A 115343-nucleotide genomic window follows, 5' to 3' on the forward strand; every position below is an offset into this window, starting at 1 on the left:
CAAGAATAAAGAAGATTTTCGTTTACACGAAAAAAAATAAGATTATAATAATTAGTTATGAAGAATAAATCATACATAGGGATTAGTTTTATTGTTTTAGTTTTTGGAATTATTTTTATTCCAAAGATTATAAAAAGAATTAAAGAAGGGGAAGTCGTAAAAGGAGATCGTTTGAGTACAATAGTCGATCAAGGAGTTGGTAAAAGTGATCTGTTTACAGTGGGTTCCGCACCTAAATTTTCTTTAGAGAATCAAGAGGGAAAGACAATTTCAAATGAAACCTATAAAGGAAAAGTTTTTGTTGTAGAGTTTTTCTTTACCACTTGTCCTACTATTTGTCCTATTATGAATCGTAATATGAAACTAATACAAGATAGTTTTGCTTCCAATGCTAATTTTGGAATTGCTTCTATTACTATTAATCCTGAAACAGATACTCAAAAAGTTTTGAAAGATCATGCGGAAAGATTGAATTTAAAAGGAATGAATTGGCATTTTTTGACAGGAGATCAAGACAAAATATACAATTTAGCTCAAAAAGGATTTAATTTATATGTAGGACAAAATAAAAAAGTAAGTGGAGGTTTTGAACATTCGGGGATGTTTGCTTTAATAGATAAAGAAGGGAAAATAAGATGTCGTAAAGACAACTATGGTAATCCTATAGTCTATTATGATGGGTTAAAACCAGAAGGAATTAAACAAATTAAACAAGATATATCAAAATTGTTAGCAGAATAAATATAGCATAATTTGAATAATAAATAATATGGAAAATAATATAGAAAAGAAATACAATGTATGGATTACCATTTTATCGGTTGCTATTCCTTTAGTGGTAGCTTTGTTGTTTAAAGTTAAATTAAAAGATTTTGGATTTGATGTAAAGCCTTTAACTTTTCTACCTCCAATTTATGCCACAATTAATGGTTTAACAGCTATACTTTTAGTTTGCTCAGTGGTGTCTATAAAAAAAGGAAACCAAACCTTACATGAAAAATTAATGAAGTTAGCCATAATTTGTTCTGTAGCCTTTTTAGGAATGTATGTAGCTTATCACATGACCGCGGAGTCAACACCCTATGGTGGCGTTGGGATCATGAGATCAATCTACTTTTTTATTTTAATTACACATATTGCACTTTCAATAGCAATCATTCCAATTGTTTTGATAACATACGTAAGGGCATTAGCTGGAAATTTTGATCGTCATAAAATAATTGCTAAATGGGCATTTCCCTTATGGCTTTATGTAGCAGTAACAGGTGTTATTGTATATCTAATGATTTCTCCATATTATGTTAGTTAGAATAAAAGATAAAAATATAAGAATAAAAAATATTTTGTTCTTTATAGCTCATGTTTTATTTCCTATAACATTTAAAGCGCAATGTGCAATGTGTCGCGCATCCTTAGAAAGTACAGGAGACGTAGCACAAGGAGAAGCAATAAATGACGGTATTGTTTACCTCATGGCAATTCCTTATATTTTGGTTGGTTTCGCAGGTTATTATGTTTATAAAATGTATAAAAAAAAGAAGAGTTAGTTACAGGCTAACTCTTCTTTTAAAACACTGTTTACTGTAAACCATTTACTTCCACTTTCAAATTACCTGTAATGGTTAAAAAACCTAAAATAGACTCATTAGTAAGCTGTACTTTATCAAAATCAATATGAGTTAATTTTCCATTAATATATATACCTTGCATAGGAGAGTAATTATTTAGGTATTGTATAATACTTTTTTTTCCTTCTTCTAGATTAGTAGCAATAGAATACCTACAATTAGCTTTTAGCTTTTGTATGATAGCACTCTGAAAAAGCCAATTAGCCGTTTTGATAAGTTTGTTTTTAGTTTCTAAAGCATAGTCTAAATCGTCAAAATAAAACTCTTTTCTTTCTGTATCATATTTTGGAAAACCAGCTAAATAAATACGTCCGTTTAGACTCCCTAGAAGATCAAGTGCAATGATCATTTTTCCTTGTTTATGCCAAATAGCAACATTTTGGATGCTTATTTTTCGATTTCCAGAACCGAATTCTTTTCCTTTAAAGTTATTGTTTATTAACCTTGATGCGTCATTATAGGTTGATAATGCTACTAATGAGGCTGTTATTTTATTAGGTAATTGTTGTGCAGATTTAAATATAAAGCTGTTTTTGTTAAATATGTTTTGTGGCTTTTGTCCAACTAAAGATTCTATTTGACATTTTAAACCAACATCCAAGCTGATTTTATTTTCTTTTAGAACAGCTTGAGTTGAATGAATCTCTTGTGGATTTATGCGTAACCAAGTTTCATAGTTCTTATTCATCTCTATTGGGGTACTTACTTTTTGCATCAGATCAGAAATCTGTTTTTTAAAATCTAATGATTTACTAATAGCGTCATCTAAGCTTTTTTCTATTTTGTTTTTAAAATAATTTAATGTAGGATTAATCAGATAAGTTATTTTTACATCTTTACCGGCTATACTTACTGTTGGACTTTCATTCCAGTTAATATTTTCTAATTGAGTTTGGGTGTTTACTTGCCAATTAATTAGATTAATATTACTTAATAAGCTTACTGTTGCATTTAAGTTAAATTCGCGTGTGTCATAAAGGTCTATCCCTAATACAGAAGTTCCGTATTTTATTTTTGCCCAAATTTTTAAAGGTACAATAGTTTGGAGTTTTTGATCTTTTTCGTTCATGATGATTGGAGCATTTTTCCAAATTTTAATCATTATTTTATCATCATCTAAATTGTTATCTTCATAGATCAGTCCTGTCAAAGCTTTATTAGTTTGATTTTCTATATCTTTTACTGTTAGCTGAATAGGAAAATTAATGTAAGAGGAATGTGTGGGGTAGTTTACAGGTAAAGCTTTGTCTGGTTCTGGTTGCATTAATTCTATTTTTTGAGTTGAGGAGCAATTACTTAATAAAAAATTGATGACTATGGCGAAAAATAAAGAGGAAAGTTTTTTCATGTTATAATGATTTTATTACAAAAGTAAAATTATTTTTAAAGAGATTGTAACAAAGAGATTGTTTGATAGTCTAATATTTCGTAACGAAAGAAAGGAAGAAACTAAAATATGAAAAAAACATCCTATATACTTATCTTTTTAATATTCATAGGGTTGACTGTTAAGGGGCAGGATAAAAAATGGACCTTGAAAGAATGTGTAAATTACGCATTGATAAATAATATTGCGATACAACAATCCTCTTTAGATGTGGATGTAGCAACAATAAATAAAAAAAATGCAATGGCTAGATTTTCACCTTCTGTTAATGGAAATTTATCACATTCTTGGAATATAGGATTAAATCAGAATATAACAACAGGATTGTTAGAAAATCAAACAAACCAATTTACTTCAGTAGGGATAACACTAGGTGTAGATATTTATAAAGGATTACAAAATCAAAACCAATTTAGAAAAGCAAACCTTTCAAAAATAGCGTCAGAATATCAGTTGGTTAAAATTAAGGAAGATATTTCTTTGAACGTGATAAACGCTTATTTACAAGTTTTGTTTAATAAAGAAAGTTTGAAAGTACAAAAAGAACAATTATCTTCTAGTATTGAACAAAAAAAGCGAATTACAGAATTAGTCAGTGTAGGTGTAGTTCCTAAAGGTGATTTACTAGATATAAATGCTACAATTGCTACAAATAATCAAAGAGTAGTTAGTGCAGAAAACGCGTTGTTAATTTCAAAATTAAGTTTAGCTCAATTATTACAAATCAAAGAATATGATACTTTTGATATTGCCGAAAGCCAAGTTGAAGCTACATTGAGTGCCGTTTTAGCAGAAACCCCAAATGTTATTTTCAATAAGGCTCTACTAACCCGTGTTGAATTAAAATTAGCACAAACAAATTTAGAAATTGCGAAAAAAGATATTGCTATTGCTAAAGGTGCGTATCAGCCCAGTTTGCAAGGGTTTTATAATTTAAATACCCGTGTTTCTTATGCAAAAACAATCAAAGGATTTGAAATAGATTCGCAAAATCCAACTAAAAAAATAGGCTTTGTACAATCAACAGGTGATTTAGTTTCCTCAATTAATACAGTTCCTGTGTTAGGAAATGCCAATCCTTTTTTTCAACAAATAAATGATAATAAAGGACATAGTTTTGGACTACAATTGAGTATTCCTATTTTTAACGGTTTTGCCGTAAAGAATAATCTAAATCGATCTAAAGTTCTCTTTCAAAAAACTAAATTAGCACTAGAACAACAAAAATTAGATCTTGAGCGTACCGTTTATACAGCTTATACAGATACAAGAGGAGCTCAAAAAGCTCACGAGGCATCTTTGATTGTTTTAGAAGCAAGACAAAAAGCAGTTGATTATGCAAAAGAACGTTATGAAGTAGGATTAATGAATGTGTTTGATTATAATCAATCACAAACACAATTAATAAATGCACAATCAGATGCTCTAAGAACCAAGTATGATTATATTTTTAGGACAAAAATTTTAGAGTTCTATTTTGGTATTCCTATTTTTTAAAAAAAAGAGTACTTCTGAAAAAACTAGTTAACCTTAAATAAAAAGCTATTTTCTTGAATATTAAATAACTAAACCAAATGAAAAGAAAAACAAAATATATACTTATTGGTGTAATTATAGTTTTAGTAATAGGACTAATAGGGTTGAGAAAAAAAGGTATATTAGGGAATGACAGCTCTATAGTTGAAGTTCAATGGCAAGAAGTTACAGAAAGAACCATTATAGAAACGGTATCAGCTACAGGTAAAATTAAGCCCGAAACAGAAGTTAAGATTTCATCCGAAATTTCAGGTGAAATAATAGAATTGCCTGTTAAAGAAGGACAAATGGTTCAAAAAGGAGATTTATTAGCAAAGGTAAATCCTCAATTATATTTACAAGGAGTTAATCGTACTCAAGCTGGACTTTCTAATACAAAAGCTAATTTATCGCAAATAGAAGCACAATATAAAGAAGCTAAAGCTAGTTATGAACGTAATAAAAAATTATATGAAAAAGGAATCATATCGGGAGCTGAATGGGATAAATCTTTGGCTGTTTTTGAAGGAGCGAAAGCAGCTAAACAAGCAGCTTATTTTAATGTAGAAAGTGCTACAGCCACAGTTAATGAATCAAGAGAAAGCTTGCGTAAATCTACTATTTACGCTCCTATGTCAGGTACCGTTTCTAAATTAGCCGTTGAACTAGGCGAACGTGTATTAGGAACACAACAAATGACAGGAACAGAGTTAATGCGTGTAGCCAATCTTCATAATATGGAGGTAGAAGTAGATGTTAATGAAAATGACATAGTAAAGATTGAAATAGGAGACCAAGCTAATGTTCAAGTAGATGCCTATCTTAAAAAGACTTTTAAAGGAATTGTAACCAGTATTTCTAATTCAGCTAATTTGACAACTTCAGCAGATCAAGTAACTAATTTTAAAGTAAAGGTGAAAATATTAAAAGAATCTTATGCTGAATTAATGAAAGGAAAATCAGATAACTACGCTCCTTTTCGTCCTGGTATGACCGCTACAGTTGATATTATTACGACTCAAAAAGAAAAAGTAGTGGCAATTCCTATAAGTGCTGTAGTCATGCGTACAGATACAACGTCCTCAAGAAAAGCATATCTAGAAAATGAAGAAGATGATTTTGAAATAAAGGAAGAAAAACCACTAAAAGAACAAAAACGCTATGAATGTGTATTTGTAAAAAAAGGAGATAAGGTACGCCTGAAAATTATAACTACAGGAATTCAAGATGATAACTATATAGAAGTGCTTTCTGGATTAAAAAAAGGAGAAGTTATTATTACAGGACCTTATACTACCGTTACAAAAGAATTAAACCCAGGGGACAAAATAAAAAAAAACTCAGGAGATAAAAAGATAAAGGAAAATCAATAAAGTAAATTTTATCAAATAAGGAGTAAAATTTTTTAAAAATAGTTTGCTGTTTGACGGGATTGAGCCATTTTTTTAGATGAATCAATCCTGTTTTTTTATGATTGTTGTACTTTTGTCCTATATATACTTACCTATGACTTATATTTTACATGTAGAAACGGCCACTCGTAATTGTTCTGTAGCCTTAGCTAAAGATGGAAAGTTAGTTGCAATTCGCGAAATTGCAGAACTAGGATATACACATGCAGAAAAATTACATGTGTTTATAGAAGAAATTTTAGACGAAGTTCAAATAACCATAAATCATTTAGATGCAGTAGCTGTTAGTCAAGGACCAGGGTCTTATACAGGTCTTAGAATTGGGGTTTCTGCAGCTAAAGGTATATGTTATACTTTAAATATCCCACTAATAGCAATAGATACGTTAGTAATATTGGCGAGACAAATAAAGAATTTAGAAGGCGTTATTATTCCTATGATAGATGCTAGGCGTATGGAATGTTATACCGCTGTTTTTTCTAGAAATCATGAATTACAACGAAAAGTAGAATCTCAAATTATAGAACCGCATATATTTTCTGAATATTCAGAAAAAATACATCTTTTAGGAGATGGTGCATCTAAATGCAAAGAAATACTCAATACAAGTCAATTTATTTATCACGATCAAATCGTTTTTCCATCCTCAAAAGAAATGATAGAAATTGCATATCAAAAATTTTTAATTAAAGAATTTGTAGATGTAGCATATTTTGAACCTTTTTATTTAAAAGAGTTTATGTTGAATACAAAATGATAAGTAAAGGACGATGAGGGTGTTTTAAAAGGATGGAATCTTGCTTTTAGACCAAGGGGAGAAGTCCTCGGAGTAAATAAGAGAAAGGGGCAGATAGTGCTGATATGTACTTCTCTCTATCGTAGAAATGCTTTTAAACATTAAGTTACGACTCCTTAAACACCCGCATTGCTATAATGAATCATAAAGTGAATTCAATAAGTCAGATTTAACAGCCACTCCATCGCTGTTTTGTGTCCAAACACGAGTTAAAAGGCTAAATGATTCAAGTTCTATATTCGCTATGAAAATTTCTGGTTTAGGATCTTTTAATATTAACGGGTGATTTTGGACTAATGTTTCTAATTTTGATCTTGATATTTTAATATTTTGATCTATTGGAAAAGTAAAAGTAAAGTCATTTCTTGAAGTGTTTTTTTGAGAATGGTTTTTTATTTTACCATTCGAAAGCATACCATTTGGTATATAAACAACCTGATTGTTTCCAGTTGTAAGCTTAGTAGAAAAAATATGAATATCCTCAACCTTACCAATTTCTCCTTGTACTTCTATTTTATCTCCGACTTTAAAAGGTTTAAATAAAATAATGAGGATGCCTCCAGAAAAATTAGAAAGAGATCCTTGTAAGGATAGACCTACAGCTAATCCAGCAGCTCCTAAAATAGCAACGAAAGAAGAAGTTTCTACTCCTAATTTAGATATAACGGCTATAAAAACTAACCCTCTTATAGTCCAATAAATTAAATCTTCTAAAAATTCAACAAGTGTAATTTCTATGTTACGACTAATCAGTATTTTTTTTGTTGTCTTTGTGATAAACTTAGAAAGCCATATTCCAACGATAAAAATTAAACCCGCAGTCAATATATTAATAGAGTAGGTAATGATATATTCTTTTGCGGTTTCTAGAGTGTCTATATTAATCATTTTTTAAGTGTTTAATTACAAATTTAGATATATAAAATAAAAACTAAAACCCCTTTAATATGTATTAAAAATGAGTTTCACTAAACGAGTTTTTTGTTGTCTTTAATGAAAACTTTGTTTTTAGATGATTTTTACAAAATCAAAAGGTTTTAATTTACTGTCATTATTTTTTGAAAAATAAAAATCAAGCAAGTCTCTAAAAAAGTAGTAACTTAACGGTTATGTTATTTTTTTGACGAAAGGGAGAAATCACATTATACTAGTACTATGTGATCTCTTCTTTCGTTTAAATAGTAAGATTACAAACTTTTAGAACATCCTCTTGATTCAGAATGAAATGCTAAAAGTTGAATTTATAGGAAATGATAAATCGTTTTTTATAGATTTTTTTGATTATTTAGAGTTTCTGAAATCTTTTATCTTTGATAATTAAAAATAAAATTATGCGTTAAGAGCCTCAACTGTTATTTCCTGATCATGAAGCATTTCTTTAAGCATATTTTCAATACCATTTTTTAGAGTAAAAGTAGAAGAAGGACAGCCACTACAAGCTCCTTGAAGAATTACTTTTACTTTTTTATCTTCTTCATTATAGGAGTCAAATAGTATATTTCCACCATCTGAAGCTACAGCAGGTTTTATATATTCTTCAATTATATTGATGATTTTTTGAGAAGTAACATCTAAATTGTCAAAATTTACTAATTGTTGCTTCTCCTGTTGTTGTGAAACAATAATTTTTGTTTCATCTACAGCTATATTTCCATTTTCTATAAACTCCTTAATAAAAGTTCGTAATTCATTTGTAACCTCTTGCCATTCACTTACCGCATATTTTGTGATAGAAACATAATTTTCGTCAATAAAAATTTCTTTTACATAAGGGAATTTGAATAACGCTTTTGCTAAAGGAGAAGCTGCTGTTTCATCTATGTTTTTACATTCTACAATTTGTTTTGTAAGCATTCTACTTGCTACAAACTTCATTACAGAAGGATTAGGAGTGCTTTCAGCATAAACCGTTACGGCAATTTTTTTAATTTCTTTTTCAATAATAACAGGACCTCCTGCATTAACATAATTTTCAAGTTGTTCAGAAACATCATGCTTTACATCATCCCATTCTACTATGCTAAATTTTTCTATTGCAATAAAATTTCCTGATATGTAAACAGTTTTTACAAAAGGTAAATAAAATAATTGCTTAGCTAAAGGAGAATCCGCACATTCATCTACGTTTTTGAATTCAAAACTCTGATTGGGACAAATAAAATAAGAAAATTCAAATTTTAAAATTGAAGGATTAGAAGTTTCTTTTATAGTAATTAGTTTCATGTGTATAAAGTATAATTTATTTTCCAATGAAGGAAAAATTTTGGATATGCAAATTTAAGAAAGAAGTTGAATAATAAGAATTATTACTGAAAGTTGTAATAAATTTAATGAATTAGAAGGAATTGTATCGGATTATTATTTTTCAATATTTTAAAATAGTTTAACTTTGAAAACTCATATCTAAAGTAAAAATGAACTACTTATCACTTGTATTGACATTCATAAGTTTGTCTTTGTATAGTCAGGTGGATATACCTGTATATTCCGATTATTTAACGGATAATTATTATCTGATACATCCTTCGATGGCTGGAGCTGCCAATTGTGTGAAAATTAGAGCTACAGGAAGACAACAATGGTTTGGAAACAACAAAGCACCTGCTTTGCAGACGTTAAGTGTTAATGGAAGCGTAGATCAAGATGGTAAATCAGGTGTGGGACTGATCTTGTTTAATGATCGTAATGGAAATCATTCAAATAGAGGTTTTAAAGCTACTTATGCACATCATATTTTATTTTCTAGAAATGATATAGATTTAAATCGTCTCTCATTTGGTGTAAATGTAGGGGTTAATCAATTGCAATTAGACGAAACAGAATTCGGAACTACTTTTGATCCCATTATTGGTGGGGGAGTGCAAAGCGCGGCTTATTATAATGTAGATTTTGGAGCATCTTATAATTTTCTTGATTTTTATATACATGCTACTGTAAAAAATGCAATTTTTAAAAGTAGAAATATTTATACAGATGTTGAATCAAGTAATTTAAGAAAATATGTTCTTAATTTGGGTTATATTTTAGGCAATCGTGACCGAATATTATACGAGCCTTCTATTCTGTTTCAATACACTGAGTTAACAAAAGAAAGAATCTTAGACTTAAATGGAAAGGTTTATAAAAATATGAATTTTGGAAAACTTTGGGCAGGTTTGTCTTATAGAAATAGTTTTGATGGTACACAATATATAAACAATGAAACAGTAGAAAAACAACGTTTACAGTACATTACACCTATTGTAGGAGCTCATTATAAGAATTTCATGTTAGCCTATAATTATAGCTATATTATAGGAGATGTAAAATTTGATAAAGGAGGTTTCCATCAGTTAACTTTAGGTTATAATTTTGGCTGTAAACGTGAGAAATATGATTGTAATTGTCCTTCTGTAAATTAATGAGGATGTTTTCGAAAGATCACAATCTTGTTATTTTTATGAAAAGGAAGCTAGAATGAAGTGAACAGACTAAGCAAATCAATCTGCTGATAATGTTGCTTCTCCTTTCATTCAATAGATGACTAGACGTTGAGTTTTGATTTTTCAGATACCCTCTTTTTATCTCTATAAAATATGTTAATAAAAACAGTTAATGGTAAAACCCCTTTAATTCCTGAAGATTGTTATGTTGCCGAAAATGCTACTATTGTAGGTGATGTAACTTTTGGGAAAGAATGTAGCGTATGGTTTAATGCTGTAGTCCGGGGAGACGTACACTCAATTAGAATGGGTGATAAAGTTAATGTTCAAGATGGAGCTATAATACACTGTACTTATTTGAAACATCCTACAGAAATTGGGAATAATGTTTCTATTGGTCACAAAGCTATTGTACACGGTTGTACTGTAAAAGATAATGTGTTAATAGGTATGGGAGCTATTGTTATGGATGGTTGTGTTATTGAAAGTAATTCAATTGTAGCAGCAGGCTCTGTAGTAACGCAAAATACAATCGTAGAATCAGGAACTATTTATGCAGGAATTCCAGCTAAAAAAGTAAAAGATATTGATCAGAGTAATTTTGCTGGTGAGATTGAACGTATTTCTAATAATTATGTTATGTATTCGAGCTGGTTTAAGGAGTAACGTCAAAAGTTTAATTCTAAAACATTTTTATCAAATCCTAGTATTGATTTTAGAACGCGTGCATCACTGTTTGAGTAAAAGATAGTGGTGCCTTTTTTTTCTTCAGTATTGACTATTTGGTGTTGTTCTAAGATAGATTGAGTTTGTCTAGCAACAGCTAATCCTGAATCAATAATTTTGATTGAATTAGGGATTATTTTTTTTATTTCAGGAATTAAATAAGGATAGTGGCTACAGCCTAATACCAAATAATCTATTCCTGCTTCAATCATTGGGGTTAAATAAGAAATTAGAAGTATTTTCATTTCTTCTGATTGAATTTTGCCTTCTTCTATAAGTTCAACTAAGCCATGGCCTACTTGTTCCATAATTTTGATATTCGTATAGTTTTCTAACTGACGAATAAAAAGTTCGCTATTTAAAGTGCCTTTTGTAGCTAAAATTCCAATGGTCTTGGTTTCGCTAAGAGTTGCCGCCGGTTTTATAGCAGGTTCAATACCTATAAAAGGAATATTGTATTTAGCTCGCATTTCTTTTATTGCATTAGTAGTGGCGGTATTACAAGCTACAACGATTAGTTTGCAATTCTTTTGGAGTAAAAAATCAACATTTTTGAAGCATAAATTTATAATTTCTTTTTTTGTTTTTTTTCCATAAGGAGCATTTTTACTATCTGCTAGATAAATAGTGTTTTCGTTAGGTAGTAAAGAATGTACTTCTTTCCATATTGAAGTACCACCGATTCCTGAATCAAAGAAGCCTATAGGTTGTGTATTTATCATAAAACAAAAATAAAAAAAAACTGCCTTGAGTAAAATAACAAGGCAGTTTTTAAAGGTTTATTTTTATAAAATTAGAATTTTAATTCTTTTTTTACATCTTCAAATAAATTAGGTCCGTCTGCTAATATCAAAGCTGAAGAATCCATTACATATTGGAAACCTTTAGCACGAGCTACTTTGATTACAGCAGCTTTAGCTTTTTCCATGATAGGTTTTACGATTTCTGTTTCTTTGTCAGAAATTTGCTTTTGAGCATTATCACGATATTGTTGGATTCTTTGTCCCATGTCTTGCATTTCTTTTGCTCTCTTTTCGTTTTCAGCATCACCAGCTGTTTGAGCTTCGCTTTCGTATTTTTTCATTTTAGTTTGGTATTCAGTTACCATTTTTGAATACTCTGCGTCTAAAGTTTTGCTTAACGTTTCTAACTGTGCTTTAGCAGTAGTCATTTCGGGCATTTTTGAAAGTAATTGCTGAACATCAATATGAGCTGTTTTTGATTGCGCATTCATTCCGCTGATTCCTAAAAACATCACAGTCGCAATTAATAAAGATTTCAATTGTTTCATCATCTAAGTATTTAGTATAGTTAAAAATTAATTAGTACTCTTTTTTTCTTCTTGTGTTTTACGTTGTGTTTCTTTTTCTTCAAGAATTTTTTTCCTTCTTTCTTCTAAAGCTTTTTTCCTTTCTTCAAGTGCTTTTTTATTTTTTTCTATTAATTCTTGTCTTGCTGTTTCTCGAGCAATTCGGATAGAATCTTGATTTATTTTTTTATCTTCTTTTTTGTTAAAATGAATGGATTGATCACTTGTATTGTTTTGCGATCCATTATTTTTTAAGGTTTCAATTGTTGTGCCAGTTTTCTTTATTTCTTGTTCTTCTAATTGTTTTTTTCTTTTTTCTTCGTAGTCTTTTCTTTTCTTTTCTGTTTCTAATCGTCTAGCTTCTAATATTTGTTCGCGACGAGATTTTTTTTCATCTAATATTTTTTTTCGTTCCGCTAAATTTGTGTTTTCGGCAAGTTCGTCTTCTTTTGATTCCTTTTCTTCTAAGGCTTTTTGTTGTTTTTTACTTAGTTCTTCTCTTTTTTCAGCTCTGGTTATAACTCGAACTACTAAGTCACTAATGTCAAATTTTTTAGCAGAAAAAAGCATTGTCATTTGTGCAGAAGATTTGTCAAAAATATAGTCATATTGTTTTTTTTCTGCTAAATCTTGAACTGCGTTAAAAACTTGATCTTGTACAGGTTTTAAAATAGCTTCTTTTTGTAATGCTAAATCGCCTCTTGATCCAAATCGTTTTTGTTGATAGTCTAATAACTGATTTTCTTGAAATTTAATTTCTTCTTCTCTTTCTTTAATTAACTCTTTAGTTAATAAGGCATTTTCATTTTTTAATGCTTCTTTGAGTTTATTGATTGCGTTTTTTTTACTTTCAATGTCTTGTTTCCACTTTTGAGCTTTTTCTTCCAGTTGAGAGGATGCTTCTTTATAATCAGGTGTGTTTTCAAGGATATATTCCATATCTATATAACCAATTTTAAGCCCTGTTTTTGTTTGTGCTATTATATTGGTTATGGTAAATAAACCTAATACTAAGAAGAGTCTTTTCATATATTTTAAATTTTGATAAGCTGTAAGAGCTTATTATTTGACGTTATATCAAATATAACGTCAAATATAATTAAAATTGTTGTCCTATGATAAAATGTGTTTGCCAACCTGATTTTGGTCCACCAGGGTTTATAGAATCAAATCCATGTGCAAAGTCAATTCCTAAAAGTCCAAATGCAGGCATAAAAACTCTTAGACCAACACCTGCGGAGCGTTTTATGGCAAAAGGATTATATGATTTAAATCCTTCAAAAGCGGCTCCTCCTTCTACAAAAGCCATCATATATATAGATGCTGTTTGTTTTAGTGTAATAGGATAACGTAATTCTAATGAAAATTTGTTAAATGCTGTACCGCCTATTTGTTGCCCCGCTCTTTCGCCTTGTGTAATGGTTGGTGTTAATGAATTATTAGGATAACCTCTTAATTGAATGGTCTCTCTACCATCCATTGCAAAATTAGCTAAGCCATCACCACCCAGATAAAAACGTTCAAAAGGTACTAGTCCTCGTTTATTGTTATAAGCTCCCATAAAACCAAACTCTCCTAAAGTACGAAGTGTTAGCTTTTCATATATTTTAGAAAACCATTCAGCTTTTACCTTGATTTTATAATATTCAAGCCAGTTAAATTTTTGTTGGTCTACTTTAGAAGGATCAGCTGAGGCTTCTTCAATAGAATTGGCTTTAGTTAATACGCCATTATTGTTAATCAAGGGGTCTCCTGCATTATATGTTTCAGATGAGTTTGTTGCATATAATTTGTTTTCAGGAAGATTTCCTAGGTTTTGATAATCTACTCTATTAAAATAAGAATAAGGAGGGGTAAGTTTAGCTGTTATGCTAAATTCAGAACCATACGTAGGGAAGATAGGGTTTACTCCCTTATTGTTTCGAGTTAATCCAATTGTATAGGAAAGGTTTCTTGATGTTCCATTACCAAATGTAAATAATCCGATGTTGTAATTATTTAAATCATAATGTTGGTAGCTAATACCTTGAGAAAGGACGAAGTAATCATCTGGAAACTGTAATCTTTTAGCTATACCTATAGATGCCGTGAAAATGTTAAAACTTCTTGATCTGTCTACGCTATTATTTGTGAAATTATTTGAAAATTGTTTACTATATGATAATGAACCTGAAAATTGAACAGGCTTTTTACCACCGAACCAAGGCTCTGCAAATGAAAAGCTATAAGTTTGAAAATAAGAGCTGGCTTGTAGACGTAAAGATAATTTTTGTCCATCTCCCATAGGAAGTGGTTTGTAAGCGTTTTTTTTGAAAATATTGCTTAAAGCAAAATTATTAAATGATAATCCTAAAGTACCTATGAATCCACCGCCGCCATAACCACCTTGTAATTCAATTTGACTTGCTCCTTTTTCGGCAACGTGGTATTTAATGTCTACGGTGCCACCTGCTGGGTCTACATTTTCAAAATCAGGTTTAATAGCTTCTGCATCAAAAAAACCTAATTGACCAATTTCACGAATAGTTCTTACTAAATTTTCTTTGCTGTAAACTTCTCCTGGTTTTGTTCTTAATTCACGGTAAATTACTTTGTCATTTGTTTTGTCATTACCTACGACTGATATTTTATTGAAATAGGCTAATGGTCCTTCTACAATTCTTATATCTAGGTCGATTTGATTGTTTTCTGTTTTAACTTCTATAGGGTTAATGTTTGAAAATAGATAGCCGTTGTTTTGATACAAGTTCGTTATATCTTCTCCATCAGGTTGTGTTTTGTCAGCAATTCTTTTATCTAATAAAACACTATTGTAGACATCTCCTTTTTCTATTCCTAGATATTTTGATAATAATTGGTCGTTATAAACAGTGTTTCCTGTGAAATTAATATTACCAAAATAATATTTCTTACCTTCTTCTAGGTTAATTTTAATTTTAACTTTATTTGATTTTGGATCATATACAACGGTATCTGATTTTATTCTTGCATCTCGATAACCATTTTCTTTGTATTTGTCAATTAATAAATTTAAATCGTCTTTATATTTATCTCTTTTGAATTTCATTGATTTTAGTTTTAGGAAATTCATAAGACTTAAATGACGTGTATCTTTCATTGAACGGAGTAATATGCCTTTTTTTACTTCATCATTGCCAACTAATTCAATATCTTTTATTCTTACTTTTTTCCCTCTATCTATGTTTACTACCATGTTTACGTGATTTATGGTAGTAGTATCTTCAAAAGTGCTTATGTTTACCTTTGTGTTGTAGTAACCTTCTTTTTTATATTTGTTTTCAATATAATATTTAGTTGTTGTTAGCAGGTTTTCATTTACAATTTTGTCATTAGTAAGACCATTGTCTTTGATTAAAGATTCTTTTGCGCTTTTTTTAACACCAACAATTTTAACATTGCTGAGTTTAGGTAATTCGTTTAGATTTAATTCTAAAGAAATACTATCGCCTTCAATCTTATCTACATAGAAGTTAACATTATTGTATAATCCTAGTTTCCATAGTTTTTTGATGGAATTACTAATTTCTTCTCCAGGAACTGTAATAGGTTGTCCTTTCGTAAGACCTGCAAACGTGACAATAGTTTGTTCGTTATAGGTAACTTTACCTGTTACATTTACTTTTTTGAGTACATAAGACTTGCCATTTTCAATAGTTAATCTTTCTTGTGCTTGCGCGTTTATAGCAATGCTTGTAAATGCAATCAGAAGCATAAATTTTATGCTTCTTTTAACTTGTGTAAAATTATTTGACTTGCTCACTTGTTTTTCCAAATCTACGTTCTCTTTTTTGATAGCTAATGAGGGCTTCATATAAATCTTTTTCACTAAAATCAGGCCATAAAACATCAGTAAAGTAAAATTCAGCATACGCTACTTGCCAAAGTAAAAAATTACTGATTCTATGTTCGCCACTTGTTCGTATGACTAAATCTACTTCTGGTAAATCATGTGTGTAAAGATGATTATTAAAAATTGATTCGTCAATATTCTCAATTGAAATTATATTATTTTTAACTTTATCGGATATTTTTTTAACAGCATTTAAGATTTCTTCTCTTGAACCATAACTTAATGCTAAAGTTAAGGTCATTTGGTTGTTATTTTTTGTTTTTTCAATTACTTCTAATAATTCTTTTCGTACGTTGTTAGGAAGCAATTCTAAATTACCTATACTGTTTAATTTGATGTTGTTTTTAGTGAAAGTATCTAATTCTTTTTTTAGGGAAGAAATTAGTATTTTCATGAGTGTTTCTACCTCTAATTTTGGGCGATTCCAATTTTCAGTAGAAAAGGTATAGAGTGTGAGGTTTTTGATTCCTAATTTAACACAAGTTTCTACGGTAGTGCGCACAGATTTTGTGCCGTTTTCATGTCCTAAAACACGTAGCATTCCCTTTTGTTTCGCCCAGCGTCCATTTCCGTCCATGATAATGGCAAGATGTTGGGGTAGAGTGTTTTTGTTTATTTTGTCTATCAAGTTCATTAATTCTTACAATAACAAGGATTTTGTCCGAAAGTATAGGTTAGAGTAGCTCCTGTAAAAGTATACCAATCATTGCTGTTGGTGTTTCCAAAAGAAAGATTTTTTAGTGTGTTATCTTTTGGTAAACTACCGTCTAAATCATCAATAAATGTATAGTTAAAACGAGTTTCTAAACCCAATATTATTTTGTTGGTTATTTTCATTTTTATACCTATCGTCATGGGTATTACAAATGCCCAAGAACTTTGTTTAGAGGTTGCTATGTTATCTTTAAAATATAGATTTTTATAATTAAAATAACTTAACCCAGAATGTATGTAAGGAGTAATGATAAAATTGTTTTCGTGAAGGTTGAAATCAAAAAAATTAAATTCTAAACCAGCAGATAATTCTGAAATTTTATTTTGAAAAGAATATCCTCTCTCTTTTCTTGCTGTATGATCTGATCTAGAATCCTCATCACTAATACTACTAGTCATAGCAGAAAATCGCCAAGCATGTCTTTTACTTTTGTTCCATTTATAAATAAGACCAAAGGCTGGGTCTTTTGGAGATATAAAATAAGTACTTCCAATATCACCCACATAGTTACTACCCCCTCCAAAAACACCGATTTCGTGTAATTGAGCGTGGTTCTGACTGATAGTCAAAATAAATAGGAGAATGTGTGTTAACTTTTTCATTTTATAATAGGTTGCAAATATAGTAATTATGAACACTCCACAAAGTGAATTGTTAATTAGTTGGTTTTAATTTGTAAACTTGTTTCTTCCTAAACGAAAAAGTTTGTTGGCTAGTATTCTATAATTTAATTTCTTCTGTCTTCACCAAATAATAATTTTTTTCGTAGAGTCTTTAAGAAGGTTTCTTCTGTTATTTCTACCATTTTTATTTTAAACGGCGTTTTTTTTATGGTTAAAATACTTTCATTTTTTACAGAACTAATTCTAGAATCTAACGAAACTAAATAGTTTTCTTCTCGACCTGTTACTTTTAATTTTAAAATTGTAGAATCAGGGATAACCATAGGACGAGCATTTAAATTATGTGGCGCAATGGGGGTAATAACAAAGCTCTCTGTTTCGGGGGTTAGAATAGGACCACCACAACTTAACGAATAACCAGTAGAACCAGTAGGAGTAGATATGATTAATCCATCGGCCCAATAAGAGGTTAAATATTCATCATTTAAATAAGTTTCTATGGTTATCATAGAGGTCGTGTCTTTACGATTTACGGTAATCTCGTTCATGGCAAAATTTATATTGTCTAATGAACTCAATTCAGGAGAACAAGTTACACTAAGAAGTGTTCGTTCTGATATGGTGTATTTTTTTTCTAATACAAGTGTTAGGAATTTTTCAATGTTTTCTTGTTGTACATTGGCTAAAAAACCGAGTCTGCCTGCATTTATTCCCAGTATAGGAATTTCAGAATCTCTTACAAATGTAGCAGCTCTAAGAAAAGTTCCATCTCCACCTACACTTAATACCATTTGATAAGAATTGTCTAAATCACTATGTGTACTAAAAGTTTCGACACAGTTCATGGTTATTTGATGATCTTGGAGGATTTTTAAAAAGTTAGCCTCAATGGTGAATGTTATGGCATTTGTTTTTAAAAAAAGGATTAACCTTTCTATAATAGGTGCGGTTGTATTTTGGTAATATTGACCGTAGATGGCTACTTTCATATTAGTATTGTTTCTATCAGGAGATAATCTATGTTAGTTATAATTGGGTTGAAAAAATTAGATGTTTAAATATTTGTCTAGATAATCGGAACGCTCCTTAAGCGTTTTTAGATGTTCATCTTCTTGATGTTCTGATATGATTTCATAATCATAACGTCTAAATGTTTGGATGATTTCATTAAGGCTTCCTTCTCCTAATTTTAATGTGATTTGAATTTTTTCTGTATCAGAATTAGAAATGAAAGCGCCAAGTAATTTACCGTTGTTGCCTTCTACTATTTGTGTAATTTGACTGAAAGAATAATCATTTATTCCCTTTTCAATAATTATAATACCTCCTAATTCGCGTAGGAAAGGTGTTTCGTTAAAAACACGTATTACATCTTCTAGTTCATAATATCCTATGTATTGATTGTTTAGATCTAAAACAGGTATAATGTTAGTTTCGTTTTTAGCAAAATCGTCCAGTACATCTAACAAAACGGAATTACTTCTAGTAAAAAAAGGTTCAAAAGTATATCGATATTCTGCTAAACTTTTGCTGAAATCAAACCCGTCTACATCTTCTGCAGCTACATTGCCAATGAAAATGCCATTTTCAGTTACAGGGAAATGTGAAAAAGAATAGTCAGAAAAAAAATCCTGAGCAGTTGCTACCTCCTCATTAATGTCTAATGGTGTAAAGTCTTGATTAATATAGTCGATAAGTGTATTCATGAGTCCAGCGTATTGTTTAAAAATATTTTGATTTGTTATCTAGTTGCAAAATAATTAAAAAATTATATAAGACCCATCTGTAAGTTTGTATTTTTGTTTCGTTTTATTAAAATATAGTTTCAAATGATTCAAAATAACTGTAAACTCAGTGTAAACATAAATAAGATGGCTACGTTGCGTAATTCTAGAGGAGGAAATACACCAAATGTACTAGAAGGAGCTAAGCGTATTCAAGAATTTGGTGCACAGGGAATTACAATACATCCCCGTCCGGATGAACGACATATTCGCTATCAAGATGCACGTGATTTAAAAGATGTAGTTTATACAGAATATAATATTGAAGGAAATCCGCAGCATAATTTTATTGATTTAGTTTTAGAATGTAAGCCTACTCAAGTAACTCTAGTTCCTGATGCAATTGGAGCATTAACATCTAATGCTGGTTGGGATACTATTTCAAATCAAACATATTTGAGAGAAGTAATTGCTGAGTTTAAGCGCAACGGTATTAGAACTTCTATTTTTGTAGATCCAATATTAAAAATGATAGAAGGAGCAAAAGAAACAGGAACTGATAGAATTGAATTATATACTGAAACTTTTGCTCATCAATATAGTTTAGGAAATGAAAAAGCAATTTTACCTTATATAGAGGCGGCTGAATTATCAAATGAATTAAATTTAGGAATTAATGCAGGTCATGATTTAAGTCTAGATAATATTGAATTTTTTAATCAAAATATCCCAGGTTTGCTAGAAGTATCTATTGGTCATGCGTTAATCTCTGAATCATTGTATTTAGGGTTAGAAAATGTAGTAAACATGTATTTGAGAAAATTAAAGTAAATTAATCATTAAATAATAATAATTTTCTGGTTTAATGGGAAAATAAAGTTTGTAATCCTAGTTTTTTTTCCGTTGAGTAGTGTGTATTATAGATGATTTAGTAGAGGAAATATCAAAAGATACTAAATATAAAACTCTAATTTAAATCCTAAATAAAATAGCTTTTGTAGAAGAAGATGAAAAATATTTAACATTCCTCATATAAAAGACTGCAAAATAAGATCAATAGATTTCTTTTTTTCTAACGCTTATTTAGAAAGTTAAATTAGGTATGGTTAAAAAATATAAAACTTTAGATTTATATTTTAGTTATTTTAAAAATGTGTTTGAGAAAACAAAGAAATAAATATGAAATTACATAGTAATATACAAGGAGAAGGAAAGGTTTTAGTTATTATTCATGGATTTCTGGGGATGTCAGATAACTGGAAAACCTTAGCCTCTCAATATGCAGAACAAGGTTTTGAAGTGCATGCTTTGGATATGCGTAATCACGGGAAAAGTTTCCATACGAATGATTGGAGTTATGATTTTATGATGCAAGACGTAGTATGTTATTGTAAAGAAAAAAAAATATCCAATATATCCGTAATAGGACATTCAATGGGAGGGAAAGTAGCCATGCTTTTAGCTACAAATTATCCAGATTTAGTAGATGAATTAATAGTGGCGGATATAGGGCCTAAATATTACGCACCACATCATCAAACCATCTTAGAAGCCTTAAACGCCGTTGATTTTTCAGTGAAGCCATCACGTTCAGATGTAGAAGAAGTCATTTCAAAACATATAAAAGATTTGGGAACTAGACAATTTTTATTAAAGAATTTATATTGGATTGAATCAGGACAATTGGGTTTTCGATTTAATTTAAAAGTATTTATAGAAAACACCTCTGTTATAGGCGAAGCTTTACCATTTGAAAACCATTTTACTAAAAAAACCCTATTTTTGCGAGGGGATAAATCAGATTATATTTTAGATAGCGATTTTGAAACAATTTATCATCATTTTCCCAAAGCAGAAATAGTAAGTGTATCCAATGCAGGTCATTGGTTGCATGCGGAAAATCCAAAAGATTTTTTAGAAAAAACGTTGTGTTTTTTGGAGCGTTTTTCTTCAAATACGTTTTAGAAATAAAAAAATAATATTTTAAACCATATATAAAAATGAAATTATTGCAAAAATTCTTAATATCAACGCTAATTGTAATAGTGCTTTCTTATTTTATGAAAGAAGTACATTTTAAAGATATTACAACAGCTTTTGTTGTAGCCTTTGTTTTAGGGGTTTTAAATACCTTTTTAAAGCCAATATTAGTTTTCTTTACTTTGCCTATTACGTTTTTTACATTGGGGATTTTTTTACTAGTTATTAATGCAGGAATGGTTCTTTTGTGTGCTAAATTGGTAGATGGATTTGTTGTAGAATCGTTTGTTACAGCCCTTATTTTTAGTGTCTTGATGTCTGTTTCACAATGGGTGTTGTATAAGTTTATAAAAGACTAAAAATTAGTAAGTTGATTTTGATAAAATAAAATTTGTTGGGTGGTATAAATTATGTAATTTTGCCACCCAAATTTAGTACGTAAAAAACATATATAATGAATATTACAAAAACCAATATTGATGCGTTAAACGCAGTGGTAACTGTAGAAGTTGCAAAGAATGATTATGCTGAAAAGGTAGAGAAAGTTTTGCAAAACTACCGTAAAAACGCGAATATACCAGGTTTCCGTAAAGGTCAAGTGCCAATGTCTTTAGTGCAAAAACAATACGGTAAAGCGGTTTTAGCTGAGGAGGTAAATAAGTTAATTCAAGAAAGTTTAAATAAGTTTTTAGTAGAAGAAAAATTAGATATCTTAGGAAATCCACTTCCTAAATTTACGGAAGATTTTAATTGGGATGCTGATGATTTTAAATTTGAATTTGAATTAGGTTTAGCTCCTGAATTTGACGTGAAGTTAGAAGGATCTGAAGATTTGACCTATTACAATATTGTAGCAGATGATAAATTATTAGATGAGCAAGTAATTAGAATTCAAAAACAATTTGGAAAAATGTCTTCTAAAGACGTAATCGCTAAAGAAGATGATATTCGCGGTGTTTTTGTAAATGAAGAAAAAGGAATTAATAAACCTGCTCAAATCACTCTAGACATTTTTGAAAATAAAGCAGTTGCAGAATCTTTTATCGGTAAAAAAGCAGGAGATATAGTGGCTATACCTACAAAAGGATTATTTAATGATGATCATAAATTAATGGACTATTTAGGTTTAGGTCATGATGATGTTCATGGTTTAGATATTACTGTAGACTTTAAAATTGAAGAAGTTACAACAACAGAACCAGCTGAATTAAATCAAGAATTATTTGATAAATTATTTGGCGAAGGAAATGTAACCTCAGTAGAAGACCTAAAAGCTAAAATTAAAGAAGATGCAGAGAAAACTTTCGCACAACAAGCAGATCAAAAGTTTTATAATGATGCAACAGAATATTTAATCAAAAATCATCAAGTTGAGTTGCCAACTGAATTCTTAAAGAGATGGATTCAAACAGTTGGAGAAACACCATTAACAGCTGAACAAGCAGAAGTTGAGTATGCCCGTTCTGAAAACGGTTTACGTTATCAATTAATCGAAAGCAAGATCATTACCTCTAATAATCTACAAGTAACTTTTGAAGATTTAAAAACATACGCTAGTGATATTATTAAAAAACAAATGGCACAATTTGGTCAGTTAGATCCTTCACAAGAAGATGTAGATAATATCGTGAACCGTGTAATGACAAATCAAGAAGAAGTTCGTCGTTTGTCAGAACAAGTAATGAGTGAAAGATTATTGAATGTATTTAAAGAAAAATTAAATACATCTACTAAAGAAGTTACTTATGATGAGTTCGTTAAAGCCATGTATGGTGAAATCTAATACACAGAATTATATACTTTAAAAATAATTAAAAGAAAGAATTTACTTCTGTAAACTTTTAGATTTTCTTAAAGAAAAATCATAAAAAAATACGTAAGTTTGAGCGTCAAATGTTTTATTTGACGCTTTTTTATTGACAAACTGTCATTAGGAATAAAAAGGTCTAAAAATTGTAATAAGTTTAAATCGTTTAATCCTATAAATTTAAACTTTAAACCTCTAAACTTTTAAACTAATTAGTAAATGAATTACGGTAAAGAATTTAAAAAATATGCTACCAAGCATCACGGAGTAAATAGTATGTACTATGATAAAATCGTAAGTAGCATGACTCCTTATGTAATTGAAGAACGTCAATTAAATATTTCCCAGTTAGATGTTTTTTCACGCTTGATGATGGATCGAATCATTTTTATGGGAACAGGAGTAGATGATTATATGGCTAATATCATTCAAGCACAGTTGTTGTTCTTAGAAAGTGTAGATGCTTCCAAAGATATTCAAATATATATTAACTCTCCAGGAGGAAGTGTATATGCAGGTTTAGGTATTTATGATACTATGCAGTTTGTAAAACCTGATGTAGCAACTATTTGTACAGGTATGGCAGCATCTATGGGAGCCGTACTTTTATGTGCAGGTGCGGAAGGAAAACGTTCTGCTTTACCACATTCAAGAGTAATGATTCATCAACCTTCTGGCGGAGCACAAGGTGTAGCAACCGATATGGAAATAAATTTGAAAGAAATGTTAAAATTGAAAGATGAATTATATCAAATTATTTCACATCATTCAAAGCAACCTTTCGAAAAAGTATATAAAGATTCTGAGCGAGATTATTGGATGAAAGCCGATGAAGCAAAAGAATACGGAATGATTGATGAAGTTTTAAGAAGATAAATTTTTCGTCTAAAGTTCAGAGTCTTTGATCTTAGATTCTGAACTTTATGACATTAAACTTAAATAATGGCAAAAGAAATTTTAGAATGTTCCTTCTGCGGAAGGAGAAAGCCTGAAACTAATTTATTAATTGCAGGTATTGATGCACATATATGCGACCATTGTATAGAGCAAGCACATGGAATTGTTTTAGAAGAATTAAAAGCAAGTGGTTTGTCTGCTAAAATAACCGATTTAGTTCTGCAAAAACCAAAAGATATTAGAGCTTTTTTAGATAAATATGTTATAGGACAAGAACAAACCAAAAAAGTTATTTCAGTTGCAGTATATAACCACTATAAACGTTTAATGCAATTAGATCACGGAGATGATGTTGAAATTGAAAAATCAAACATTATTATGGTAGGTCAAACAGGTACAGGAAAAACTTTGGTAGCCAAAACAATTGCCAAAATGTTAGATGTGCCACTAGCAATAGTAGATGCCACAGTACTAACTGAGGCAGGTTATGTAGGAGAAGATGTAGAAAGTATTTTAACTCGTTTATTACAGGCAGCGGATTATGATGTAACAAGAGCAGAACGAGGTATTGTCTTTATTGATGAGATTGATAAAATTGCACGTAAGAGCGATAATCCATCTATTACACGTGATGTTTCTGGTGAAGGAGTACAACAAGCCATGTTAAAGTTGTTAGAAGGAACTGTAGTTAATGTTCCTCCAAAAGGAGGACGTAAACATCCTGATCAAAAATTTGTAGAAGTTAATACTAAGGATATATTATTTATTGCAGGAGGAGCTTTTGATGGGGTAGAACGTATTATATCAAAACGTTTAAATCGTCAAGCAATGGGCTTCGGAGCATCTAAAGAAACAGATAAGATAGATGAATCCAATTTGTTGCAGTATATAATTCCAAAAGATATTAAAGATTTTGGATTAATTCCTGAAATAATAGGACGATTACCAGTATTAACACACATGGATCCTTTAGATAAGGCCACTTTGCGTGCTATTCTAACAGAGCCTAAAAATGCACTCATAAAACAATATAAAAAATTGTTTGCTATGGATGAAATCGAGTTTAATATTAGTGATGAAGCATTGGACTTTATTGTAGACAAAGCATTAGAATATAAACTAGGCGCGCGTGGTTTACGCTCGTTATGTGAGGCTGTTCTAACAGATGCAATGTATGAGATACCAAGTTCAGATGAAAAACTCTTAAATGTAGATAAAAAATACGTGGAAGTAGCTCTTAATAAGAATTTGCTTAAGCGTTTAGAAATTGCATCATAAACTTTTTTTATAATCATAAATAGACTGTCTGAAAATTTAAAATAACAACAATCATTTTTTAATAAGATGAGGAGTTAGTGAGTTTTTAGACAGTTTTTTAGTTATTCATTAGAGTTAACAAAATAAAAAAAATAAAGATTTTGAAATAAACTTTGCAGAAATTAAATTACTGAATTTTTAAGAGACTCTCTAAGTACTCACGAGAATTTGATAAGCGAGGTATTTTGTTTTGACCACCCAATTTTCCTTTTTCCTTTAACCAATCATAAAATAAATTTTCACGAGCTATATTAACTTTTAGAGGATTTAAAGTCATATTGTTATACCGTTTAGCTTCATAATCAGAATTTAATGATTGTATACTTTGATCTAAAATTTGACTAAATTGATCAATACATTTAGGTTGAGTCTTAAATTCAATAACCCATTCATGAGCCCCTTTTTCTTTTCCATTCATAAAAATAGGAGCAACAGTATAATCTTTTATTTCACAGTTCGTTAGTTGGCAGGTTTTTGCCAACGCTTTATCAGTGTTTTCAACCATTAATTCTTCTCCAAATACATTAATATGATGTTTGGTTCGTCCTGTAATCCGAATTCTATAAGGGGATAAAGAGGTAAATCGAACAGTATCGCCAATTAAATAACGCCATAAGCCTGCATTAGTAGTAATTACAACAGCATAGTTTTTATAAAGTTCTACCTCTGCTAGACGTACTATTTTTTGATCTACAGTACCGTATGTATCCATAGGTATAAATTCATAAAAAATACCATAATCTAACATTAGTAATAAGTCGCTCGAATTATTGAGGTCTTGTATGGCAAAAAAACCTTCAGAAGCATTATATATTTCATAGTATTTAAAGTCAGGATTAGGAAGTATCTTTTTATACTGTTCACGATATGGCTCAAAACTTACACCACCGTGAAAATATACCTCTAGATTAGGCCAAACTGCAAATAGATTTGTTTTGCCAGTTTCTTCCATAAGTTTGTTAAGTAATACCATCATCCAAGATGGAACCCCCGCAAAACTGGTCACATTTTCGGTTTTAGTTTCGTTAACAATTGCTAAAAGTTTCGTTTCCCATTCACTCATTAAAGAGGTTTTATTGGATGGGGTACTGCTGAACTCAGCCCAAAAAGGCATATTATCAATAAGAATAGCAGATAAATCGCCAAAGAAAGTATTATTGTCTTCATAAAGCTGTTTACTGCCTCCTAAACGAAGGCTTTTTCCTGTAAAAAGCTGAGAGTTTTCGTTATTATTAAGATACATGCAAAGTAAATCTTTACTGCCTTTATAATGACAGTTTTCAAGAGCTTCATTACTTACAGGAATATATTTACTTTTTGCATTAGTTGTTCCACTTGATTTAGCAAACCATTTAATGGGTTGATGCCAAAAAACATTTTGCTCTCCTTTGCGTGTACGTTCAATTAAAGGCTCTAAATCTTCATAGCATGAAATAGGGACTCTTTCTTGAAAAGTGTGATATGTTTTTATTGATTGGAAATCATATATTTTACCAACTATGGTGTTTTCTGATTGACGAATTAGGTTTGTCAGCAGTTCTTCTTGTACTTCATTTGGATATTTTAAAAAAAGTTCTATCTGATGAATACGTTGTTTTAAAACCCAAGAGGCAATAGAATTTATAATTGGTAAAGGCATTATAATCGTGAATTTTGAATTTTGAATTTTGAATTATAACTTTACGCTAAAATATAAAAAAAAAGGTTATCTAAAATCTAAAATCTAAAATCACTATGACATTTCAAGGTGTACTTACCAAAATGCAGACAGAATTTGTTAATCCTATTGAATATTATCTAGTTCTTGAAAACTCCTTTTTAAATATTAATCAGTTATTAGGTAAGCCAATAACATTTTTACATCTTGGTTATCAATGTCTAGAATGCGGGAAAGAAAAAAAAATTTTTAGACAAGGTTTTTGTTATGATTGTTTTATGGCAAGTGCATCGGCGGGTGATTGGATTATGAAACCAGAATTAAGTAAAGCTCATTTAGATGTTGAAGATCGTGATCTAGAATATGAAAAAAAAGTACAATTACAGCCTCATGTAGTGTATTTAGCTTTGTCTAGCGAAGTGAAGGTAGGAGTAACAAGAAAAACTCAAGTACCAACTAGATGGATAGATCAGGGAGCTGTACAGGCTATTCCTATTGTTGAAGTTCCAAATCGTTATTTGGCAGGTATAACAGAGGTAGCGTTGAAAAATAAATATGCGGATAAAACGAACTGGCAACGTATGCTGAAAAATGAAGTGCCTGATGTAGATTTGATACTAGAACGTAATAATTTACAGTCTATTTTACCCCAAGAGGTACAAGAGTATTATCACCCTGTTGCAGATGATTTATATGAAATTCAGTACCCCGTTTTAGAATATCCTAAAAAAGTAATGAGTTTGAATTTAGAAAAAACACCACATTATACAGGAATTTTAAAAGGAATTAAAGGACAATATTTAATATTTGAAGATAATACTGTTTTTAATATTAGAACCTACGAAGGTTATGTAGTAAAGATTGAGCTATAATACCATATAAAAAAATACAAAAACTGAGGGTGTTCAAAAGGGTACAATCTACTTATTTCAACCAAAAGGAGGCGTGAATAAAGTGAACAGGAAAAATCAAATTATATAACGTTGATAATCTGATTTTTCCTGTTGTGTAAGAGATAAACTAGATGCTAATTGATCCTTTTTTTAGACACCCATAGTTTTTTGCTTTTAATAATTAGTTATTTTCTTCTGCCAAAAAGACCTTCAAGGACTTGATTAGCAGTGTTTTTAATAGCTTCTTTTTTAGGGTCTTTTGTAGATGTAGAGTCTTTTCCTTTTTTATTTCCTCCTAGAATATTGCTAAGAGCGTCAACTCCCTGATTAAGATATTTGTCTTTTTGTGATTTAGCAATTTGTAAGGCTAAGTTAGAGCTTGCCTGTTTTAGGTCTGTGGTCACTTTTGGTGATTTAAAATTACCTGTCATCAACGCGTTAATAGGAACACTTTCAATTTTTGATGCTTCGTTAGGACTCAGTTTCGCTAATAATTTATTTACATCACCTCCTAAATATTTGGCTGGTACATCTAATTTGATATTGTAATTCATGTTTTGATCAAAACCATGTGTACCACCTACTTCAGCTACGATGTCTTGATATTTTATTTTAAATGGTTTAACAATTACACGTCCTTTATCAAATGCTAAATTGGCTTTAATATCATTTAAATTGATTTTTTTGATGTCTAAGAATTTTAGTTGAGATCCTAATGCACTAAGCATTTGCGAATTATTAGCATTTATTGAAGCAGAAAGTAATTGTCCTAATAAGTCACCTGTTAAAGTCTTAATGTCTGGAGTTAATTCAACAGCATCTAAATTACCATTTAACTTAATAGTAGAATTAAGTTTTCCAGTGATAGCTCCTGCTATAGGTGCGATATTTTTTAGTAGATTTAATTGAGTAAAAGATTGGGTAATATCCACCTTGTCGAGATTTAAATTCATATTAAACGTTGGAGTATTGCCTTTTGTAGATACAAGCCCATTAAAACCAATAGTGCCGTTAAAAATGTCTGTTTTTACGTTTTGTAAGGAAACAGTTTCATTTTTAATCATCATTTTACCTGATACATTTTTAAGTGCTAAATTATCATATACAACTGTGTTTGCTTTTGCGCTAATTGTACAATCAAGAAAAGCAGGTATTTTAACCGCTTCTTTTTTTCCTTTTTTAACGGAAGAAGTATTTTCTTCGCTGTTGGATGTGCTTGAATTAGGTTTGTTTGTTGAATTTACTGGAGCAGGAGCCATAAAATCGGCTACATATAATTGAGTTGACCCCATATTAAAATTACCTTTTAAGGTTTGTTTTCTGAAGAAAAAGCCATAGAAATTTTCTAATACACCATTTATTTTTAAGTCTGAACTCCCTGTTTTCATGTCTAATTGATTCAGTTTAATCTGACTATTATTAAAACTAACTTGAGCTAGTTTTATTTGAACAGGTTTAGCCATTTCAGGACCAGTATAGTTAAATCCAGTTAAATGTAAAGTGCCTGCATTTTTAATTTTTTCATACTCGTTCTTTTCAACAGCTTGCATATTAAATTCTGTTGTTATATCTGCTTTTAGAATTCCAGAAAGCGGTTTGTCTATTTTTATAGGGTACGCTTTTGTGAAATTACCTAGATTAATAGTTCCTTTTAGAGCTGCGTTAACATTTGGGTTTGTAGCTACATTTTTGATAGATGCTTTTGCGTTAAAAACATCTTGATCTATTTGAAAAGATAATTGGTCTAGATTTACATAGGTATCGCTTAAAGCACCGCTATCGTTAATTATTTTAGTGTCAATTACAATATTTCGGACTGATTTTGGAAGTTGGGGATACTGAAAAGAGGCATTGTTAGATGCTATTGCAATATTAAATGTAGGAATTATATTTTCTTTGAGTTTTCCTTTTACTTTTCCATTTATCGTAAAATCACCCGAAGTTTTCACTGTTTCTAGATTGCCTGCATATTGTGCAGGTACAAGACCCAAGAAGTTTTTAAAAGAAGAAGTAGGGGTTTTGAAGGTTAAATCATAAAGTTGTTCTCCTTGTAGCATTTGTATAAAACCATTGAACTCAAGAGGGAGTTCGTTAATTTTTGCCTTATTTTCTTTAAATGTATACTTATTAGCAGATAGATCTATTCCTAATACGGCATCTAATGTTATAACTACATTTTTCATATAGTTCATTTTATCCATATCAAGAGATACTTTAGCAACAGATTGAGTTTGTAAATCTAATTTTTGAGAGCCAAAGTCACCTTTTCCACTATGTTGTATACTATCTAAAACCATTTTAATTTTAGAACGCTCGTCATAGAATTTGAAACGAAAATTTTCAACAGCATAATTTTGTATGTTCATTGAAAAAGGTTCGCTCTTTTCATTAGAAGAAGTAGGTTCGTTCGTTTTTTTTGCAATATCAAAATTTCCTTTTCCTTCTTTATTGAAAAGGATGTTGGCTAAACCGTTTTTAATACTGATTGCCTCTAACGACATAGGTTCTTTTTTGTCTTTCCAAAGTTCAGTTACGGACATTTTTAGATTTAATTCATCAAAAGCAACAAGTGTATCGCCTTCAAAAGGAGCATGATTAATGATTGTGAATTTTTCTAAGGAAATGGTAGCTTTTGGGAAACTTTTGAACAAGCTTATATCAGCATCGGCAAATGCAACTTTAGCATTTAGATTTTCATTAATGGTTTCCTGAATTTTAGCTTTTATTGTATCCTTAAAAAATAAAGGAATGGAGGCTAAGACGCCAATTATAATAAAGAGAGAGGCTCCAATACCTATAAAAATTTTCTTTTTCATTTTGTAATCTTTTTGAAATTGTATGTTGTAAAACTTTTTAGTTTATTTACAAAAATACATAAAAAAAATCCGCTTTAATATGAAAACGGATTTTTGTGTTAGAGGCTAATTTATTTTTAATTCATAAGGAAGTATTAATTGTATTCCTCTTCGATTATTCATTCGTTTTATCTGATTAATCATTTCTAAACCTTCTTCACCAACTTGTTCCTTTAGCAGATTTTCACGTGTTTTAAAGAAACTCATAAAGCCACTTTTTTCTAATTCATCAAGGAAATTTTTTTCAAATTCAGGATATGAAATAGTGCTGTATTTTTTTGTTTTTGAAAGAGTAGCTGCGTAGGTTATAGCATCATCTAAGCCTCCAATTTTGTCTACTAATCCAATTTTGAGTGCGTCTGTGCCACTCCAAACGCGACCTTGTGCTATGGCATCTACTTGTTCAAAAGTCATTTTGCGACCTTTAGCTACCCGGTTTACAAATGTTTTATAGATGGTTTCTACGCCCTCTTGTGTAAAGTTTCTAAAATCAGTGTCTATTGGTTCAAAAACACTATATCCAGATGCGTTTTTATGAGTTTCTACTGTTTCTGTATTAATTCCATATCGTTTGCTGATTTCAGATAAATTAGGCAACATCCCAAAAACTCCAATAGAACCTGTTATTGTACTTGCTTCCGCAAAAATTTTATGAGCATTACAAGCAATATAATAACCACCAGATGCGCCTAGATTACCCATAGAAACAACGACTGGTTTTACCTTTTTAGTTAATTCTATTTCTCTCCATATTAGGTCAGATGTTAAAGCACTTCCTCCAGGGCTGTTAATTCGTAGAACAATAGCCTTTATATCTTGATCTTCACGAGCTTCTTTTAAAGATCTTTTCATAGAACCTTCTCCTACGGTATTTAGATCCCCTTCTCCTGAGCCTATTTCGCCCTGTGCATAAATAATCGCAATTTTTTCACCTAAACTAAATTCTTCATTGTTAGCTAGTTCTTTTGAGTAATCAAGAATATTTACAGTGTTATAATCTTCACTTTCAGCTACTTTTAATCTTTTTTTGATGTCCTGATGATATACGTCTTCATAGGCTATGATGTCTATCAACTTATTGTTTTTTGCCAACTCAGGAGTACGGGCCAATAAATCAGTAGCTATTAAATTTAAGTCCGTTACAGATATGTTTCTTGATTTCGAGATATCTTCGGTAATAGCATTCCAAATAGAATTTAAAAAACCACTAATTTGTTCTCGATTTTCAGGACTCATAGTATTCGTTAGAAAAGGTTCAACTGCACTTTTGTATTTTCCGTGTCGAATAATTTCCATTTTCATTCCTGTTTTATCCTGAAAATCTTTGAAGTACATTACTTCACTTGATAATCCTTTAAATTCTAATTCTCCAACAGGATTTAAATAAACTGTACTGGCAACAGAGTTTAGGTAATATTCTTTTTGTGAATAGCTATTTCCGTACGCTAAAACAAACTTTCCTGATTTTCTGAAATTTTCTATCTCGTCTCTAAGAGCTTTAGTTTGAGCAGTACCTAAATGAAGAGTGTTGTTTAAAATAGAAATACCTCTTATTCTACTATCGTTTTTAGCTTCTTTAATTGCTTTTAATATGTCTATAAGACCTTCTCCTTTTCCTTTTTCATTTAAAAAGGGCATATCTTCATAATTGAATTTTCCAGCGTAATCTTCTGTTATTTTTTCTAAGTTTAATACCAGTACAGAATTATCTTGAATTTCAACTTTTTCCTTTCCACTAGCAACTAATGTACTTAGTATAATAATGCCAAAAAAGCAGATAATGCAAAATATAAAAAGCCCAATTATGCTTGCTAATACATTCTTTAAAAAATTCATTGTTTTGTTTTTTACAGATTAGTGTTTAAAATATTAAAAAAGTTACACGAAAAAATAAGTTATTAACACAGATGCAAATATACTTCTATTCTCCAAAACTTTTTAGTTACTTTGCCAAGCATGGGAATACAAAAAAAAGTAATATTATCTTTAGGAAGCAATCAAGGAGATAAGCTTGGTCATATAACGGCTTGTATACAGTTGATTCATAGTAAAATTGGATTGGTTTTACAGGTGTCAAAGTTGTATGAAACACCTGCTTGGGGTTTTGAGAGTGATGCTTTTTATAATTGTGCAATACTTATTCATACTTCTTTTACTCCTGAACAAGTTTTAAGAAAAATAACAAGTATTGAAAAAGAAATGGGGCGTCAAAAGAAGAAAGAGGTAGGATACGAACCCCGTATTATTGATATTGATATTGTAGCATTTGATGACCAAATATTAAATACAGAAAATTTAATAATTCCGCATCCTCACATGCAAAACAGGCGTTTTGTATTATATCCCATGAAGGATCTTGGAGTAGAGTGGGTACATCCTATTTTGTCTAAAAATGTAGATCGTTTATTGTTGGACTGTCCTGATATGAGTTCCTGTGAAGTGGTTACGGAACTTACGGCTCCTATTAAACAGTTTGATGTAGATAAATTAAATTATATAGCCATAGAAGGGAATATTGGGGCGGGAAAAACTACTTTAGCTTCTAAAATAGCAGCTGATTTTAATGCAAAATTAGTTTTAGAACGTTTTGCAGATAATCCTTTTTTGCCAAAATTTTATAAAGATCAAGGACGTTATGCTTTTCCTTTAGAAATGTCTTTTTTGGCTGATCGCTATCAACAATTAGCTGACGATTTGTCACAATTTGATCTCTTTGCAGATTTCGTAGTAGCAGATTATCATATTTTTAAATCCTTGATTTTTGCAAAAGTTACTTTGCAAGGTGATGAGTTTCGTCTTTATAAAACCCTATTTGATATTATTTATAAAGAAATGCCTAAACCTGATTTATATGTATATCTATATCAGAATACGGATAGATTACTTAAAAATATAAAAAAGAGAGGGCGTAGTTATGAACAAGAAATACCAGCAGAATATCTAGATAAGATTAATAAAGGTTATTTAGATTATATTAAAACACAATTAGGCTTAAATATGCTAGTAATAGATGTTTCTGATTTAGATTTTGTAAAAAGACAAGAAGATTATGTAATCATCTTACAAAAAATACAAGAAAAATTAAATTGTTAAAAAAAATGAAGAGAGGGTGTCTGAAAAGTTTAAACTCAACGTCTGGTTTGTCACTTCGATCAAATAATAAATCTAAAGGTTTCGTTGTTCTTCGTTTGATTTCCTCTTTGGTTGAAATGATAAGATTGAGATCTTTTCGGACAGCCTCTGTTTTATTTTTCGTTCAATTTGCAAAATAAATCCCAAATAACAATACCAGTACTTACAGAAATATTTAAAGAATGTTTAGTTCCCAGTTGAGGTATTTCAATCGCTCCGTTGCAAAGTTTTATAGCTTCTTGGTTTACTCCAAAAACTTCATTTCCAAAAACTAAAGCATATTTTTTAGTAGGTTTCGGTCTAAATTGATCAAGGAATATAGCATTTTCAACTTGTTCAATAGCATACACTTCAACTTCTTCCTTTTTAAGATTTTCAATAAGCTCTAACACATCTTTGTGGTATTCCCAAAAAACCGTTTCGGTTGCTCCTAAAGCTGTTTTGTGAATTTCTTTGTTAGGAGGCGTGGCGGTAATTCCACATAAATAGATCTTTTCAATTAAAAAAGCATCACTTGTTCTGAACACAGAACCAATGTTATGAAGGCTTCGTATGTCGTCTAATATAATAATAAGAGGTGTTTTTTGAGCTTTTTTAAATTGCTCTACTGTTTTGCGTTCTAATTCGCTATTTTCAATTTTTCTCATTTGGCAAATTTACATTTCTTTCGATAATAATGATGATTCTGTTTTTGAATAGACAGGAAATAATCTTAGTATTATCTGTTTGATGTAGGTATCTTGTGAATTACTATTCTAGTAAAAATAGAACTGAAATGAAATCAAAAAGCCCTCCAATGAGAGCTTTTTGATGTCTTTTTAAAGTTTAACTACTGTGCAGTTGGACCTGTTGGTTTAGCATCTAAAGGACTAGTTGGTGTTGGTTTAGCTACAACATTACCTGTGATGTGTAATACTTTTGTAGGATTATCTTTCATGTTTGTAGTAACTGTTACAGATTTGTTAATAGCTCCTACTCGGTTTGTGTCATATTTAACGCCAATTACAGCTTTTGCTCCAGGAGCAATTGGTTCTTTAGGGAAAGAAGGAACAGTACAGCCACAAGAACCTTGAGCGTTTGAAATAACTAATGGTTCGTTACCGTTATTTACAATAACAAATTCTCTTTTTCCTTCAGCACCTTGTTCAATTGTACCATAGTCTATAGTTTCTTTTTCTACATACATCCCAGGACCTGATACTTTCGTAATTTCAAATTTTGTTTCTTCTACTTTTTTAGCTACCTCCATTTTCGCTTTTGAAGCTGCTTTTTTTGCTTTTTCTTGAGCAGTAGCTGATAAATTTCCTAAAAATACTATTGTTGCTACTGCTAGTATTGCCTTTTTCATAATTGACTTGTAATTAGTTATACACAAATGTAAAAATATTTGATCAAATATTACGCCAAAATAAGTAAATTCGTCGCGATTAATCAAAAAATTTAACGTTTTGTCAGTAAAAGCTAAAACACCTAAGGAAACTCCTCTAATGAAACAGTATAACGAGATCAAGACCAAGTATCCAGATGCTTGTTTGTTATTTAGAGTGGGCGATTTTTACGAAACCTTTGGAGATGATGCTGTTCGTACAGCTCGTATTTTAGGGATCACTTTAACAAAAAGAGGCAACGGAACAGAAAGTGAAACAGCCTTGGCGGGGTTTCCACATCACTCCTTAAATACGTATTTGCCAAAATTGGTAAAGGCAGGTTTACGTGTAGCTATTTGTGATCAGTTAGAAGATCCTAAAATGACCAAGACTATTGTAAAACGAGGAGTAACGGAGTTAGTAACCCCTGGTGTTTCTATGAATGACGAAGTATTGATGTCTAAATCCAATAACTTTTTGGCTTCTGTTTATTTTGGAAAGAAACAATTAGGTGTGGCTTTTTTAGATGTATCAACAGGGGAGTTTTTAACTTCTGAAGGCAATGCAGATTATGTAGATAAATTATTGCAAAATTTTAATCCAAGTGAAATTTTAGTTCCTAAACATAATAAAAAAGAGTTTGTGGAGATTTTTGGCGAAAATTTTCACACTTTTTATCTTGAAGATTGGGTGTACAAACAAGACTATGCAACTGAAAGTTTGATTAATCATTTTCAAACTAATTCACTAAAAGGCTTTGGAATAGAAGAGTTAGAGTATGGTGTTATTGCTTCAGGGGCTATTTTGTATTATTTATCCGAAACCCAACATAATAAAATTCAACATATAACCTCTATTCACCGCATTGCAGAAGATGCTTACGTTTGGATGGATCGTTTTACTATTCGTAATTTAGAGTTGTACCATAGTTATAATCCTAACGCTGTTACCTTGTTAGATGTAATAGATCGTACTCTTTCTCCTATGGGAGGACGTTTGTTAAAACGATGGTTAGCTCTTCCACTAAAAGATATAAATAAGATTAAAGGACGCCATGAAGTAGTTGGCTATTTTAAAGATAATCAAGAAATATTATATCAAGTTCAACAACAGATTAAGCAGATATCAGATCTAGAACGTTTGATATCTAAAGTGGCAGCTGGAAGAGTTTCACCAAGAGAATTAGTGTATTTGAAAAATTCTTTAGATGCTATCGAACCAGTTAAGACTCTTGCTTTAAAAAGTACTCAGGAAGCAGTAAAAGTAATAGGAGATAGTTTGCACGCTTGTGAATTGTTGAGGGAAAAAATTACTAATACATTAAATCCAGACGCACCAGTAGCAATTAATAAAGGAAATGCTATTGCGTCAGGAGTAAATGAGGAATTAGATGAATTACGAAATATTTCAAATTCAGGAAAAGAGTTTTTGGAGGCAATAGAAAAAAGAGAATCTGAAAAAACGGGTATCCCATCTTTAAAAATTTCTTTTAATAATGTTTTTGGGTATTATATAGAAGTTCGGAATACACATAAAGATAAAGTGCCTTCAGAGTGGATTCGTAAACAAACATTGGTAAATGCAGAACGCTATATAACAGAGGAATTAAAAGAATACGAATCAAAAATATTAGGAGCCGAAGAAAAAATTCATCAATTAGAAATGTCTCTGTTTGAACAGTTAGTAGCTTGGGTTGCAACCTATATTAAGCCTGTTCAACATAATGCTAACCTCATTGCTCAGTTAGATTGTTTGACTTCGTTTGCACAACAAGCAATTGATAATAATTATGTGTGCCCAGAAATTAACGATACGTATGTATTAGATATAAAAAACGGACGCCATCCAGTTATTGAAAAACAATTGCCTATAGGAGTGCCATATATAGCCAATGATGTGTATCTTGATCGAGATTTCCAACAAGTGGTCATGATTACAGGGCCTAATATGTCAGGTAAATCAGCTATACTAAGACAAACGGCACTTATTGTTTTATTGGCACAAATGGGAAGTTTTGTGCCTGCTGAAGCTGTAACGATGGGGGTGGTTGATAAGATATTTACGCGTGTGGGAGCTAGTGATAATATATCTATGGGAGAATCAACCTTTATGGTAGAAATGAATGAAACCGCATCAATCCTAAATAATATATCCAATAGAAGTTTAGTCTTGTTAGATGAAATAGGGAGGGGAACGAGTACGTATGACGGTGTATCTATTGCATGGGCTATTGCAGAGTTTTTGCATGAAAATCCAGCACAACCCAAAACACTTTTTGCTACTCATTATCATGAACTTAATGAGATGACAGAAACATTAACTCGAATTCAAAACTATAATGTGTCTGTAAAAGAATTAAAAGACAATGTGTTGTTTATCCGTAAATTAGAAAAAGGAGGAAGTGCGCATAGTTTTGGTATTCACGTGGCGAAAATGGCAGGAATGCCGCAAACAGTTATACAAAGAGCTGGTAAGATTCTAAAAAAATTAGAAAAAAATCATTCTTCGGAAGTTTTAAACGGCAAAACATCACAAGGAAACTTAGGTGATCAAGAAGAAGAAATGCAATTAAGTTTTTTTAATTTAGATGATCCTTTGTTGCAAGAAATAAAAGAAGAAATTCAGAATTTAGATATTAATACATTGACTCCAGTAGAAGCTTTAATGAAACTAAATGAAATCAAGCGTATGCTAACAAAAAAATAGTTTTAGAAATTTAAAGAATTGAATCTGAAATATTTAAAAAAAAATTTTGATTTTTTTTATTCAAGTGCTTGCAAATACTGATTCTTGTTGTATATTTGCACTCGCAATACGGAAGTAAGGCAATGTTCTTTAAGCTAAATGCGAAAATAGCTCAGTTGGTAGAGCGCAACCTTGCCAAGGTTGAGGTCGCGGGTTCGAACCCCGTTTTTCGCTCTGTTACTAGAATAACAATGCTCGAGTGGTGGAATTGGTAGACACGCTGGACTTAAAATCCAGTGAACATTAGTTCGTGCGGGTTCAAGTCCCGCCTTGAGTACAAAAAATCCTTTCAAAATAAGAAAAGGAAAGAAGTAATTTAATTACTTTATATACGTTCATAGTTACATAAGTTTTTTTAAAAAAAATATACGCTCGAGTGGTGGAATTGGTAGACACGCTGGACTTAAAATCCAGTGAACATTAGTTCGTGCGGGTTCAAGTCCCGCCTTGAGTACTAATTTTTTAGAAGTATTTTAAAAAAAACAATTTGTAACTTGTAATATTGATTAAATTTGCGAAAATAGCTCAGTTGGTAGAGCGCAACCTTGCCAAGGTTGAGGTCGCGGGTTCGAACCCCGTTTTTCGCTCTGTTACTAAAATAACAATGCTCGAGTGGTGGAATTGGTAGACACGCTGGACTTAAAATCCAGTGAACATTAGTTCGTGCGGGTTCAAGTCCCGCCTTGAGTACAAACAGGCTGTCCTAAATCTTTTGGACAGCCTTTTTTATTTACACAATATTTGGATACCTATTGGAGAAGAATCTTATATCATTTAAACTTTGAAATTTCCACATGATAATATTTTTTAACCCTGAGACTGTCCAAAAAATTCACAATCTTGTTCATTTCGACCAAAGGGAGAAATCACATAATGTTGATTTAGACACTATCTTAGAAAAGCAATAAGAATTAGTGTTGATTCTCGATGAGCTTCGCGCTCGAACTAATGATGATTCTAATTATATACTCAACGGTTTGTTCGAGTTATTTCTAAAATAAATAAAACAGATCAAGAATTTTTCTTTTAATCCAGTATGTTTTAAGTTTAAATGGTATAAAAAACGGAATGTTTTTTGTTGTCCCAACTGAATAAGGGATATAAGTATAATTCAGCTAGAATAATTCATGTTGTTTTATGATACTTATCTAGCTTTTTTACGGTTTAAGTAGTGAGAGATACTCTTCTGGATAGGAAGGAAATTAGATGCAGACAGCTACAGTCTAATTATACAACGTGGTTTTAAGTGAATTTTGAAAATAAGAGGCTGTTTAAAAAAATGTAATTGTGTGTTGTTTGACTTCGTTTTGTCGCTTTTATTTTTAGTAGACCCTCAAAGGAGAAACTATATAATGTTAATGTAGCTTCTCCTATCACTGAAAGTGAGTAACTAGAATGTTGAACACTTTTTCTAAATAGCCTCTTTCTTGTTATTGATTTGCTGTCATAAATTCTTCTGCCTTATTGACCATATTATAACTTCCACAAAAGAAAGGAACTCTTTGGTGTAATTCAGTAGGTTTTATCTCCATGATTCTTTTATAACCATCAGAAGCCTTTCCGCCTGCCTGTTCTGTTATAAATGCCATAGGGTTGCATTCGTATAGTAGTCTTAGTTTTCCTTTGGGAGCTTTAGAGCTAGGAGGGTACATATAAATACCTCCTTTTATCATGTTTCTATGAAAATCAGCAACTAAACTACCAATATAGCGAGAAGTATAAGGACGATCTCCCTCTTCTTTTTGACAGTATTTTAAATAGTCTTTTACACCTTGAGGAAAGTGGACATAATTCCCTTCGTTAATAGAATATATCTTTCCGTCTTTTGAGAATTGCATATTAGGATGCGAAAGATAAAAAGTACCTATTGCAGGGTTTAATGTAAAGCCATTTACACCATTTCCTGTAGTGTATACAAGCATAGTAGAGGTTCCGTAAATAACATATCCTGCAGCTACTTGGTTTGTGCCAGGTTGTAGGAAGTCTTCTAGCTGAACAGGACTGCCTACTGGTGTAATTCTTCTGTATACAGAAAAAATAGTTCCAACAGATACATTTACATCTATATTAGAAGAGCCATCAAGAGGATCCATTAATACAACATACTTGTTATTATGACTATTGTCAGCTCCTGAAATAGTAATGAAATCATCGTTTTCTTCACTGGCAATACCACAAACAATTTCTCTGTTGATTAAGGTTTGTATGAAAACTTCGTTAGCGTATACATCTAGTTTTTGTTGGTCTTCTCCTTGTATATTCGTTTCTCCTGCTGCTCCTACAATGTCTACAAGTCCAGCTTGTGTTACTTTATGATTAACAACTTTAGCCGCTAGGCGTATTGAGTTGATAATTCTTGATAGTTCGCCTGAAGAATATTGAAAATCATTTTGTTTTTCTATTATAAATTCGCCAAGGGTTCTGTTGCGTTCTTCCATAATTTTTATGCAGTTAGTAATGCAAAGATGAGATTTATTTTTTTAAAAATAAAGTAACAGGAAGTCTGTAAGTTGTAATGTTTGAATAAAATAGGTTTAAAATATACATTAGATGGTGCGTACAGAATAGCGATTAGATTCTTTTTTTAATGTTTGATCAAAAAATGTATATTTTAGATATGTGTTTTGTTTTAAAAATTGTAGAAAACTTTTATTCTGTGAAGTTGTTTAAAATAAATTATACTTCTCTTATCTTTGTTCATATCTGTATTTGCGGTAACTAAATAAAAACAAAATGAAAAAAATACAATTAGCAGTAGGTTTATTGGCTCTTATGCCTTTTACAATGAATGCACAAATTAATTTAGGTGAAAAAGCGTTAGGAGCTTTACAAAAAGGAGTGGCAAGTTTTACCTTTTCTGATGAGGATGCTGCTCAATTATCTAAGGCTTCTGTTGAGAAAATGGATAAAGAAAACCCTATTGCGGGTCCTAAAGATCCTTATACATTAAGATTAAATAAGCTTTTTGGTAAACATAAGACAGAAAGTGGTGTAACGCTTAATTTTAAAGTTTATAAAGTAAAAGAAGTAAATGCTTTTGCTTGTGCTGATGGGAGTGTTCGTGTTTTTCAAGGGTTATTAGATGTTATGGATGATAATGAAGTACTTGCGGTTATAGGCCATGAAATAGGGCACGTTGTAAATCATGATACAAGAGATGCTATCCGTGCAGCTTATCAGAAAGAAGCTTTGGTAGATGCTGTAGGATCACAAGTAAAGGGAGTTGCAGCGGTTAGCGAAAGTGCTTTAGGGAAAATAGGAAGTGCAATAGTAGACAGTCGCCATAGTCAAAAACAAGAATCAGAAGCAGATATGTTTTCGTATGATTTTATGAAAAAACACGGATATAATGTTAATGCTGTTGAATCTGCCTTTACAGTATTAGCGAGCTTAAGTCAAGGTGCTGATTCGGGTTTTATGTCAAGGATTTTAAGCTCACATCCAGATCCTAAAGATCGTGCAGCAAAAGCGAAACAAAGAGCAGAATCAGAAGGGATCTATAAACCGTATACTCGTCAGTTAAAAAAGACATCTACACCCGCTAAGAAGAAAAAATAATGAAAAATTTTACGATTCGTAGAGGTACCTCGTATGATATGGCACAAGTGCTATTACTTATAAAAGAATTAGCACTATTTGAAAAAGAACCAGAAGCAGTAGTAATAACTGAAGAAGATTTGATTCGAGATGGTTTTGGATCAAACCCCTTGTTTCATACTTTTTTAGCCGAAATAGATGGAGTAATAGTTGGAGTAGCACTTTATTATTATCGTTATTCTACTTGGAAAGGAAAAACAATTCATTTAGAAGATCTAATTGTTACACAAAATATGCGAGGAACAGGCATAGGCATAGCCTTGTATAAAGAAATTATGAAACAAGGAGCCTTAGATGGTGTTAGACGTATTGAATGGAATGTTTTAGATTGGAATACCAATGCTATTAAATTTTATGAAAAGTCAGGAGCAAAAGTATTAGATGACTGGCGTGTTGTTCAGATGGATGAAAAAGGATTAGAAGAATTTTTAAATAACAAATAATCAAAGTCAAGATTCAAAAAAATAATAGTTTGAGTTTTGAAAAAAAATGTGATATGAAAATATTCAAGTTTGGTGGTGCCTCTGTTAAAGATGCAGCGGGCATAAAAAATGTGTTTGATGTACTTCAAAAAGTGGGGTACGAAGAGGTTCTACTTGTAGTGTCAGCTATGGGAAAGACAACCAATGCCTTAGAAGAAGTTATAAAGAATTATTTTGAAAAATCACCTCAGCTAAATGCCTCAATTCAAGAAGTTAAAAAATATCATAATCAAATTATTTTAGATTTATTTGATGATGAAAATCATGAAGTTTTTTATGATATTAATGAACATTTTGCTGATTTTGAATATTTTTTAAGAAGTAATAAATCGCCAAATTATAGTTTCGTTTATGATCAAATTGTAAGTTTTGGTGAGATTATTTCCACTACAATTGTATCGCATTATATGAATTTTAGAAACATTCAATCACAGTGGATAGATGTGCGTAATTATATTAAAACAGACGCTAATTATCGAGATGCAAATGTTGACTGGGAAAAAACACAAAAAGCCATTTCTAAAATAGCTAAAAAGAAACAATTGTTTGTTACGCAAGGTTTTTTAGGATCTGATGAAAACGGATTTACAACTACTTTAGGTCGTGAAGGATCTGATTATACAGCCGCTATCTTTGCCTATTGTTTAAATGCAGAAAGTGTTACTATTTGGAAAGATGTTCCTGGAGTAATGAATGCCGATCCTCGTTATTTTGAAAACGCAAATTTATTAAATCAAATTTCTTACAGAGAAGCTATTGAATTAGCGTTTTATGGAGCAAGTGTCATTCATCCTAAAACTTTACAACCGCTACAACGAAAAGAAATTCCTTTGTATGTTAAATCGTTTGTTAATCCATTATTGGCAGGAACCAGTGTAGCAAAAGGACAAGATTTAGAGCCCAAAATGCCTTGTTTTATAGTAAAAAAAGATCAAATTTTACTTTCGTTATCTTCAATAGATTTTTCTTTTATAATGGAAGAAAATATTAGTGAAGTTTTTGCATTACTTCATAAATACAAACTCAAAGTAAGTCTAATTCAAAATTCTGCTATTAGTTTTTCAGTTTGTGTAGAAGATAAATACAATCATTTTCAGGAAATAGTAAAAGTCCTTTCTAAAAAATTTAAAGTGACATATAACGAAAATGTTTCCTTGTATACTGTAAGACATTTTGATCAAAATGCTATAAATACAGTAGAAAAGGATAAAATGGTTTTGGTTAGACAGATGAGTCGAGAAACGTTACAAGTGGTTACTAAAGAGTAATTAACTCTAATACAATATCCTTTTTTAAAACAAGGAAGGAATAAATATAATGAAAAAAAGACTTTTCAAAGAGAGAGCTCTAAAACTTAGCAATCTTATTACTGAAATTAAAGAGAGACTCGAATGAGATGAATAGGCAAAGCCAATTACATAGTACTAATAATCTGACTTCTTCTGTTATTGAAGTAAACAGGCAAAACGTTAAGTTATTACTTTATTAGCTGTACAGTTGTCACTATAACAATAAAGAAAATGAAATTCTAGCTACTATGTGATTGGCTCCATTATTAGAGATAATTACACATGGCTTTTTATGTAATAGTATTTCAATAATTGCAATATCTTTGACCTATTCGAGTTAATAGAATATGCTGCAAAATCAAATTCGCTTTCTTATCTGTATGTTATGCTTTCCTACCCTATTGAAAGCACAGGAAACGTTGTATCAGCATAAAAAAATACCCTTTACAAAAGATTTAATTCATATAGACAGTATCAGTATCAATCCTTCGCATTTTGCGTTATATGATAAAAACAAAATTAAAATTGATTCAACGTTGTATCAAGTTGATTTTGTGAAAGCAACAATAAAATTAGATTCTACCCTTAAAAAAAAAGATACTATTCATGTTTATTATTTGAAATACCCGAGTTTTCTTACAAAAAGTTATTCTTTCTATGATGTTAATAGATTAGTGTCTTCTACAAATTCTGGAAATATTTATAAAACAGAAAACCGTTTAGTAAACATATTCAAGCCTTTTGAAGGGCTAGAAACATCTGGGAGTATTACACGTGGGCTTAGTATAGGCAATAACCAAAATGCAGCAGTAAATTCTAATTTAGATTTGCAAGTAATAGGTAAGTTGTCAGATAAAGTAAGTATTAGGGCTTCCTTGCAAGACCATAATATTCCGTTGCAAAATGGAGGATATTCACAAAGATTAGACGAATTTGATCAAGTTTTTGTTGAATTATTTTCAGACCGATGGTCTGTCCGTGGAGGTGATTTGTTTTTAGAAAATCGAAAATCTCGTTTTTTAAATTTTAATAAAAAGGTACAAGGTGTTTTAGCGCGAGTTAATTTAGGAACATCTCCTGTTAGTACAGAAATAACGCTTTCTGGAGCAGTTGTACGAGGACAGTATGCAAAAAGTACTCTCATAGGACAGGAAGGAAATCAAGGACCTTATAAACTTCGTGGACCTAATGGAGAGTTATATGTCTTGGTTATTTCAGGATCTGAACGAGTATATGTAAACGGAAATTTATTGGAAAGAGGAGAAAATAACCAATATGTAATAGATTATAATGCGGGTGAATTGACTTTTACCTCTTTGTTTCCGGTTAATTCAGAGATGAGAATTGTGGTAGAATATCAGTTTTCTGAAAGAAGTTTTAACCGTTTTGTTACTTACGGTGGAACTATTCATCAAGAGGATAAATGGCATTTAGGTGGATTTGTTTATTCTGAAAATGATGTTAAAAATCAGCCTCTTCAACAAAGTTTATCTTCGGATCAAATTAAGATTTTATCAGAAGCAGGAGATAATACTGGATTATTGAACGCTCCTTCTGCCGTTATAGAGCCTTATACTGATAAGAAAATTTTGTATAAAAAGACAAGCATAGGAACTGCTGTTGTATATGTGTATTCTAATGATTCAAAAGAAGAGTTATATCAAGTTAAGTTTTCCTTAGTAGGTAAAAATAAAGGAGATTATATTGTAAAGTCAACAGTTGCTAATGGTCGAATTTATGAATATGTGCCAGCTCTTGCAGGTATAAAACAAGGCGAATATGAACCCATTATTAGATTAATAGCACCTTCTAAATTACAAATAGCAACCTTATTAGGAGGTTATAAACCCTCAGAAAAAACAATAGTAGATTTTGAATTAGCGATAAGTAATCATGATTTGAATTTGTTTTCTGATTTAGACGATGAAAATAATAAAGGGATGGCAGGAAAACTCAATATTCGTCAAAAAATAGCGTCTAAAAAAAATTGGGAACTCATTTCATTAAATGATTTACAATTTATTCAAAAAGAATATAAGCCTATAGAACGTTTATTTGCTGTTGAGTTTGATCGCGATTGGAATTTAAAAGAAACAATAGGTAACCAGCGACTCATATCATCAGCCTTACAGTTTGGTTGGTCAAAAAAAATAAGAGGAAAATATCAATTTGAAAATTTAACTTTTTCGGAGCGGTTTAAAGGAAATAAGCATCTTTTTTCAGTAATTCATGAGTCTACTAAATGGTTTGCTAAACAACAAGTAAGCCTGATGAATAGCGAAAGCAATGAGATGAAGTCTCAATTTTTTAGAAATCAGTTTCATTTGAAATATAAATTTTATAAAAATTGGGTGGGAGTTAACCAGCGATTGGAGGATAATCAAGAGAGGATAAAATCAACTTTTAAGCTAACTAATTTGAGTCAGCGTTTTACAGAATGGGGAATGTTTATAGGAAGAGGCGATTCAACGAAGGTTTATGGAGAAACAGGTCTATCTTATAGGTTAAATGACTCTTTGCAAGGAATTACCTTAAAACGAGTAAATAGATCTATTTCCTATTATCTAAATTCTAAACTAATTCAAAATAATCAAGCTGATTTATCGGTTTTTGTTAATTATCGCCAATTATTATTTGAAAGTAATAAGAAAAATGAATCATCTTTAAATTCTAGATTGCTTTATAATCAGCGTTTCTTCAAAGGTTTTTTTCAATACGGATTGAGTTATGAAACTCTTTCAGGAAGTATTCCACAACAAGAATTTAATTTTGTAGAAGTAGAAGCTACAAAGGGGATTTATGCTTGGAACGATTATAATAAAAATGGGATTCAAGAACTTCAAGAGTTTGAAATAGCACAATTTCCAGATCAAGCAAAATATATAAAGGTTTTTTTACCAAACCAAAATTTTGTAAAAACACATCAAAACAAGTTTTCACAATCAGTTACACTAAATCCTTTTCTTTGGATAGATAAAAAAGGGTATCGAAAAATTATATCTTATTTTTATAACCAAACGAGTTTTTTAATTGATAAAAAAATTAAAAAGGAAGGAGAACAATTTGATTTAAATCCTTTTATAAATTCAAAAGATCAGTTGTTGGGACTGACTTCCAGTATAAGAAATAGCTTGTTTTATAATAGAGGAAAGCAAAGCCATTCTGTTGTATACAATGTTATTATTAATGAATTAAAGAGTTTACTCGTAGCAGACGAATTAAAAAATACAAACACAAGTCATCAATTATCGTATACCCATTTATTAAATAAGTATTGGTTGATTACTCTTAACGGAAGTATATCTCAAAACAATGTATATTCGGTTAGCTATTTGAGTAAGAATTTTCAGCTTAGAGAAAATCAGTTAGAAGCAAGAGTAGGGTATTTATTTTCAAAAAATACCACTTTAGATCTGTTTTATGAATTTCAGAAAAAAAATAATAAAATAGGAGCATTCGAAAAGTTATCTCAAAATCGTTTAGGGATTTCCTTTAATGTAGTAACCTCAAAAGAATTTGTATTAAATGGAGAGTTTGCTTACATAAATAATCGTTTTGAAGGAAATGCTTTTTCACCAGTAAGTTTTCAGATGTTAGAAGGATTACAGGTTAATAATAACATGACTTGGCGTATGTTACTTCAAAAAAAACTTACAGAGTACTTGGATGTCAATTTTAATTATCAAGGAAGAAAAAGTGAAACTTCAGAAACTATACATACTGGTAATGTTCAATTGCGGGCTTTCTTTTAATATTTTTATATAGAGAATGAAAAAAAGGAGTGTTTTTTTAGAATCAAAGTTGTTGTAGTTTTCTGAAAAGTACACATACTAAAATCAATTTAAATAAGTGTTGTAATGTTTCTTTATCAAAAAAGAGGCTGTCCTAAAAGTAATAAATCAACATGCAGTTTGTCACTCCGACGTAGGGAGGAGTCTCATAATCAATATTATGTGATTTCTCCCTTTGGTCGAAATGAAAAGATTGCAAACTTTTAGGACAACCTTAGATTATAAATTATAATTTGCTTTCGGAACCTTATTGAAACTAATTAATGATTAATTTACTGTTATAAATTTTATCACTTGTTTCTATTCTATAAAAATAGATTCCTTTTTTAATAGAATCATTTAGATTGATTTTATTGTCATCAACTTGTTTTTTAAATACTAATTTTCCACTAGAGTCATACAGTGTAAATGTCAGTTCTGAATTAATTCCATCAATCACTAATTGTTCTCCTATAACTATTGGGTTAGGATAAACTGTTAGACTTCTCTGCAAATAAGTATTGTTAGTTTCTGTAGGTGCAGAATTTTGTATATACAATTGGTTGGATTGATTTATAGATGTTCCAGGGAAACTTATTGTTTTTCCATTTATGGCGGTGGCTATTCCGCTTTGTGTCCAACTTGATTGTAAGTGTTCATTGTTACTTCTTTTAAAAAGAGTGAAATTAGACAAATTAGCATTAGAAGCATCATAAGTAGGAATTAGATTTATAGATGAAAGTCCAGAAAATGATGTATTGGTTCCATAATTATCTAAAATCCAATATTCGTTTCCAACTGATCCCGTAGAAGGGGATTCATTGGGTAGAGTATTTAATTGAGATACAACAACTTTTCCATTAGGAACTGATCCTGTAAAGTTAAGAGCGGTGTTTACAGACTCAAAATTATAAAGACCAGTGGTGTTGATTGTTAATAATTGACTAGTACCAGTGGCTATTGGAGCAGTAGATGTAGGAAATGTTATAGAGGTAGAAATATTTAAATCGTTAGAATTAACTTTATTATAAACTAATCCATTATTTGTAATATTATTAAACTGATAATAAGCAATTAAGTTCGTATCTGTTATGTTTTGCTTAATTAAATGTCTACTTAAATAGATTTCATCATCAGTTAATGCTCTATTCCACAAGGTAAATTCTTCCATTTGTCCTTTAAAAGTTCTATCGTTTCTACCATAATCTTTTCCTAAGATTAATTTATTTAAAATGATAGCACTAAAATTACCTGCAAGGGACCAACTTTTATCGTTTAAAAATAATGTTATTTTAGTAGGTGTAATCCTAAAAGCTACAAAACTCCATTGATCAGCAGGAGCATACAATCCTGTAGCATAATTATAATATCCATCTTTAAAATGAAATCCTATTTCATTATTAGCACTTCTAAAGTTTAGTAATGTTTTTTGTTTGTCTCCAAAACAAGCAATTCCAGCCCAAGATACTTGCGTGCCATTTGGTTTTATCCAACCAGTAAAAGTTAAATCGGTTGTATTGCCGTAATTCATTTCATTAGAAGAAATAGATTCTGTGTTGGTAGTCATTTCTAAAACCTGTTTAGATGCACTTTCTATGTTACAAGAAGAAGGTAAAACTTCTATCATATTTTGTACTGTTTTCGTACTTGTACGTCCATCAGCATCAGTTATGGTAAGAGTAACATTATAAAGACCAGGTGTTGAATATGTTACTAGAGGGTTTCGGATAGAAGTGGAAGAAATACTACTTGCGCCTGGAAAGTTCCAATCCCATTTAGCAGCTGTATGATTTAAGACTGAATAATCATCAAATTGGATGGCTGTTCTACTGCAATCTACAGATTGTTTTGCTACCATAGGTTGTGCAACAGGTAAACTTTTTTCAAAAAGAGGTGATTTCCAAAAACCACGTCTAGAACTAATTCGTACTTCGCTATTTTTATAAAAAGGCTTGACACCTATTAGTCTTAAACCAAGTGGTAATCCTGTATTATATAATTCCCAATCAGACATGGTAGAATTTCTATAGTAGATTTTGTTTGTGCCTGCTACTGCGTAATATACGCCATCATTAGTGCCTAATTGAGGAGCTATGGTATAACAACCTAAATTTTGAATAGTAGAAGTGGTTAGGTTAATCCAAGTATTTCCTAAGTCTATTGATTTGAACGCTTTTCCAGTTCCACCACCAAATCCTATGAAAAGAGTGTTATTTTCATTGATGCCAAAATATAAACGAGCATCTGTATTAGGAAGATTTATTTGGATCCAATTTTTTCCACCGTCTAACGTTTTCCATAGTTTAGTTGTAGAACCTGATCTATTTACTACAAAAATAATGTTAGGGTCTAATCTAGATACTTCGACCATGTACACTTTATCAGTACTGCTTCCAAATTCTTTAAGTAGTGTAAAAGAGGCACCAGTATCTGTACTTTTCCATAATTTGTTATCTTTTGTTAGATATAAATGATTGTAATATCTAGGGTCATAGGTTATTTGACCTCTTACGTCAGGAAAAACAGATTCATTAGGAAACATACTCAATCCGTTCGTCCATTGTACAGGGGTTGAAAAATCTTTGGATATTTTATAAGCTGCAATGTCAGAATGATAAACTTTTAAATTATCTCCTAATGCAACATAACCTGTTGAAGATTCACCTCCTCCTAGCGAAATAAATTTCCCATCTCCATAATTAGCATGATATACGGCATTTCCGTTATGATAACGACCAGCAGTTACCACATCTTCATTCCATCCTTGTCCAAATCCCCAGTTATCTGAAGAAATGATTCCTTTGTTTAATCCTTTCAATATGTTTAGATTAGCGTCATATAAGTCTACTCCTCCATCTGTGGCTACAAACACATCATTTCCATTTATTAAAATATCTTGATGATCGGGATGACGATAGTAAGATGTACAGTTGTCGCAGGCATATCCTCCCCATCGAGTGTACGTTTTTCCTCCATTTTCACTTTTGAAAAGGTTAAGCATACCCATTAAAAACTTATTGGGGTCTGTATCAGATACATCTATTGCTAAATTATAGAAACCTTGATCATAAGAACCTCCATTGGTTCCAAAACTAGAAAAACACCAGTGGTCAGAGTTATAAGGACCTCCTGGGTTATTGTTAGGTACACCATCATTGTTTTGATCATAAGGTAAAGACCAGCTTTCTCCTGCGTTATCACTTCTGTATACACCTATAAAATTAACATCTGTTGCATAGTTTTCTACATTCCCTAACATAGCTACATATATTTTGTCTCCATCTGCGTTTGTAACTCCCATACGAGCCCCGCCGATACTACTTGTTGGTGTAGGAATAAACCAACCTTGGCTTTTGAGCGAAAAAGTGTTTCCTGCATCGGTAGATTTGTAGAATTCGGTTAATTTTAATGTATTGTTTGATTTTAATAAGAATAGGGTATTAGGGTCATTAGTCTTAAATTTTACATCCCAACAGGTTTCGGTAAAAACTTGTGACCAAGTTGTTCCTCCATTTGTTGATTTGTACAAACCTTTATTTCCCGCAGCAAAAATTAATTGGTTATTTTGTGGGTTAATAGCAAATTCGTAAATGTTTAAGCCATTAGTGTTTAGAACAGAAATCCAAGAATTACCTCCGTCAGTTGATCGGTATATTCTTGAGCTGGAAGCCACAAAGACATTGTTTTCATTAGTGGGATCAATTTCAACACACGATGTATCATCGTTAAAATAATCTCCACCTACTAAAAACCAATTCTCTCCTTTATCATTGCTTTTAAATGTGCCGCTTGTTTCTGTGACACAAAATAGAACATTAGGATTTGAAACAGATTGTGCAACAGAATATACATTTGCTTGATGTGATTCAGTTCTAGTTCCGCCATTATTATAGGTATTTATGGGACCTATAGGAGTCCAATTACTAGAATTTATGCTTTTTTTAGGAGTACTTATCCTTTCTTTACTATATTCACTTACATAGTCTTTCTTGATTATATCTCCTTTGTCATTTATCCAGTTGTTGGTATATACGTAGTTAATAAAAAATTTATAATTTTGAGTATGTATCGTCTTTATAAAGTCATGTTTTTGATAGTATAGATTGTACTCCTTTTCTATTTCGTATACGTTAGGAGTTTCTCCGTACATGAGATGTACCCATTTTGGATCATCTTTTTGTATAGGGATTAAGGATTTGAACAAATGTGGAAATTTAGGCTTGGGCTCATAAAAGTTGCCTTTTTGAGAATAGCTTAAATTCACCAAAATGAAAAATAAGATTAAATGTAATTTTTGTTTCATAGTTTTTGTGAATTTGGGTGTTTTTAAAATGTTTTTTTGTAAATAAAAAAATCTTAATGCAAAATTAAGAAAAAATTAAAGTTTTGTTAAAAAATAATTATTTATATTGCTTGTAAATATTAAATTAAGTGTTATGAAAAAAATAGTGATGTTATGCTTGATGTTTGTATTGTCAAACACATTCGCTCAGAAAACAGAGGTAAAAAGTAAAAAGTTGAACAAATCTAAAGTTATAACTGAAAAATTAGATAAAGTAAAAGCTGAAAAAGAAAGTAAAACCTCTGCAAAAGGAAATCTGAAATCTGTAGAAGGGAAAGCAAAGGTGGAAGCAAATAAGCTGGATACAAAAGTAAGAGATGAAGAGAATAAAACGAAGTCTAAGACCAAAAAGGTAAAAGATAAAATAGAAGAAACGATCTCAAAACCAGCTAAAAAAGAAAGAGAAATAACTGAAAAAGCAAATTCCAATGCAAAAGATAAAGTCATAGGAAAATACAAAGATCGTCAAGTATATCAAGGACCTAAAGGAGGTACCTATTATATTAATAAAAATGGGAATAAAACTTATATAGACAATGATCAAGTAAAATAAGAAATAAAAAGCGTCCTAAAAGAAGAAATCTTCTTGTTTTGATTTAGAGTATCCTTTTATAACGTTGAAAAGATCAACTAAAGAATGCTTTTTGCTTTTAGGATACTTTATTTGATAGATTATTTATAGAAATTTTTCGATAAATCAAATATATTTATTTTCTATGTTTAATTTTGCAATGTTTTAACTTGATGAATTCAGATTGTTGGGTATTGTGAGAATGAAAAAAATTGTGGTTTATTTAGGAATACTCTTTTTATTAATAGCTTGTAATCAAGAGGCTCAAAAGATAATTATACCTAAAAAAAGAATAACCTATTTAGATCCCAAAATTACTCAAGATGCAATTGTTTATCAAGTAAATATTAGAAACTACTCCGCAGAAGGAACCTTTGATGCCTTTACTAAAGATATTCCTAAGTTGAAAGCAATTGGGATTAAAATTATCTGGTTAATGCCTATACAAGAAATAGGTAGATTAAGAAGAAGAATTACTCATACCACTACTGTTGAGGAAATAAAAAATACTTTCACTAAAGAAATAACAAAAGGAAATCCCTATGCTATAAAAGAATATAAGAAAATACATCCCGATTATGGTTCAGATTTTGATTTAAAAAAACTAATTAAAACAGCCCATGCTAACGGAATGTATGTCGTTTTAGATTGGGTTGCTAATCATACAGCTTGGGATCACAGTTGGATTGTTACACATCCCGAATGGTATACGAAAAATAAAAAAGGAACTCCTATTGCTCCTTATAATTGGATAGATGTTGCCCAGCTAAATTATGCTTCTGTTGATTTGCATTTTGCTATGATAGATGAAATGAAATATTGGGTACAAAAATTTAATATAGATGGATTTCGTTGTCAAGTAGCATCCGAAGTACCGACTCTTTTTTGGGAACGAGCTGTAAAAGAATTGAAAAAAATAAAACCTATTTTAATGATTGCTGAGGCAGAAAAAGAAAGCTTGCTAGAAAACGCTTTCGATATAGAATATGGTTGGGAAGTACACCATATTTTAAATAGCATCGCACAGTCTAAAATGAATGTATTAGATCTTGATCGTTATCTAGAAAAAGAAGTAAAAAACTTCCCGAAAGATAAAATGCGATTACATTTTATCAGTAATTATGATGAAAATATATGGAACGATACTGAGTATCAAAGAATGGGACAAGCTGTAGAAGTAATGACAATAGTTACGTATATTCTTAATGGAGTTCCATTAATATATAACGGTCAAGAATACGATTCACATAAGCGTTTTCGTGCTTATCAAAAAGATACATTATTGCATCAAGAAGGAAAAATGATGCCCCTATACAAAAGACTAAAAGATTTAAAAAAAACAAACTCCTTTTTGCATACAGGAAAAAAACCAGCTTCTTACCATAGAATTACCACAAATGATGATCGTGTTTTTTGGATGTGTAAAAGAGAAAAAAATCGTCAAAAACTCTTTTTTATAGCTAATTTATCTAATAAAAAACAAAAATTAAAATGGCCCATTTCTGGACATTTTAAAGAATTTTTAAAAAAGAAATCAATAGATATTAAAAACAAATCAGAATGTGATTTTAAACCTTGGGAGTATAAAATCTTATTAAACCAATAAAATTCATGAATATTTAAATTATGTTTTTTCCTCAAAAACAATTATATAGAAACAAAGAAAATATAGGGGAAAAATAATTGATACCATCTAAACTTTGAAATTTCCTTATAATACTATTTTTTTAACCTTGAAACTGCTCAAAAAGTTTGCAATCTTGTCATTTCGATCAAAGGAAGAAATCACATAATGTTGATTATGATACTCCTCTTTACGTAGGAGTGGTAAACTGCATGTTGATTTAGACACTATCCTACAAAAGCAATAAAAATTAGTATTGATTCTTGATGCGCTTCGTGCTCGAACTGACGATGTTTTAATTATATACTCAACCGTTTTTTCGAGTAGTTTTAAAATGAAAAAACAGATCGAGAATTTTACTTTTTAATCCAGTATATCTTAAGTTTAAATGGAATGAGTTTTTATTGAAAATAAAAAGAATAGACTTGATATACTAAATCTCTCCATTTATTGTTTGTATACATTATAAATTAAGCAGTTTATATTTATTAAGAGTATGCACTAAGAAAAATGCTTTTAAGGTAATTCATCTTTTAAACAGAAGATAATTAATTTGTAAGAATTAATATATGATTATAAAATTCAGATTCATCCCTATACCATAAATTCTCTAGAAGATACTATTTTTGTAAAAAAAAAGCAAGAGTTGAGGTAGTTATTACCCACTACCCTGATAGATATGATAGTAAATTACGATATAATAGTAATAGGAGGTGGTGCCTCTGGTTTTTTTTCAGCAATCAACATAGCTGAAAACTTCCCCCAATTAAAAATAGCTATTTTAGAAAGAGGAAAAGAAGTATTGTCTAAAGTTCGTGTTTCAGGAGGAGGACGTTGTAATGTAACCCATGCTTGTTTTGTACCCAATGATCTAGTCAAGTATTATCCTCGTGGAGAAAAAGAGTTAAAAGGGCCCTTTAACCAGTTTTGTAGTGGTGATACTATTGAGTGGTTTGAAAAACATGGCGTGACGTTAAAGATAGAAGAAGATGGTAGAATGTTTCCCATAACAGATAGCTCACAAACTATAATAGATTGTTTTCTATCTGCTGCAAAAAAAAATAAAATAGATGTATTTACAGGACATAGCGTACAAGATATTTTTCAAGGAGAAGACTATTGGAAAATAACAACTAATCAACAAGTATTTAAAACAATCAAGATAATCATGACTACAGGAAGTAATCCCAAAATGTGGGATCTACTCCAAAATTTAGGACATACTATCATAAACCCAGTTCCTTCCTTGTTTACTTTTAATATAAAAGATGAACGTATTAAAGATTTAATGGGAGTTTCAGCTCGTGCTTCAGTACGAGTAAAAGAAACAAAACTTAAAGCATCAGGACCATTATTAATAACTCATTGGGGGTTAAGCGGTCCAGGAATACTGCGCCTATCAGCTTGGGGAGCAAGAGATTTATTTGATTTAAAATACCGTTTTATATTACAAGTCAATTGGTTAAATGATTTAGATTTTGATACAGTCATGGAAGACCTAAAAGAAATTAAAGAACAAAATTTAAAACGATTAATAAATAAATTCTGCCCTTTTGACTTTCCCAAAAGATTATGGGAAAGCTTGTTAAAGGCATCTCATATTCAACCTGATACTAAATGGGCTGATCTATCTAAAAAACAATTAATAGATTTAGTAAAACAACTTACCCAAGCAGAATTTTTGGTCAATGGTAAAAGCACTTTTAAAGAAGAATTTGTAACCGCAGGAGGAATTGATCTGAAAGAAGTTAATTTTAAAACTATGGAAAGCAAACGCTTTAAAAATCTTTATTTTGCTGGCGAAATTTTAAATATAGATGCCATAACAGGAGGATTTAATTTTCAAAATGCTTGGACAGGAGGATTTATTATTGCTAAAAATTTAGAATTTTAGTTTATAGATAAAACGTATCTTTGCTCCCAAAAAAAATAAAAATATGTTTTCTGAAAAGGATTTTCTTGTATCGGATTATACGATATCATTTACCGAAGGAGATTTTCAATGGAGTGCTCCAAGCAATATAGCATTAGTAAAGTATTGGGGTAAGCTAGGAAAGCAAATGCCAGCTAATCCATCTGTAAGTTTTACACTTAATAATTGTAAAACGATTACGAAACTTTCCTTTGTTAAAAAAGAAAATACCGAAAACGTTTCCTTCGATTTCTTTTTTGAAGGAAATTCTAAAGAAACATTTAAACCCAAGATTCAAAAGTTTTTTGAAAGAATTTTAGAATATTGCCCTTATTTAAAAGAATTTCATTTTACGATAGATACCACAAACACATTTCCTCATAGTTCAGGTATTGCCTCTTCTGCATCAGGAATGGCAGCATTAGCTATGAATATTATGAGCTTAGAAAAATTAATATATCCCTCTATAACAGATGAATACTTTTTTAAAAAAGCCTCTTTTTTAGCTAGATTAGGATCTGGAAGTGCTTGTAGAAGTATAAAAGGAAAAGTAGTTATTTGGGGTGAACACACAGATACAGAAAGAAGTTCAAATTTATACGGCATTGAATACAATACCTTACATAAAAACTTTAATAATTATCAAGATACCATACTGTTAGTTGATAAAGGAGAAAAACAAGTATCCAGTACAGTAGGACATGATTTAATGCACGGACATCCTTTTGCTGTCCAACGTTTTGCCCAAGCCCATCAAAATTTGACAGCAATTAAAGAAGCATTAGCTACTGGAAATATAGAAAAATTCATTGAAATTGTTGAAAGTGAAGCACTAACCCTACACGCTATGATGATGACTTCTATGCCTTATTTTATTTTAATGAAACCTAATACATTAGATATAATTAATAAAGTCTGGAGTTTTAGAGCTAATACCCATATTCCCGTTTGTTTCACACTCGACGCAGGAGCAAATGTGCATCTACTGTATCCTATACACGTAAAAGAACAAGTTTTAGAATTTATTAACAATGAATTGGTTAGATATTGTCAAAATGAACAATATATTTGCGATGAAATAGGTATAGGCAGTATATCAATTTAATTCGTACCTTTATAATCTATTTTACAAACAATAGTTTGAAAATATAATTTATAAAAAAATAAAAGATATTAATGTGTTGTTTTAAAGTAAGTTATATTTGTTGAAATGATATATAGAACTAATAAAAATATTTTCTCTAAGGAAGTTCGTAATAATTTTTAGTTCTATAATAGGTAAGTTGATTTTTTTACCAGGAAATCAAATACAAAGAATTAGATGCTAATAGAGAAAACGATATAGCACTACAATAGAAAACAAATACAATAAAAAATAAGATAGGCCAAATATGAAAGGACCCCTTTTTTACTCAAAAATTTTATTATTCGGTGAATACGGAATTATTAAAGATTCAAAAGGATTAGCCATTCCTTATAATTTTTATAATGGAGCACTTAAGATAGACGGTAATGTATCTTCAGAAGCGCTGCAATCCAATGAAAGTTTGAAAAAATTTGCAGTTTATCTAAAAGAGTTGGCAGAAGAACAACCTCATTTGGTTGCATTCAATAATGATGCCTTGAAACAAGATGTTATGAAAGGTATGTATTTTGATTCCAGTATTCCACAAGGATATGGAGTGGGTAGTAGTGGTGCTTTAGTGGCAGCTATTTATGACAAATACGCATACAATAAGATAACCGTTTTAGAAAATTTAACAAGAGAAAAATTATTAGAACTTAAAACTATTTTTTCTCAAATGGAATCCTTCTTTCACGGAAAAAGTTCGGGTTTAGATCCTTTAAATAGTTATTTGAGTCTGCCTATATTAATTAATTCAAAAGATCATATAGAAGCAACAGGCATTCCTACACAAAGTGTTACAGGTAAAGGTGCCGTATTTTTGTTAGATTCAGGAATAGTAGGAGAAACAGCACCTATGGTAAGTATTTTTATGGAAAAACTAAAAGAAGAAGGTTTTCGTAAAATGCTGAAATCACAGTTTATTAAATATACAGATGCCTGCGTTGAAAATTTCTTAAAAGGAGATGTGAAATCACTTTTTACCAACACAAAAGAGTTGTCTAAAATAGTGTTAAACAATTTTAAACCTATGATTCCAGAACAATTTCATACAGTTTGGCAAAAAGGAATAGAAACCAACGATTATTATCTAAAATTATGTGGATCTGGAGGAGGAGGTTACATACTAGGCTTTACCCAAGACCTTGAAAAAGCAAAATCAGCATTGAAAGATTATAAACTAGAAGTCGTTTATCAATTTTAGTTTGATATTTTGGTTAGAAGTAAATAAACCCCCAAGACTTTTAGCAACTCAATGCTCAAACAAAACACATGTTAACGCGTAAAACAAAACTTTTTCTATCAAAAATTATAAGTCTCATCTCAGTTGTTCGTGGCTATAATATAACCATCATTGTTTTGGCACAATATCTCGCGTCTATTTTTATCTTAGCACCTGAAAAAAGAGCTTTAGACGTTTTATTAGATTGGCGTTTGTTTGTGTTAGTTTTTGCATCCGCCTTAGTCATTGCTTCAGGTTATATCATTAATAATTTTTACGATTCAGAAAAAGACTTAATAAATAGACCTACCAAATCTATGTTAGATCGATTAGTAAGTCAAAAAACAAAACTATACGTTTATTTTGTGCTAAATTTCTTAGCAACAGGATTTGCTCTCATCATTTCTTGGCGCGCCTCTTTTTTTTATGCAGTTTATATTTTCTTAATCTGGTTTTATTCCCATAAACTCAAACGCTACTCTATTGTTGGCAACCTAACTGCATCTCTACTAACCGTACTTCCTTTTTTTGGAATCCTACTTTATTTTAAAAACTTTTATGCCGTTATATTTGCTCATGCCTCTTTCTTATCATTGTTAATTTTGATTAGAGAAATAATAAAAGATCTAGAAAATATAAAAGGTGATTTTGCTACTAATTATCAAACAATTCCAGTTCGATTTGGAGAAAAAACAGCAAAATATATAATTACGATATTAAGCTTTCTTACAATTATACCAATCTATGTTTTAATTGAAAAGTTTAATGTAGGTTACATGGAAATTTATTTCTACGTAAGCATGATTGTCTTGATAGCTTTCGTTCTAAAATTATGGAAATCTTTTAGCCATTCTGATTACCTTTATTTACATACTATTATGAAAATTTTAATTGTAACAGGTGTTTTTAGCATCACTTTAATAGATCCACTAGTTTTAGTTCATAGTAAAGAAATATTTAATCATTAAATATTTCTGTTTACAGAATTTAAAATTCTAATTTACTGACTATCTTTGCAAAAAAAATATAGTCGCGATGATAAAAGGAAGAGGAAATAACAAAAGATCGAATACGAAACCTACCTTTGGTAAACGAGAAGGCGGAAATGCTAAACCTAATTTTAATAAATCAAGTTTTACAAATGGCAAACCTAAATTTGAACGTAAACCAAAACCTGTTGTTTCATTAGAAGAGGAAGAGATTCGTTTAAATAAATATATTTCTAATTCAGGAATTTGTTCACGACGAGATGCTGATATTTATATAAAATCAGGAAATGTAAAGGTAAATGGAGAGGTAATAACAGAAATGGGATATAAGGTAAAAGTAAATGATATTGTAAATTTTGACGGAAATGTGGTGTCTCCAGAAAAAAAAGAATACATTTTGTTAAACAAACCAAAAGGATTTACTACCTCAAAAGAAGAAGATTTACACGCTAACAACGTTCTAGATCTAGTAAGAGGTGTTACTAAAGCCAAGTTACAAGCTGTTGGACGTATGGATAAAACGACTACAGGGTTATTATTGTTTACAAATGATACCGATATGGTTCGTAAATTCACACAACCCAATCAGCGTTCTCCTAAAATTTATCAAGTTACTTTAGATCGCAACCTAAAATACGAAGATTTAGAAAAAATCCAAAAAGGATTATATATAAATGAACATAAAATAATGGTAGATGAGGTGTCTTATGTAGAGAATGCCCCAAAATCAGAAGTTGGTTTGCAAATAAAAACAGCTAACGTGAAAATTGTCCGCTCTATATTTGAATCGTTAGAATATAATGTTTTAAAAGTAGATCGCGTAGTGTTTGCTGGATTAACAAAAAAGAATTTACCACGTGGAAATTGGAGATTTTTAACCAATCAAGAAATAATTAATTTAAAGAATATGTAAACCAAAGCCTCTTTTAGAGGCTTTTTGAATAAATATATGTTACACTATATTAAAAAGATAAAATGGGTAATTATAGGAGGATTATTCATTGTTTTAGGAATCATTAGTCTGCCTTTTTTATTTCCTAATTTTATCACCCAAAAAGTAAAAGATTATGCAAACGAGCATATAAAAGGAAATATCAATTTCTCTGATGCACATCTTTCTATTATTGAGCATTTTCCTGCATTAACTTTATCATTTGATGATTTTCAATTAACAGGCGCAACACCATTTGAAAAAAATAATTTAATCAAATCAGAAGAAATAGCTTTTGGTATTGATGTTCAAGAACTTTTTAAAGGAAAAATACATATCAATAAATTATTTTTAGACAATGCAGAAATAAATATTTTAGTTGATAAGAATGGTCATGCTAATTACAATGTGTACGAAAGTAAAAAAAATGATCCCGTAAAAAAAGAAGAAGATACGTCTATTGAATTAAAACAAATAGCCATCAAAAATGCCCATATAAAATATAATGATGCTTCAGCTAAAGTAATTGTTGATGCGTTAGGTTTTGATTATTTTGGAAATGGAAGCCTTAAAAATAAAATATTCGAAATAAAAACAAAGGCAAGCATTGAAGCTTTTGATTTTGTCTTTAAAGGAGAACAATATCTCAAAAACAAAAAAGTAGATGCAGATTTAATTACTAAAGTAAATACACAGTCATTAGCATTTGTTTTTCAACAAGATAATTTGATGATTAATAAATTACCCGTAGATTTTACAGGTAATTTTGATTTTTTACCGAACGGTTATAGAATGAATTTTTTGATTAAAACTCAAAATAGTAATTTAGAAGATATTTTTACCGCATTGCCACCTAAATTAATTACCTGGATGGAAAAAACAACTCTAAAAGGAATTACCAATGCAGTACTTTCTTTGAAAGGTGATTTTATAACAGATCAAAATAAAAAACCAGATATGAAGCTTGATTTGAATCTAAAAAAAGGATTCATTCAATATGACGGAGCTCCTTTTCCTTTAAAAGAATTTAATACCGATTTACATATTGAATTACCTCAATTAAATCCAGAACGATTGTCTGTTAAAATTCCCGTACTTCGTTTTGGAATAGGAAAAGGTTATTTAAAAGGAAAACTAGAAACAAAAGGACTTTCTAAGCCTAAGATAAATGCTCATTTAAATGCTGATTTAGATTTGAGATATTTAAATCAAGCAGTTGGTTTTTTGCCTAATTACGAATTAAAAGGAGATCTTAAGACACACCTAAATATACAAGGTGTATTAGATACAAAGCAAAATAAACTCCCCTTAACTAAAGTGTCTTGTAAGTTAAAAAAAGGCTATCTAAAAACACCATTCTATCCAAATCCTATTGAAAAAATAGACGCTATAATAGATTTAAATGTTAAGAAAAATCTACAAACAACACAAGTAATCATAAAACCTTTGCGTTTCTTCTTTGAAGGACAACCATTGACCTTAAAAGCCAATATCCTTGATCTGACTAATGCTAAATACCAAGTAAGTGCTAATGGAGGAATTAACTTTGGGAAAATATATCAAGTATTAGGTGTAAAAGGTCATGCAATTGAAGGGTTTGCTCAAGGAGCCATTTATTTAAAAGGAAAACAAAGCGATGCACAAGCAGGACGTTATAATAAGTTGATAAATAAAGGACAATTTTATTTAAGAAATGTAAAAACGACTTCAGAATACCTCCCATTGCCATTTTACATAACAAAAGGTCTTTTTGCTTTTAATAATGATCAGCTACGGTTTACAAACTTTAACGCTAAATACGGACATAGTCAGTTGAAATTTAACGGATATGTGCAAAATGTTGTGAATTTTCTAACACACAATAAAGGCATCTTAAAAGGACAGTTTCAGTTACAAACACCCTATCTAAACGTTAATGAATGGATGATGCCCATAGTAAGTGCTACACCTAATAAAACAAAAGATGCAAAAGGAGTTGTAATGCTTCCTAAAAATTTAGACCTAGATTTTGAAACCTCAGTAGATAGGATTTTATTTGATGATCTAAATATTAACTGTTTACAAGGAAAAACAAAGCTAAAAAATGGAGAAATTACAATTGCCAATGGTTCTTGTCAGATAATAGATAGCCCAATCCTATTTGCAGGTAATTATAAAGCAAAAACGTCTAAAAAAGCTGCGTTTGGAATGGACCTGTCAGTAGAGGAACTAGATGTTAAAAAAGCTTACAAAGAAATTAAGTTATTTAGAGAAATGGCAACAGCAGCGGCTAATGCTGAAGGAATTATTTCTTTAAAATATCAATTAAAAGGAATTTTAAATGATGATATGTTTCCCGTCTTTCCTTCTTTACAAGGAGGAGGTATTGTAGGGGTTAAAAAAGTAAAACTAAATGGATTCAAATTGCTTAAAGCTGTTAGTAACTCAACAGGACATAGTGGTATTGATTCAGGAGAAGTAAATGACTTTGAAATAAAAACATGTATCCAAAACAACTTAATGGAAATAGATCGTTTTAAATTTAAAATTGCAGGATTTCGTCCACGTATAGAAGGAACTACTAGTTTAGATGGTAGGCTTGCTATAAAAATGCGTCTTGGATTACCTCCAATGGGGATTATTGGAATTCCTTTAAAAATAGAAGGAACGAAAGATAAACCTAAGATAAGATTAGGATCTAAAGTAAATGGATTAGAAAATGAACAGTACAAAGAAGAGGGGGAATAATTCCTCTTTTTTATTATATTCACAATAACTTAAAAATCAATTTAATGAAAAAAAATATTCTTTTTTTAGGATGCTTGTTTTTCCTTTTTAGTTGTAAATCAAATGATGAAAAGAATTTTAATAAACTAGTAGAAACTTATTTTCAAGATAAAAATGAGTTAGAACCTTTGAATGCTACATTAAATGGACAAAAACAATATAATGATCAATTTGTTTTTGAAATGACAGATTCTTACCGTAAAAAACAAACTGATTTTGTAAATAAATATAAAAAAGAATTAAAATTAATTCGTTACGAATCATTAGAAGAAGAAGATCAACTTAGTTATGATATTATAAAATGGGAAATAGGCATTTTGAACGAGCTACTGAAAACCCCTGCAAACCTAATGCCTTTGCATCAGTTTTTTGGAACCCACCTAACAATGACTCAATTTGCAAGCGGAACAGCCGCCCAGCCTTTTAAAAATGAAAAAGATTATAGAAATTTCTTAAGACGGATAGATCATTATAGCATTTGGATTGACTCGGCCATTGTATATATGCGAAAAGGAATAAAAGAAAAAACGGTATTGCCTAAGGCATTAACACTTAAAGTTATTCCCCAATTTGAAGAACAAATTACTAATAAGGTACAAGATAATATCTTTTACTCCTCTGTGCAAAAAATGCCAGATGATTTGTCTATAAATGTAAAAAAACAATTACAGAAAGATTTTAGTTCATCGGTTCAAAATAAATTAATTCCACAGTATAGAAAAATGGTTCATTTTTTACGTAATGAATATCTGCCTGCGTCAAGAAATAGTAGTGGAATAGGAAGTTTGCCTAATGGCGATAAACTATACAGAGTATACACTAAAATGTGGACAACAACAAATAAATCACCAGAAATAATACATCAACTAGGTTTGTCAGAAGTAGCAAGGATAAAAAAAGAAATGGAAAAAATAAAAAAGCAAGTAGGTTTTAAAGGAAATATGCTCGCCTTTTTTGATCATGTACGAAACAAAAAAGAATTAATGCCGTTTGTAAGGCCAGAGCAAGTAATTATGAATTTTAAAGCAATTCATAAAAAAATAAAACCAAACATAAATAAATTATTTTCATTACAACCTAAAACACCTTTTGAAGTTAGAAGAGTAGAAGCCTTTAGAGAAAAAACAGCTAGTGCGGAATATGTACAAGGAGCCATAGATGGCTCGCGTCCAGGGGTTTTTTATGTACCCATTCCTGATGTAATGAAATATAATTATTATGGAGATGAAGATTTATTCTTGCACGAAGCAATACCAGGCCATCATTTTCAAGTAGCTTTACAACAAGAAAATACAAAACTTCCTGAATTTAGACGTTTTAATTGGTTTGGAGCTTATGGAGAAGGGTGGGCTTTATACGCTGAAAGTTTAGGTCGAGATTTAGGATTATATCAAGATCCGTATCAATATTTTGGCATGTTAGGAAATGAAATACATCGCGCTATTCGCTTAGTTGTAGATACAGGATTACATTATAAAGGATGGACTCGTGAACAAGCTATTCAATACTCATTAGAAAACGAAGCAGAAAGTAAAGCAAGTATTATTTCTGAAATAGAACGTTATATGGCAGTTCCTGGACAAGCACTATCTTATAAAGTGGGACAATTAAAAATTTTAGAATTAAGGAAAAAAGCAGAAGATAAATTAAAAAATAAATTTGAAATTAAAGTTTTTCATCAAAAAATTCTAGAATCAGGAGTTTTGCCGTTAGATCTATTAGAAGCTAAAATTCAAAAATGGATTGAACAATAAACAATAAAGCCAGCATTTGCTGGCTTTATTGTATAAAAAAACCACTAACATTAGTGGTTTTAAAGTGGTACCTCCAGTAAGTGAATTAAATTTCATAAAACACTGAAAATCAATTAATTAACACTATATTTTTGTTATGGGTAGAAAATTAGTAAAAAACACTAATTTATATTGATTACAAATAAAAAGACAAGAAATAAGGCGTTTTTTTGTGCCTATTGATATGAATTGATAAGTATTGATAAAAAAAGAAACTTTTTTGTTATTTTCGCACGAACGAAATACTTAAATAGTAAAGTTATGAGCAAAAAAAGTAAGATTACCGTAAAACATTTTTTAAATACTAACTTAAAACCTTATGTAATTAATGGTGCTAGTTATTATTCAGTGTACGCACTATTAACGGCACACAGACAAAATACACGTGTAAAATCCATTGCTTTAAATGAATTTTATAGCGAAAAAGATTTTGAGGATATTATAAACTCAAAGGATAATGACGATGTAAGTTTGATTAATGAAGAAATTAGCACACTAACAAAAATAACGGAATTAGTAATAAGTGAATTGAAAGATTTTGACACACATTTTATAACGGCTTACTTTAATTTTACCGAAAATATTAATATTTATGATATTGATATTGAGGTTTTTAATTTTCAAAAAACCGTTAGATTTTATAATAAAGAAAACAATAAAGCAGGGATTAATTTAAGTTCATATCTATTTAAAGGCTCGGATTTGTACCCAAATATCAAGTTATACGATTTTTTTGCTAATCAAAACCAAAATGAATTAAAGAAATTTTTAATAGAGAATAATTGCAAAACCAACATTAACGAAACTTTAGAGGATATAAATAGAATGTATTTTTATAGGTCTTTTGATAAATTCAAATGGTTTTTAGGCGGTTCAAAACGAAATAAGCTACTATTAGAAAAATACAAAGAACTTTTACAACACTTCGAGGATACAATAAGCCTTTCAATTACAGAGAAATACGCAATTTAACGGACACACATTTTTAAAGTATTATAATTATTTTAAAAATGTATGTCTAATTTTAGAATAATTTATTTATGTTTGCAAAAATATTTAAGCAAGACAAATTTTAAATACTAATGTTTGTCTATTTTTAAACACACAAATTTAATTATTATGGACATTAAAGAAATTAGAAAACAGTTACCAAACGGAGCGGGTAGAGAAATCGCAAAAATGAGCGGTGTAAACTACGACACTGTACAGCGGTTTTTACGTGGTGTAGAAACAAAAGAAAACTTAAAACTTATAGAGTTTACAGCGGATTATTTGAAGTCTTATAAAGAGAAAAAAGCCACTGCAATAGGAAAACTTCAAGCGGTTGCAAGTGCATAAAGCGAAAAGAAGAAATACTTAACGAATAAAGCGAGAAAATGGATTTACAGATTATTACAGCAGACCACGAGGGCAAACAGCCAATCGATGCAAGAAAATTGTATAACGCATTAGGTTATGCACAGGGTCAATTTAACAGATGGACAAAAAAGAACATAGAAGACAATCCCTATTTTTTTGAAAATACGGACTGGTGCAAAGTTGAAACGCTCGTCTTTGATGATGAAGCAAAATTTGAAAACTTTGACAATGATGATGATTTTTATGGGGATTATCAAAAAAACAATGACACGGATGTCAATGTTGAAATCGAAAACGACAAAAACAATCCCACAGATGAGCCACAAAAAAGAAGTTATCAAAAAAAGGAATTTGCACTAACTTTTGATATGGCTTATCATTTGACTTTGCAAAGCAGTACGCCAATAGCACACGAAGTAAGACAAGCACTTATAAACCAAAAAAAAGCCACTGCACTCAAAGAAAAGCAAATTATACTACTCACACAGGAGGATATAACCGATACCGAACGGTACGAAGCCGTTAAAAATATCACTCGTGAAAGTGCCAAAGAAATGAGGTTTTTAGAAGTCAAAGCCAAAAAGAGAAAAGAAACTTTGAATAATTTGATTTTAGGAAAAGCCGAAATTTCAGCAGGTCAAAAACTTCAAAACCAATATGAGCAACTAAATTTATTTGATAACAATAGAAAACGATTGGAGTAATGGAAAAATTAGTAAAAGTTCAAACCGAAAACGGTGTAATTATTACAATAGATGGCATACCTTTTTTAGAATTTCAAGCCAAAACAAAAAAAGAGTTTAGAGCCAAAGCATTACAGTTAATGCAATTATCAAACGAGGATTTTAATAATATAATCTTTGATTTTGGGTGTAAAATGGAAACCGAAAACACGCACCCAAACAGCAAGGGAATAACCCATAAAAAAGAGTTTTGGGATTGGCTAAACCACGAAATAGACTGTATATGTTATCAGGGTGTAGATGTGTTAAAAACCCCTCAAACGGTTGATAATTACAGAAAAATATTTTTAACTGGTATTGAAAACTTTATAGTAAACGATACCAAAACCAACGATTTAAGCGAATTAATCAAACAAAAATAGCTATAAGCGTGAAGCACTGGAGCGAGTTTTTAGCGGTCGATAAAAGGGAGGTGCAAAGCCTAACAAGTAAGATAATTATTTGCAATCGTAACTTAAAACTTCATTATGAAGATAGACAGCAAACCGAAATTATTTTAAATGAGATACAGGAACACGAAAGCAAAATAACAAAGGTTTTGCAATTTCATTTTAACAGTAAAAATGTAACTGCAATACTCGAAAATGCAAAATTGCAATCTATTAAACAACTGAAAAATAATGATTTATGACAAAGAATGTTTATGAAAAAACCTTTGAAAAATTGAAAGGTTTTGAAACCAACGTACAGGAACTAATACAGGAACTGGAAACGGAAAGAGCCAAAAAGAAAGATATTGACAAAGTGAGATTAATTTTAACAAAGTGCCAAAGTGCCAAAACGTCATTTAATGACAAATAACCAATTTTAACGAAATACTTACATTATGAAACACTGGAGCGAATTTTTACCCACACGCACCCACGCCACTAAAAGGCTCGGAAAAATGGCAAACGCCTTGACTTTTGAAGTCCAAAGCAAAGAACTGGAACTACAAAACGCAAAGGCAAATTTAGAGCGTTTCGAGTTGCAAATTTGCAATAAAATAGCAGGAAACTATCAAAGCGAACACGAATACGAAAACGCTATTTTGACGGCAAAAGACAAAGCGAATGACTGGAATAACGAACCCATAGAGAGCCACAAACCAACGCACAAAAACAAAAAATAACTTAACGAGATACTTACAAGATGAATACAAAACCTATTAGAGAATACAGCACAAACGCACTTATTGATATTGCAAAACATTTAGAGTTTAGCGACTGGGATAAACAACCAGTTGCAAAAATAGTTACTTATGAGAGTTTTGACGATATAGATACAACCTTAAGAATAATTTTTGATGCAATAGAGTTTATCGGTTTTAATGGTCAAGAAAGGGATTTAGCAACGTGTAGCGGTTTGGCACAAATTGGAAAAAAACTACTTCCAACTAACGAACTGGGGTTTTTAGATAGTTTGTTAATCAAAAAAGAGGGTAACAAAGAAGTATTTACTAAAATCGAAAACCTTTAAAAATGAGTACAGAAACGACAAATAACACTGAACTACCAAATTTTGTAAAGCAACAATGTAAAGTTATTGACAACTTACAGCAACGAGTAAACCAACTGAATAAAGATTTTGAAATAGAAAAAAATTGCAAAAATAAAGTTTATTTTTTCATTTTAGAAAAAGGCTATTTTGATGAATATGTAGAGTTTAACAAAAAAAATCCAATATAATGAAAGCAATATTAAGTATTCAGAAAGTATATAATTTGAGCGGTGCAATGGTTCAGATTAGAGTTAAAATGTTTAACAAAGTGGTTTTTAGATTTTCGTTTAAACCAACTTTAAACCCTATTTAAACAATGGATAATAATATAGCAGTTATTACAGTGCCACTAACGGAATGGACGGACTTAAAAAGTCAAATGCAAAGTATCGCTAAAAGTTTGCTTGAAATAAAGGGCAAAGATAAAAGCGAATTTTTAACGCCTAAAGAGGTTTGCGAGTTGTTGAAATGTAGCCGTAATACGTTCCAGAGTTACATAGAAAAGGGGTTTTTAGAGCCAGTGCGAATGAAGTCCGAAAAGTATAGCAAGGTACTTGTTAAGCGTGTTGATGTAGATTACTTTTTAGAAAGTCGATTGAAAACAGAAAGTAATTAAGTGGCAAAAAAACAGATAGGTAATGTTTTTACTTTGCCAAAAGATACCATTATAGAGGTGGTAAGTATCAAAGGCGATAAGGTTGTAAAAACTAAAATGACTTATGAAAACGCTTTAAAATTGCGAACCAACAAAGGTTGGAAAAACATATTTTATCAGGTTGGATATAGTTATTTTACAGATACAGCCACAGGGATAGCATAGGAATAACAGACGAATAGGGGCGGTTTTGCAAGTCGGAACACAAAGGGAACTTTAACGAAATACTTACTTAAAACAAAAAACCGCCTTACTTAAGGGCGGTTATGTAAGCCGTCTTACTTAAGGACGGCTTTAACGAAATACTTACAAATGAATAACGTGTTATTGCAGTTATAAGTACTGCAAATATAGTAAATAATACAAAAGGCAAAAGCAATATGAAAAATAAAAAACTGGATAAATGCAGACTGTTTTTAGAAATAGCGAACATTACCCAAAAAGAAACCGAATTAGTAACAAGCCAAACAACCAAAAATAAAACCGAAATTTTAGAAGCGAAAATAGAAACGGTAGCCTTTGACATAATTAAAGAAATTGTAGAGTTTGTCGAAGAAATAAAAGACTGTAAATATAATTACAAAGGCGGTTTTACTGCAATATTTGAGAATCACGCAAAGCATTATAATAATGAAATGGAATTTTTGATTGACGAACAAAAACACATTTTTGAAAACAAATTACAAAAGATACTGAACCATAGTATTAAGATATTTGAAATTGAGAAAAACAATAATTAATGATTGATTTTATAAGATTTTCAAAGAAGAATCTAAATGATGCGGAAATGAAAAACATAATAACAAAAAGCCGTCTAACCGTCCACGAAAAGGACGGTTTTAGGTTTTATGAGAATGGCAAGATTAAGGATTTAGAGGGCGGTTTTTATATAGGTATTGACAAAAATAACACTTTGAAAGTAGAGGGAAGTTTACATAAATATCACTCGTTTTTGAAAACTGGGAAAAGCTCGAATTTTGACAGTTTTACGATGCACCAAGCCAAAGAAACTATTTTTAAATTGATTGAAAATAAAGGATTTGAGCCGTTAAATATGGTTGTTAATCATTATGAGGTGGGTATGAATTTAAACTTTGATTTTGATGTTATAGAGATTTTAAACAATGTGCATAGTATTGGCGAGGGTATTACAGAAAAAAAATTATACATAAACCCTCAATACAGAAAAGAAAGAGTATTAACCACTGAAAGGGATAATAATAAAAAAGTTGTTTTTAAGACTTATGACAAACTTTTTGAAATAAAAAATAAACGTGGAATAATAAGAACCGATGTAAATATTTTAAGAATCGAATCAGAATTAAGAAAGGTAGAGAAAACGTATTTGTTAGATTTTTTTACAGATACTAATTTAACCAAAGTACGGAATGTTTTTTTTAACAAGTGGGATAAACTCAATTTTGATTTTAATATTGATGCTCCCAAAGGAACGCACAAAAGCAAGATAGAACTCTCTAAAGAATTGATGAGATACGGCATAGAACCAACACGAAAAAAATATAATAATTTACTTAAAGAAAATGCGATAACAATAAAAATACATAGGAGTATAGAAAGTTTTATAAGCAACTGGAATACAAACAAATACGATTACAAAATACAAAATACTTTGATTTATACTATTTGGGCGAAGTGTTATAGTGTTGAAAAACAGAGAAATACGCAAAACTACTGCAATGTATAGATATTTATTGATAAAATATTTTGAAAAAAAAGACTGTTATAAAGTCCTATTTTTTTTTCTCGGTAGCTTGTCATATACAGTCGATAGACTGCAAGTAACCGTAAAACCTTAACAAACACAATACAGTAAACCGACTAAAAAGGCATAAAAATAAAAAAGGTCGAAAAAATGGAACTTTTGCCCTAAAATGGTACATAAATATACGGTTTTTGCATAGGTATTTCAAAAAGTACGCTTATTATTGATTTTTCAGGTCTAAAGAATTGAAAACCAGCCAAAACAATATAAAAAAGGTCTAAAATCAGTATAAAAACCCCTTTTTTATCTATACAGAGGCTTCCGAAGTGAAATTTTTTGATAGGGGGGTGTATATTCCGAAATGATTTAAAAATGTTTCAAAAAATACCCTATTACAAAACCCTTACTAAAATTACCGTTTACCGTATAATAACGACTATTTAGTATCATTTTAATTACCCTAAAATTCAAAAATACCTTATAATGAAAAAAACGAAAAAAAAGCAAGTCGAACCAAAGCAAAGGAACACTTATACACTCGATGACAAAGCCAGTGCAAAGCGTTATTATTTGATAGGTTTAACACTGCAAGAAATCAGCAAATTGATTAACGCACCAGTTAGAACCATTGAAAAATGGCAAATTGCCGAAAACTGGAAACAATTAAGAGAAACGAACCAAATACATACTAAAGCACTGGATTTGTATGTAAGTGGCAAAACTTACAAAGAAATTGCAACGCTACTAAATAAAAGCACCGCCACAATATGGCGTTATCTAACCACTGCAAAACTGGAGCGAGAAAATGGAACTAAATAAAACCAACGTCAAAGGATTGTATTTAACAAACGAGGGCAAAGCGTGGCACAAAAGCGCAAAGCGTGAAATTACAGCCACCACAAACGGCAAAGTAAGGTTTAACGGCAAAATGTATGATTTACAAAAGTTAATGACTGAAACAAAGCCAAAAGCCACCAAAACCAAAGGAGCGAACCCAAAGCCACCAGTTAAAAAAGGCGTTTCAATTCGTGAACTTCAAAAGCAGGGTTTTAAGAAAACCAAAATAAGCGGTTTGTATCTTACCAATTGCGGTAAAGGGTATAATACCACTACAAAGCGAAATTTAACCCCTACAAAGGGTAAAATCACTATAAACGGCAAAGCCTATAACGTGGCAAAGATAATTTTAGAAACTTTTTGTAAAATTCCAATTCGTAGCGGTCAAATAACCTTTAAAAATGGTAACGACAAAGATTTTTACTTTAAAAATTTAGAGTACAAAAGCACCATAAAACAAACCGCACCAAATGAAACCGATTTGATAAAGTGCATAAGGTTTTATTTTGAAGTCGATAAAAAGCTAAATAAAAATAGTTTGATGACTAAATACTATTTGTACGAAATCATAAAAAAGCGAGGTTTTAACCTCAAATACAAAGGATTTGATTTTGATTTATTTTTAGAATACTCAAAAAATGATTTTTGGATTTTATCGAATAATCAAAAGGCGGTTTTTGACAAATTCAATTATACAACCACCAACGGCAAAAACGCAATAAACAAATATTTAAATTTATTGATTTGTGAATGTTTGCAGGATTTTGAAAACGGACTTTTGAAAGTCAAAGGATTAAAACCAAAGCCACCAACGAAAACGCAAAAATTAAGGGATTTGCAAATTAAAGCTAATGAGTGGGGTTTTAGCGTTAAAATTCCATTACGAAAACAAAGTAAAAGGGAACTATTAAGCAACTATAAAAAACACTTAAAAGAGATTGACAGCAAAATAAAAACACTTGAAAACGAACCGCCAAAATAAGGCGGTTTTTTTGTGCGTTTTTGTGTTGTATAGTCCTAAAGGAACTCGAATTTATATATTTATATCATTGATTTTTAGAGTTTTAAATGTATTGTTGTTTGAATGGGTAGAAAATAAGGACAAAAAAAGCCGTTTTTTAGGTCAAAAAGTGGGTTTTTAAAAGTTCAGCAGTCCACTGGTTCGCATTGGTTCGGTTCAGCAGTCGATTGGTTGCCAGTTCCCACGTTCAGCAGTCCATTGGTTCGCATCGGATTGGTTCAGCACTGGATTGGTTCGGTTCAGCAGTCGATTAGTTGCCAGTTCCACCGTTCAGCAGTCCATTGGTTCGCATCGGATTGGTTCAGCACTGGATTGGTTCGGTTCAGCACTGGATTGGTTGCCAGTTCCCACGTTCAGCAGTCCATTGGTTCGCACTGGATTGGTTCAGCACTGGATTGGGTCGGTTCAGCAGTCCACTGGTTCGCATCGCATTGGTTCAGCATCGCATTGGCTCGGTTCAGCAGTCGATTAGTTGCCAGTTCCCACGTTCAGCAGTCCACTGGTTCGCATCGGATTGGTTCAGCACTGGATTGGTTCGGTTCAGCACTGGATTGGTTGCCAGTTCCCACGTTCAGCAGTCCATTGGTTCGCACTGGATTGGTTCAGCACTGGATTAGGTCGGTTCAGCAGTCCACTGGTTCGCATCGCATTGGTTCAGCATCGCATTGGTTCGGTTCAGCAGTCGATTAGTTGCCAGTTCCCACGTTCAGCAGTCCACTGGTTCAGCACTGGATTGGTTCGGTTCAGCAGTCGATTGGTTGCCAGTTCCCACGTTCAGCAGTCCATTGGTTCTCACTGGATTGGTTCAGCACTGGATTGGGTCGGTTCAGCATCGCATTGGCTCGGTTCAGCACTGGATTGGTTGCCAGTTCCCACGTTCAGCAGTCCATTGGTTCGCACTGGATTGGTTCAGCACTGGATTAGGTCGGTTCAGCAGTCCACTGGTTCGCATTGGATTGGTTCAGCACTGGATTGGGTCGGTTCAGCAGTCCACTGGTTCGCATCGCATTGGTTCAGCATCGCATTGGCTCGGTTCAGCAGTCGATTGGTTGCCAGTTCCCACGTTCAGCAGTCCATTGGTTCGCATCGGATTGGTTCGGTTCAGCACTGGATTGGTTGCCAGTTCCCACGTTCAGCAGTCCATTGGTTCGCACTGGATTGGTTCAGCACTGGATTAGGTCGGTTCAGCAGTCCACTGGTTCGCATCGCATTGGTTCAGCATCGCATTGGTTCGGTTCAGCAGTCGATTAGTTGCCAGTTCCCACGTTCAGCAGTCCACTGGTTCAGCACTGGATTGGTTCGGTTCAGCAGTCGATTGGTTGCCAGTTCCCACGTTCAGCAGTCCATTGGTTCTCACTGGATTGGGTCGGTTCAGCAGTCCACTGGTTCGCATTGGATTGGTTCAGCATCGCATTGGCTCGGTTCAGCAGTCCACTGGTTCGCATCGCATTGGTTCAGCATCGCATTGGCTCGGTTCAGCAGTCCACTGGTTCGCATTGGATTGGTTCAGCACTGGATTGGGTCGGTTCAGCAGTCCACTGGTTCGCATCGCATTGGTTCAGCATCGCATTGGCTCGGTTCAGCAGTCGATTGGTTGCCAGTTCCCACGTTCAGCAGTCCATTGGTTCGCACTGGATTGGTTCAGCACTGGATTAGGTCGGTTCAGCAGTCCACTGGTTCGCATCGCATTGGTTCAGCATCGCATTGGTTCGGTTCAGCAGTCGATTAGTTGCCAGTTCCCACGTTCAGCAGTCCACTGGTTCAGCACTGGATTGGTTCGGTTCAGCAGTCGATTGGTTGCCAGTTCCCACGTTCAGCAGTCCACTGGTTCGCATTGGATTGGTTCAGCACTGGATTGGGTCGGTTCAGCAGTCCACTGGTTCGCATCGCATTGGTTCAGCATCGCATTGGCTCGGTTCAGCAGTCGATTAGTTGCCAGTTCCACCGTTCAGCAGTCCACTGGTTCGCATCGCATTGGTTCAGCATCGCATTGGTTCGGTTCAGCACTGGATTGGTTGCCAGTTCCCACGTTCAGCAGTCCATTGGTTCGCACTGGATTGGTTCAGCACTGGATTAGGTCGGTTCAGCAGTCCACTGGTTCGCATCGGATTGGTTCAGCATCGCATTGGCTCGGTTCAGCAGTCGATTAGTTGCCAGTTCCACCGTTCAGCAGTCCACTGGTTCGCATCGCATTGGTTCAGCATCGCATTGGCTCGGTTCAGCACTGGATTGGTTGCCAGTTCCCACGTTCAGCAGTCCACTGGTTCGCATTGGATTGGTTCAGCATCGCATTGGCTCGGTTCAGCACTGGATTGGTTGCCAGTTCCCACGTTCAGCAGTCCATTGGTTCGCATTGGATTGGTTCAGCATCGCATTGGCTCGGTTCAGCAGTCCACTGGTTCGCATCGGATTGGTTCAGCACTGGATTGGTTCGGTTCAGCAGTCGATTAGTTGCCAGTTCCACCGTTCAGCAGTCCATTGGTTCGCACTGGATTGGTTCAGCACTGGATTGGTTCGGTTCAGCAGTCGATTAGTTGCCAGTTCCACCGTTCAGCAGTCCATTGGTTCGCACTGGATTGGTTCAGCACTGGATTAGGTCGGTTCAGCAGTCCACTCGTTCGCATCGGATTGGTTCAGCACTGGATTGGGTCGGTTCAGCAGTCCACTGGTTCGCATTGGATTGGTTCAGCATCGCATTGGATTGGTTCAGCACTGGATTGGTTGCCAGTTCCCACGTTCAGCAGTCCATTGGTTCGCACTGGATTGGTTCAGCACTGGATTAGGTCGGTTCAGCAGTCCACTGGTTCGCATCGCATTGGTTCAGCATCGCATTGGCTCGGTTCAGCAGTCGATTGGTTGCCAGTTCCCACGTTCAGCAGTCCATTGGTTCGCATCGCATTGGTTCAGCATCGCATTGGCTCGGTTCAGCAGTCCACTGGTTCGCATTGGATTGGTTCAGCACTGGATTGGGTCGGTTCAGCAGTCCACTGGTTCGCATCGCATTGGTTCAGCATCGCATTGGCTCGGTTCAGCAGTCGATTGGTTGCCAGTTCCCACGTTCAGCAGTCCATTGGTTCGCATCGGATTGGTTCAGCACTGGATTGGTTCGGTTCAGCACTGGATTGGTTGCCAGTTCCCACGTTCAGCAGTCCATTGGTTCGCACTGGATTGGTTCAGCACTGGATTAGGTCGGTTCAGCAGTCCACTGGTTCGCATCGCATTGGTTCAGCATCGCATTGGTTCGGTTCAGCAGTCGATTAGTTGCCAGTTCCCACGTTCAGCAGTCCACTGGTTCAGCACTGGATTGGTTCGGTTCAGCAGTCGATTGGTTGCCAGTTCCCACGTTCAGCAGTCCATTGGTTCAGCACTGGATTGGTTCAGCACTGGATTGGGTCGGTTCAGCAGTCCACTGGTTCGCACTGGATTGGTTCAGCATCGCATTGGCTCGGTTCAGCAGTCCACTGGTTCGCATCGGATTGGTTCAGCACTGGATTGGCTCGGTTCAGCAGTCGATTAGTTGCCAGTTCCCACGTTCAGCAGTCCACTGGTTCGCACTGGATTGGTTCAGCACTGGATTAGGTCGGTTCAGCAGTCCACTGGTTCGCATCGCATTGGTTCAGCATCGCATTGGCTCGGTTCAGCACTGGATTGGTTGCCAGTTCCCACGTTCAGCAGTCCACTGGTTCGCATTGGATTGGTTCAGCATCGCATTGGCTCGGTTCAGCAGTCCACTGGTTCGCATCGGATTGGTTCAGCACTGGATTGGTTCGGTTCAGCACTGGATTGGTTGCCAGTTCCCACGTTCAGCAGTCCATTGGTTCGCACTGGATTGGTTCAGCACTGGATTGGGTCGGTTCAGCAGTCCACTGGTTCGCACTGGATTGGTTCAGCATCGCATTGGCTCGGTTCAGCAGTCCACTGGTTCGCATTGGATTGGTTCAGCATCGCATTGGCTCGGTTCAGCAGTCCACTGGTTCGCATCGGATTGGTTCAGCACTGGATTGGTTCGGTTCAGCAGTCGATTAGTTGCCAGTTCCACCGTTCAGCAGTCCATTGGTTCGCACTGGATTGGTTCAGCACTGGATTAGCTCGGTTCAGCAGTCCACTGGTTCGCATCGGATTGGTTCAGCATCGGATTGGTTCAGCATCGCATTGGCTCGGTTCAGCAGTCGATTAGTTGCCAGTTCCACCGTTCAGCAGTCCACTGGTTCGCATCGCATTGGTTCAGCATCGCATTGGCTCGGTTCAGCACTGGATTGGTTGCCAGTTCCCACGTTCAGCAGTCCACTGGTTCGCATTGGATTGGTTCAGCATCGCATTGGCTCGGTTCAGCAGTCCACTGGTTCGCATCGGATTGGTTCAGCACTGGATTGGTTCGGTTCAGCAGTCGATTAGTTGCCAGTTCCACCGTTCAGCAGTCCATTGGTTCGCACTGGATTGGTTCAGCACTGGATTAGGTCGGTTCAGCAGTCCACTGGTTCGCATCGCATTGGTTCAGCATCGGATTGGTTCAGCATCGCATTGGCTCGGTTCAGCAGTCCACTGGTTCGCATCGCATTGGTTCAGCATCGCATTGGCTCGGTTCAGCACTGGATTGGTTGCCAGTTCCCACGTTCAGCAGTCCATTGGTTCGCACTGGATTGGTTCAGCACTGGATTAGGTCGGTTCAGCAGTCCACTGGTTCGCATCGCATTGGTTCAGCATCGCATTGGTTCGGTTCAGCACTGGATTGGTTGCCAGTTCCCACGTTCAGCAGTCCATTGGTTCGCATCGCATTGGTTCAGCACCTATACAAATTATAATGCTAAAAAAAAACACCCTAAAAAAGCAATATACATTTTTAGGGTACTAAACTTTCCTTTATCTGTAAGGGATAAAGCCAGTTTTTAATAAAAATAATTATTTTAGTTTTGGGGTACTTTTTTTGTTTGTTGCATAAAAAAACCGCCCAATTTTGAGCGGTTGTATAGTTGAAAAATGAAAGTTTAAAAATTTACGGCTTTCAATTCGTTTTCTATTGTAGTATCCATAATATGCCCATAAATTTGAGTAGTAGCCAGTTTTTTATGTCCTAAAATCTTTTGAACGGTTGTAATAGAAACGCCTTTGTATAGCAAATATGTAGCGGTTGTATGCCTTGCAACGTGAAAGGTTAAGTTTTTATTTTCAATCTTTGCCAGTTTGCAAATTTCCTTTAATTGTCTGTTACAGTGTTGGTTTGTCAAGTGTTCAAAACAAAAGATACTACCAAAATTTGTATATTTATTTAGTATTTGAGTGGGTTTACCGTCAAAAATTGTATAAATCGGAATCCTTACGTTTTCGTCTGTTTTTTCCATTGTTTTAATAAGCCAGTCATTACCACCAATAGAAACAATATCTTTTTTTTGCAAACTGAAAACATCACTATAACGCAATCCAGTATAAACAGAAAACATAAATAAGTCTTTTACAATTTGATATTTTTTGTTTTCGTCTGTAAGTTCCACGTTTTCAAATAATTCAATTTCATTAGGGGTTAAAAAAACCTTTTTACTTTCTGTTTGTTTTATTTTAAACTTTCTGAAAGGGTAGTTTTGCACGTTCATTAAATCCTTATTGATAGCAAGGTTTACAAAGCGTTTTATATTCTTAAAGTACTTTGATATAGTGGATTGGGTTAATTTTTTAGGAGGTAATTTTTTATAAGTAATCGTTTGTTTTGTCAAATACAAATTAAAATCGTGCAAAAATTCAAAGGTTAAATCTTCAAAATAAATCACTTTTTTAAAGTCTTTTAACTTTTTCAAAGTGGTTAATTGACTGTTTTTAGTTCCCTTACTACTTTCAAGTAGTGGTATTTCAAGCTCCATAAACTCGGTAAAAGTTTTAACGGCTTCGCCTTTGAAAAAATCATCTAACATATTTAAGTTAAACGGCTTACCGTTATTGATTTTGTCAAGTTCAAAGTTTTCTAAATTTCGCAAAGTTTCAGTAATTTGCTTGTTTAGTTTAATTGCGTTCGGGTAATCCGTTTTAATGGTTCGGGTTTTGTTGTTCCAGTCTTTAGGTTCAATGTAAATATTTGTAGAAAAATATTTTTTGCGACCGTTCAAATAGCACTCAATTTGTAGTAGTGCCTTACCTTGTTTATTTAGCTGTTTTTTACGGTTGAATACAGCCGTATAGCGTGTTTTATTCATAAGTTTAAGTATTTCGTTACTGCAAACCTACAAACTAAATTTTAATATTTGGGTAGAAAATGGGTAGAAAATATATTGATATTCTTTGCTATTTGTATTTATCAAAAAAAGCATAAAACCCAATAAAATAAGGACTTTAAACAAAAAACCCACTCATATTTGAGTGGGTTTTGTGGTACCTCCAGGAATCGAACCAGGGACACACGGATTTTCAGTCCGTTGCTCTACCAACTGAGCTAAGGTACCAATAATCTTTTTGAACGTCAATCATCTTCTGATTTGTGGTACCTCCAGGAATCGAACCAGGGACACACGGATTTTCAGTCCGTTGCTCTACCAACTGAGCTAAGGTACCATTTCTTAAAGCGTTATTGCTTCTCGAATGCGGATGCAAATATAGTAGCTTTTTTCATTTCTGCAAAACATTTTTTAAAAAAATCTATTTATATCTTTGTGAATAATTAAAAAGATACCATGGTTTTAACAGTTGATGTTGGTAATACAAGAGTTAAAATAGCTGTTTTTGAGAAAGATATGTTTTTAGAGTCAGAATCTTTTTTACTCGAAAATTTCTTGTGTGAAATGGAAAAAAAAAATAAAAAATATCCGTTATGTCAGAATTTGATCCTCTCTTCGGTTGGAAAACTAAAAAAAGAACAGATTGAATGGCTTCAAAAAAGATGGAAAGTAATACAGATTTCAAGAGAAAGTAAGTTTCCTTTTATTAATCAATATGCAACACCTAGTACGTTAGGGATTGATCGTATGGTTTTGGCAGCAGGTGCTGTTTTGCAATTTCCATCTAAAAATAGGTTAATTATAGATGTAGGAACTTGTGTTACATACGATTTTGTAGATAAAGAAAATAAATATCATGGAGGAGCAATTTCTCCTGGTTTAAAACTTCGTTACACCTCCATGTATGATTACACCGCCAAGTTACCATTATTAGATTTAGAAGAACCTGAAAGACTAATAGGAAATTCAACCGCTCAATCTATGCACTCAGGAGTTGTTAATGGATTATGTTTTGAAATAGATGGCTATATTGATGAGATGATAAGAGATAAAGAAAAAATTATCATAATTTTAACGGGTGGAGATGCTAATTTTTTGGCTAAACGATTAAAAAATACCATATTTGCGAATCCAAATTTTTTATTAGAAAGTTTGAATCGTATATACCAATACCAAATACAATGTTTAGAAAAATAATTTTAGGAACTTTTGTCCTTTTTACTTTACAGAATACTGCTCAAACAGGTTCAGCCTCATTTTATTCATCTTATGGTCTTGGTGAGACTAAATTTGCTAACTCAGTCGAAAATCGCTCAATGGCAGGAATGGGAGTGATGATGGATAGTATTCATGTAAATTTTCAAAACCCTGCAAGTTTATCCAATATAAAACTAACCACTTTATCTATGGGGGGGGCTTTTTCATCAATGAAATTTAAAAATACTTTGCTCGAAGAAAAAGCACAGCGCGTTACTTTTGATTATCTTACAGCGGCTTTTCCTTTAACCAATAAATTAGGTGTTGGAGTAGGATTGTACGCTAATTCTTATGTAGGATATAAAATTAATTCTAAAGAAGGACTAAATACTCGTAATTCAGAAGGATTAGGCGGAATGAATAGAGCTTATCTTTCAATAGGATACAAAGTAACATCTAAACTTGGTTTAGGAGTGGAATTTGATTACGATTTTGGGATAATTCAAAAAAATATTATATCTATCTATGATACTGATGCTAACGCTACGTTTGAACGCTCAAAGTATGAAGTTAGAGGAGGAAATATTAGATTAGGAGGGTATTATAAAACAAAAATAGCAAAATATGATTTTGTTACTTCAGGAACTGTTGATTTGCCTTTAGGATTAAAAGTTGAAGATCTAAAAAATAAAGGATTGATCTACACAGTCACGGGAGCTGAAATTAATTTTGGTACAGAGCAAAAAAGTTCATTTAGAAATAATCGTAATCAGTTTACATTCGGATCAACTTTTGGGATAGACAAAAAATGGGCTATTGGCTTTGAATCCTCGTTTGCCACAAAAGGTGATATAGAATTAGATAATAATAAAGCACTTGAAGGAGAAGGAAAAGCTAAAATAGCATTAGGAGGATATTATATACCTAAATACAACGCTTTTTCTGGGTATTTAAATAGAGTAGTGTATAGAGGAGGACTCCGTTATGAAAATATAGGTATTTTAGCTCAAGGAGAATCTATAAAAGATAAAGCTATAACTTTAGGTGTAGGCTTGCCATTAGGAGGTACTTTCTCTAATGTTAATATAGGATTTGAATATGGGCAAAAAGGAACAACAACATCCAATCTTATTAAGGAAAATTATATAAATTTTTCTATAGGATTTTCGTTTAATGATAGATGGTTTGTAAAACGTAAATATGATTAATCTTTTGCCAAAAAAAAGAAAGCTTAAAGTGTCGCTATTTTTAATGGCTTCACTTTTTTTTATGTCTTGCGAGAATAGTATTAAAGAAGTTCGTAAAATAGGCGTTACATCAATTAATCCTATAGGAGAAATTGAAAAATTTAATTTAAAATATACTGATTCAGGCAAGATTAAAGCTGTTTTAATCTCACCAAAAATGGTAGACTATACTACAGCCGAATTTCCATTTAATGAATTTCCTGATGGATTGAATTTAGAAGTTTATGATGAGAAAGGAAACAAGAGTTTAGTGACCTCTAAATATGCTATAATCTATAGTAAAACAGATCTGATAGAATTAAATAAGAATGTAATTATTACAACTCATGATGGAAAACGTTTAGAAACAGAACAATTGTACTATGATCAAAAAAATGAATGGTTTTTTACCCAAAAACCATTTAAATTTACTAATAATGGAAGTGCAATTAATGGAGTAGGTATTGATTTTAGTAAAGATTTTAGTTTCTTAGATACACAAAATATACAAGGAACCTATAGCTTATAGTTCAAAAAAAAGTAAAAAATAGATAGTATAAAAAAATATACTGAAATAATAATAGTAAAGACAAAATCAATTTTTGTATCATAAAATAAATATAGAACTTATGAAATATATGAAATACACCCAATACGCCTATTTAGTAGCAGCAGCTTTCTTATTATATGATGCTTTTACAAAAATAAATTCAGGTAATGATATGTCTTATCTAACCCTTTTTTTAGGACTAGGTGCCATTGCAATGTTTTTCTTTAGAAGAAATTTTGCTAAGAAATTTGAGAATAGAGATAATAACTAGAAAAAAATAAACTTTAACCTAAAATAAAAGCGAACTTATTTTATTATTTCATAGATAGTTGTATTTTCGCCAACTGAATTAAAAAATTAAGATATAAAATGGCAGTTTTATCAAAAATTAGACAGCGTTCTCTATTGGTAGCCGGTATTGTAGGTTTGTCATTATTTGCATTCGTAATAGGTGCCTTAATTGAAAATGGGACTTCTATGTTCAATTCAAGAAATGCAGGTACTATTAATGGTGTAGATATTACTTTTGAGGATTTTAGAAATAAAGTTGATGCTTTACAAAAAAGTCAGCAAGGAGTTTCTTTTACACAAGCGGGTAATAGTATTTGGGAACAAGAAATTAGAAGAGTTTTATTAGAAGATCAGTTTGAAAAAACAGGTTTAAGAATTGGTGACGATCAATTAATTAATGTAATTAAAGAAGATCCTCAATTTTCACAAAACCCACAGTTTTTGAATGCAGCTGGTAAATTTGATAAAGCAAAATTTAATGAGTTCTTAAACTCCATGAAAAAACAACCTGAATCATGGAATCAGTGGTTGAATTATGAAAAATCAGTAGCTCAATTTGCAAAAGAGCAAATGTATAATTCAATGATCAAAGGAGCTTATTATACTACACAAGCAGAAGGTAAATTTAATTATGAATTAGAAAATAATAAAGTTACTTTTGATTTAGTTTCTGTTCCTTATTCAACAATAGAAGATAAGAAAGTTGAATTGACGGATGATGAAATTGTTTCTTATATGAAGAAAAACGAGAAAAAGTACCAAGCAGAACCTTCTCGTGAATTAGAATATGTTGTAATAGAAGATAAACCATCAGTAGCTGATGAAAAAGCAGTTAAAGACAAGGTAAACGCTTTAATGAACGCATCTGTTGTATATAACGCGAAGACTGGTAAAAATGACACACTAGCTGGATTCCGTAATACATCAAACGTAATTGAGTTTGTAAATGCCAATTCAGATATTAAATATGACTCTACTTACATTGCTAAAAAAGATTTACCAGTAGATCATGCAGAAGCCCTATTTAATATAGCTTCTGGTGCAACTTACGGACCTTATATTTTTGGTCAGTATTATTGTATTTCTAAGTCAATGGGTAAGAAAGCAGGAATTAATGCCAAGGCTAGTCATATATTATTATCATTTAAAGGATCAGCTGGTCCTCAAGCAAATAGAACAAAAGAAGAAGCAAAAGCAAAGGCAACAGCTTTATTAGCACAAGTACAAGCTAATCCAAGTTCTTTTCCTATGTTAGCAATGACTAATTCAGATGATAACTCTAAACAACAAGGAGGAGACTTAGGGTATTTCTCTAAGGGACAAATGACTAAAAACTTTGAAAATTTTGTGTTTGGAAATCCTGTAGGCAAAATAGGGTTAGTAGAAACTGAATTTGGATACCACATAATTCAAGTAACAGATAAACAAGATGGAATCCGTTTAGCAACCATAGCTCAAAAAATTCTGCCTTCTGAAGCTACAAGTGATGAAGCGTTTACAAAAGCATCTAAATTTGAAATATTAGCAAATGAAAAAGGATTTGATACAGCAGTAAAAGCAGAAAAATTAACAGTAGCACCAGCAGCAAGAGTATTTGCTTTGGATGAAAACATTCCAGGAGTAGGACCACAGAGAGAGATTGTACGTTGGGCATTTACAGCAGATAAAGATGATGTTAAACGTTTTCAAACACCAAATGCACATGTTATTGCAAAAATAAAATCAATTAATGACTCAGGGTTAATGTCTATTGAAGAAGCAAAAAATGCTTTTGGATATAAATTAAGAAATGAGAAAAAAGCCAAATTAATTGAAGAAAAAATGAAAGGTGCTACTTTAGAAGCTGTCGCTAAAGCAACAGGCTCGCCAGTAAAAGAAGCAAAAGACGTATCAGCAGCAGGATCTTTTATTGAATCAGTAGGACCTGAACCTAAAGTAGTAGGAGCAGCATTTTCATTAAAAACAGGTGTAGTATCGCCATTGATTACAGGTAATTCAGGTGTTTTTAAAATAAAAGTAAAAGCAGCTAAAAAGGCAGCACCATCTAAAGATTTTAAAGAAGTTATAGCACGTTTAGGAAGTCAATCTAAAGGGGCTTCAGCAAGTAGATTAATTTACTTGTTAAAACGTGATGCTAAAATTGAAGATAATAGAGCACAATTTAACTAATAGTCTTAAAACTATTACACATAAAAGAGGTTACCTTTAGGTAACCTCTTTTGTATTATTACAAATCATAAAATTATACTACTATACTGATTTTTATGCCCTCGATTTTAGAAATTGAAATAACAATTAGACTTTGTGATAAAAATGAATATAAAACGCTTGAAAATCGGATAGAAAATTACTTTAATACAGCTTAATACCCAGAAAATTAAGCTGTGCCATAATTATAGCTTATGAATTTTATACAAATGTTTTTTAAAGTGTTTTTAAAGTTTAAATAGTATAAGTTCTGATTTTAAGAAAATTTATTATAAGATATGCTAAAAAACATCTAAAACGATAAAAAAATAAACTCCATTGTCATAAAAGCTCATTGATTACTTTTTATTTTTATATAATTTTTTTAAATTATAAATTGTTATATATCGGCTGAATGAATTTATAAAAAACACATTTGTAAATAAAAAAATAATAATTAAATTGCATTTAATAAAAAAAACAATAATATGATAGTTTAGTGTAATTATTATAAATTTGTTAGTAAAATAAATAAGTAAATGTTATTACACTCTGTTTTTATATTTTTAAACTTATGAACATCAGTCGGTCTGTACACGTAGTACAAAAAGGAGATACGCTAAACTCCCTAGCTGAAAAATTTGCTACAAAAGACGAAGCCCATCTTCGAGCATTTCACAACCTATATTGCCCTTTAGAAGACTTATTAGAGACAGAAGTAGCAGCCGGAAAATGGAGTAAAACCTACGACAAAGTAAAAATTTTAGACAAAAAATGCGTTACCGAAATATCCGAATTAAAGTGCAGTACAGGAGGTAAAATAACGATTTTAAAACACGGACAACAAAGTCAAAGCAGTAAAAGCCAAGTAAAAAAAGCCAATCCACGAGAACAACATTTATACAACCCCATTATGAATTTTGAAGAATTTCAAGAAGAAATCAGCAGTAAAAACAACGAAGCTTGGTAATAAAAACACAGATTTATAATGAAAAAAGGCATATCCGCAATATCAGGAGTAACCTCGCCGACAGTAGGCGAAAAATACACCTATCACATATCCGAATGGTACCCTAATACCCCGATATCCGAAAGAGAACAAGCAAAGGTTACCTGGGAGCTATTCAAAAAAAGAAGCGATGGTAGATTTACCACCACCCATATTAAGAAAAAAGGAGACAGCAGTTTTACCTTTGGCGAATCCTCAGTAGGAGAGACCTACCGATTAGAAGGGTATTTATACCAACCCGAAGGAGGCGGATTAATCATAACCCCCAAAGCCAGCAAAATCCCGAAAATCTGCAAAGTAGACCTAAACTACGTAGACGATAGCAAAGGCAGCGTTTTTAGTTTTACAGAAAAACTACGAGCCAAAGCCCATTGCATAAATATGTTTAACAAAGAAGTCCTATTTACCTTATGGGAAGACGATGCAAAAGGCAGCGGACACAATACAACCAACCAACTCATTGATACCAAAAAAGCAAAAGTAGACCTATACGGAGATGCAGAAGTAGACTTTATGCTAACCAAAGCATTAATGAAAAAAGCCATGGAAGGCGAGACAGACATACGAGAACTAGAATTTTATGTAACAGTAGAATATTACAAAACCAAAAAACACACAACCTCAAACGTAGAAGTAAAAAATCCATCACCCACAGAAAATAAAAAACCATCACAACCCACGGCAATTAAAAAAGCCAAAGGTTCTCCGGCAGAGCACAAACCAAGGAGTAAAAAAGAAGAGAAAGGAGTATTTAGAAGCATTTCAGAAACCATAGACGAAATATGGGATTGGGCAGAAACCCAAGGAATCGCTCAAAGAGACAAACCCCACACCATTGAAATCCCCGAAGGAAAAAGCCCCGCTGTTATAGGAAAAACGAAGGTGGAGAAGGCTTCAGTAGAAACTATTATTGATGTTTACTTTGCCAAAGAAGAATTTACAAAAGAAACAACTGAAAAAACAGGAACCCATCAATATAAATTTCAAAACGAGAACAAAAATATTGATAAAGATAAAATTGCTACAATCATCAAGAAAAAAGTAGATGAAGCAATAAGAAAAGATAAAAAATATTCAAAACTAGACGATATAAAAGCTGCTTTAACTAAAACTACTTATGCTAAAAATGAAGTAATATCTTTTGACGTATATAAGCTAGGTTCTAATTTGGTTAAAATAAACAATGCTCCACTTGAAGAAGAAATATATATAGTAGCAAAAACCGTATTGCTAGAAGGAAAAGAAGTAAACATTAAAATAAAAGAAAAAGAAGAAATTTTAATAGCTAAAGCTGCGGATTTACCCATTCAAGAAGCTAAAAAAGATGGTGCCGAATTAACCACATTAAAAGCTACAGTAGAAAAAGGAGAAGCTAAAATAAAAATCAAACTCCGCCCAAAATCTGACGGAGATTTAAAAAAATGGAAAGAAAAACTGGCTGGAATAAAAGATGGACAACATACTTATACTTTTGGAGGTAAAAATGACACTAGTACCGATGCCAAGAAAAAAACGGTTGCAGGAATAATTATTAAAAAAATAAAAGACGAATTAGCTAAAAATAAAAAATTTGCAAAATCTGAGGATATTGTAAAAACAATGGCAAATGCCTCGTATGACAAAGGCGAAAAAATCACTTTCGACACCTACAAAGTACCTACCGAATACTTGTGGCTACAAGCAGAATGTCAAGGTGATGTAAAAAAACACGAAGGCGAATTTTTGAAGAAAGATGGGGAGTATTTTGAAATAGGTAAAAAATGTGAGTGTGAAGCTAGAATAAGAGCATTTATGAGAATGTTAAGGGTTGGTGAAGGGACAGGAGAGCTTATAAAGTCTTATGATAAGAAAACAAAGCAAACGGTATATGTTAAAAATGATTTTGAAAAAAGTTATACAACTGCTTATGGTGGAAATAAAATTAATGACTTATCTACTCATCCTCAATTGATTTATGAAGACGAATCAAGTGCTGCTGGTGCATACCAAGTGATGAGATATGTTTGGTGGGAATTGTCTGGATTTGAAGTAAAAAACAAAAGTAAAACTGGTGTATATAATTCTAAAAATGATTTATTGAAAAAATACAATATAAATGATTTTAGCGAAGAATCACAGGATAAAATCTGTCTTGTTTTAATGAATAAACAAAGACCAAATTTGATAAGAAAAATTATAAATAATGACATTAAGAATTCAATAAATAAAGAAGCTTGCTTTATTTGGGCAAGTTTACCTGAGGACGAAACAAACAGTCATTACAAATTAAATGGCAAATTGCAACCAGCAACCCCTCTTAAAGATTGTATTGAACATTATGAAGAATTTTTTAAAGAAGAAATTTCTCAAAAAAGCCCATTACATTTAAAAGAAGGATTTTTAAAAGAATTAGGAATTACATGCTGTAATAATGGAGAAAAATCAAAATGGACTAATCCTTTGAAAAATTCTCAACGTACTTATTATAATTCCTCAGGAGTTCATAAAGAACAAAATGGAGCTTTTGGTCCTGTTAGATTAAAACCAGATGGCACCAAGAAAAACCATCAAGGGTTGGATTTATTTGCTGAGGTAGGTACTTCTTGTTTTGCATGTTTAGATGGTGAAATTGTAAGCTATAAAAATGAGGGAGATGATGGCTATGGTAATGTATTAGTTTTAAAAGTTAAGGGAGAGGATTTAAGAAATTCTAAAAACAGCTATGAATTAGAGTTTGCTGATGAAGTAATAAGTGGTTCAGGATTTGATTTAGATTCAGAATATATTTATTTAAGATATGCTCATCTAGAGTCTGCATTAATTACCTCTGGAGAAGTGAAATCTGGAGAAGAAATTTGTAAAACTGGTGATACAGGAAATGCGAAAAATGCTGTTAATCCACACTTACATTTTGAAGTAGCAATGAAATCATCTGGGAATGGTAGTGGTTTATCTAATAGACACAATCCAGCTTTTTTTGTGAATTTAGAGAGTATTGATGAACCAAAACAAACCAAAACAAAAAACAAATAATTATGAAAAATCTGATTAGATTACTAACTTTTTTATTATTGCTTGGTTGCAAGGAAAATAGTAATAAAAATAATAACATATCAAATAAAGAAGACTTAGAATTATCCGAAATTAATGAAAGTAAAAAGTTAAAATCTGAAACTATTTTTAATGTTTTTAAAGAAAATAATAGTTCATATTATTACAATAACTATATTATTATTGAAGATAAATCAAGTACGAATACTTATATTTTAAAAAAAGATAATATATCATTAGGAAAAATAGAATTAAATAAAAGTTATGATGGCCCAGGATTTTCATTTTTTATAAATGAATTATCATCTACACTTAGCAACATTATAGTAGAAGCGACCGCTGACATTGGTACTTCATGGTATTTTAGTGTAATAATTAACAATAATAAAATAAGTAATACTTTTTATATTGAAGAACCTAGGGCTGATTCTGAGACGACAAGTATCAATGACTTTTTAAAAGTTAGTGTTGATAAAGACATGTTAGAGTACAAATTTGTCAAATCAAAAATTGCTCGTTATTCTAAAATACCTGAAAATTTTAATTCTGATAATAGTTATTTATATCTTTCAAGAAAAATCAATGAAGATAAAAATAAAATAAAAGATAATTTCAGTTTAAATGGAGTTTGGAAATCAGATTGTCTAAACGGTAATGCCAAAATTGAGTTTAACAAAGAATATGTTAATTTAGAATTAATCTACAACCAAATATATATTAACTTAGAGAAAATTGATGAATCTAATAATACAATATCATATAAATTGAAAGAAATTCCTAAAGATAAAGGTTCATTAGGTGCAAAATTAGATTGGGAAAATTTCATGAACGAATCAATGGTTCTTGAAATTAAAAAGAGAGATGATAGTAAGATTAATTTTAAATGGCTCGGTTTTTATAATAATAAAACTAAAAAAAGAGAGTTTTTAGAAAATGATTTTTTAAGTGAATTAAATAAAGAAATTGAAATTACACTTGAAAAATGTGAATAATTTAATTGATGATGAAACTGTAATTCCTAAAAAAAGTGGACAAATTACTTCTTTATTACAATTGCTGTAATACTCTTATTTGTATTTTCGATTTTTATTAACAAATATTATATTTTTAAATGATATCCTTCCTCTATTATTTAAAGGAACAAATAAAACAGAATACCTATGGCTACAAGCAGAATGCCAAGGTAGTATCAAAAAACACGAAGGCGAATTTTTGAAGAAAGATGGAGCTTATTTTGAGATAGGGAAAAAATGTGAGTGTGAAGCTAAGATTAGAGCTTTTTTAAGAATGTTAAGAGTTGGTGAAGGAACAGGTGAATTGGTTAAATCTTATGATAAAAAATTAAAACAAACAGTATACATTGATAATGACTTTCAAAAAGGTTACACAACCGCATTCGGTGGAAACCACATCGATGATTTAAGTGACCATCCAAGGATAAATTATGGAGGATCTACAGCATCAGGTGCCTATCAAGTAATGGGATATACTTGGGATGATACAAATTTTTCTAAAAAAAGGAAAGACTATGGTATAAATTCATTTAGTGAAGAAAATCAAGATAAGTTTGCAATTCTTTTATTAAAAGAACATCCAGGTTGTTCACAATTAATCGATTTGATAATAAGTGATCAAACAGAAAAAGCAATAAGAAATTGTGCAAGCAGAATCTGGGCAAGTTTACCCGAAAAAGGTGATAACAGTCGATATTTATTTAAAGGAAAGCCTCAACCTGTTACGCCAATGAAAACAATATTAGAACATTACGAAACATTTCTAAAAGACGAATTAAAGGATATAAGTAAATTACATCTTAAAAAAGGATTTTTAAAAGAGTTTGGATACAATTGTTGTCAAAATGGATCTACCATTGTTAAAGTTGGTTATGATATAGATAAAGCTGTCGATTATATCAATTCAAATGCTGAACCTAAATCTTTGAGCAAATGCGCATTATATGTAAGAAAAGCTATAAATGCTGGTGGTATCAAAAATCTCTCTGGACACGCATATGAATATTATGACACTGATAAACTTGTTGGATTAGGATTCAAAAAAATAGGTACAGATATAGATGCAATACAATTAAAAAAGGGAGATATAGTGGCATTTGGAGCTGTAGAAGGGCATTCTTATGGACATATTGCAATGTATAATGGAGCTGAATGGGTTTCAGATTTTAAGCAAAAAAGCTTTTGGGTTGCAAATCAATACTCAATAGAAAAAAAATACTCAATTTACAGATGGGAATGATTGTAAAATTTTAATATTATGTTAATTAATTATATATGAAAAAAATATTCCAAATAGTTATTTTAAGTCTTTTCTTTCTTTCATGTAAAGAAAATTCAAATTCGGAAAATTCAAATAATAAAATTCCTAAAGATTCTTTAGTTGTTGAAAATGATTCTGTTCAAGGTATATTAATGTTAAATGAATTTTATTCAAAATTTTATTTTGACGACAATATTAAGATTGATAATGAGAAATTGAACTCTTATCTTTCTGAAAGAATTAAGTTTAAAATTGATAGCCTAAGAAATGAAGAAAATTTTGTTTTAGATTATGATCCTTTTATAAAAGCACAAGACTATAATGGTGAATCAATCAAAAATACTTTAAAAATAATTTCTTTAAATAATGAAAATGAATTTAGAGTAAGTTTTATATTATTCGGGAATAAAAATGAACAAAGGGTAAACATCGATTATTTATTAGAAAAAGACAACAATGGAAAAATTTTAATCAACAGTATTTTAAATGATAAATATTTAAATTTAACTACTTCAAGTTCAGAAAAAACTCTCACAAATTCAGACAGCACTAGCGATTTAAAATTAATCAACTGGATTGGAAATTATAATGGGACATTTTTAAGACTAAAAGATGAATCATCTGACCCTAGAGGTTGGGCTAATTTCAATATAAAAATCAATAAAAAATTTCAAAATTTTCATCTATTTAGTTATGTAGAAGAAAAAGATTCAAAGCTAAAGTTAATAAGTGTAAACAATCACGAATTAATTTTCAGAATGGAAGATAATAGTTTCATTAAAATCAAGAAAGATGAAAAAAGCGAATATAATCTTGAAAGCTCGTACATTGATAGCTTAACAGGTAAAAAGAATATTCTTTTATTAGAAAAAAATAAAGAGTAACTAGCATAAAAAAAATGCCAAGGCAGATGACATGCTGAAAGCATTAGTAAATGCCTCGTATAACAAAGGCGAAAAAATTACTTTCGATACCTACAAAGTACCCACCGAATACCTGTGGCTACAAGCAGAATGCCAAGGTGATGTAAAAAAACACGAAGGCGAATTTTTGAAAAAAGATGGGGAGTATTTTGAAATAGGTAAAAAATGTGAGTGTGAAGCGAGAATAAGAGCATTTATGAGGATGCTGAGAGTTGGTGAAGGAACAGAGGGAGAAAAAGGTTATACAACGCAATACAGTGGAAGTCAATTCTCTGATATGAATGACCATCCACATGAGGTAATTAAATCGGGAAATTATTCTTCTTCCGCAGCAGGAGCTTATCAAATAATGGCTGACACTTATGATGGACTAGCCACTTATAGAACCAAATATAATATTCCAAATTTCAATCAAGAATCTCAAGATAAATTATGTTTGGTAATTTTAAAACATAGCTATACTGAAAAAAGACCTCATGAATTCTTTTATACTAAAAGTGGTGAAAAGAGACCAAATAGAGAAAAATTCAGTAATGCTTTTGGGGATATAATTCAAATGATTATTAATAATAATTTTGACAAAGCATTATTGACTTCAAGTATGTGTTGGGCAAGTTTACCAGACGCCCCATATGGTCAACCAACAAAAACAAAAGAAGATTGCAAAGGCTATTATGATAAATTCCTTAAAGAAGAATTAGAAGATAAAAGTGATTTGCACTTAAAAAAGGGTTTTTTAAAAGGATTTGGTTATAGTTGTGGCTGTAAAAAAAATGATGTTGAATGGCAAAATCCTTTAAAAAATTGTCAAATAACAATATATACTTTTGGTGGAAGTAAAAGACCTTGGCGTTCTGCTTTTGGCAGAGTCAGAACCGATATGACAGGTAATGATAATGGAGCCAGACCTCATCATGGATTAGATTTATTTGCAAAAATAGGAACTGATGTTTATGCCTGTTTACCAGGTAAAGTTGTATCACTGACTCCTGGAACTGGTTATGGGAATGGATTAGTTTTTAAAGTAGATTCTAATTATCTAAATAATTTTAAAGAACAAAGAAGAAATTATTCGCCTTATTATATTAAATCTCAGAGATCATATGATTCTCAAAAATATGACATTAATGGATATGGTGATTTTGACGAGTATGAAGGTATTTCTGAAAGTACAGACGTTTACCTAATGTATGCTCATTTAAGTGAAGTTCTAGTTGTGTTAAACGAAGAAATAACAGAGTCCAATTTGGATAAAGTAATAGGAAAAACAGGAACTAGTGGTGCAACAAATACGAAAGGACCTCATTTGCATTTTGAAATTAGAAGTAAGCAAAATCCAAGTGGGTATTCAGATAGATATAATCCAGCGTACTATATAAATTATAAAAATGAAGAAGAATTAAGTGATTCAGAAAGACAAATTCAAGATAACGCCGCAGGCAACTAAAAAAATATTAAGATGAAACAAATAATTAAATTAATAATAATCGCACTTATTTTAATTTCATGCAAAGAGAATAATGCTAATTCAAAACTTAGTAAATCCAAAAGTGAAGCTAATATCATTAATGATACTTTGACTAATGGAAGTTACATTCAACTCACTATAAATTGTGAAGGAAAGCAATTTTTTCCCACAAAATGTATTAATAAAGAAAAGAATTTAGAGTATAAATTTAATGCGATTGATAACAAAACATTAATTGAATTTAAATATGACAATAATAATTACGTTCACACAATTAATGAGAAAATCCTTGATTTAGGTGTGGATAGTTTTTTATTTGAAAATAATGAAAAAATGATTCTGATTTTTGATTCGTTTTTAGAATATGGTCATATTTTTAATATCTACAAATTAACTCCTAATAAAATAGAATATCTTTCGAGTCAATATTTTGACTTAAATATTGATTCTAATGAAAAGGAAATAAAATATATTTTTGATATCAATGAGAACAATAACGAATTAATAATAAAATTAGGTTCAAAATATAAAGATATAATAGTGAATACATCAAAATCTATTTTATTAGAAAAAAACAACAATAACAAATTAAAAGTTTTTTCAAATAGTAAATTTGAAGGTCTTTGGAAAATTGACTGTAGCAAACAAAATTCTGGAATTGAAATTTATGGAAGTGATGACAATCTTGGAGCTATAATTGATGTTGCCCCTCCAGCTATTTTTATATCAGCAAAATTGACTAAAAGCGATTCTGAAAATATATACTTTCTTAGATTTGATGAACAAGATATGGAGTCGCCTTTAGCAAAAGAAAATAAATTAGATTCAAATATTTCTAAAGATAAAAACATAGCAAAAATTGAATTAAAAAATAATAAGATATATTTTTGGTGGTTTGGATTTTATAATAATAAATCAAAAGAATGGATTATGAAAAAATCTCAATTTAATACTAAAGGAATAGATGAAGAATATATAGTTTTAAATAAATGCACATATTAATATTTACACATCTACTATTTAAACTAGGAGCTTTTAAATATTTTCTATTAAAGCTTACCCAAGGATATTGTAAAAGCATTGGCAAACACCTCGTATGACAAAGGCGAAAAAATATTGTTTCTTCAAGAGTTAATCCTGAAAATTATATGAAAACAAAATTTGACAGTAATGGAGATAAAATTTAGAATTATGAAACAAATAATACCATTTAAACTTTTGAAATTTCCTCATAATACTATTTTTTTAACCTTGAGACTGTCCAAAAAGTTCGCAATCTTTCGAGTAAAGAGAGAATCGCATGATGTTGATTTAGGCACTATCCTACAAAGCAATAAAAAATAGTATTGATTCTCGATGCGCTTCGCGCTCGAACTAACGATGATTTCAATTATATACTCAACCGTTTGTTAAAGTTGTTTTAAAATAAAAAAAAACAGATCGAGAATTTTACTTTTTAATCCACTATATTTTAAGTTTAAATGGTATAATTCCTGAGAACATATTTCTGTTACCAATTCCTCCATATTGTTCAGAACTCAATCCTGCTGAAAAATCTGGCAATGGATAAAAGATAAAATTTCAATGAAAATTTATAATACTCTAGCCGACTTAAAGCAAAAAATGGAAGAATTGATTAAAATAGCTGAGAATTAATTAAATCAATAATAGGCTAAAAGCTTTTTATAGTATTTTTAAAATTTAAATATTCTAATAGATAACTTAAAGAATATGTGAAAAACCTCTAAGAACTTTTTATTTTTTAAGAAGAAAAGTTCTTAGAGGTGCTTAAATTGAATTATAACTTATTGTTTTTTACCTTAAAATAGAATAAGATATATTAATTGTTAAAAATAATTAATTATAATTTTGTGAATGTAATTGAACCTTCTTCACCTTTCAATACAACAGAAGATAAATCTTTTGCTATATCTAATCTAGCAGCTCCATAACCACTTTGATTAGTTGCTGGTATCAATATATCGTTGAATTTTTTAATAAACGGAGTTTTTTCAGCAGTATTCATAAATTTTTCAGCTTTAGATAAAAAATAGATGTCAAATTTTGGATCAACTGGTACAAACATTGCTTCAGCATTTTTAAGAATGAAATAATCTTTACTATCTTCAGCAGAAGCTATGCTTATTTTTTTAGGGTTTCCAGGAAGTATCTGTATTCTTAATTTTAGATCTCCTTCTTGATTATAAAAGACCTTGCCAAATAGAGGATCATTCACTCTTTGTGAATTTACTTTTACCGATTGAACTGATTTCGGTTCGTTTACTTCATCTTTTGAACATGAAAATAATGAAGAAACTACTACTAAAGTTAAAAAAAATTTTTTCATTTTTTTGAAATTAAATTAATAATAAGTAATTTTAAAGGAAGCTTATTTCTATAAAGGGTGTTTCTAAAAAATATATTTATAAAAAAAGAAATAACCTATTGCTTTATTTTTTATAAAATTTAAAAAGATAATTTTGGAGGTCATCATCATGATTTTACTACATTTCCTAGTTCCTCCCGTTTTTAAGTTTTAAATAACTTCCTTGTTATCTGTTTTACAAATATATATAGTTATTGTTTTAATAAAATGTTAAAAAGAAAAAAATCATATAACTCTGTTTATTTGTAACTTCAAATGTTTATTTTTTAAAATTATATTAGTTTTTTAACATTATTGTTTTTTGTATTCTTTAAGCTTTATTAAAAATATAAATCCTTATAAAAAAGTAAGTTAAAAACTGAATTTTATTATTAGGGTCGGTTTTTTTTAAGTTGTTATATTTCAGTGTCTTATGTTTAATGGTGTAATTAACGCAATTTGTAATTTTAACTCTTTTTTATGAAATATGAAAATATCCTAGCTCGCGAAAAGAAAACAAAAAGAGTGGTTTGAGTAAAAAATAATGTCTTTTGTTCTCTAATAATTTTGTATTAGCTCTTATTTAGCACTTTTATTAATACTCTTCTTTATTTATATTTTAGGTTATTTATTAAAATATCTAGATATAGAAACGATATTATATAATACATTTTGAAATTATTATAAAATGATTTCTAATGGATTTACTTATATAACCTAAGTTTTTTTGTTATATAAGGATTTATATTTTTAAATATTGTAAAAGTGTTTAATGTCGAAGTTAACGGAAGAATTATGTAAAAAGATGGTTTTATGAATTGTGCTAAAAAGAATAAAAACAAAAAGATATGCCATTTAAACTTAAAATATAGTGGATTAAAAAGTAAAATTCTCGATCTGTTTTTTTATTTTAAAGCAATTCGAACGTAAGAAGGAGTCTCATAATCAATATTATGTGATTTCTCCCTTTGGTCGAAATGATAAGATTGCGAACTTTTTGGGCAATCTCTAGGTTAGAAAAATAGTATTATGAGAAAATTTCAAAGTTTTAATGGTATTATTATAGGATTGTGTTTTAAAAACGTTTTAAAGTATATTTTTGATTTTTTCACATAAAGAAAGAGGCCGCTTAAGCGACCTCTTTCTTTATGTGAAAAAATCTTGTTATGATTTTACAACTAATTTTGTTTTTTTTGTAGGAGATGTTTTGGTAAATGATGGACTTTTAATTTCGCTTAAAACGTTGACAGCCTCATCTATATAAGCATCTCTTGAAATGGCTTCAAACCAATCTTTTCGTTTCTGAGCAAAATTAGGATCTTTTTTCATTAATTCATTTTCATCACCTAAATGATTTATACTTAAGGTGTTTTTGTATTTTGTGATTTCTTTGAATTTTTTTGTTGCTTCTTCTATGTTTTTTTGTTCTGTAATAAATTTATCCATTTTAAGGCTAACTGTGCTTTCGTCTTTTCGTTCATTGATCCATTTTGCATTTTGATCTATTAGCTTAAATTGGGGGTTTTCTACTACTCTTTTTTGACTATTAGCTATTACAGAGCTAAAATTACTTATACTGTTTGTTACTTGGTAATTAGCTGGGTCAATTTTATCCCATTGTAATGCTTTTTTCTCATCTCTTTCTCCTATTTTAATGTAAGTATAGCGATCAGGAAATACAACATCACTTGTAACGCCTTCTAACTGGGTAGAACCGCCATTTACTCGATAGAATTTTTGAGTAGTAGTTTTGAGTGCTCCCATATTAAAATTGAAGTTAAACTTTGTTTTTAATTGATTTAGATCAAAAACATTTTGAACAGTTCCTTTACCAAAAGATTGTTTGCTACCTAGAATTACACCTCTTTTGTAATCTTGTATTGCTGCTGCAAATATTTCTGAAGCAGAAGCTGAAAAATTGTTTTGAAGAACTACTAATGGACCATTCCATTGAACTTTGTTGTTGTGATCAGATAAAACATCTTTTTTATGTCCAGATGATTTAACTTGTACTACAGGACCTTGATCAATAAATAATCCTGTTATATCTACAACTGTTTTTAGAGAACCTCCTCCATTATCTCGTAAATCCATAACAATACCTTCGACACCTGCTTTTTTGAGTTTTAAAACCTCTGTTTCCACATCTTTAGCAGCATCACGATTATCATCATTTTCAAAATCAATGTAGAATTTAGGTAAGTGAATTAAACCGAATTTTCTTCCGTTTTTTTCGATGATACTCGATTTAGCGTATGTTTCTTCTATTTCAACTACATCACGTATTAGACGTATTACTTTTATCGTGCCGTCTGTCTTTTTTACGGTCAAACGCACTTCTGTTCCTTTTGGACCTTTTATTTTTTTTACTACATCATCAAGACGCATTCCAACTACGTCTACGGGTTCACCGTTACCTTGTGCTACTTTTAACACGATGTCACCAGGTTCTAATTCTTTGTTTTTCCATGCAGGTCCTCCCGATATTAATTCTGAAATTTCAGTATTATCGTTCTTTTTTTGTAAACGAGCACCAATGCCTTCTAACTTACCGCTCATACTTATGTCAAATTTTTCTTTTTCATCTGGAGCAAAGTAAAAAGTATGGGGATCAAACTGTGTTACGATTGAATTTAAGTATACTTCAAACCAATCTTCTCGATCTAAGTCACTTATAAAATCAAAATAATCATCTAGGTTTTTTATAGCGGCTTCTCTTGATTCTTTTTCTAATTGTTCAAATGTTTTAACGGAATAATTAGGGTCTTTAGCCTTTTTTTCATCTTCTAATTTTTGTTTGTCAACTATAGAAGCTAGAGTAGAAAGCTTGATTTGTAATCGCCATCTATTTTTTAGCTCATTATAGTTTTTTGAAAATTCAATTTTATCCGAATCAATGTTTATAGATTCATCTATGTTAAAATTGAAGGGTTTATCATTTAATGCTCTGTAAATTACCTTAGCTTCATTCATTCTTTTTTGAAGTCTTTCATACGTAAGATTAAAAAAACTTAGATTTCGAGCGTGTATCATATCATCAATTTCATATTCGAAATTTTTAAACTCACGAATGTCTGATTCAATAAAAAAGCGTTTAGAGGGATCTAGTGCATCAATAAAATTTTCAAATACATTTTTTGAAAAATTGTCATTGATGGTGGCAGGAGTGTAATGGTAGACTTCTAATACGCTAACGATGGCATCTAGTAGAACGCGATCTTTTTCTGGGTCTTCAGTCTTGAATTTTGGTTTAAAACTCCATAATACAGCTGATACTGCTACAGCAAGCAGTAATAATTTGTAATTCTTTTTCATAAATGTCCAGATTGTATCCATATCTAATTACTAAAGTACATAAAAAATTATGCTAATATAAAATTGATCGTATAATTTTTTGTTAAAGCTACAAAATTAGTTGGAACAATTTAAATTCCTTATTTTAGCAAGACTTTTTTATGTTTGAATTAAATGAAAAAACCGCTTATATTAGTAACTAATGATGATGGGATTACAGCTCCTGGCATACGAAATTTAGTAGAAATAGTTAAAGAAATTGGAAATGTAGTCGTAGTAGCTCCTGATAGTCCTCAGAGTGGAATGGGGCACGCAATTACGGTTAATAGTACTTTGCATTTGAATAAGATTTCTGTAGAAGGTGCAGAAGTGTTAGAGTATACAACTTCTGGAACACCTTCAGATTGTGTTAAGATGGCGAAAAATGAAATAATTAATGATACGATTGATTTGTGTGTGTCTGGAATTAATCATGGATCTAATTCTTCTATCAATGTTATTTATTCTGGAACAATGAGTGCGGTAATAGAAGCAGGTATAGAAGGAATTCCCTCGATTGGTTTTTCTTTGTGCGATTTTTCTTGGGATGCTGATTTTAGTGCCGTTAGACCTTACGTACTGAAAATTATTCAACAAGTTTTATATAATGGATTGCCTAAAGGAGTTGTTTTAAATGTTAATTTTCCTAAACTATCAACTCCTGATATAAAAGGAATTAAGATAGGACGCCAAGCGAAAGCTAAATGGGTTGAAAAATTTGATAAAAGACAATCTCCTTTTGGAAAAGATTATTACTGGTTAGCAGGTGAATTTATTTGTGAAGATATAGGAAAGGATACAGATGAATGGGCACTGGCAAATGGATATGTATCTATTGTGCCAATTCAATTTGATTTAACAGCTTATCACGCTATTCAAGAACTCAATAATTGGAAGTGGGATGAGTAAATTTGAATTATTGAAAGGTACTCTAATAGGTTTTTTAGCTACCTTATTGGGAATTGTTTTATTTTTTAAACTTTTTACTAATTATAGTTTTACGGAAGGAATCGCTCAAATGAAATCATTAGGATACCTAGGTAAAATAATTACTCTAGGAGCTATGCTTAATATGGTGGTTTTTTTTGGATTATTAAAATTAAATAAAGAATTAATGGCTAGAGGCGTGGTGTTAGCTACCTTAATTTTAGCCATTATTACACTTTTTATATAGATGAAGTATTATATTATAGCAGGAGAAGCTTCTGGAGATTTACATGGAGCTAATTTGATTAAATCACTTTATAAGGAAGATTTAAACGCTGAAATCCGTTTTTGGGGAGGTGACTTAATGCAAAAGGCTGGAGGAATTTTAGTAAAACATTATCGTGATTTAGCCTTTATGGGCTTTATAGAAGTGGTAATGAATTTGAACACAATACTCAAAAATCTTAAGTTTTGTAAAACAGATATTTCTAATTTTAGACCCGATGTTATCATTTTTATTGATTATCCAGGGTTTAACATGAGAATTGCCAAATGGGCTAAGAATTTAGGTATAACTACTCATTACTATATCTCACCTCAAATTTGGGCTTGGAAAGAAAATAGAATTCATGCCATAAAAAGAGATGTAGATCAAATGTACGTAATATTGCCTTTTGAAAAAGATTTTTACGAAAAAAAGCACAATTATAAAGTCCATTTTGTAGGACATCCTCTTTTAGATGCAATTAAAAATAGATCAGAAACGAATGAACTTTTATTTCGAGAAGAGTTTAAACTATCATCTAAACCAATTATAGCATTATTACCAGGAAGTAGAAAACAAGAAATTGATAAGATGCTTTCCGAGATGTTAAAAGTAGTAAAATATTTTCCAGATTACCAATTCATAATTGCAGGAGCACCCAGTCAAGAGTTTTCATTTTATGAAAAATTTATAGACGGAGAATCTATTCAGTTTATTTCTAATAGAACCTATGATTTGTTAAGTGTTTCACACGCCGCTTTAGTAACCTCAGGAACGGCTACTTTAGAAACAGCTTTGTTTAAAGTGCCAGAAGTGGTTTTGTATAAGGGAAATGCTATTTCTTATCAAATTGCAAAACGTATCATTACGTTAAAATATATATCCTTGGTAAACCTGATTATGGATGCACCTATAGTAACAGAATTAATACAAGAAGAATGTAATTCGGATAGAATTAAGGAAGAATTAGAGAAAATCTTAGATGGTGACGGGCGAAAAAAAATGCTAACATCTTATAAACAATTAGAAACGATTTTAGGAGGTAGTGGAGCTAGTTTAAAAACAGCCCAGTTAATAATACAAAATATTTCAAAGAAATAAGTTTTGTAATTAAATTTTATAAAAAAACCTAAAAATACAATATTGTTGTATCTTAGATAAAAAAACATTGTTTGAAATGAAACTATATCAATTTCCATTAATTAAATCGGTATGTTGGTTTGTTATAGGAATTATATTGTTTCATTTTTTTTCGTTTCATTTTCCTATATTTTTTTGTCTTTGGAGCCTTCTTGTTTTTATCAGTTTTGTTTTTTCTCTTATATCATCTAGAAATTCAATAATACAGTTAGGAGAATCTGCTCTTATTTCGTTAGTTTTTACTATGAGTGGTGTTTTAATTGCAATGCTTCATCAGGATACTTTTAAATCAAATCATTTTACTCATCTTAAAAATTACGATAAAAAAAGTTATATAAAAGCAGAGGTTTATGAGCGTTTAAAAAGTACTCATAATAAAAACCGATACATAATTTCTATACAAACTATAAATCAGAAAAAACACTCAGGAAAAGTAATTTTGAATATAGGGAAAGAGAAACAAAATGACTCTGAATTAGTTATAGGTTCTATCTTATTGATAAAAGGAGTTATACATCCAATTCAGTCAGCAGGCAATTTAGGGCAATTTGATTATGCTTCTTATCTTAAAACAAAAAATATATACGGTCAACTATATATTAAAAATCAAGATTTTAAGAAATTAAAAGAAAATGTAAAATCTATTCGCTATTATACAGCTCGATTTAGAGATAGAATTATAAAAAACTTACGGGATAATGGTTTTCCTGAAAAAGAATTAGCTGTTCTAACTGCTTTAATTATAGGTCAACAACAAGAAGTAGATGACCACTTAATAAAAGTTTACCAATATGCCGGAGTTATACATATACTTTCAATATCAGGTTTGCATGTAGGGATTCTTTATCTCTTATTAGATTTGATCTGTACCTTTTTTCTAAAGGATAGGAAGTATAATTTATTAAAAATGTTTTGTATCTTGTTAGGATTGTGGACATTTGCCTGTATTGCCGGTTTAGTAGCACCTGTCTTACGATCAACAGTTATGTTTAGCATGATAGCAATTGGAGCAAGCTTTAAAAAACAAGTTAATATATATAATACTCTTGCAGCTTCTGTATTACTTATTTTAATTGTACAACCTGCTTTTCTTTTCGATATTGGATTTCAACTTAGTTATTTGGCAGTACTTTCTATTGTAAGCATGCAGCCTATTGTGTTAAGATTATGGAATCCTAAAAATAAGATTGTGTTGTTTTTTTGGAAACTGTTTGTGGTATCTTTTGTGGCACAAATAGGAACTTTGCCATTAAGTTTATATTACTTTCATCAAATACCAGGTTTGTTTTTTATTGCAAATCTTTTAGTAATCCCTTTTTTAGAATACATAATTATGCCTTTAGGGGTCTTGGTTGTGTTATTGGCTTATTTTAATTGCATGTTTGATGGAATTATTTGGAGTATGATTAAAATGATTCAATGGATGAATTTTATAATAAAATGGATTGCTTCTTTTGAAGGATTTGTGTGGAAAGAAATTCCTTTTACTTTGGATTTGATGTTTGTTAGTTATCTTATTATTATATTGTTCTTTATTTGGATACAAAAACCTAGATTTAAGATTATAATGATTTTGTGTGGTTTTTTATTATTGTTTCAAATAATTTTATTATTTAGAAATAGAGAAGCTTATAGTGAAGAAAAATTTGTTGTTTTTCATGTACCTAAGCAAAAAATAATTGGGACTACTAAAAAAGGAACAACAATGATATATACTGATAGTCTAATAAATGAAGGGAGTTATTTAGACCGTGTTTTAATAGATTATCAAGTTCATACATTTAGTAAAATAATAAAGACTAACAAGAAACAAAATGTTTTTTGGATTTCAGGTAAAAAAATATTACTTATTGATTCAGATAATTTTATTCTAGATAATGTAATAGTAGATTTTTTGGTATTATCCAATTCTCCTAAAATAAATTTAGAGCGTATAATAGCTAAATATAAACCTCAAATGGTAATTTCGGATGGGTCTAATTTTAAAACATATATAAAACGTTTTGAGAATACATGTTTGAAAAGAAAAATCCCTTTTCATAATACGTTTGAAAAGGGATTTTATGTGATTGAATAAAAAATTATTTTTTCTGTTTTTTATTAGATATGTAACTCGTTATAATTTTATTTGCACTCTCTATCCATACTACTGGGCCTCCAGCTACATAACCCGTACTACCTAATTGTTGAAAATTTATTTTACCTTCTTTTTCTTGTGCTTGTACAAACCATACAGTTGGGTATCCTTGAACTTGAAAGAGTTGTTGTAATTGTGTGTTTTGAGCTTTTAATTCAGGTGTTTGTTCTGTTCTTCTTGGGAAGTCTAATTCTACTAAAATGACATTTTCTTTTGCCCATTTTTCAAATTCAGGGGTTTTGAAAACTTCTTTTTGCAAACGAATACACCACCCACACCAATCGCTACCTGTAAAAAAGAAAAATAAGGGTTTGTCTTGTTTTTTTGCTAATGCTACTGCTTTTTTTACATCAGTATGCCATTCTAGATTTTTATCCTCTGTTGGTTTTAGGACAAAACTCATGATGAAAAATGATAAAAAGGTAGCAAATATTATTTTTGTAATTTTCATAGTGTTAATTTTTTAAAATTCGTAATAATTCAGTAGGGTCTTTAGGGCCTTCAATTACTTCTTTTACATTTCCTCGAGTATCTAGTATGTAAATAGTAGGATAGCTAGGAACTTTAAGATATTTAGTCAATTCGTGGGTGCTATTACGTCCTTTTCGCTCGGGATCATAATTTGGATTATCAAAAGAATTTCCCATATAGTTTACTCTTGAATTTCCTTCGGCATTAAATTTAACAGGATAATAAATTCGATTAATATGTTCCACTACATCAGCATCTTGAAAAGTACCTTTATCCATCATTTTACATGGGGCATGCCAATCCGTATAAACATTTAAAAGAATAGGTTTAGGCATTCTTTTTTGTTTTGATAAAGCATCGTCAAGAGATAACCAATTGATATCTTGAGCGTATAAACTAAAATTGCCTATGATGAATAATAATATGAGTAAAGTTCTCTTCATGTTTGTTTTTTAGATTCTCGACCACAAAAATAATGCCGAATACGTAAAATTATTTCACATTTTGCATTAATTTTTTAATTAATGGTGAAATGGCTATTAAAATTAAACCTGCTATTAAAGCATATAAAGCTAATGTATAATATCCATCTGTATAAGATTGTAATTTAGAAACTAATGTGCTTCCTGTATTCGATTGCGAAATTTCAGCACCTAGTTTTCCCGCTGCTAACTGCCCAAAAGCACTAGCTAAAAACCATAATCCCATCATCATACCAAATAATCTTTTAGGGGATAATTTTGTAATGATAGACATGCCTATTGGACCTAAACATAGTTCCCCTATAGTTGTAATAAAATAGGCAAAAGTAAATACATTTAATGAAGTAACACCATTAGAGTTTGCAAAAAACTTCGTTGAATAAAAAAGGTAGAAAGAAGCTGAAAGAAATAGAAAACCAATACCAAATTTGATGAGCGTGTTAGGTTCTAATTTTCTTTTGGCCAGTCCTAACCATAAGAGTCCAATAAGTGGACTCAAAAGAATAACAAAAAAAGTGTTTGAACTGTTATTTACCACATTAGGATCTATCGTAAAACCAAGTAGGTTGTTGTTTAAATTATCTTTGGCAAATAAAGATAATGATCCACCGCTTTGTTCATAGATTGCATTGAAAAGAAAATAGAAGAAAATAAATGAAAAAGCAGCTATTAATTTTTTTTGTGAACTGGAATCGCCCAGTTTTATTAATTCATATACAAAATATCCAACGGCAATAATTCCAATAGTGTACATAAAATAATCAGTATAGTCTGTATTAATAACCATACTGTATATAAAAGGGATACTAAGTAGTGAACCTAAATATACGGATATTTCGCGTATTTTCCTTTTGTTATTAGGTAATCCTATTAGTGGAGAATCACCAATAGGACCTAAATGTTTTTTTGTGAATAAAAAGGTAATTAAACCAGCTGTCATTACAATGGCTGCTGCTAAAAAACAAAGTGTCCAAGAATGATATTTACCTAAATAAATACAAAGAGCACCTCCTAGAAGACCGCCAATGTTAATTCCAGCATAGAACATACCATATCCAGCATCTCTTCTAGGATCTTTTTCATCATATAATTCTCCAACCATAGAAGAAATGTTGGGTTTAAAAAAACCAGTTCCTATAATAGAAAAAGTAATGCCATAATAAAACATTTGTTGAGGAGAAAAAGCAATGAGTAAATTTCCTAAAATCATTACAATACCTCCAAAGAAAAGAGATTTTTTGAAGCCCAAAATTTTATCTGCAAAAATTCCTCCAATAAAAGTAAAGGCATAAACAAAGGCTTGAATAGCACCATATTGTAAGTTGGCGGCATGATCTTTAAGTAATAGTTGGTCTACCATAAAAAAAGTAAGTACACCTCTCATACCATAAAAACAAAAACGTTCCCACATTTCTACTGTGAATAAATACCATAACTGTTTTGGGTATTTTCCTTCAAAATTCTGAATTTCTTCTATCGTTGTTGACATAATTATAAGATTGTAATTAGTTCATTCCTTTTTCTTTCATAACAGCATTTAATTTTTTTAGGATGGATAGCCCTAATATAGTTGCAAATAATAATAATAACATATTTACAATAAAGAAATTAGCTTTGTTTTCATAATCATACCACATACTAGCTAACACACCTGAAAGTTTGTTGCCAATAGAAATAGATAAGAAGAATCCTCCCATCATTAGGGCTGTAAGTCTTGGTGGAGCTAATTTAGAAACAATGGATAATCCCATAGGAGATAGACAAAGTTCACCGATGGTAATAACACCATAAGTGCCTACTAGCCATAAAGGAGATACTTTTATAGAACCATTACTTCCAGCATATACAGCAGCTGTCATAACAAGGCAAGAAAGAGCTGAAATAAATAATCCTAATACAATTTTAGAAGGAGTGCTTGGTTCTCTGTTTTTACGACGTAGCATAACAAAAAAACCAACTACTACTGGAGTAAGTAAGATAATCCATCCAGGATTTATGGATTGAAATAATTCAGTGTTAATAAGGGAGATTTTTTGATTAGGATTTTCTTCTAATTTAGCTAGCTTTTCTGGAGCTTCGTTTTGAAAATAAACATCTTTTCCTTCCGTTTTAATAGGTTCTCCATTTTCATCTTTTTCAGCTTGAAATTGATGATCGTATTTTTGAACTTCTTTTGTAGCAAAATCTTTTTGATCTACTAGATAAATAGAAGATAAGACTTTTTCAGTAGAACCTGTAACTTGTCTATCAGTATAATAATTTGCCCAACGTGTTAAGGCTGTTCCATTTTGTTTAAAGACAGCCCAAAATAGCATACCTACGGCAAAAATGGCAAGTAAGGCACCTAAAGGGCGCTTGTCTTCAGAGTTAGCTTTTAGATACAAACTAACATAAAAGATAATAACAGGTATACAAGCAAAAATAAAAGCATCTGTAGAATCTGATTTAAAAATATTACCCGGAATCATCCAGCCTATTGCTCCACATATAATAGCTGGTAAGAATACCTTACTTAAGATACTGCCTAATGATATATCATCTTCTTGAACAGGTTTAGTAATGTTAGCATGCTCTAGGTGTTTTCTCCCTAAAGTAAAAATAATCATACCTAAAAACATTCCTATACCAGCTGTTATAAAAGCAGCACTCCATCCATATTGATTACGCATGAAAGCAGCTATGATGTTACATAAAAAGGCACCTATATTTATTCCCATGTAAAAAATATTATATCCAGCATCTTTGTTAGCTATATATTTTTCATCAGTATATAAGTTTCCAACCAAAGTAGAAATACTTGGTTTAAAGAATCCGTTTCCAATAACAATTAATGCCATTGAAATATAAAAAGTAGTTAGGTTGTGAAAACCCAATCCTATGTATCCTAGTCCCATTAAGGTACCTCCTAGATAAACAGATTTAAAATAACCTAAATAACGATCGGCCATATAGCCTCCTAAAAAAGGAGTTAAATAAGTTAAAGCTATAAAACTACCAAATATGTCATCTGCTTGTTTGTCACTAAAAGCTAATCCTCCTGTAGTCGTTGGATCAATCATGTATAAGACAAAGATGCCAATAATCAGATAATAACCAAAACGTTCCCACATTTCAGTAAAAAACAAAAATAATAATCCTTTAGGGTGTTTATTTTTCATGTGAATTAGTATTTAAAAAGCCCGCAACAATTTTGTTACAGGCTTGAAAGATATAAAATATTTTAATAAATTATCTATTTTCTACAGATAAGTCAATCTCGTCTTTATGATCTTCTTGCATCATTTTTTGTAACCAAGAACTTAAAATAAATAAAATACCTGCTGCTACACCTGTCATAATAATAAATAACATGAAGAATTCATACAGGCTTGTAATTTGAAATCCTAAGAATGAAGGATAGACTAATGGTTCTGTTGATCCAGCTTCAGGAGACGGTGGAATTAACGAAGATAAAGTACCAGCAAACTTATTTGCAGCAGCATTTGCCAAAAACCAAGTTCCCATTAATAAAGAAGATAATCTTAAAGGAGCTAATTTAGATACCATAGATAAACCGATTGGAGAAAGACATAATTCACCAATTGAGTGAATGATGTATAAACCAATTAGCCACCACATAGAAACTTTTTCATCCATTCCAAGACCTTTAACAGCTATAGCAATTACACCATAACCTATAGCTACTAATGTTAAACCTAATGCCATTTTTTTTGGTGAAGAAGGTTCTGCATTGCGTTTGTATAAAAATCCCCATACGATTGACATTATTGGAGCTAATAAGATTACAGCTAGAGGATTTACAGATTGAAAATAAGATGCTGGCATCTCCCATCCTAACAAATTTCGGTTAGTTTGTCTATCAGCAAAAAGAGTTAAAGAAGCTCCTGCTTGTTCAAAAGCACCCCAAAAAAAGATTACAAAGAAGGCTAAGATAAAAATCACTAAGATTCTATTTCTCTCTACACTTGTTAAGCTTTTATCTGTTAAAATAATTAAAGGCATTACAATCATTGAACCATAAATAAAATATCCAATGACATCTGTATCTGTATTAAACAATTGCTTGAAGTTAAGCATGAAAAAAACAATACCAATCGATCCTATTATATATAAGATATTTTTTAAATCTAATGGCTTAACAGGTAGACCTATTTCTTTTCCTTCTTCAGAGACTAAATATTTTTTTTGAAATAATGCAAAAAATATTAAACTCATAAACATACCAATACAAGCAGCTAAGAATCCCCATTTGAAATCCATCGAACCACACACTAAAGGAGAAAAGAATGCTCCTAGGTTGATACCCATATAAAAAATGGTAAAAGCACTATCAATACGACGATCATTTGCGGGATATAACTGACCTACCATAGTTGAAATGTTAGGTTTAAAAAAACCGTTACCAATAATAATAGCAGTAAGTCCTAACCACATTAATGCAACGCCTCCATTAGCACCAGTTGTGGCACTTAAAAACATGAAGAACTGACCAATAGACATTAGTAATCCTCCAATCATGATACTTCTTCTGTTTCCTAAAAATTTATCACAAAGATATCCTCCTAAAAGAGGAGTTAGATATACAAGTCCTGTATAACTTCCATAAATTTCAGATGCTTCCGCGTCTTTCATTAATAAGATTTTGGTCATGAATAGAATGAAAATAGCTCTCATTCCGTAGTAACTGAATCGTTCCCACATTTCTGTAAAGAACAAGAAATACAGTCCTTTAGGATGTCCTTGTTTTGCTGTTTCGCTCATTTTATAGTTTTTGGTTAGTAAAATATGTAAATTATAGTTTTTCTTTTATGAAATGGGTCATCTTAGTATACAACTGTAAACGTGTTTTACCTCCATAAATACCATGGTTCTTATCTGGATAAATGGCCCATTCAAACTGCTTATTAGCCTGTACCAAAGCTTCTATCATTTTCATTGTGTTTTGTACGTGTACATTATCATCAGCTGTGCCATGAATTAATAAAAAGTTTCCTTTTAATTTATTTACGTGTGTAATGGGCGAATTATTATCATAGCCCTCTGCGTTTTCCTGAGGTGTTTGCATATAACGCTCTGTATAAATACTATCATAATACCTCCAAGAAGTTACAGGTGCAACTGCTATGGCCGTTTTAAATACATCGGCTCCTTGAAAAATGCAATTAGATGCCATAAATCCTCCAAACGACCAGCCAAATATACCAATTCTAGTTTTATCTACGTAAGAATAATTACCTATTACTTTTGCCGCGTCTATTTGGTCTATTACTTCATATTTTCCTAATTCTTTATAAGTGCATTTTTTAAATTCAGCTCCTTTAAAACCTGTTCCACGTCCGTCTACACAAACTACTATATAGCCATCTTGTGCTAACATTTTGAACCAGTAATCATCATTGTTATTCCATCTGTTGGCTACTTGTTGTGAACCAGGTCCTGAATATTGAAACATAAATACAGGGTATTTTTTTGTAGAGTCAAAATTATTTGGTTTAATCATCCAAGTATTTAACTTATGTCCTTTCTCTGTTATGAGTTCAAAGAATTCTTTTGAAGGTAAGTTGTAATCTGCTAATTTCTCTTCTAGTTTTTCGTTAGAAGAAATCACTTTTATTTCTTTTCCTGTTTTAGAATCGTTTAGGGTGTACTTTGGTGCGTTTTTAGCACTAGAATAGGAGTTTATAAAATATTGAAAGTTAGGACTAAAAGTGGCTGCATTGGTTCCTATTTGAGATGTTAAACGTTTTTTAGAACTACCATCAATTTTTATAGCATATACATCACGATTGATAGAACCATTTTCAACAGACTGATAATAAATCATGCTGTTTTTTTCATCAAATCCATAATAATGAGTTATTTCCCAAGAGCCTTTTGTTATTTGTGTTTTTAACTTACCTGTTTTGTCATAATGATAAATATGATTAAAACCATCTTTTTCGGAAGTCCAAATAAAACTATTATCTTTTAAAAATGTTAAATTATCAGTTACATCTATGTAAGCCTTATCTTTTTCGTTAAGAACAACTTTAGAGGTTCCCGAATTTCCATCTATAAATAATAGGTCTAAATTATTTTGATGGCGATTTAAAATTTGCGCACTTAACGTGTTAGGGTCATTAGTCCATTTTATACGAGCAATATAAAAATCATTATAATTATCTAAATTAATTTTTTTTGTTATTCCTGTTTTTATGTCATAGATATGTAAAGAAGCTATAGCGTTTTTTTCACCTGCTTTGGGGTACTTAAAAACAGATTGTAGTGGATATAGACCTTCATTATATAAATCCATTGAAAATTGGGGGACATTCGTTTCATCAAAACGGATAAAACCTATTTTATCAGAATTTAAATTCCAATCATAAGCTCTTACAAACGAAAATTCTTCTTCGTATACCCAATCAGTTACACCGTTAATAACGCTATTTTTCTTGCCATCGTTTGTAATTTGTACGTGCTTTTTTGACGCTATATCATAAACATATAAATTGTTTTGGTAAACATAGGTTATTTTTGAGCCATCAGGAGAAAAAGTAGGTTCTTGTACTTTATAATCAGCTAGTTTAGTTAATGTTTTGTTTGTAGTGTCATAAATAAAATAATCAGCTAGAAAGGAGTGACGAAAAATTTGTTCACTATTATTTGCAATTAAAACCTTTTTTTCATCTTTGCTAAAAGTATAGGTGTCAATTCCTTCTAATTGAGTAAAATCATTGCTGTTAATTAATGTGGCCACTTTACTCAAAGTAGCAAAGTCATATAAATTAATTTGCGAAGATCTAGTGGTTCGATCAAAATCCAAAACAGTATATTGATTCGTGTTTTTCATGGCTTCTAAAGCAGTCATGCTTTGCGCTCTAAAAGCGCCAGACCAAATCTCTTCTAAAGATATTTGTTTTTGAGCTATCGCTGAAAATGATACCCAAAACAATACTAAAACGGATGTAATTTTGTTTTTCATTTTTTAGTTGATGTAAAAAATTGCCCAATTTTAGTGAAAAAAAACTAAATAATAACGTATTTTTTTATTAAAAGCTAATTTTGATTGTATGAGGAGTATGATTACATGTAGCTTTATTGTGTAAAATGATTACTTTTGTTACCTCAAATAGTTCGCCAGTGATCAACAACAATGATTTCAAATCATGTCTATATGGCAACTCTAAAAAACTTCAATGAAGTTAAGAAATAGATTTTATGGTATTGATGAATTATATGTTTTTTTAAGAGAAATAATATAGAATGAAAAGAATATTAGAAGTCTGAAAATAAAAATTTTAGACTTAAATAGATTATTGTTTTTTGTAATCCTAAATGATATAAAAATAATCTCTGTAAAAGACTTTCTAAAAGGATATTTAGTTAAATACTAACGCAAAGTAATTGTTATAATTACAAAGGTAGAAAAAATAAGAAAAATTTTAAAAAATAAAATGGTTAAAGCAGTTAGCGGATTTTCAAAATTATCAAAAGAAGAAAAAATCAATTGGATAGTTGAAACCCATTTTTCAAATGTAGAAGAAGCAAAAGACATCATTAAACAATATTGGAATAATGATACAATTTTACAAAAATTGCATGATGAATTTATTGAAAATACAATTACCAATTTCTATTTACCATTAGGTGTAGCACCCAATTTTATAATTAATGGGAAGAATTATACTATTCCTTTTGCTGTAGAAGAGAGTAGTGTAGTGGCTGCTGCCAGTAAGTCTGCTAAATTTTGGTCAGATCGTGGTGGATTTAAAACAACTGTTATTAATACTGAAAAAATAGGACAAGTCCATTTTATTTACCAAGGAGATAAACAAAAATTAGAAACTTTTTTTGATGCAATTAAATCGAAATTTTTTCTCGAAACGGAAAGTATTACTAAGAATATGCAAAAACGCGGAGGAGGAATTTTAGATATTATACTTCGTGATAAAACAACGGATTTAGAAAACTATTATCAATTACACGCCACTTTTGAAACAAAAGATTCAATGGGAGCTAACTTTATTAATTCATGTTTAGAGCAATTTGCGAAAACATTAAAAAAGGAAGCACAAGTATTTGAAATATTTTCAGAAGAAGAAAAAAACATCACAATAGTGATGAGTATTTTATCTAATTATGTTCCAAATTGTTTAGTTCGTGCAGAAGTTTCTTGTAAAGTAGAAGAATTAGCTGAAAAACATATTGAAAATCCACAAGAGTTCGCCGAAAAATTTGTACAGGCAGTTCGTATAGCAGAGATAGAACCCTATCGTGCCGTTACACATAATAAAGGCATCATGAATGGAATAGATGCTGTAGTAATTGCTACAGGTAATGATTTTAGAGCAATAGAAGCAGGAGTTCATGCTTATGCTTCAAAAGAAGGCAGATATTCTAGTTTGTCTCATGCTAAAATAGAAAACGGAATCTTTACTTTCTGGATGGAAATTCCTTTAGCATTAGGTACAGTAGGAGGATTAACTACTTTGCATCCTTTAGTCAAAATAGCCCTAGAAATGTTAGAAAAACCATCCGCCCAAGAATTAATGCAAGTGATAGCAGTGGCTGGTTTAGCTCAAAATTTTGCTGCATTGCGTAGCTTAACTACCACAGGCATTCAGCAAGGACACATGAAAATGCACTTGATGAATATTTTAAACCAATTTCAAGCTACTGAAGAGGAACGAAAAAAAGTGGTGAAATACTTTGAGAAAAATACGGTTTCACATAGCGCCGTTGTAGATTATCTAGCTGAAATTAGAAAGTAAAAAACTTTTTTATAAATAACTATGAAACAAACTTTTTATAGCAACGGTAAGCTATTGATTACAGGAGAATATGTAGTTTTAGATGGTGCTCAAGCTTTAGCGTTGCCTACAAAGTTTGGACAAAATTTGATAATTGAAGAGGGATTGTCTAATACTTTTGAGTGGACTAGTTACGATAGTGATGGTAGTATCTGGTTTGAGAGTTCTTTTAGTTTGCAAGAGGTTCTAGCTAAAAAAGAATTTAAAGAGGATAAGATAAAAACAACATTAGTGGAAATACTATACCACGGATACTTGTTAAATAAAGATTTTTTTAAAAAACATTCAGGATACAAAATAAAAACAGAACTAACTTTTCCAAAAACTTGGGGTTTAGGGACTTCTTCAACACTAATAAATAATATTGCTCAATGGTTAGAGATTGATGCTTTTACATTGCTTAAAAATAGTTTTGGAGGTAGTGGATATGATATTGCATGTGCGAAATATTCTTCTCCAATAATTTATCAACTTATTGATGGAAAACCCCATACTATAGAAACTGATTTTTTTCCAGATTTTATAGATCAGATATATTTTGTTTATTTAAATCAAAAACAAAATAGTCGAACTGCAATTAAGAGATATAATGAAAAGAAAGCTGATATAAAAACCATAATTCCAAGGATTAATACACTTACTCAACAAGTTATAAATGCAACTGAAATAGAAAGTTTTTCTAAAGCATTAGAATTACACGAAATCGAAATGAGTACGATTTTGGAGAAGCAAACTGTAAAAGAGACACTTTTTACGGATTTTAATGGTGTGGTTAAAAGTTTAGGAGCTTGGGGAGGGGATTTTGTTATGGTTGTTTCAAAGGAAAACCCTTTATCCTATTTTTTAGATAAAGGGTATACCGTAATTTTATCTTACAAAGATATTATTTTATAATTTTTCTAATTCACGTTCCGCTTTTTTTACTTTTTTGTCTTGGGTAGTAGCTTTTTCACGCATTTTTTCTATTTTTTTATTCCACTTTTCAATGTCTAGAGGAGATAGCTTTCCTTTTTGGTTGAGTTTGTCAAATTTTTTCTGTTCTTTCTCAATATCTTGATTGATCTCTTCTTGTTTGTTACGTGCTTTTGCTAAATCCTTTTTGGCTTCTTCTATTTTTTTGCGTTCTTTTTCAGCTTTTTCAAGCTGTTTTTCCATTCTTTTTTTGTCTTTCTCTAATTGTTCTATCCGGCGTTGTTCTTCTTTAATTCGGTCAGCTTCTGCTTCTTTAAGCGCTTTTTCTGTTTTTAGTGCTTTCTCCTTTTCTTTTGCTATTTTTTTAGCTTCTTTTTGAGCGCGTACTTCACTTAATTTTATTTTAGCAATAGAATCTTCTTTCTTAATGATTAATTGTTTTTCAGATTCAGAAAGTGTATTTTCTTGTGCTTGTATTCCTATAGAAATAAGCATAAATACTCCTGAGTAAATAAATTTTAAATTCATAATATTTTTTTTAAAATTAGCTCATACTTTTCTGTTTGAGGTTACTAAATTTACAAATATTATTTTTAATAAATTATGAAGAGATTATTTTTTATTCATTCTGTATTATTATCATGGTTTGTTTTAAGTTGTAAGAAGAATGAAGAAATAAAGAAACATGATTTTGTATCAGAAGAAATTAATTCTGATTTTTTATTGCCCACATCTAAAACGGGGCAAGTGGTGCGTCATTTGTATTATACGCTTTCTTATAGCGAAAAAGATGAACAAGCGGAATGGGTGGCATATCAACTAAATAGGAACGAAATTGTATATATACATCATAAAAGACCCTATTTTATAGATGATCCAATGGTTGAAAGTGGATCAGCTAGTTGGAAAAACTATATTCGTTCAGGATATGATCGTGGTCATTTATGCCCCGCAGCGGATAGGCGATTTTCTAAAAAAGCTTTTGATGAAACGTTTTATACCTCTAATATAACACCACAAAGAAATGATTTTAATGCAGGAATATGGAATCGTTTAGAACAAAAGACACGATATTGGGCAAAGAAATATAATGGATTATATGTAGTTACAGGAGGAATCTTATCTGGAAAATTAAAACATATAGGGAGAGAAAAAGTTACAGTACCTGAGTATTTTTATAAAATATTATTAAATAAAAAAGAGGGTAAATATAAAGGAATTGCTTTTTTAATACCTCATGAAGATTCAAATCGCCCGCTTTATGAATTTACTGTGTCAATAGATGAAATAGAGCAAATAACTGGAATTGATTTTTTTTCTAAACTTTCTGATGATATAGAAAATACCTTAGAAAGAAATAAAAATTATAAAGAGTGGAGTTTTTGAAGCACTACCACTCGTTTACTTTATTTGCGTCCATTTTTAAAAAGATAAAAAGTAAAATGGTAAAAGACCATAAGCTAGACCCACCATAAGAAAGAAAAGGCAATGGAACTCCAATAGTAGGAAAGATACCTATAACCATGGCAATGTTTACAAAATAATGAGTAAATAAAACAGAGGCAACGCCGTATCCGTAAATTCGACTAAATTTTGTACGTTGATTTTCGGCTAAATATAAAATACGAAGTAATAATCCTGCAAATAATAATACTACCACAGTCGATCCTAGAAAACCCCATTCTTCCCCAACAGTTGTAAAAATATAATCTGTATGTTGTTCGGGTACAAAATTTCCTTTAGTTTGAGTGCCTTCTAACCAGCCTTTTCCTAATAATCCGCCTGATCCAATAGCTATTTCAGATTGATTGGTGTTGTAACCTATTCCTGCTAAATCAACTTCTTTTCCTAAAAGGATATTAAAACGATCTCTATGATGTTGTTGAAATACATTTTCAAAAACATAATTTACAGAAATACTAAAACCTGACATTAGTAGAAAAACAATGGAACTGGCAACTATATTTCTTCTCACTGGTTTTGATTTGTAGAAATGTAGCGTTACACCTATTAACACAATGAGTACCACGTATTGTGGTTTTAATAATAAAGACATGATAAATAAAACAATAGCTCCTATGCCTGTCCATAGGTACCAAGAGGGTAGACCTTCTCTATTAAGGACAAAAATCATGGTAATGAATATAAGTGCACT

At 31.2% G+C, this 115343-nt stretch carries 94 protein-coding genes and 7 tRNA genes (2 of these 101 cut by a window edge); 70 read left to right on the forward strand and 31 right to left on the reverse strand.

What is annotated here, in order from left to right; all coding sequences use genetic code 11:
• The 4 genes in view from ACUXZJ_RS05640 to ACUXZJ_RS05655 are tightly spaced (at most 28 nt apart) and all read left to right on the forward strand, a layout consistent with a single transcriptional unit that may run on beyond the window.
• A protein-coding gene (locus tag ACUXZJ_RS05640) for a hypothetical protein (protein ID WP_060383439.1) crosses the window boundary here: on the forward strand, nucleotides 1-40 show its 3' end. The gene continues 635 nt to the left of window position 1, outside the view; only the last 40 of its 675 coding nucleotides appear in the window; its start codon lies off the left edge, out of view; its stop codon occupies nucleotides 38-40.
• 17 nt (nucleotides 41-57) lie between these two features.
• On the forward strand, nucleotides 58-741 hold the full coding sequence (locus tag ACUXZJ_RS05645; RefSeq protein WP_060383438.1) for an SCO family protein: 684 nt from the start codon (nucleotides 58-60) through the stop codon (nucleotides 739-741).
• A 28-nt stretch (nucleotides 742-769) separates the two neighbouring features.
• A complete protein-coding gene (locus tag ACUXZJ_RS05650; protein WP_060383437.1) occupies nucleotides 770-1309 on the forward strand; it encodes a DUF420 domain-containing protein in 540 nt (179 codons plus the stop codon).
• Nucleotides 1299-1547 (forward strand): hypothetical protein, encoded by a 249-nt coding sequence (locus ACUXZJ_RS05655; protein ID WP_060383436.1) that lies wholly within the window; start codon nucleotides 1299-1301, stop codon nucleotides 1545-1547. The genes ACUXZJ_RS05650 and ACUXZJ_RS05655 overlap by 11 nt, the downstream gene beginning before the upstream one ends.
• A gap of 31 nt (nucleotides 1548-1578) precedes the next feature.
• Here the strand turns inward: ACUXZJ_RS05655 and ACUXZJ_RS05660 are convergent, their stop codons facing one another.
• Complete coding sequence (locus tag ACUXZJ_RS05660; RefSeq protein WP_063743619.1) at nucleotides 1579-2976, reverse strand: DUF4403 family protein; 1398 nt, start codon at nucleotides 2974-2976, stop codon at nucleotides 1579-1581.
• 108 nt (nucleotides 2977-3084) lie between these two features.
• Here ACUXZJ_RS05660 and ACUXZJ_RS05665 point away from each other — a divergent pair, with 108 nt between their 5' ends.
• From ACUXZJ_RS05665 to tsaB, 3 genes are all read left to right on the forward strand, one after another.
• Complete coding sequence (locus ACUXZJ_RS05665) at nucleotides 3085-4512, forward strand: TolC family protein (RefSeq protein WP_063743620.1); 1428 nt, start codon at nucleotides 3085-3087, stop codon at nucleotides 4510-4512.
• A gap of 77 nt (nucleotides 4513-4589) precedes the next feature.
• Complete coding sequence (locus ACUXZJ_RS05670; protein WP_063743621.1) at nucleotides 4590-5903, forward strand: efflux RND transporter periplasmic adaptor subunit; 1314 nt, start codon at nucleotides 4590-4592, stop codon at nucleotides 5901-5903.
• Nucleotides 5904-6036: 133 nt separating this feature from the next.
• Nucleotides 6037-6699 (forward strand): tRNA (adenosine(37)-N6)-threonylcarbamoyltransferase complex dimerization subunit type 1 TsaB, encoded by a 663-nt coding sequence (tsaB, locus tag ACUXZJ_RS05675; RefSeq protein ID WP_063743622.1) that lies wholly within the window; start codon nucleotides 6037-6039, stop codon nucleotides 6697-6699.
• A 171-nt stretch (nucleotides 6700-6870) separates the two neighbouring features.
• On the opposite strand, the gene ACUXZJ_RS05680 is transcribed toward tsaB, so the two are convergent.
• Nucleotides 6871-7626 carry a mechanosensitive ion channel family protein gene (locus tag ACUXZJ_RS05680; protein ID WP_060383431.1) on the reverse strand — a complete coding sequence of 252 codons (756 nt, stop codon included), beginning with the start codon at nucleotides 7624-7626 and terminating at the stop codon, nucleotides 6871-6873.
• A 441-nt stretch (nucleotides 7627-8067) separates the two neighbouring features.
• The gene (locus ACUXZJ_RS05685; RefSeq protein ID WP_060383430.1) at nucleotides 8068-8961 is read right to left on the reverse strand and encodes a NifU family protein; all 894 of its coding nucleotides are present in this window, start codon (nucleotides 8959-8961) and stop codon (nucleotides 8068-8070) included.
• 191 nt (nucleotides 8962-9152) lie between these two features.
• On the opposite strand from ACUXZJ_RS05685, the gene ACUXZJ_RS05690 reads away from it, so the two are divergent.
• Both ACUXZJ_RS05690 and ACUXZJ_RS05695 read left to right on the forward strand, forming a co-directional pair.
• Entirely contained in the window at nucleotides 9153-10139 is a 987-nt protein-coding gene (locus ACUXZJ_RS05690) for a PorP/SprF family type IX secretion system membrane protein (protein WP_060383429.1), read from the forward strand.
• A 174-nt stretch (nucleotides 10140-10313) separates the two neighbouring features.
• Nucleotides 10314-10826 (forward strand): gamma carbonic anhydrase family protein, encoded by a 513-nt coding sequence (locus ACUXZJ_RS05695; RefSeq protein WP_060383428.1) that lies wholly within the window; start codon nucleotides 10314-10316, stop codon nucleotides 10824-10826.
• 2 nt (nucleotides 10827-10828) lie between these two features.
• On the opposite strand, the gene murI is transcribed toward ACUXZJ_RS05695, so the two are convergent.
• From murI to ACUXZJ_RS05735, 8 genes are all read right to left on the reverse strand, one after another.
• Entirely contained in the window at nucleotides 10829-11608 is a 780-nt protein-coding gene (murI, locus tag ACUXZJ_RS05700; protein ID WP_060383427.1) for a glutamate racemase, read from the reverse strand.
• A gap of 71 nt (nucleotides 11609-11679) precedes the next feature.
• Nucleotides 11680-12177, reverse strand: a complete 498-nt coding sequence (locus ACUXZJ_RS05705; RefSeq protein ID WP_060383426.1) for an OmpH family outer membrane protein — start codon at nucleotides 12175-12177, stop codon at nucleotides 11680-11682.
• Nucleotides 12178-12204: 27 nt separating this feature from the next.
• Entirely contained in the window at nucleotides 12205-13224 is a 1020-nt protein-coding gene (locus ACUXZJ_RS05710; protein ID WP_060383425.1) for an OmpH family outer membrane protein, read from the reverse strand.
• A gap of 70 nt (nucleotides 13225-13294) precedes the next feature.
• On the reverse strand, nucleotides 13295-16027 hold the full coding sequence (gene bamA / locus ACUXZJ_RS05715; RefSeq protein ID WP_446195979.1) for an outer membrane protein assembly factor BamA: 2733 nt from the start codon (nucleotides 16025-16027) through the stop codon (nucleotides 13295-13297).
• On the reverse strand, nucleotides 15960-16700 hold the full coding sequence (locus ACUXZJ_RS05720; protein WP_088418171.1) for an isoprenyl transferase: 741 nt from the start codon (nucleotides 16698-16700) through the stop codon (nucleotides 15960-15962). The genes bamA and ACUXZJ_RS05720 overlap by 68 nt, the downstream gene beginning before the upstream one ends.
• A complete protein-coding gene (gene porG / locus ACUXZJ_RS05725) occupies nucleotides 16700-17383 on the reverse strand; it encodes a type IX secretion system protein PorG (protein ID WP_446195981.1) in 684 nt (227 codons plus the stop codon). Before porG ends, ACUXZJ_RS05720 begins: the two co-directional genes overlap by 1 nt.
• Nucleotides 17384-17508: 125 nt before the next feature.
• Nucleotides 17509-18393 (reverse strand): NAD kinase, encoded by an 885-nt coding sequence (locus ACUXZJ_RS05730; protein WP_060383421.1) that lies wholly within the window; start codon nucleotides 18391-18393, stop codon nucleotides 17509-17511.
• A gap of 57 nt (nucleotides 18394-18450) precedes the next feature.
• Nucleotides 18451-19110: a CBS domain-containing protein gene (locus tag ACUXZJ_RS05735; protein WP_060383420.1), complete on the reverse strand. Its 660-nt coding sequence runs from the start codon at nucleotides 19108-19110 to the stop codon at nucleotides 18451-18453.
• 123 nt (nucleotides 19111-19233) lie between these two features.
• On the opposite strand from ACUXZJ_RS05735, the gene ACUXZJ_RS05740 reads away from it, so the two are divergent.
• From ACUXZJ_RS05740 to clpX, 6 genes are all read left to right on the forward strand, one after another.
• Nucleotides 19234-19959 carry a pyridoxine 5'-phosphate synthase gene (locus ACUXZJ_RS05740; RefSeq protein WP_060383419.1) on the forward strand — a complete coding sequence of 242 codons (726 nt, stop codon included), beginning with the start codon at nucleotides 19234-19236 and terminating at the stop codon, nucleotides 19957-19959.
• A gap of 348 nt (nucleotides 19960-20307) precedes the next feature.
• Entirely contained in the window at nucleotides 20308-21093 is a 786-nt protein-coding gene (locus ACUXZJ_RS05745; protein WP_060383418.1) for an alpha/beta fold hydrolase, read from the forward strand.
• Between the two features lie 35 nt (nucleotides 21094-21128).
• A complete protein-coding gene (locus tag ACUXZJ_RS05750) occupies nucleotides 21129-21467 on the forward strand; it encodes a phage holin family protein (RefSeq protein WP_014165006.1) in 339 nt (112 codons plus the stop codon).
• Nucleotides 21468-21562: 95 nt separating this feature from the next.
• Nucleotides 21563-22891 carry a trigger factor gene (gene tig / locus ACUXZJ_RS05755; protein ID WP_060383417.1) on the forward strand — a complete coding sequence of 443 codons (1329 nt, stop codon included), beginning with the start codon at nucleotides 21563-21565 and terminating at the stop codon, nucleotides 22889-22891.
• Nucleotides 22892-23134: 243 nt separating this feature from the next.
• A complete protein-coding gene (gene clpP, locus ACUXZJ_RS05760; RefSeq protein ID WP_014165004.1) occupies nucleotides 23135-23791 on the forward strand; it encodes an ATP-dependent Clp endopeptidase proteolytic subunit ClpP in 657 nt (218 codons plus the stop codon).
• A 66-nt stretch (nucleotides 23792-23857) separates the two neighbouring features.
• Nucleotides 23858-25090, forward strand: coding sequence for an ATP-dependent Clp protease ATP-binding subunit ClpX (gene clpX, locus ACUXZJ_RS05765; protein WP_060383416.1), 1233 nt, complete (start codon nucleotides 23858-23860; stop codon nucleotides 25088-25090).
• Between the two features lie 166 nt (nucleotides 25091-25256).
• Here clpX and ACUXZJ_RS05770 read toward each other — a convergent pair whose 3' ends face one another.
• Nucleotides 25257-26768 (reverse strand): GH3 auxin-responsive promoter family protein, encoded by a 1512-nt coding sequence (locus ACUXZJ_RS05770; protein WP_060383415.1) that lies wholly within the window; start codon nucleotides 26766-26768, stop codon nucleotides 25257-25259.
• Between the two features lie 95 nt (nucleotides 26769-26863).
• Here ACUXZJ_RS05770 and ACUXZJ_RS05775 point away from each other — a divergent pair, with 95 nt between their 5' ends.
• Nucleotides 26864-27658 carry a DUF2797 domain-containing protein gene (locus ACUXZJ_RS05775; RefSeq protein WP_060383414.1) on the forward strand — a complete coding sequence of 265 codons (795 nt, stop codon included), beginning with the start codon at nucleotides 26864-26866 and terminating at the stop codon, nucleotides 27656-27658.
• A 206-nt stretch (nucleotides 27659-27864) separates the two neighbouring features.
• Here the strand turns inward: ACUXZJ_RS05775 and ACUXZJ_RS05780 are convergent, their stop codons facing one another.
• Entirely contained in the window at nucleotides 27865-30495 is a 2631-nt protein-coding gene (locus tag ACUXZJ_RS05780) for an AsmA family protein (RefSeq protein ID WP_446195986.1), read from the reverse strand.
• Between the two features lie 105 nt (nucleotides 30496-30600).
• Nucleotides 30601-32370 carry a signal peptide peptidase SppA gene (gene sppA, locus ACUXZJ_RS05785; protein WP_060383412.1) on the reverse strand — a complete coding sequence of 590 codons (1770 nt, stop codon included), beginning with the start codon at nucleotides 32368-32370 and terminating at the stop codon, nucleotides 30601-30603.
• 120 nt (nucleotides 32371-32490) lie between these two features.
• Here sppA and folK point away from each other — a divergent pair, with 120 nt between their 5' ends.
• Nucleotides 32491-33627 (forward strand): 2-amino-4-hydroxy-6-hydroxymethyldihydropteridine diphosphokinase, encoded by a 1137-nt coding sequence (folK, locus tag ACUXZJ_RS05790; RefSeq protein WP_060383411.1) that lies wholly within the window; start codon nucleotides 32491-32493, stop codon nucleotides 33625-33627.
• A gap of 152 nt (nucleotides 33628-33779) precedes the next feature.
• Here the strand turns inward: folK and ACUXZJ_RS05795 are convergent, their stop codons facing one another.
• Complete coding sequence (locus ACUXZJ_RS05795; RefSeq protein ID WP_060383410.1) at nucleotides 33780-34313, reverse strand: RNA methyltransferase; 534 nt, start codon at nucleotides 34311-34313, stop codon at nucleotides 33780-33782.
• 182 nt (nucleotides 34314-34495) lie between these two features.
• Nucleotides 34496-35014, reverse strand: a complete 519-nt coding sequence (locus tag ACUXZJ_RS05800; protein WP_060383409.1) for a DUF1573 domain-containing protein — start codon at nucleotides 35012-35014, stop codon at nucleotides 34496-34498.
• Between the two features lie 139 nt (nucleotides 35015-35153).
• On the opposite strand from ACUXZJ_RS05800, the gene mutS reads away from it, so the two are divergent.
• The 6 genes from mutS to ACUXZJ_RS05830 all read left to right on the forward strand — a co-directional run bounded on the left by mutS (nucleotide 35154) and on the right by ACUXZJ_RS05830 (nucleotide 38468).
• Nucleotides 35154-37739 (forward strand): DNA mismatch repair protein MutS, encoded by a 2586-nt coding sequence (gene mutS, locus ACUXZJ_RS05805; RefSeq protein WP_145902577.1) that lies wholly within the window; start codon nucleotides 35154-35156, stop codon nucleotides 37737-37739.
• Nucleotides 37740-37879: 140 nt separating this feature from the next.
• Nucleotides 37880-37952 (forward strand) — tRNA-Gly (locus ACUXZJ_RS05810).
• A gap of 19 nt (nucleotides 37953-37971) precedes the next feature.
• Nucleotides 37972-38055, forward strand: a tRNA-Leu gene (locus ACUXZJ_RS05815).
• A gap of 93 nt (nucleotides 38056-38148) precedes the next feature.
• Nucleotides 38149-38232 (forward strand) — tRNA-Leu (locus ACUXZJ_RS05820).
• Nucleotides 38233-38292: 60 nt separating this feature from the next.
• A tRNA-Gly gene (locus tag ACUXZJ_RS05825) sits at nucleotides 38293-38365 on the forward strand.
• A gap of 19 nt (nucleotides 38366-38384) precedes the next feature.
• Nucleotides 38385-38468 (forward strand) — tRNA-Leu (locus ACUXZJ_RS05830).
• A gap of 740 nt (nucleotides 38469-39208) precedes the next feature.
• Here ACUXZJ_RS05830 and fbp read toward each other — a convergent pair.
• Nucleotides 39209-40216: a class 1 fructose-bisphosphatase gene (gene fbp, locus ACUXZJ_RS05835; RefSeq protein WP_060383407.1), complete on the reverse strand. Its 1008-nt coding sequence runs from the start codon at nucleotides 40214-40216 to the stop codon at nucleotides 39209-39211.
• Nucleotides 40217-40511: 295 nt separating this feature from the next.
• Between fbp and ACUXZJ_RS05840 the strand changes: the two genes are divergently transcribed.
• From ACUXZJ_RS05840 to ACUXZJ_RS05855, 4 genes are all read left to right on the forward strand, one after another.
• Nucleotides 40512-41336: a M48 family metalloprotease gene (locus ACUXZJ_RS05840; protein WP_060383406.1), complete on the forward strand. Its 825-nt coding sequence runs from the start codon at nucleotides 40512-40514 to the stop codon at nucleotides 41334-41336.
• On the forward strand, nucleotides 41336-41818 hold the full coding sequence (locus ACUXZJ_RS05845; protein WP_060383405.1) for a GNAT family N-acetyltransferase: 483 nt from the start codon (nucleotides 41336-41338) through the stop codon (nucleotides 41816-41818). Before ACUXZJ_RS05840 ends, ACUXZJ_RS05845 begins: the two co-directional genes overlap by 1 nt.
• Nucleotides 41819-41871: 53 nt before the next feature.
• Nucleotides 41872-43125 (forward strand): aspartate kinase, encoded by a 1254-nt coding sequence (locus tag ACUXZJ_RS05850; RefSeq protein ID WP_060383404.1) that lies wholly within the window; start codon nucleotides 41872-41874, stop codon nucleotides 43123-43125.
• Between the two features lie 368 nt (nucleotides 43126-43493).
• Complete coding sequence (locus tag ACUXZJ_RS05855; protein ID WP_060383403.1) at nucleotides 43494-46898, forward strand: hypothetical protein; 3405 nt, start codon at nucleotides 43494-43496, stop codon at nucleotides 46896-46898.
• Between the two features lie 295 nt (nucleotides 46899-47193).
• Here the strand turns inward: ACUXZJ_RS05855 and ACUXZJ_RS05860 are convergent, their stop codons facing one another.
• Nucleotides 47194-51219, reverse strand: coding sequence for a LamG-like jellyroll fold domain-containing protein (locus ACUXZJ_RS05860; protein WP_063743627.1), 4026 nt, complete (start codon nucleotides 51217-51219; stop codon nucleotides 47194-47196).
• A 133-nt stretch (nucleotides 51220-51352) separates the two neighbouring features.
• On the opposite strand from ACUXZJ_RS05860, the gene ACUXZJ_RS05865 reads away from it, so the two are divergent.
• From ACUXZJ_RS05865 to ACUXZJ_RS05980, 24 genes are all read left to right on the forward strand, one after another.
• A complete protein-coding gene (locus ACUXZJ_RS05865; protein ID WP_063743628.1) occupies nucleotides 51353-51811 on the forward strand; it encodes a hypothetical protein in 459 nt (152 codons plus the stop codon).
• Between the two features lie 220 nt (nucleotides 51812-52031).
• Nucleotides 52032-53435: an alpha-amylase family glycosyl hydrolase gene (locus ACUXZJ_RS05870; RefSeq protein ID WP_063743629.1), complete on the forward strand. Its 1404-nt coding sequence runs from the start codon at nucleotides 52032-52034 to the stop codon at nucleotides 53433-53435.
• Between the two features lie 697 nt (nucleotides 53436-54132).
• Nucleotides 54133-55347 carry an NAD(P)/FAD-dependent oxidoreductase gene (locus tag ACUXZJ_RS05875; RefSeq protein WP_063743630.1) on the forward strand — a complete coding sequence of 405 codons (1215 nt, stop codon included), beginning with the start codon at nucleotides 54133-54135 and terminating at the stop codon, nucleotides 55345-55347.
• Nucleotides 55348-55390: 43 nt separating this feature from the next.
• Nucleotides 55391-56470 carry a diphosphomevalonate/mevalonate 3,5-bisphosphate decarboxylase family protein gene (locus ACUXZJ_RS05880; protein WP_063743631.1) on the forward strand — a complete coding sequence of 360 codons (1080 nt, stop codon included), beginning with the start codon at nucleotides 55391-55393 and terminating at the stop codon, nucleotides 56468-56470.
• A 286-nt stretch (nucleotides 56471-56756) separates the two neighbouring features.
• Nucleotides 56757-57695: a mevalonate kinase family protein gene (locus ACUXZJ_RS05885; protein ID WP_060383397.1), complete on the forward strand. Its 939-nt coding sequence runs from the start codon at nucleotides 56757-56759 to the stop codon at nucleotides 57693-57695.
• A 68-nt stretch (nucleotides 57696-57763) separates the two neighbouring features.
• The gene (locus tag ACUXZJ_RS05890; RefSeq protein WP_060383396.1) at nucleotides 57764-58681 is read left to right on the forward strand and encodes a geranylgeranylglycerol-phosphate geranylgeranyltransferase; all 918 of its coding nucleotides are present in this window, start codon (nucleotides 57764-57766) and stop codon (nucleotides 58679-58681) included.
• Nucleotides 58682-58748: 67 nt separating this feature from the next.
• Nucleotides 58749-59615, forward strand: a complete 867-nt coding sequence (locus ACUXZJ_RS05895) for a pseudouridine synthase (protein WP_060383395.1) — start codon at nucleotides 58749-58751, stop codon at nucleotides 59613-59615.
• Nucleotides 59616-59651: 36 nt separating this feature from the next.
• Nucleotides 59652-62360 (forward strand): AsmA family protein, encoded by a 2709-nt coding sequence (locus tag ACUXZJ_RS05900; RefSeq protein ID WP_060383394.1) that lies wholly within the window; start codon nucleotides 59652-59654, stop codon nucleotides 62358-62360.
• Between the two features lie 44 nt (nucleotides 62361-62404).
• Complete coding sequence (locus ACUXZJ_RS05905) at nucleotides 62405-64153, forward strand: DUF885 domain-containing protein (protein WP_063743632.1); 1749 nt, start codon at nucleotides 62405-62407, stop codon at nucleotides 64151-64153.
• A 300-nt stretch (nucleotides 64154-64453) separates the two neighbouring features.
• Nucleotides 64454-65164 (forward strand): hypothetical protein, encoded by a 711-nt coding sequence (locus tag ACUXZJ_RS05910; RefSeq protein ID WP_446195994.1) that lies wholly within the window; start codon nucleotides 64454-64456, stop codon nucleotides 65162-65164.
• A 147-nt stretch (nucleotides 65165-65311) separates the two neighbouring features.
• Nucleotides 65312-65530: a hypothetical protein gene (locus tag ACUXZJ_RS05915; RefSeq protein ID WP_446195996.1), complete on the forward strand. Its 219-nt coding sequence runs from the start codon at nucleotides 65312-65314 to the stop codon at nucleotides 65528-65530.
• A 38-nt stretch (nucleotides 65531-65568) separates the two neighbouring features.
• A complete protein-coding gene (locus tag ACUXZJ_RS05920) occupies nucleotides 65569-66255 on the forward strand; it encodes a hypothetical protein (RefSeq protein ID WP_446195998.1) in 687 nt (228 codons plus the stop codon).
• The gene (locus tag ACUXZJ_RS05925; RefSeq protein WP_446195999.1) at nucleotides 66255-66656 is read left to right on the forward strand and encodes a hypothetical protein; all 402 of its coding nucleotides are present in this window, start codon (nucleotides 66255-66257) and stop codon (nucleotides 66654-66656) included. Before ACUXZJ_RS05920 ends, ACUXZJ_RS05925 begins: the two co-directional genes overlap by 1 nt.
• Nucleotides 66657-66921: 265 nt before the next feature.
• Entirely contained in the window at nucleotides 66922-67095 is a 174-nt protein-coding gene (locus tag ACUXZJ_RS05930) for a hypothetical protein (protein WP_446196001.1), read from the forward strand.
• Between the two features lie 25 nt (nucleotides 67096-67120).
• On the forward strand, nucleotides 67121-67405 hold the full coding sequence (locus ACUXZJ_RS05935) for a hypothetical protein (RefSeq protein ID WP_446196003.1): 285 nt from the start codon (nucleotides 67121-67123) through the stop codon (nucleotides 67403-67405).
• Between the two features lie 20 nt (nucleotides 67406-67425).
• Entirely contained in the window at nucleotides 67426-67752 is a 327-nt protein-coding gene (locus ACUXZJ_RS05940; protein ID WP_446196005.1) for a hypothetical protein, read from the forward strand.
• A 2-nt stretch (nucleotides 67753-67754) separates the two neighbouring features.
• A complete protein-coding gene (locus ACUXZJ_RS05945) occupies nucleotides 67755-67961 on the forward strand; it encodes a hypothetical protein (protein ID WP_446196007.1) in 207 nt (68 codons plus the stop codon).
• On the forward strand, nucleotides 67961-68086 hold the full coding sequence (locus ACUXZJ_RS05950) for a hypothetical protein (RefSeq protein ID WP_446196008.1): 126 nt from the start codon (nucleotides 67961-67963) through the stop codon (nucleotides 68084-68086). The genes ACUXZJ_RS05945 and ACUXZJ_RS05950 overlap by 1 nt, the downstream gene beginning before the upstream one ends.
• A gap of 3 nt (nucleotides 68087-68089) precedes the next feature.
• Entirely contained in the window at nucleotides 68090-68389 is a 300-nt protein-coding gene (locus ACUXZJ_RS05955) for a helix-turn-helix domain-containing protein (protein WP_446196010.1), read from the forward strand.
• Nucleotides 68390-68593: a hypothetical protein gene (locus tag ACUXZJ_RS05960; RefSeq protein WP_446196012.1), complete on the forward strand. Its 204-nt coding sequence runs from the start codon at nucleotides 68390-68392 to the stop codon at nucleotides 68591-68593. It begins immediately after the preceding gene.
• A gap of 215 nt (nucleotides 68594-68808) precedes the next feature.
• Entirely contained in the window at nucleotides 68809-69168 is a 360-nt protein-coding gene (locus ACUXZJ_RS05965) for a hypothetical protein (RefSeq protein ID WP_446196014.1), read from the forward strand.
• Between the two features lie 47 nt (nucleotides 69169-69215).
• Nucleotides 69216-70133, forward strand: a complete 918-nt coding sequence (locus ACUXZJ_RS05970) for a hypothetical protein (RefSeq protein WP_446196016.1) — start codon at nucleotides 69216-69218, stop codon at nucleotides 70131-70133.
• A 501-nt stretch (nucleotides 70134-70634) separates the two neighbouring features.
• Entirely contained in the window at nucleotides 70635-70970 is a 336-nt protein-coding gene (locus tag ACUXZJ_RS05975; protein WP_446196018.1) for a terminase gpP N-terminus-related DNA-binding protein, read from the forward strand.
• Nucleotides 70957-71970 (forward strand): hypothetical protein, encoded by a 1014-nt coding sequence (locus ACUXZJ_RS05980; protein ID WP_446196020.1) that lies wholly within the window; start codon nucleotides 70957-70959, stop codon nucleotides 71968-71970. Before ACUXZJ_RS05975 ends, ACUXZJ_RS05980 begins: the two co-directional genes overlap by 14 nt.
• Nucleotides 71971-76994: 5024 nt before the next feature.
• Here ACUXZJ_RS05980 and ACUXZJ_RS05985 read toward each other — a convergent pair.
• From ACUXZJ_RS05985 to ACUXZJ_RS05995, 3 genes are all read right to left on the reverse strand, one after another.
• Entirely contained in the window at nucleotides 76995-78191 is a 1197-nt protein-coding gene (locus ACUXZJ_RS05985; RefSeq protein ID WP_446196022.1) for a tyrosine-type recombinase/integrase, read from the reverse strand.
• A gap of 173 nt (nucleotides 78192-78364) precedes the next feature.
• A tRNA-Phe gene (locus tag ACUXZJ_RS05990) sits at nucleotides 78365-78437 on the reverse strand.
• Between the two features lie 36 nt (nucleotides 78438-78473).
• A tRNA-Phe gene (locus ACUXZJ_RS05995) sits at nucleotides 78474-78546 on the reverse strand.
• A gap of 119 nt (nucleotides 78547-78665) precedes the next feature.
• Here ACUXZJ_RS05995 and ACUXZJ_RS06000 point away from each other — a divergent pair.
• The 12 genes from ACUXZJ_RS06000 (at nucleotide 78666) to ACUXZJ_RS06055 (ending at nucleotide 93366) form a co-directional block, all read left to right on the forward strand.
• Nucleotides 78666-79406 (forward strand): type III pantothenate kinase, encoded by a 741-nt coding sequence (locus tag ACUXZJ_RS06000; protein ID WP_063743633.1) that lies wholly within the window; start codon nucleotides 78666-78668, stop codon nucleotides 79404-79406.
• The gene (locus ACUXZJ_RS06005) at nucleotides 79391-80614 is read left to right on the forward strand and encodes a hypothetical protein (RefSeq protein WP_063743634.1); all 1224 of its coding nucleotides are present in this window, start codon (nucleotides 79391-79393) and stop codon (nucleotides 80612-80614) included. The genes ACUXZJ_RS06000 and ACUXZJ_RS06005 overlap by 16 nt, the downstream gene beginning before the upstream one ends.
• Before the next feature lie 43 nt (nucleotides 80615-80657).
• On the forward strand, nucleotides 80658-81161 hold the full coding sequence (gene lptC / locus ACUXZJ_RS06010; RefSeq protein ID WP_235588318.1) for an LPS export ABC transporter periplasmic protein LptC: 504 nt from the start codon (nucleotides 80658-80660) through the stop codon (nucleotides 81159-81161).
• Between the two features lie 100 nt (nucleotides 81162-81261).
• Nucleotides 81262-81453, forward strand: a complete 192-nt coding sequence (locus ACUXZJ_RS06015; protein WP_060383389.1) for a hypothetical protein — start codon at nucleotides 81262-81264, stop codon at nucleotides 81451-81453.
• Nucleotides 81454-81551: 98 nt separating this feature from the next.
• On the forward strand, nucleotides 81552-83642 hold the full coding sequence (locus ACUXZJ_RS06020; protein WP_060383388.1) for a peptidylprolyl isomerase: 2091 nt from the start codon (nucleotides 81552-81554) through the stop codon (nucleotides 83640-83642).
• 592 nt (nucleotides 83643-84234) lie between these two features.
• Complete coding sequence (locus ACUXZJ_RS06025) at nucleotides 84235-84630, forward strand: PAAR-like protein (protein WP_063743635.1); 396 nt, start codon at nucleotides 84235-84237, stop codon at nucleotides 84628-84630.
• An 18-nt stretch (nucleotides 84631-84648) separates the two neighbouring features.
• Nucleotides 84649-87681 carry a M23 family metallopeptidase gene (locus ACUXZJ_RS06030; protein WP_063743636.1) on the forward strand — a complete coding sequence of 1011 codons (3033 nt, stop codon included), beginning with the start codon at nucleotides 84649-84651 and terminating at the stop codon, nucleotides 87679-87681.
• Between the two features lie 2 nt (nucleotides 87682-87683).
• Nucleotides 87684-88691 carry a hypothetical protein gene (locus ACUXZJ_RS06035; RefSeq protein ID WP_145915587.1) on the forward strand — a complete coding sequence of 336 codons (1008 nt, stop codon included), beginning with the start codon at nucleotides 87684-87686 and terminating at the stop codon, nucleotides 88689-88691.
• Nucleotides 88692-88770: 79 nt separating this feature from the next.
• The gene (locus ACUXZJ_RS06040) at nucleotides 88771-89952 is read left to right on the forward strand and encodes a glycoside hydrolase family 24 protein (protein ID WP_081248758.1); all 1182 of its coding nucleotides are present in this window, start codon (nucleotides 88771-88773) and stop codon (nucleotides 89950-89952) included.
• Nucleotides 89953-89987: 35 nt separating this feature from the next.
• Nucleotides 89988-90857 carry a DUF3828 domain-containing protein gene (locus ACUXZJ_RS06045; protein ID WP_063743638.1) on the forward strand — a complete coding sequence of 290 codons (870 nt, stop codon included), beginning with the start codon at nucleotides 89988-89990 and terminating at the stop codon, nucleotides 90855-90857.
• Between the two features lie 31 nt (nucleotides 90858-90888).
• Complete coding sequence (locus ACUXZJ_RS06050; protein ID WP_063743639.1) at nucleotides 90889-92343, forward strand: peptidoglycan DD-metalloendopeptidase family protein; 1455 nt, start codon at nucleotides 90889-90891, stop codon at nucleotides 92341-92343.
• 12 nt (nucleotides 92344-92355) lie between these two features.
• Nucleotides 92356-93366 (forward strand): hypothetical protein, encoded by a 1011-nt coding sequence (locus ACUXZJ_RS06055; RefSeq protein ID WP_063743640.1) that lies wholly within the window; start codon nucleotides 92356-92358, stop codon nucleotides 93364-93366.
• An 859-nt stretch (nucleotides 93367-94225) separates the two neighbouring features.
• Here the strand turns inward: ACUXZJ_RS06055 and ACUXZJ_RS06060 are convergent.
• Complete coding sequence (locus ACUXZJ_RS06060; RefSeq protein WP_063743641.1) at nucleotides 94226-94711, reverse strand: hypothetical protein; 486 nt, start codon at nucleotides 94709-94711, stop codon at nucleotides 94226-94228.
• A gap of 1182 nt (nucleotides 94712-95893) precedes the next feature.
• The gene (locus ACUXZJ_RS06065) at nucleotides 95894-98065 is read right to left on the reverse strand and encodes a carboxy terminal-processing peptidase (RefSeq protein WP_060383375.1); all 2172 of its coding nucleotides are present in this window, start codon (nucleotides 98063-98065) and stop codon (nucleotides 95894-95896) included.
• A 132-nt stretch (nucleotides 98066-98197) separates the two neighbouring features.
• On the opposite strand from ACUXZJ_RS06065, the gene surE reads away from it, so the two are divergent.
• The 4 genes from surE (at nucleotide 98198) to ACUXZJ_RS06085 (ending at nucleotide 102471) form a co-directional block, all read left to right on the forward strand.
• Nucleotides 98198-98971, forward strand: coding sequence for a 5'/3'-nucleotidase SurE (surE, locus tag ACUXZJ_RS06070; protein WP_060383374.1), 774 nt, complete (start codon nucleotides 98198-98200; stop codon nucleotides 98969-98971).
• Nucleotides 98964-99236 (forward strand): hypothetical protein, encoded by a 273-nt coding sequence (locus ACUXZJ_RS06075; RefSeq protein ID WP_060383373.1) that lies wholly within the window; start codon nucleotides 98964-98966, stop codon nucleotides 99234-99236. Before surE ends, ACUXZJ_RS06075 begins: the two co-directional genes overlap by 8 nt.
• Complete coding sequence (lpxB, locus tag ACUXZJ_RS06080; RefSeq protein ID WP_060383372.1) at nucleotides 99237-100355, forward strand: lipid-A-disaccharide synthase; 1119 nt, start codon at nucleotides 99237-99239, stop codon at nucleotides 100353-100355.
• A 76-nt stretch (nucleotides 100356-100431) separates the two neighbouring features.
• A complete protein-coding gene (locus ACUXZJ_RS06085; RefSeq protein ID WP_063743642.1) occupies nucleotides 100432-102471 on the forward strand; it encodes a ComEC/Rec2 family competence protein in 2040 nt (679 codons plus the stop codon).
• A gap of 4 nt (nucleotides 102472-102475) precedes the next feature.
• On the opposite strand, the gene ACUXZJ_RS06090 is transcribed toward ACUXZJ_RS06085, so the two are convergent.
• From ACUXZJ_RS06090 to ACUXZJ_RS06115, 6 genes are all read right to left on the reverse strand, one after another.
• Nucleotides 102476-102982: a thioredoxin family protein gene (locus tag ACUXZJ_RS06090; protein WP_063743643.1), complete on the reverse strand. Its 507-nt coding sequence runs from the start codon at nucleotides 102980-102982 to the stop codon at nucleotides 102476-102478.
• A 4-nt stretch (nucleotides 102983-102986) separates the two neighbouring features.
• The gene (locus ACUXZJ_RS06095; RefSeq protein WP_060383369.1) at nucleotides 102987-103445 is read right to left on the reverse strand and encodes a thioredoxin family protein; all 459 of its coding nucleotides are present in this window, start codon (nucleotides 103443-103445) and stop codon (nucleotides 102987-102989) included.
• A gap of 49 nt (nucleotides 103446-103494) precedes the next feature.
• The gene (locus tag ACUXZJ_RS06100) at nucleotides 103495-104973 is read right to left on the reverse strand and encodes a peptide MFS transporter (RefSeq protein WP_060383368.1); all 1479 of its coding nucleotides are present in this window, start codon (nucleotides 104971-104973) and stop codon (nucleotides 103495-103497) included.
• A gap of 16 nt (nucleotides 104974-104989) precedes the next feature.
• The gene (locus ACUXZJ_RS06105) at nucleotides 104990-106642 is read right to left on the reverse strand and encodes a peptide MFS transporter (RefSeq protein ID WP_063743644.1); all 1653 of its coding nucleotides are present in this window, start codon (nucleotides 106640-106642) and stop codon (nucleotides 104990-104992) included.
• Nucleotides 106643-106712: 70 nt separating this feature from the next.
• Nucleotides 106713-108245 (reverse strand): peptide MFS transporter, encoded by a 1533-nt coding sequence (locus ACUXZJ_RS06110; protein ID WP_060383366.1) that lies wholly within the window; start codon nucleotides 108243-108245, stop codon nucleotides 106713-106715.
• 31 nt (nucleotides 108246-108276) lie between these two features.
• Nucleotides 108277-110448, reverse strand: coding sequence for a S9 family peptidase (locus ACUXZJ_RS06115; protein WP_063743645.1), 2172 nt, complete (start codon nucleotides 110446-110448; stop codon nucleotides 108277-108279).
• A 472-nt stretch (nucleotides 110449-110920) separates the two neighbouring features.
• Between ACUXZJ_RS06115 and ACUXZJ_RS06120 the strand changes: the two genes are divergently transcribed.
• Together ACUXZJ_RS06120 and ACUXZJ_RS06125 are read left to right on the forward strand one after the other, a co-directional pair.
• Nucleotides 110921-112237: a hydroxymethylglutaryl-CoA reductase, degradative gene (locus tag ACUXZJ_RS06120; protein WP_063743646.1), complete on the forward strand. Its 1317-nt coding sequence runs from the start codon at nucleotides 110921-110923 to the stop codon at nucleotides 112235-112237.
• 21 nt (nucleotides 112238-112258) lie between these two features.
• The gene (locus ACUXZJ_RS06125) at nucleotides 112259-113170 is read left to right on the forward strand and encodes a GYDIA family GHMP kinase (protein WP_060383363.1); all 912 of its coding nucleotides are present in this window, start codon (nucleotides 112259-112261) and stop codon (nucleotides 113168-113170) included.
• On the opposite strand, the gene ACUXZJ_RS06130 is transcribed toward ACUXZJ_RS06125, so the two are convergent.
• Nucleotides 113165-113716, reverse strand: a complete 552-nt coding sequence (locus ACUXZJ_RS06130) for a hypothetical protein (protein ID WP_060383362.1) — start codon at nucleotides 113714-113716, stop codon at nucleotides 113165-113167. The two genes, ACUXZJ_RS06125 and ACUXZJ_RS06130, sit on opposite strands and share 6 nt — an antisense overlap.
• A gap of 75 nt (nucleotides 113717-113791) precedes the next feature.
• Between ACUXZJ_RS06130 and ACUXZJ_RS06135 the strand changes: the two genes are divergently transcribed.
• Entirely contained in the window at nucleotides 113792-114574 is a 783-nt protein-coding gene (locus tag ACUXZJ_RS06135) for a DNA/RNA non-specific endonuclease (protein ID WP_446196035.1), read from the forward strand.
• 4 nt (nucleotides 114575-114578) lie between these two features.
• Here ACUXZJ_RS06135 and rodA read toward each other — a convergent pair whose 3' ends face one another.
• Nucleotides 114579-115343, reverse strand: the 3' portion of a protein-coding gene (rodA, locus tag ACUXZJ_RS06140) for a rod shape-determining protein RodA (protein WP_060383360.1). It continues 492 nt past the right edge of the window; 765 of the gene's 1257 nt are visible here — the last part of the coding sequence; its start codon lies beyond the right edge, outside the window; it ends in the stop codon at nucleotides 114579-114581.

This window comes from Flavobacterium sp. TN-1 (assembly GCF_052828645.1).

What these genes read in the sequence shown, in the direction of transcription:
- ACUXZJ_RS05645 (WP_060383438.1), top strand. Translation starts at nt 58, where the DNA reads ATGAAGAATAAATCATACATAGGGATTAGTTTTATTGTTTTAGTTTTT.
- ACUXZJ_RS05650 (WP_060383437.1), top strand. Translation starts at nt 770, where the DNA reads ATGGAAAATAATATAGAAAAGAAATACAATGTATGGATTACCATTTTA.
- ACUXZJ_RS05655 (WP_060383436.1), top strand. Translation starts at nt 1,299, where the DNA reads ATGTTAGTTAGAATAAAAGATAAAAATATAAGAATAAAAAATATTTTG.
- ACUXZJ_RS05660 (WP_063743619.1), bottom strand. Translation starts at nt 2,976, where the DNA reads ATGAAAAAACTTTCCTCTTTATTTTTCGCCATAGTCATCAATTTTTTA.
- ACUXZJ_RS05665 (WP_063743620.1), top strand. Translation starts at nt 3,085, where the DNA reads ATGAAAAAAACATCCTATATACTTATCTTTTTAATATTCATAGGGTTG.
- ACUXZJ_RS05670 (WP_063743621.1), top strand. Translation starts at nt 4,590, where the DNA reads ATGAAAAGAAAAACAAAATATATACTTATTGGTGTAATTATAGTTTTA.
- tsaB (WP_063743622.1), top strand. Translation starts at nt 6,037, where the DNA reads ATGACTTATATTTTACATGTAGAAACGGCCACTCGTAATTGTTCTGTA.
- ACUXZJ_RS05680 (WP_060383431.1), bottom strand. Translation starts at nt 7,626, where the DNA reads ATGATTAATATAGACACTCTAGAAACCGCAAAAGAATATATCATTACC.
- ACUXZJ_RS05685 (WP_060383430.1), bottom strand. Translation starts at nt 8,961, where the DNA reads ATGAAACTAATTACTATAAAAGAAACTTCTAATCCTTCAATTTTAAAA.
- ACUXZJ_RS05690 (WP_060383429.1), top strand. Translation starts at nt 9,153, where the DNA reads ATGAACTACTTATCACTTGTATTGACATTCATAAGTTTGTCTTTGTAT.
- ACUXZJ_RS05695 (WP_060383428.1), top strand. Translation starts at nt 10,314, where the DNA reads ATGTTAATAAAAACAGTTAATGGTAAAACCCCTTTAATTCCTGAAGAT.
- murI (WP_060383427.1), bottom strand. Translation starts at nt 11,608, where the DNA reads ATGATAAATACACAACCTATAGGCTTCTTTGATTCAGGAATCGGTGGT.
- ACUXZJ_RS05705 (WP_060383426.1), bottom strand. Translation starts at nt 12,177, where the DNA reads ATGAAACAATTGAAATCTTTATTAATTGCGACTGTGATGTTTTTAGGA.
- ACUXZJ_RS05710 (WP_060383425.1), bottom strand. Translation starts at nt 13,224, where the DNA reads ATGAAAAGACTCTTCTTAGTATTAGGTTTATTTACCATAACCAATATA.
- bamA (WP_446195979.1), bottom strand. Translation starts at nt 16,027, where the DNA reads ATGAAGCCCTCATTAGCTATCAAAAAAGAGAACGTAGATTTGGAAAAA.
- ACUXZJ_RS05720 (WP_088418171.1), bottom strand. Translation starts at nt 16,700, where the DNA reads ATGAACTTGATAGACAAAATAAACAAAAACACTCTACCCCAACATCTT.
- porG (WP_446195981.1), bottom strand. Translation starts at nt 17,383, where the DNA reads ATGAAAAAGTTAACACACATTCTCCTATTTATTTTGACTATCAGTCAG.
- ACUXZJ_RS05730 (WP_060383421.1), bottom strand. Translation starts at nt 18,393, where the DNA reads ATGAAAGTAGCCATCTACGGTCAATATTACCAAAATACAACCGCACCT.
- ACUXZJ_RS05735 (WP_060383420.1), bottom strand. Translation starts at nt 19,110, where the DNA reads ATGAATACACTTATCGACTATATTAATCAAGACTTTACACCATTAGAC.
- ACUXZJ_RS05740 (WP_060383419.1), top strand. Translation starts at nt 19,234, where the DNA reads ATGATTCAAAATAACTGTAAACTCAGTGTAAACATAAATAAGATGGCT.
- ACUXZJ_RS05745 (WP_060383418.1), top strand. Translation starts at nt 20,308, where the DNA reads ATGAAATTACATAGTAATATACAAGGAGAAGGAAAGGTTTTAGTTATT.
- ACUXZJ_RS05750 (WP_014165006.1), top strand. Translation starts at nt 21,129, where the DNA reads ATGAAATTATTGCAAAAATTCTTAATATCAACGCTAATTGTAATAGTG.
- tig (WP_060383417.1), top strand. Translation starts at nt 21,563, where the DNA reads ATGAATATTACAAAAACCAATATTGATGCGTTAAACGCAGTGGTAACT.
- clpP (WP_014165004.1), top strand. Translation starts at nt 23,135, where the DNA reads ATGAATTACGGTAAAGAATTTAAAAAATATGCTACCAAGCATCACGGA.
- clpX (WP_060383416.1), top strand. Translation starts at nt 23,858, where the DNA reads ATGGCAAAAGAAATTTTAGAATGTTCCTTCTGCGGAAGGAGAAAGCCT.
- ACUXZJ_RS05770 (WP_060383415.1), bottom strand. Translation starts at nt 26,768, where the DNA reads ATGCCTTTACCAATTATAAATTCTATTGCCTCTTGGGTTTTAAAACAA.
- ACUXZJ_RS05775 (WP_060383414.1), top strand. Translation starts at nt 26,864, where the DNA reads ATGACATTTCAAGGTGTACTTACCAAAATGCAGACAGAATTTGTTAAT.
- ACUXZJ_RS05780 (WP_446195986.1), bottom strand. Translation starts at nt 30,495, where the DNA reads ATGAAAAAGAAAATTTTTATAGGTATTGGAGCCTCTCTCTTTATTATA.
- sppA (WP_060383412.1), bottom strand. Translation starts at nt 32,370, where the DNA reads ATGAATTTTTTAAAGAATGTATTAGCAAGCATAATTGGGCTTTTTATA.
- folK (WP_060383411.1), top strand. Translation starts at nt 32,491, where the DNA reads ATGGGAATACAAAAAAAAGTAATATTATCTTTAGGAAGCAATCAAGGA.
- ACUXZJ_RS05795 (WP_060383410.1), bottom strand. Translation starts at nt 34,313, where the DNA reads ATGAGAAAAATTGAAAATAGCGAATTAGAACGCAAAACAGTAGAGCAA.
- ACUXZJ_RS05800 (WP_060383409.1), bottom strand. Translation starts at nt 35,014, where the DNA reads ATGAAAAAGGCAATACTAGCAGTAGCAACAATAGTATTTTTAGGAAAT.
- mutS (WP_145902577.1), top strand. Translation starts at nt 35,154, where the DNA reads ATGAAACAGTATAACGAGATCAAGACCAAGTATCCAGATGCTTGTTTG.
- fbp (WP_060383407.1), bottom strand. Translation starts at nt 40,216, where the DNA reads ATGGAAGAACGCAACAGAACCCTTGGCGAATTTATAATAGAAAAACAA.
- ACUXZJ_RS05840 (WP_060383406.1), top strand. Translation starts at nt 40,512, where the DNA reads ATGAAAAAAATACAATTAGCAGTAGGTTTATTGGCTCTTATGCCTTTT.
- ACUXZJ_RS05845 (WP_060383405.1), top strand. Translation starts at nt 41,336, where the DNA reads ATGAAAAATTTTACGATTCGTAGAGGTACCTCGTATGATATGGCACAA.
- ACUXZJ_RS05850 (WP_060383404.1), top strand. Translation starts at nt 41,872, where the DNA reads ATGAAAATATTCAAGTTTGGTGGTGCCTCTGTTAAAGATGCAGCGGGC.
- ACUXZJ_RS05855 (WP_060383403.1), top strand. Translation starts at nt 43,494, where the DNA reads ATGCTGCAAAATCAAATTCGCTTTCTTATCTGTATGTTATGCTTTCCT.
- ACUXZJ_RS05860 (WP_063743627.1), bottom strand. Translation starts at nt 51,219, where the DNA reads ATGAAACAAAAATTACATTTAATCTTATTTTTCATTTTGGTGAATTTA.
- ACUXZJ_RS05865 (WP_063743628.1), top strand. Translation starts at nt 51,353, where the DNA reads ATGAAAAAAATAGTGATGTTATGCTTGATGTTTGTATTGTCAAACACA.
- ACUXZJ_RS05870 (WP_063743629.1), top strand. Translation starts at nt 52,032, where the DNA reads ATGAAAAAAATTGTGGTTTATTTAGGAATACTCTTTTTATTAATAGCT.
- ACUXZJ_RS05875 (WP_063743630.1), top strand. Translation starts at nt 54,133, where the DNA reads ATGATAGTAAATTACGATATAATAGTAATAGGAGGTGGTGCCTCTGGT.
- ACUXZJ_RS05880 (WP_063743631.1), top strand. Translation starts at nt 55,391, where the DNA reads ATGTTTTCTGAAAAGGATTTTCTTGTATCGGATTATACGATATCATTT.
- ACUXZJ_RS05885 (WP_060383397.1), top strand. Translation starts at nt 56,757, where the DNA reads ATGAAAGGACCCCTTTTTTACTCAAAAATTTTATTATTCGGTGAATAC.
- ACUXZJ_RS05890 (WP_060383396.1), top strand. Translation starts at nt 57,764, where the DNA reads ATGTTAACGCGTAAAACAAAACTTTTTCTATCAAAAATTATAAGTCTC.
- ACUXZJ_RS05895 (WP_060383395.1), top strand. Translation starts at nt 58,749, where the DNA reads ATGATAAAAGGAAGAGGAAATAACAAAAGATCGAATACGAAACCTACC.
- ACUXZJ_RS05900 (WP_060383394.1), top strand. Translation starts at nt 59,652, where the DNA reads ATGTTACACTATATTAAAAAGATAAAATGGGTAATTATAGGAGGATTA.
- ACUXZJ_RS05905 (WP_063743632.1), top strand. Translation starts at nt 62,405, where the DNA reads ATGAAAAAAAATATTCTTTTTTTAGGATGCTTGTTTTTCCTTTTTAGT.
- ACUXZJ_RS05910 (WP_446195994.1), top strand. Translation starts at nt 64,454, where the DNA reads ATGAGCAAAAAAAGTAAGATTACCGTAAAACATTTTTTAAATACTAAC.
- ACUXZJ_RS05915 (WP_446195996.1), top strand. Translation starts at nt 65,312, where the DNA reads ATGGACATTAAAGAAATTAGAAAACAGTTACCAAACGGAGCGGGTAGA.
- ACUXZJ_RS05920 (WP_446195998.1), top strand. Translation starts at nt 65,569, where the DNA reads ATGGATTTACAGATTATTACAGCAGACCACGAGGGCAAACAGCCAATC.
- ACUXZJ_RS05925 (WP_446195999.1), top strand. Translation starts at nt 66,255, where the DNA reads ATGGAAAAATTAGTAAAAGTTCAAACCGAAAACGGTGTAATTATTACA.
- ACUXZJ_RS05930 (WP_446196001.1), top strand. Translation starts at nt 66,922, where the DNA reads ATGACAAAGAATGTTTATGAAAAAACCTTTGAAAAATTGAAAGGTTTT.
- ACUXZJ_RS05935 (WP_446196003.1), top strand. Translation starts at nt 67,121, where the DNA reads ATGAAACACTGGAGCGAATTTTTACCCACACGCACCCACGCCACTAAA.
- ACUXZJ_RS05940 (WP_446196005.1), top strand. Translation starts at nt 67,426, where the DNA reads ATGAATACAAAACCTATTAGAGAATACAGCACAAACGCACTTATTGAT.
- ACUXZJ_RS05945 (WP_446196007.1), top strand. Translation starts at nt 67,755, where the DNA reads ATGAGTACAGAAACGACAAATAACACTGAACTACCAAATTTTGTAAAG.
- ACUXZJ_RS05950 (WP_446196008.1), top strand. Translation starts at nt 67,961, where the DNA reads ATGAAAGCAATATTAAGTATTCAGAAAGTATATAATTTGAGCGGTGCA.
- ACUXZJ_RS05955 (WP_446196010.1), top strand. Translation starts at nt 68,090, where the DNA reads ATGGATAATAATATAGCAGTTATTACAGTGCCACTAACGGAATGGACG.
- ACUXZJ_RS05965 (WP_446196014.1), top strand. Translation starts at nt 68,809, where the DNA reads ATGAAAAATAAAAAACTGGATAAATGCAGACTGTTTTTAGAAATAGCG.
- ACUXZJ_RS05970 (WP_446196016.1), top strand. Translation starts at nt 69,216, where the DNA reads ATGAAAAACATAATAACAAAAAGCCGTCTAACCGTCCACGAAAAGGAC.
- ACUXZJ_RS05975 (WP_446196018.1), top strand. Translation starts at nt 70,635, where the DNA reads ATGAAAAAAACGAAAAAAAAGCAAGTCGAACCAAAGCAAAGGAACACT.
- ACUXZJ_RS05980 (WP_446196020.1), top strand. Translation starts at nt 70,957, where the DNA reads ATGGAACTAAATAAAACCAACGTCAAAGGATTGTATTTAACAAACGAG.
- ACUXZJ_RS05985 (WP_446196022.1), bottom strand. Translation starts at nt 78,191, where the DNA reads ATGAATAAAACACGCTATACGGCTGTATTCAACCGTAAAAAACAGCTA.
- ACUXZJ_RS06000 (WP_063743633.1), top strand. Translation starts at nt 78,666, where the DNA reads ATGGTTTTAACAGTTGATGTTGGTAATACAAGAGTTAAAATAGCTGTT.
- ACUXZJ_RS06005 (WP_063743634.1), top strand. Translation starts at nt 79,391, where the DNA reads ATGTTTAGAAAAATAATTTTAGGAACTTTTGTCCTTTTTACTTTACAG.
- lptC (WP_235588318.1), top strand. Translation starts at nt 80,658, where the DNA reads ATGGCTTCACTTTTTTTTATGTCTTGCGAGAATAGTATTAAAGAAGTT.
- ACUXZJ_RS06015 (WP_060383389.1), top strand. Translation starts at nt 81,262, where the DNA reads ATGAAATATATGAAATACACCCAATACGCCTATTTAGTAGCAGCAGCT.
- ACUXZJ_RS06020 (WP_060383388.1), top strand. Translation starts at nt 81,552, where the DNA reads ATGGCAGTTTTATCAAAAATTAGACAGCGTTCTCTATTGGTAGCCGGT.
- ACUXZJ_RS06025 (WP_063743635.1), top strand. Translation starts at nt 84,235, where the DNA reads ATGAACATCAGTCGGTCTGTACACGTAGTACAAAAAGGAGATACGCTA.
- ACUXZJ_RS06030 (WP_063743636.1), top strand. Translation starts at nt 84,649, where the DNA reads ATGAAAAAAGGCATATCCGCAATATCAGGAGTAACCTCGCCGACAGTA.
- ACUXZJ_RS06035 (WP_145915587.1), top strand. Translation starts at nt 87,684, where the DNA reads ATGAAAAATCTGATTAGATTACTAACTTTTTTATTATTGCTTGGTTGC.
- ACUXZJ_RS06045 (WP_063743638.1), top strand. Translation starts at nt 89,988, where the DNA reads ATGAAAAAAATATTCCAAATAGTTATTTTAAGTCTTTTCTTTCTTTCA.
- ACUXZJ_RS06050 (WP_063743639.1), top strand. Translation starts at nt 90,889, where the DNA reads ATGCTGAAAGCATTAGTAAATGCCTCGTATAACAAAGGCGAAAAAATT.
- ACUXZJ_RS06055 (WP_063743640.1), top strand. Translation starts at nt 92,356, where the DNA reads ATGAAACAAATAATTAAATTAATAATAATCGCACTTATTTTAATTTCA.
- ACUXZJ_RS06060 (WP_063743641.1), bottom strand. Translation starts at nt 94,711, where the DNA reads ATGAAAAAATTTTTTTTAACTTTAGTAGTAGTTTCTTCATTATTTTCA.
- ACUXZJ_RS06065 (WP_060383375.1), bottom strand. Translation starts at nt 98,065, where the DNA reads ATGGATACAATCTGGACATTTATGAAAAAGAATTACAAATTATTACTG.
- surE (WP_060383374.1), top strand. Translation starts at nt 98,198, where the DNA reads ATGAAAAAACCGCTTATATTAGTAACTAATGATGATGGGATTACAGCT.
- ACUXZJ_RS06075 (WP_060383373.1), top strand. Translation starts at nt 98,964, where the DNA reads ATGAGTAAATTTGAATTATTGAAAGGTACTCTAATAGGTTTTTTAGCT.
- lpxB (WP_060383372.1), top strand. Translation starts at nt 99,237, where the DNA reads ATGAAGTATTATATTATAGCAGGAGAAGCTTCTGGAGATTTACATGGA.
- ACUXZJ_RS06085 (WP_063743642.1), top strand. Translation starts at nt 100,432, where the DNA reads ATGAAACTATATCAATTTCCATTAATTAAATCGGTATGTTGGTTTGTT.
- ACUXZJ_RS06090 (WP_063743643.1), bottom strand. Translation starts at nt 102,982, where the DNA reads ATGAAAATTACAAAAATAATATTTGCTACCTTTTTATCATTTTTCATC.
- ACUXZJ_RS06095 (WP_060383369.1), bottom strand. Translation starts at nt 103,445, where the DNA reads ATGAAGAGAACTTTACTCATATTATTATTCATCATAGGCAATTTTAGT.
- ACUXZJ_RS06100 (WP_060383368.1), bottom strand. Translation starts at nt 104,973, where the DNA reads ATGTCAACAACGATAGAAGAAATTCAGAATTTTGAAGGAAAATACCCA.
- ACUXZJ_RS06105 (WP_063743644.1), bottom strand. Translation starts at nt 106,642, where the DNA reads ATGAAAAATAAACACCCTAAAGGATTATTATTTTTGTTTTTTACTGAA.
- ACUXZJ_RS06110 (WP_060383366.1), bottom strand. Translation starts at nt 108,245, where the DNA reads ATGAGCGAAACAGCAAAACAAGGACATCCTAAAGGACTGTATTTCTTG.
- ACUXZJ_RS06115 (WP_063743645.1), bottom strand. Translation starts at nt 110,448, where the DNA reads ATGAAAAACAAAATTACATCCGTTTTAGTATTGTTTTGGGTATCATTT.
- ACUXZJ_RS06120 (WP_063743646.1), top strand. Translation starts at nt 110,921, where the DNA reads ATGGTTAAAGCAGTTAGCGGATTTTCAAAATTATCAAAAGAAGAAAAA.
- ACUXZJ_RS06125 (WP_060383363.1), top strand. Translation starts at nt 112,259, where the DNA reads ATGAAACAAACTTTTTATAGCAACGGTAAGCTATTGATTACAGGAGAA.
- ACUXZJ_RS06130 (WP_060383362.1), bottom strand. Translation starts at nt 113,716, where the DNA reads ATGAATTTAAAATTTATTTACTCAGGAGTATTTATGCTTATTTCTATA.
- ACUXZJ_RS06135 (WP_446196035.1), top strand. Translation starts at nt 113,792, where the DNA reads ATGAAGAGATTATTTTTTATTCATTCTGTATTATTATCATGGTTTGTT.